The 114398-nt window shown below is 64.8% G+C and carries 100 protein-coding genes, 3 tRNA genes and 1 other RNA gene (1 of these 104 running past the window's edge); 42 read left to right on the top strand and 62 right to left on the bottom strand.

Features of this window, described 5'->3' with window-relative positions; all coding sequences use genetic code 11:
• Positions 1-881 carry the 3' portion of an iron-containing alcohol dehydrogenase gene (locus ACODSM_RS07620; protein WP_116750009.1) on the top strand. Its footprint begins 256 nt before the window's first position, so only the last 881 of its 1137 coding nucleotides appear in the window; its start codon lies beyond the left edge, outside the window; the stop codon is at positions 879-881.
• A 269-nt stretch (positions 882-1150) separates the two neighbouring features.
• A complete protein-coding gene (locus ACODSM_RS07615; RefSeq protein ID WP_488804845.1) occupies positions 1151-3973 on the top strand; it encodes an EAL domain-containing protein in 2823 nt (940 codons plus the stop codon).
• 60 nt (positions 3974-4033) lie between these two features.
• Here ACODSM_RS07615 and ACODSM_RS07610 read toward each other — a convergent pair whose 3' ends face one another.
• The 3 genes from ACODSM_RS07610 to ACODSM_RS07600 all read right to left on the bottom strand — a co-directional run bounded on the left by ACODSM_RS07610 (position 4034) and on the right by ACODSM_RS07600 (position 8594).
• Entirely contained in the window at positions 4034-5206 is a 1173-nt protein-coding gene (locus ACODSM_RS07610; RefSeq protein ID WP_488804844.1) for a patatin-like phospholipase family protein, read from the bottom strand.
• Positions 5207-5306: 100 nt separating this feature from the next.
• Positions 5307-6137 carry an HDOD domain-containing protein gene (locus ACODSM_RS07605; RefSeq protein ID WP_015013848.1) on the bottom strand — a complete coding sequence of 277 codons (831 nt, stop codon included), beginning with the start codon at positions 6135-6137 and terminating at the stop codon, positions 5307-5309.
• A gap of 87 nt (positions 6138-6224) precedes the next feature.
• Positions 6225-8594: a Tex family protein gene (locus ACODSM_RS07600; RefSeq protein WP_209819492.1), complete on the bottom strand. Its 2370-nt coding sequence runs from the start codon at positions 8592-8594 to the stop codon at positions 6225-6227.
• Positions 8595-8869: 275 nt separating this feature from the next.
• On the opposite strand from ACODSM_RS07600, the gene ACODSM_RS07595 reads away from it, so the two are divergent.
• The 3 genes from ACODSM_RS07595 (at position 8870) to ACODSM_RS07585 (ending at position 10937) form a co-directional block, all read left to right on the top strand.
• Positions 8870-9163, top strand: coding sequence for a DUF4148 domain-containing protein (locus ACODSM_RS07595; RefSeq protein WP_488804843.1), 294 nt, complete (start codon positions 8870-8872; stop codon positions 9161-9163).
• 241 nt (positions 9164-9404) lie between these two features.
• Positions 9405-9809, top strand: a complete 405-nt coding sequence (locus ACODSM_RS07590; RefSeq protein WP_291442670.1) for a hypothetical protein — start codon at positions 9405-9407, stop codon at positions 9807-9809.
• 45 nt (positions 9810-9854) lie between these two features.
• Positions 9855-10937: a DUF72 domain-containing protein gene (locus ACODSM_RS07585; RefSeq protein ID WP_488804842.1), complete on the top strand. Its 1083-nt coding sequence runs from the start codon at positions 9855-9857 to the stop codon at positions 10935-10937.
• A 33-nt stretch (positions 10938-10970) separates the two neighbouring features.
• On the opposite strand, the gene ACODSM_RS07580 is transcribed toward ACODSM_RS07585, so the two are convergent.
• The 20 genes from ACODSM_RS07580 to ACODSM_RS07485 all read right to left on the bottom strand — a co-directional run bounded on the left by ACODSM_RS07580 (position 10971) and on the right by ACODSM_RS07485 (position 33126).
• The gene (locus ACODSM_RS07580; protein WP_488804841.1) at positions 10971-11996 is read right to left on the bottom strand and encodes a GGDEF domain-containing protein; all 1026 of its coding nucleotides are present in this window, start codon (positions 11994-11996) and stop codon (positions 10971-10973) included.
• A gap of 226 nt (positions 11997-12222) precedes the next feature.
• Positions 12223-12828, bottom strand: coding sequence for a methylated-DNA--[protein]-cysteine S-methyltransferase (locus tag ACODSM_RS07575; protein WP_488804840.1), 606 nt, complete (start codon positions 12826-12828; stop codon positions 12223-12225).
• Between the two features lie 101 nt (positions 12829-12929).
• The gene (locus tag ACODSM_RS07570) at positions 12930-13835 is read right to left on the bottom strand and encodes an SDR family oxidoreductase (RefSeq protein ID WP_060985518.1); all 906 of its coding nucleotides are present in this window, start codon (positions 13833-13835) and stop codon (positions 12930-12932) included.
• A 148-nt stretch (positions 13836-13983) separates the two neighbouring features.
• Positions 13984-14919 (bottom strand): glutathione S-transferase family protein, encoded by a 936-nt coding sequence (locus ACODSM_RS07565; protein WP_488804839.1) that lies wholly within the window; start codon positions 14917-14919, stop codon positions 13984-13986.
• 30 nt (positions 14920-14949) lie between these two features.
• A complete protein-coding gene (locus tag ACODSM_RS07560) occupies positions 14950-16626 on the bottom strand; it encodes an isovaleryl-CoA dehydrogenase (protein WP_488804838.1) in 1677 nt (558 codons plus the stop codon).
• Between the two features lie 53 nt (positions 16627-16679).
• Positions 16680-17132: a GNAT family N-acetyltransferase gene (locus ACODSM_RS07555; protein WP_488804837.1), complete on the bottom strand. Its 453-nt coding sequence runs from the start codon at positions 17130-17132 to the stop codon at positions 16680-16682.
• Complete coding sequence (locus ACODSM_RS07550; RefSeq protein WP_488804836.1) at positions 17132-18148, bottom strand: NADP-dependent oxidoreductase; 1017 nt, start codon at positions 18146-18148, stop codon at positions 17132-17134. The genes ACODSM_RS07555 and ACODSM_RS07550 overlap by 1 nt, the downstream gene beginning before the upstream one ends.
• 114 nt (positions 18149-18262) lie before the next feature.
• Positions 18263-18694: a PaaI family thioesterase gene (locus ACODSM_RS07545; protein WP_488804835.1), complete on the bottom strand. Its 432-nt coding sequence runs from the start codon at positions 18692-18694 to the stop codon at positions 18263-18265.
• A gap of 153 nt (positions 18695-18847) precedes the next feature.
• Positions 18848-19639, bottom strand: coding sequence for an SDR family oxidoreductase (locus ACODSM_RS07540; RefSeq protein WP_488804834.1), 792 nt, complete (start codon positions 19637-19639; stop codon positions 18848-18850).
• Between the two features lie 183 nt (positions 19640-19822).
• Entirely contained in the window at positions 19823-20032 is a 210-nt protein-coding gene (locus tag ACODSM_RS07535; RefSeq protein WP_488804833.1) for a hypothetical protein, read from the bottom strand.
• Positions 20032-21900, bottom strand: coding sequence for an acyl-CoA dehydrogenase (locus ACODSM_RS07530; RefSeq protein ID WP_488804832.1), 1869 nt, complete (start codon positions 21898-21900; stop codon positions 20032-20034). Before ACODSM_RS07530 ends, ACODSM_RS07535 begins: the two co-directional genes overlap by 1 nt.
• Before the next feature lie 115 nt (positions 21901-22015).
• The gene (locus ACODSM_RS07525; protein WP_488804831.1) at positions 22016-22516 is read right to left on the bottom strand and encodes a PaaI family thioesterase; all 501 of its coding nucleotides are present in this window, start codon (positions 22514-22516) and stop codon (positions 22016-22018) included.
• A 3-nt stretch (positions 22517-22519) separates the two neighbouring features.
• Positions 22520-23695, bottom strand: a complete 1176-nt coding sequence (locus ACODSM_RS07520; protein WP_488804830.1) for an acetyl-CoA C-acyltransferase — start codon at positions 23693-23695, stop codon at positions 22520-22522.
• A gap of 41 nt (positions 23696-23736) precedes the next feature.
• On the bottom strand, positions 23737-25836 hold the full coding sequence (locus tag ACODSM_RS07515; protein WP_488804829.1) for a 3-hydroxyacyl-CoA dehydrogenase NAD-binding domain-containing protein: 2100 nt from the start codon (positions 25834-25836) through the stop codon (positions 23737-23739).
• Between the two features lie 365 nt (positions 25837-26201).
• Entirely contained in the window at positions 26202-26897 is a 696-nt protein-coding gene (locus ACODSM_RS07510) for an ABC transporter ATP-binding protein (RefSeq protein WP_060987409.1), read from the bottom strand.
• Between the two features lies 1 nt (position 26898).
• A complete protein-coding gene (locus ACODSM_RS07505) occupies positions 26899-27684 on the bottom strand; it encodes an ABC transporter ATP-binding protein (protein WP_056645290.1) in 786 nt (261 codons plus the stop codon).
• 2 nt (positions 27685-27686) lie between these two features.
• Entirely contained in the window at positions 27687-29009 is a 1323-nt protein-coding gene (locus ACODSM_RS07500; RefSeq protein ID WP_060987410.1) for a branched-chain amino acid ABC transporter permease, read from the bottom strand.
• A gap of 4 nt (positions 29010-29013) precedes the next feature.
• Positions 29014-29967 carry a branched-chain amino acid ABC transporter permease gene (locus ACODSM_RS07495; protein ID WP_056063520.1) on the bottom strand — a complete coding sequence of 318 codons (954 nt, stop codon included), beginning with the start codon at positions 29965-29967 and terminating at the stop codon, positions 29014-29016.
• A gap of 95 nt (positions 29968-30062) precedes the next feature.
• Positions 30063-31295: a branched-chain amino acid ABC transporter substrate-binding protein gene (locus ACODSM_RS07490; RefSeq protein WP_060987411.1), complete on the bottom strand. Its 1233-nt coding sequence runs from the start codon at positions 31293-31295 to the stop codon at positions 30063-30065.
• A gap of 187 nt (positions 31296-31482) precedes the next feature.
• On the bottom strand, positions 31483-33126 hold the full coding sequence (locus ACODSM_RS07485; protein WP_488804828.1) for a 3-(methylthio)propionyl-CoA ligase: 1644 nt from the start codon (positions 33124-33126) through the stop codon (positions 31483-31485).
• Positions 33127-33413: 287 nt separating this feature from the next.
• Here ACODSM_RS07485 and ACODSM_RS07480 point away from each other — a divergent pair, with 287 nt between their 5' ends.
• Complete coding sequence (locus tag ACODSM_RS07480; RefSeq protein ID WP_488804827.1) at positions 33414-34100, top strand: Crp/Fnr family transcriptional regulator; 687 nt, start codon at positions 33414-33416, stop codon at positions 34098-34100.
• A 46-nt stretch (positions 34101-34146) separates the two neighbouring features.
• Here ACODSM_RS07480 and ACODSM_RS07475 read toward each other — a convergent pair whose 3' ends face one another.
• Positions 34147-35880 carry a carboxylesterase/lipase family protein gene (locus tag ACODSM_RS07475; protein WP_488804826.1) on the bottom strand — a complete coding sequence of 578 codons (1734 nt, stop codon included), beginning with the start codon at positions 35878-35880 and terminating at the stop codon, positions 34147-34149.
• A 185-nt stretch (positions 35881-36065) separates the two neighbouring features.
• On the opposite strand from ACODSM_RS07475, the gene ACODSM_RS07470 reads away from it, so the two are divergent.
• The 6 genes from ACODSM_RS07470 (at position 36066) to ACODSM_RS07445 (ending at position 40798) form a co-directional block, all read left to right on the top strand.
• Positions 36066-37133, top strand: a complete 1068-nt coding sequence (locus ACODSM_RS07470) for an AraC family transcriptional regulator (RefSeq protein ID WP_488804825.1) — start codon at positions 36066-36068, stop codon at positions 37131-37133.
• Positions 37134-37212: 79 nt separating this feature from the next.
• The gene (locus ACODSM_RS07465) at positions 37213-38694 is read left to right on the top strand and encodes a protein adenylyltransferase SelO (protein WP_488804824.1); all 1482 of its coding nucleotides are present in this window, start codon (positions 37213-37215) and stop codon (positions 38692-38694) included.
• Complete coding sequence (gene msrB / locus ACODSM_RS07460; protein WP_309824521.1) at positions 38691-39104, top strand: peptide-methionine (R)-S-oxide reductase MsrB; 414 nt, start codon at positions 38691-38693, stop codon at positions 39102-39104. Before ACODSM_RS07465 ends, msrB begins: the two co-directional genes overlap by 4 nt.
• Positions 39105-39128: 24 nt before the next feature.
• Positions 39129-39668, top strand: a complete 540-nt coding sequence (locus ACODSM_RS07455; RefSeq protein ID WP_488804823.1) for a septation protein A — start codon at positions 39129-39131, stop codon at positions 39666-39668.
• 15 nt (positions 39669-39683) lie between these two features.
• Entirely contained in the window at positions 39684-39944 is a 261-nt protein-coding gene (locus ACODSM_RS07450) for a BolA family protein (protein ID WP_343734632.1), read from the top strand.
• A 68-nt stretch (positions 39945-40012) separates the two neighbouring features.
• A complete protein-coding gene (locus ACODSM_RS07445) occupies positions 40013-40798 on the top strand; it encodes a foldase protein PrsA (RefSeq protein ID WP_015014400.1) in 786 nt (261 codons plus the stop codon).
• Positions 40799-40900: 102 nt separating this feature from the next.
• Here the strand turns inward: ACODSM_RS07445 and ACODSM_RS07440 are convergent, their stop codons facing one another.
• The 4 genes from ACODSM_RS07440 to ACODSM_RS07425 all read right to left on the bottom strand — a co-directional run bounded on the left by ACODSM_RS07440 (position 40901) and on the right by ACODSM_RS07425 (position 43936).
• Entirely contained in the window at positions 40901-41644 is a 744-nt protein-coding gene (locus tag ACODSM_RS07440) for an acetyltransferase domain-containing protein (RefSeq protein ID WP_488804918.1), read from the bottom strand.
• A 305-nt stretch (positions 41645-41949) separates the two neighbouring features.
• Positions 41950-42026: transfer RNA gene (locus ACODSM_RS07435), tRNA-Pro, on the bottom strand.
• 186 nt (positions 42027-42212) lie between these two features.
• Entirely contained in the window at positions 42213-42464 is a 252-nt protein-coding gene (gene infA / locus ACODSM_RS07430) for a translation initiation factor IF-1 (RefSeq protein WP_015014402.1), read from the bottom strand.
• Positions 42465-42766: 302 nt separating this feature from the next.
• Positions 42767-43936, bottom strand: a complete 1170-nt coding sequence (locus ACODSM_RS07425) for an HPP family protein (RefSeq protein ID WP_488804822.1) — start codon at positions 43934-43936, stop codon at positions 42767-42769.
• Positions 43937-44458: 522 nt separating this feature from the next.
• Between ACODSM_RS07425 and ACODSM_RS07420 the strand changes: the two genes are divergently transcribed.
• The 6 genes from ACODSM_RS07420 to asd all read left to right on the top strand — a co-directional run bounded on the left by ACODSM_RS07420 (position 44459) and on the right by asd (position 50099).
• Complete coding sequence (locus ACODSM_RS07420; protein WP_015014404.1) at positions 44459-45646, top strand: ABC transporter substrate-binding protein; 1188 nt, start codon at positions 44459-44461, stop codon at positions 45644-45646.
• Positions 45647-45757: 111 nt separating this feature from the next.
• Entirely contained in the window at positions 45758-46621 is an 864-nt protein-coding gene (locus ACODSM_RS07415) for a branched-chain amino acid ABC transporter permease (protein WP_015014405.1), read from the top strand.
• A gap of 82 nt (positions 46622-46703) precedes the next feature.
• Complete coding sequence (locus tag ACODSM_RS07410) at positions 46704-47702, top strand: branched-chain amino acid ABC transporter permease (protein WP_291442613.1); 999 nt, start codon at positions 46704-46706, stop codon at positions 47700-47702.
• Positions 47695-48468, top strand: coding sequence for an ABC transporter ATP-binding protein (locus ACODSM_RS07405; RefSeq protein WP_488804821.1), 774 nt, complete (start codon positions 47695-47697; stop codon positions 48466-48468). Before ACODSM_RS07410 ends, ACODSM_RS07405 begins: the two co-directional genes overlap by 8 nt.
• Position 48469: 1 nt before the next feature.
• Positions 48470-49183, top strand: coding sequence for an ABC transporter ATP-binding protein (locus ACODSM_RS07400; RefSeq protein ID WP_343734636.1), 714 nt, complete (start codon positions 48470-48472; stop codon positions 49181-49183).
• A gap of 64 nt (positions 49184-49247) precedes the next feature.
• Complete coding sequence (asd, locus tag ACODSM_RS07395) at positions 49248-50099, top strand: archaetidylserine decarboxylase (RefSeq protein ID WP_488804820.1); 852 nt, start codon at positions 49248-49250, stop codon at positions 50097-50099.
• Between the two features lie 29 nt (positions 50100-50128).
• Here asd and ACODSM_RS07390 read toward each other — a convergent pair whose 3' ends face one another.
• The 20 genes from ACODSM_RS07390 to ompA form a co-directional block, all read right to left on the bottom strand.
• On the bottom strand, positions 50129-50344 hold the full coding sequence (locus tag ACODSM_RS07390) for a hypothetical protein (protein WP_309824535.1): 216 nt from the start codon (positions 50342-50344) through the stop codon (positions 50129-50131).
• Positions 50345-50467: 123 nt separating this feature from the next.
• Positions 50468-51283 (bottom strand): N-formylglutamate deformylase, encoded by an 816-nt coding sequence (gene hutG / locus ACODSM_RS07385; protein WP_015014411.1) that lies wholly within the window; start codon positions 51281-51283, stop codon positions 50468-50470.
• Positions 51284-51330: 47 nt separating this feature from the next.
• On the bottom strand, positions 51331-52713 hold the full coding sequence (locus tag ACODSM_RS07380) for a formimidoylglutamate deiminase (RefSeq protein WP_488804819.1): 1383 nt from the start codon (positions 52711-52713) through the stop codon (positions 51331-51333).
• Complete coding sequence (gene hutI, locus ACODSM_RS07375; protein ID WP_488804818.1) at positions 52710-54005, bottom strand: imidazolonepropionase; 1296 nt, start codon at positions 54003-54005, stop codon at positions 52710-52712. Before hutI ends, ACODSM_RS07380 begins: the two co-directional genes overlap by 4 nt.
• Before the next feature lie 72 nt (positions 54006-54077).
• Complete coding sequence (locus ACODSM_RS07370; protein ID WP_488804817.1) at positions 54078-54701, bottom strand: HutD/Ves family protein; 624 nt, start codon at positions 54699-54701, stop codon at positions 54078-54080.
• Positions 54701-55558, bottom strand: a complete 858-nt coding sequence (locus ACODSM_RS07365) for a phytanoyl-CoA dioxygenase family protein (RefSeq protein ID WP_488804816.1) — start codon at positions 55556-55558, stop codon at positions 54701-54703. Before ACODSM_RS07365 ends, ACODSM_RS07370 begins: the two co-directional genes overlap by 1 nt.
• On the bottom strand, positions 55559-57283 hold the full coding sequence (gene hutU, locus ACODSM_RS07360; protein WP_060986340.1) for a urocanate hydratase: 1725 nt from the start codon (positions 57281-57283) through the stop codon (positions 55559-55561).
• A gap of 39 nt (positions 57284-57322) precedes the next feature.
• Positions 57323-58861 carry a histidine ammonia-lyase gene (hutH, locus tag ACODSM_RS07355; RefSeq protein ID WP_488804815.1) on the bottom strand — a complete coding sequence of 513 codons (1539 nt, stop codon included), beginning with the start codon at positions 58859-58861 and terminating at the stop codon, positions 57323-57325.
• A gap of 64 nt (positions 58862-58925) precedes the next feature.
• A complete protein-coding gene (hutC, locus tag ACODSM_RS07350; RefSeq protein ID WP_488804814.1) occupies positions 58926-59738 on the bottom strand; it encodes a histidine utilization transcriptional repressor HutC in 813 nt (270 codons plus the stop codon).
• Positions 59739-59768: 30 nt separating this feature from the next.
• A complete protein-coding gene (locus tag ACODSM_RS07345; RefSeq protein WP_060986337.1) occupies positions 59769-60548 on the bottom strand; it encodes an ABC transporter ATP-binding protein in 780 nt (259 codons plus the stop codon).
• A complete protein-coding gene (locus tag ACODSM_RS07340) occupies positions 60545-61381 on the bottom strand; it encodes an ABC transporter permease (RefSeq protein ID WP_488804813.1) in 837 nt (278 codons plus the stop codon). Before ACODSM_RS07340 ends, ACODSM_RS07345 begins: the two co-directional genes overlap by 4 nt.
• A gap of 22 nt (positions 61382-61403) precedes the next feature.
• Entirely contained in the window at positions 61404-62369 is a 966-nt protein-coding gene (locus tag ACODSM_RS07335; protein ID WP_309824553.1) for an ABC transporter substrate-binding protein, read from the bottom strand.
• A 406-nt stretch (positions 62370-62775) separates the two neighbouring features.
• Entirely contained in the window at positions 62776-64158 is a 1383-nt protein-coding gene (locus ACODSM_RS07330) for a sensor histidine kinase (protein WP_488804812.1), read from the bottom strand.
• Positions 64155-64841 carry a response regulator transcription factor gene (locus ACODSM_RS07325; protein ID WP_488804811.1) on the bottom strand — a complete coding sequence of 229 codons (687 nt, stop codon included), beginning with the start codon at positions 64839-64841 and terminating at the stop codon, positions 64155-64157. Before ACODSM_RS07325 ends, ACODSM_RS07330 begins: the two co-directional genes overlap by 4 nt.
• A 17-nt stretch (positions 64842-64858) precedes the next feature.
• A complete protein-coding gene (locus tag ACODSM_RS07320; RefSeq protein ID WP_060986352.1) occupies positions 64859-65185 on the bottom strand; it encodes a hypothetical protein in 327 nt (108 codons plus the stop codon).
• A gap of 17 nt (positions 65186-65202) precedes the next feature.
• Positions 65203-65670 carry a Spy/CpxP family protein refolding chaperone gene (locus tag ACODSM_RS07315; RefSeq protein WP_209820163.1) on the bottom strand — a complete coding sequence of 156 codons (468 nt, stop codon included), beginning with the start codon at positions 65668-65670 and terminating at the stop codon, positions 65203-65205.
• A gap of 366 nt (positions 65671-66036) precedes the next feature.
• Positions 66037-66423, bottom strand: a transfer-messenger RNA (tmRNA) gene (gene ssrA, locus ACODSM_RS07310).
• Between the two features lie 13 nt (positions 66424-66436).
• Positions 66437-67111, bottom strand: coding sequence for an HAD family hydrolase (locus ACODSM_RS07305; RefSeq protein ID WP_015014426.1), 675 nt, complete (start codon positions 67109-67111; stop codon positions 66437-66439).
• 1 nt (position 67112) lies between these two features.
• A complete protein-coding gene (gene ubiG, locus ACODSM_RS07300) occupies positions 67113-67823 on the bottom strand; it encodes a bifunctional 2-polyprenyl-6-hydroxyphenol methylase/3-demethylubiquinol 3-O-methyltransferase UbiG (protein WP_015014427.1) in 711 nt (236 codons plus the stop codon).
• Between the two features lie 90 nt (positions 67824-67913).
• Positions 67914-68558: an outer membrane protein OmpA gene (ompA, locus tag ACODSM_RS07295; protein ID WP_015014428.1), complete on the bottom strand. Its 645-nt coding sequence runs from the start codon at positions 68556-68558 to the stop codon at positions 67914-67916.
• Between the two features lie 223 nt (positions 68559-68781).
• On the opposite strand from ompA, the gene gyrA reads away from it, so the two are divergent.
• The 16 genes from gyrA (at position 68782) to mnhG (ending at position 87801) form a co-directional block, all read left to right on the top strand.
• Complete coding sequence (gene gyrA, locus ACODSM_RS07290) at positions 68782-71448, top strand: DNA gyrase subunit A (protein ID WP_488804810.1); 2667 nt, start codon at positions 68782-68784, stop codon at positions 71446-71448.
• A gap of 95 nt (positions 71449-71543) precedes the next feature.
• The gene (serC, locus tag ACODSM_RS07285) at positions 71544-72653 is read left to right on the top strand and encodes a 3-phosphoserine/phosphohydroxythreonine transaminase (RefSeq protein ID WP_488804809.1); all 1110 of its coding nucleotides are present in this window, start codon (positions 71544-71546) and stop codon (positions 72651-72653) included.
• Between the two features lie 65 nt (positions 72654-72718).
• Positions 72719-73816, top strand: coding sequence for a prephenate dehydratase (gene pheA / locus ACODSM_RS07280; RefSeq protein WP_015014431.1), 1098 nt, complete (start codon positions 72719-72721; stop codon positions 73814-73816).
• A 12-nt stretch (positions 73817-73828) separates the two neighbouring features.
• The gene (locus tag ACODSM_RS07275) at positions 73829-74701 is read left to right on the top strand and encodes a prephenate dehydrogenase (protein ID WP_015014432.1); all 873 of its coding nucleotides are present in this window, start codon (positions 73829-73831) and stop codon (positions 74699-74701) included.
• 143 nt (positions 74702-74844) lie between these two features.
• A complete protein-coding gene (locus ACODSM_RS07270) occupies positions 74845-76875 on the top strand; it encodes a bifunctional 3-phosphoshikimate 1-carboxyvinyltransferase/cytidylate kinase (protein ID WP_488804808.1) in 2031 nt (676 codons plus the stop codon).
• 194 nt (positions 76876-77069) lie between these two features.
• Positions 77070-78755 carry a 30S ribosomal protein S1 gene (gene rpsA, locus ACODSM_RS07265; RefSeq protein ID WP_056063647.1) on the top strand — a complete coding sequence of 562 codons (1686 nt, stop codon included), beginning with the start codon at positions 77070-77072 and terminating at the stop codon, positions 78753-78755.
• Between the two features lie 89 nt (positions 78756-78844).
• Positions 78845-79177 carry an integration host factor subunit beta gene (locus tag ACODSM_RS07260; protein WP_488804917.1) on the top strand — a complete coding sequence of 111 codons (333 nt, stop codon included), beginning with the start codon at positions 78845-78847 and terminating at the stop codon, positions 79175-79177.
• Positions 79178-79309: 132 nt separating this feature from the next.
• Complete coding sequence (locus ACODSM_RS07255) at positions 79310-79639, top strand: LapA family protein (protein WP_015014436.1); 330 nt, start codon at positions 79310-79312, stop codon at positions 79637-79639.
• Positions 79629-80786: a lipopolysaccharide assembly protein LapB gene (lapB, locus tag ACODSM_RS07250; RefSeq protein WP_488804807.1), complete on the top strand. Its 1158-nt coding sequence runs from the start codon at positions 79629-79631 to the stop codon at positions 80784-80786. The genes ACODSM_RS07255 and lapB overlap by 11 nt, the downstream gene beginning before the upstream one ends.
• Before the next feature lie 37 nt (positions 80787-80823).
• Positions 80824-81285, top strand: a complete 462-nt coding sequence (locus tag ACODSM_RS07245; RefSeq protein WP_488804806.1) for a ComEA family DNA-binding protein — start codon at positions 80824-80826, stop codon at positions 81283-81285.
• A gap of 115 nt (positions 81286-81400) precedes the next feature.
• Positions 81401-84346, top strand: a complete 2946-nt coding sequence (locus ACODSM_RS07240; RefSeq protein WP_488804805.1) for a monovalent cation/H+ antiporter subunit A — start codon at positions 81401-81403, stop codon at positions 84344-84346.
• Positions 84337-84702, top strand: a complete 366-nt coding sequence (locus tag ACODSM_RS07235) for a Na+/H+ antiporter subunit C (RefSeq protein WP_015014440.1) — start codon at positions 84337-84339, stop codon at positions 84700-84702. The genes ACODSM_RS07240 and ACODSM_RS07235 overlap by 10 nt, the downstream gene beginning before the upstream one ends.
• 159 nt (positions 84703-84861) lie before the next feature.
• Positions 84862-86583, top strand: a complete 1722-nt coding sequence (locus tag ACODSM_RS07230) for a monovalent cation/H+ antiporter subunit D (RefSeq protein ID WP_488804804.1) — start codon at positions 84862-84864, stop codon at positions 86581-86583.
• 38 nt (positions 86584-86621) lie between these two features.
• Positions 86622-87131 carry a Na+/H+ antiporter subunit E gene (locus ACODSM_RS07225; protein WP_488804916.1) on the top strand — a complete coding sequence of 170 codons (510 nt, stop codon included), beginning with the start codon at positions 86622-86624 and terminating at the stop codon, positions 87129-87131.
• The gene (locus ACODSM_RS07220; RefSeq protein ID WP_056063664.1) at positions 87128-87406 is read left to right on the top strand and encodes a K+/H+ antiporter subunit F; all 279 of its coding nucleotides are present in this window, start codon (positions 87128-87130) and stop codon (positions 87404-87406) included. The genes ACODSM_RS07225 and ACODSM_RS07220 overlap by 4 nt, the downstream gene beginning before the upstream one ends.
• Positions 87403-87801 carry a monovalent cation/H(+) antiporter subunit G gene (mnhG, locus tag ACODSM_RS07215; protein WP_056645432.1) on the top strand — a complete coding sequence of 133 codons (399 nt, stop codon included), beginning with the start codon at positions 87403-87405 and terminating at the stop codon, positions 87799-87801. Before ACODSM_RS07220 ends, mnhG begins: the two co-directional genes overlap by 4 nt.
• Positions 87802-87880: 79 nt before the next feature.
• On the opposite strand, the gene ACODSM_RS07210 is transcribed toward mnhG, so the two are convergent.
• Together ACODSM_RS07210 and ACODSM_RS07205 are read right to left on the bottom strand one after the other, a co-directional pair.
• Positions 87881-91531, bottom strand: a complete 3651-nt coding sequence (locus tag ACODSM_RS07210; protein WP_488804803.1) for a hydantoinase B/oxoprolinase family protein — start codon at positions 91529-91531, stop codon at positions 87881-87883.
• Between the two features lie 92 nt (positions 91532-91623).
• On the bottom strand, positions 91624-92178 hold the full coding sequence (locus ACODSM_RS07205) for a winged helix DNA-binding protein (protein WP_060986439.1): 555 nt from the start codon (positions 92176-92178) through the stop codon (positions 91624-91626).
• A gap of 187 nt (positions 92179-92365) precedes the next feature.
• Here ACODSM_RS07205 and ACODSM_RS07200 point away from each other — a divergent pair, with 187 nt between their 5' ends.
• From ACODSM_RS07200 to ACODSM_RS07180, 5 genes are all read left to right on the top strand, one after another.
• Entirely contained in the window at positions 92366-93349 is a 984-nt protein-coding gene (locus ACODSM_RS07200) for a TRAP transporter substrate-binding protein (protein WP_291442546.1), read from the top strand.
• Between the two features lie 18 nt (positions 93350-93367).
• Complete coding sequence (locus tag ACODSM_RS07195; RefSeq protein ID WP_015014448.1) at positions 93368-93877, top strand: TRAP transporter small permease; 510 nt, start codon at positions 93368-93370, stop codon at positions 93875-93877.
• A 20-nt stretch (positions 93878-93897) separates the two neighbouring features.
• Positions 93898-95202 carry a TRAP transporter large permease gene (locus tag ACODSM_RS07190; RefSeq protein WP_291442545.1) on the top strand — a complete coding sequence of 435 codons (1305 nt, stop codon included), beginning with the start codon at positions 93898-93900 and terminating at the stop codon, positions 95200-95202.
• 121 nt (positions 95203-95323) lie between these two features.
• A complete protein-coding gene (crcB, locus tag ACODSM_RS07185; protein WP_488804802.1) occupies positions 95324-95707 on the top strand; it encodes a fluoride efflux transporter CrcB in 384 nt (127 codons plus the stop codon).
• Positions 95708-95826: 119 nt separating this feature from the next.
• Positions 95827-96690, top strand: coding sequence for an LOG family protein (locus ACODSM_RS07180; RefSeq protein WP_488804801.1), 864 nt, complete (start codon positions 95827-95829; stop codon positions 96688-96690).
• A gap of 57 nt (positions 96691-96747) precedes the next feature.
• Here the strand turns inward: ACODSM_RS07180 and ACODSM_RS07175 are convergent, their stop codons facing one another.
• From ACODSM_RS07175 to ACODSM_RS07135, 9 genes are all read right to left on the bottom strand, one after another.
• Positions 96748-97806 (bottom strand): FecR family protein, encoded by a 1059-nt coding sequence (locus ACODSM_RS07175; protein ID WP_488804800.1) that lies wholly within the window; start codon positions 97804-97806, stop codon positions 96748-96750.
• Positions 97807-97853: 47 nt separating this feature from the next.
• Positions 97854-99191 (bottom strand): surface lipoprotein assembly modifier, encoded by a 1338-nt coding sequence (locus ACODSM_RS07170; protein ID WP_488804799.1) that lies wholly within the window; start codon positions 99189-99191, stop codon positions 97854-97856.
• Positions 99192-99231: 40 nt separating this feature from the next.
• On the bottom strand, positions 99232-100431 hold the full coding sequence (locus ACODSM_RS07165; protein ID WP_488804798.1) for an MFS transporter: 1200 nt from the start codon (positions 100429-100431) through the stop codon (positions 99232-99234).
• The gene (locus ACODSM_RS07160) at positions 100428-102281 is read right to left on the bottom strand and encodes a DNA recombination protein RmuC (protein WP_488804797.1); all 1854 of its coding nucleotides are present in this window, start codon (positions 102279-102281) and stop codon (positions 100428-100430) included. Before ACODSM_RS07160 ends, ACODSM_RS07165 begins: the two co-directional genes overlap by 4 nt.
• Before the next feature lie 74 nt (positions 102282-102355).
• Positions 102356-103339 (bottom strand): 2-hydroxyacid dehydrogenase, encoded by a 984-nt coding sequence (locus ACODSM_RS07155; protein WP_488804796.1) that lies wholly within the window; start codon positions 103337-103339, stop codon positions 102356-102358.
• Positions 103340-103343: 4 nt separating this feature from the next.
• Positions 103344-104756 (bottom strand): sodium:proton antiporter, encoded by a 1413-nt coding sequence (locus ACODSM_RS07150; protein WP_110961296.1) that lies wholly within the window; start codon positions 104754-104756, stop codon positions 103344-103346.
• Positions 104757-104833: 77 nt separating this feature from the next.
• Positions 104834-106054: a nicotinate phosphoribosyltransferase gene (gene pncB, locus ACODSM_RS07145; protein WP_209820190.1), complete on the bottom strand. Its 1221-nt coding sequence runs from the start codon at positions 106052-106054 to the stop codon at positions 104834-104836.
• Between the two features lie 252 nt (positions 106055-106306).
• The gene (locus tag ACODSM_RS07140; RefSeq protein ID WP_488804795.1) at positions 106307-106789 is read right to left on the bottom strand and encodes an acyl-CoA thioesterase; all 483 of its coding nucleotides are present in this window, start codon (positions 106787-106789) and stop codon (positions 106307-106309) included.
• Complete coding sequence (locus tag ACODSM_RS07135; protein ID WP_488804794.1) at positions 106786-107718, bottom strand: histone deacetylase family protein; 933 nt, start codon at positions 107716-107718, stop codon at positions 106786-106788. Before ACODSM_RS07135 ends, ACODSM_RS07140 begins: the two co-directional genes overlap by 4 nt.
• A gap of 199 nt (positions 107719-107917) precedes the next feature.
• Between ACODSM_RS07135 and ACODSM_RS07130 the strand changes: the two genes are divergently transcribed.
• The 3 genes from ACODSM_RS07130 (at position 107918) to ACODSM_RS07120 (ending at position 110786) form a co-directional block, all read left to right on the top strand.
• A complete protein-coding gene (locus tag ACODSM_RS07130) occupies positions 107918-108466 on the top strand; it encodes a phasin family protein (protein ID WP_015014459.1) in 549 nt (182 codons plus the stop codon).
• 389 nt (positions 108467-108855) lie between these two features.
• Positions 108856-109908, top strand: coding sequence for an extracellular solute-binding protein (locus tag ACODSM_RS07125; RefSeq protein ID WP_343734718.1), 1053 nt, complete (start codon positions 108856-108858; stop codon positions 109906-109908).
• Positions 109909-110027: 119 nt separating this feature from the next.
• Positions 110028-110786, top strand: coding sequence for a 3-hydroxyacyl-CoA dehydrogenase (locus tag ACODSM_RS07120; RefSeq protein ID WP_015014461.1), 759 nt, complete (start codon positions 110028-110030; stop codon positions 110784-110786).
• Between the two features lie 225 nt (positions 110787-111011).
• Here ACODSM_RS07120 and ACODSM_RS07115 read toward each other — a convergent pair whose 3' ends face one another.
• The 3 genes from ACODSM_RS07115 to ACODSM_RS07105 form a co-directional block, all read right to left on the bottom strand.
• Positions 111012-113894: a bifunctional diguanylate cyclase/phosphodiesterase gene (locus ACODSM_RS07115; protein ID WP_488804793.1), complete on the bottom strand. Its 2883-nt coding sequence runs from the start codon at positions 113892-113894 to the stop codon at positions 111012-111014.
• A gap of 210 nt (positions 113895-114104) precedes the next feature.
• Positions 114105-114181: transfer RNA gene (locus ACODSM_RS07110), tRNA-Asp, on the bottom strand.
• A gap of 52 nt (positions 114182-114233) precedes the next feature.
• A tRNA-Glu gene (locus ACODSM_RS07105) sits at positions 114234-114309 on the bottom strand.
• Positions 114310-114398: the final 89 nt, after the last annotated feature.

Here is a 114398-nt window from a genome sequence, read left to right as displayed (position 1 = left end):
ACGGCCTGATTGCCGTGGGTGGCGGCTCGGCCATCGACTGCGCCAAGGGCATCGCGATTGCCGCCACGCACGAAGGCCCCCTCACCCACTACGCGACCATCGAGGGCGGCTCGCCGCGCATCACCGACCGTGCCGCACCACTGATTGCCGTGCCCACCACCAGCGGCACGGGCAGCGAGGTGGCGCGCGGCGCCATCATCATCGTGGACGACCACCGCAAGCTCGGCTTTCACTCGTGGAACCTGGTGCCCAAGACCGCCATCTGCGACCCCGAGCTCACGCTGGGCCTGCCCCCCATGCTCACCGCCGCCACGGGCATGGATGCGATTGCCCACTGCATGGAGACCTTCATGTCTGCCGCGTTCAACCCGCCCGCCGACGGCATTGCGCTGGACGGCCTCACACGCGGCTGGGCGAACATTGAACAGGCCACCAAAAACGGCAGCGACCGCGATGCGCGCCTGCACATGATGAGCGCCAGCATGCAGGGCGCCATGGCCTTCCAGAAGGGCCTGGGCGCCGTGCACTCGCTCAGCCACAGCCTGGGCGGCGTAAACCCGCGCCTGCACCATGGCACGCTCAATGCCATGTTTTTGCCCGCCGTGGTTCGCTTCAACGCGCAGGCGGAGTCGGTGCAGAAGGAAAAGCGCCTGGAGCGCATGGCCCACGCCATGGGCCTAGCCAGCGCAGGCGACATCCCAGAAGCCATCCGCGACATGAACGCCCGCCTGGGCCTGCCCACGGGCCTGGCCGCCATGGGCGTGACCGAAAGCATGTTCGACGACATCATCAAGGGTGCGATGGCCGACCACTGCCACAAGACCAACCCACGCATCGCCACGCCCGAGGAATACCGCGACATGCTGGCGCAGTCGCTCTGAGCCCAGCCGCGTCGCCCTTGGGGCAACTGCCGCGCACGCGAGCGCGGCAGCCCATGGCGCGGGAAACCAGCGCGTGCCAATGCCCTTGTCAGGAGCACCTTGCGCGCGCCGGCAGCTCCGCAGTTTTACAAAACGTCACACTTCAGCAACACCCCGCCGGTGGTGCTGGGCAAAACCGCGCTCACAACTTCTCACAAGATAGACTCGCCGCTGTCAACAATTAATTAACCATTCATTACCACTGGGGTTGTGGGGGAGGACCACCGTCAATGCGCACCGGAAATCTCACCACCTGGCTTCTGCGGGGCACCTACCCCCGGCTGTATGTGTCCATCGTGGCGATCATCCTGCTGGTCACGGGGGTGCGCTACCACTACCTGCTGGCTGCAGAAACGGACGAAGCCCTGCAGCAAGGCTCCACCGAACTGCGACGCGCCAGCGACCCATTGCAGCTGCGCCTGGCCGCCGAGCCCGCGCCCGATGCCGACACTGTCACCCGCATCCTGACCGAGGGGCTGGCGCAGGCCGCGCCGGCGGTGGCGTCCATCAAGTGGCAGGCCGCCGACCAGCCCGCCATCGAGGTCACCGCCTTTCCCTACCCAGCCGTCGCTCCCAAATGGTTTACCGATTGGCTGGACCTCTCTGCCCCGGTGCAGCAGTCCGGCCTGGCGCTGGCAGATGGCACATCGGGCCGACTGACAGTGACGGCCCATCCGCAGCCCCTGACAGACCAGGTGTGGGCCACGGTGCTGGTGCAGGCGCGCATCTCGGCACTCAACATTTTCACCATCTTCTTTTTGCTGACGCTATTGCTGCGCGCCAATGCCCGCATGCTGCAGCGCCTGGCCCAGGCCACCGATGCGTTTCGCCAAGGCTATCTGAGCACGCGCATGGAAGTCACCGGCACGCTGGAGTCCCGCGCCATGGCCGAGACCTTCAACGACATGGCGGGCAAGGTGCAGTCCCTGGTGCTGTCATTGCATGAAACGCAGCGCCAGCAAAGCGAGCAACTGCACTTCACCCGCCAGTTAATCGATGCCCTGCCCCTGCCCGTGTTTGTGCGCCATGCCGACGGCACTTACCTGGACGCCAACCGCGCATGGCAGCGCCTGTTCCAGTCACAGCCAGGTGCTGACGGCGCTGCCGGGGCCAGTCTGCCGGCCGAACTGGCCCCGGAACGGTCGGCCCACATCGCCAGTGCGCACGACAACGAAATCCGCATCCGCCCGCCCCACCAGCCCCCGCTGGACATGGCCTACTACGAAGCGCCCTTCACCAGCACCAACGGCGAACTGGCTGGCACCATCGGTACGCTGGTGGACGTGACGGAACGCAAACGCGCCCAGGAGGCCCTGCGCGCCGAAAAGGAGCGTGCCGAGGTCACCCTCGCCTCCATCGGCGACGGCGTCATCACCACCGACCTGGGTGGGCGCATCGAGACCATCAACGAGGCCGCGCAACTCATGACCGGCTTTAACGCCGACCAGGCGCTGGGCCGGCAGCTGGACGACGTGTTTCGCCTGTACGAAGAGCCCGCCAGCCGCACCGCCAGCGCGGCCGCCGAACGCGACACGCAGCCGGGCGGGCTGCAGCAGGCCACCTACGAGGTACTGATCCACCGCTCGGGCGAGCGCTACGCCATCGAGTACACGGCCGCCGCCATCCGCGAGGGCAGCGGCCACGCCACAGGCTGCGTGCTGGTGTTCCGCGACGTGACCGAAACACGCAACCTGCGCCACCAGATCTCCTGGCATGCGCGCCACGATGCGCTCACCGGCCTGTACAACCGCGCAGCGCTGGCCGAAAAGCTCACGCACGCCCTGTTTGTGGCTCGCAACCATCAGCTGCTGCTGGCAGTGTGCATGCTGGACCTGGACCACTTCCAGGCGGTGAACGACACCTTTGGCCAGCGCGTGGGCGACCGCCTGCTCAAGGAAGTGGCCCGGCGCCTGGGCGCCTTCATCACTCCCCATGAAGCCGTGGCCCGCATGGGCGGCGACGAGTTTGTGCTGCTGCTGGGCGAACAGCCCGATGTGCCCGCCATTGAGGCTCGCCTGGCCGTGCTGATGCAGCAACTGGCCGCGCCCTATGCGATTGACGACCGCCTGGTGAACATCACGGTCAGCATTGGCGTGGCCGTGTTTCCCCAAGACGACGCCAACCCCGACACCCTGCTGCGCCACGCCGACCAGGCCATGTGCCAGGCCAAGAGCTTCGGGCGCAACCAGCTGCATGTGTTCGATGTGCAGCACGACCACGCGGTGCAGACCCAGCACACCCGCCAGACCCGGGTGGCCCGCGCACTGCACGCGGGCGAGCTGGTGCTGCACTATCAGCCCAAGGTCAACCTTCGCACCGGCGAGATCATCGGGCTGGAAGCCCTGCTGCGCTGGCAACACCCGCAGGAGGGGCTGCTGGGCCCGCAGCACGTGCTGCCGCTGGTGGAGGACACGGACCTTCAGGTCGAGCTGGGCGAATGGGTACTTCGCCAGGCCCTGGCACAGATGCGGGTATGGAGCGATGCCGGCATGGGCTGGGAAGTCAGCGTCAACATCGCGGCGCCCCACTTCCACCGGCCCAACTTTGTGCAGCGGCTCAAGGACATCCTGCACACCTGCCCCGAGGTGTCTCCCGCACGACTGGAGCTGGAGATCCTGGAATCCGCCGCGCTGGAAGACATGCAGTACATGCGCCGCATGATGCAAAGCTGCCAGGCCCTGGGCGTGCGTTTTGCGCTGGACGACTTTGGCACCGGCTTTTCGTCGCTGTCGTACCTCAAGCGCCTGCCCGCCGAGACCATCAAGATCGACCAATCGTTCGTGCGCGGCATTCTGGAGGACGGCGACGACCTCACCCTCGTCAAAGCCATCGTGGCGCTGGCGGCTGCGTTCCACCGCCATGTGGTGGCCGAAGGGGTCGAAACCGCTGAGCACCGCGTCAAGCTGCTGGAGCTGGGCTGCGAACGCGCGCAGGGGTACGGCATTGCCAAGCCCATGCCTGCAGCCGATGTGCTGCCTTGGGCCCGGGACCACGCTGCACGCCATGCTGCGCGGGCGGTGCAAGAGGCAGCGCGCCGGTCTGCCTCGATCTGAGAATCCTTCGGCCAGCGCAGCGGTCCCAGCGGGCGACGATGGCGCTGCGGCCCCGCCGCACTACAACCGCTGCACCGCGCCCATGTCCGGCCGCTCCAGCCATTCGCGCCACTCATCCACCAGCTGCTGGCTGGCGCGCGTGGCCGCGAGCCACGCCTGGGCCCGGGCACGGCTGTCCGTGCCGTAGTGGGTGAAGTCGTTGCGGTCGGGCAGCTTGGCGTTGGGCAATCGGCGCACCCAGTCCGGGTCGGGTGACAGCACCACCATGTTGTCGAGCGCCGACGTGGCCTTGTGGCGCCACTTCAGCCTCTTGTCCAGCCAGCCCGGCACCACGCGGTGCTGGAAGTGGGGGTAGAGCACGATGCCGCCAGCACCCGCACGCAGCGGGTTAGCCGCAGTTTTTGAGTCATTTTCGCCGGAAGCGCTAGTACTCATTGCCTGAGCAGCTATCAATTCAGAAGTACCACCGTTCGGCAGCCCATAGGCAAGATGCAGGTGGTAATCGGTGATGCCACCGTCCCAGTAGGCGCCCCGGGGCGCACCCGGGATGTTGTGCACGGCCTGCAACACAAACGGGATCGAGCAGCTGGCCTGCAGCGCTTGCATGAAGTTGTCTGCGCTCAACCCCACCTGCCGGGTGCGGTAATCGGTCGTGGCAAAAGGCAAGGCGGCGCCTGACGAGGAAAACACCACCCGCTCCAGCCAGGCCCCCATCGCCTTGCGGTGCACGGTGTTGGTCACGAACGCCCCCAGATACCCCAGGGGCGTACCCAGCGCATGTTCGCGCCCCAGCACATGGCGGCCCCGGGATGTGACGATGTGCAGGCGGTAGCGCGGGTGGCTCAGCACCTCCTGCACCCGCCCGCCATAGAAGGCCTCCAGGTTCTGGCCGAACCGCTCGCTCACATGGGCAGCCGTGGGACGCTTTTTGCCGGGTGGCAACTCGTAGTCCTGGTGGATGTAGTCGTGTTCCAGCCGTTCAAACGCCGCCACCGACTGCTGCAGGCAGGCTGTTGCCATGCGCCAGGCGCCGATGGAGGCGCCCACGAGGTGCACGGGCTGGTCAGAGCGCGGTAGCCATTCCCCAAAGATGAAACGGTCCATCGGCCCCAGGATCAGCCCCTTGGGGCCACCGGCAGCTGCCGGAATCACCCCCACATCAGCGGGCTGCAGGCCCTGTTGTTCGAGGTGTTGGCGGGCGCGGGGGCCAGCGTGGATGCGCAGTGCTTTCATGGCGCCGATTGTCGCAAAGCGGCTGGGGCGGCACAGTCAATCCGTAGACCGCCCCCGCAGCGCCCTCCCCAAGGCAACCGCCTGACCCGCTACCGGGCTGCTAGACGATGAAGTCCGCCGCCGCCTCTGGCCGGGCGGTCCAGTCGATGGGGTCTTGCTGCAGCACCATGTCGATGTCGAGCCCCAGGGCCAGCCCCACTTCGCCAGGGAAGGACACTGCCAACTCCTTCTCGTTCAGCTCAGCCTCGCGGGCGCGGGCGCGCCAGGCGGCTAGATGGATCACGCCTGCCAGGGGTTCGTACACCTTGTTGTCAAACGGTGCATGCTGGTGCTGCAGGGCATCAATCACCACCTCGGGCAGTTGCCAGCGGCGCGCGCAGCCCGCCGTGACCTGGCCATAGCTGTAGCCAAAGATGCGCTGCTCGATCTTGTCGCGGCGCAGGTCAAACGGCGCCACCAGGGTGTTGACCGACTGGGCCTTCTCAGGGTCGGCCAGGTGGATCACCAGCTCGCCTAGGGCATGCAACAAACCGGCGGTATACGCCGCGATCTGGTTGTGGTGGACGATGCCTGCCAGCGAGCGCGCGAGCTTGGCGGTGTTGAGGCTGTAGCGCCAGAACTGCTGCATGTTGACCCCGGGCACCGAGCGTGACGTAGTGCCCAGCGGAGCCGAGGTGACCAGCGTGCGCAGCTGTGCAGTGCCCAGCAGCGCCAGCGCCTCTGGGATGCCCGCAATCTGCCCGGGCAGCTGGAAGGTGGGGGAATTGGCCAGCTCCAGCAGGCGCGCGGCCAGGGCCGGGTCGGTGCCAAACAGCTGATTCAGGCGCCGCAGGCTGGGCTCAGCGTGGGCCAGCTCGCTCATCAGCAGCGCCACGGCGCGCGGAAGGCTGGGCAGTGCCACAGGTTGGGCCAGCAGTGCGTTCAACTCCATGGGGTACGGCGCCGGTGGTTGGTTCAGGTGCTGGCGATTATGGGCCCCTGCACGGCCAAAAAACCACCGGCGGCACAGCGGGCTGCGTCAGCGGCCTTTGGCCTGTTGCAACTTCGCAAATGCCGACGCCATGGCCGACTGCTGCACAGGCTCGGGCCCACGGCGCTGGGGCTGTGCATAGCCACGGGCTGCGCCCTCAAAGCGGTTGTCACGGGGAGCGCCCCGGTCACCGCCCTGGCGTGGTGGTGCGGCATCCAGCTTCATCGACAGGCCGATGCGCTTGCGCTCCACGTCCACTTCCATGACCTTGACCTTGACGATGTCGCCGGTCTTGACCACCTCGCGGGCGTCGTTCACAAACTTGTGCGCCAGCTGGCTCACATGCACCAGACCGTCCTGGTGCACGCCCAGGTCCACAAAGGCGCCGAACTGGGCCACGTTGCTCACCGTGCCCTCCAGGATCATGCCTTCCTTGAGGTCCTTGATGTCTTCCACGCCGTCATTGAAGCGCGCCACCTTGAAATCCGGGCGCGGATCGCGGCCGGGCTTTTCCAGCTCGGCCAGGATGTCCTTGACGGTGATCACGCCAAACTTTTCGTTGGCGAACAACTCGGGCTTGAGCGTCTTGAGCATGTCGGCGCGGCCCATCAACTCGGCCACCGGCTTGCCGGTCTTTTCCATGATCTGCTCGACCACCGGGTAGGTCTCGGGGTGCACGCCCGTCATGTCCAGCGGGTTGTCACCGCCGCGAATGCGCAAGAAGCCCGCGCTCTGCTCAAAGGTCTTGGCGCCCAGGCCCGCCACTTCCATCAGCTGCTTGCGGCTCTTGAACGCGCCGTTGGCCTCGCGCCAGCGCACCACGGCCTTGGCCACGCTGCCCGACAGGCCCGACACACGCGACAGCAGCGGCACGCTAGCCGTGTTCAGGTCCACACCCACAGAGTTCACGCAGTCTTCCACCACCGTGCCCAGGGTGCGTGCCAGCTCGCTCTGGTTCACGTCGTGCTGGTACTGGCCCACGCCGATGCTCTTGGGGTCGATCTTGACCAGCTCGGCCAGTGGGTCCTGCAGGCGGCGAGCGATGGAGGCGGCGCCGCGCAGGCTCACGTCCACATCAGGCATCTCTTGCGATGCGTATTCGCTGGCGGAATACACCGAGGCACCCGCCTCGCTCACCACCACCTTCTCGATGGCGCGGTCGGCCTTGGCGGCCATCTTGATCAGATCGGCGGCCAGTTTGTCGGTCTCGCGGCTGGCCGTGCCGTTGCCAATCGCAATCAGGTTCACGCCATGTTTTTCCACGAGCTTGGCCAGCGTGAACAACGAGCCATCCCAGTCGCGCTTGGGCTCGTGCGGGTACACCGTGGCGGTCTCCACCAGCTTGCCGGTGGCGTCCACCACGGCCACCTTCACGCCGGTGCGGATGCCGGGGTCGAGCCCCATCACTACGCGCGGGCCGGCCGGTGCGGCCAACAGCAGGTCGCGCAGGTTGTCGGCAAACACCTTGATCGCCACCTTCTCGGCCTCGTCGCGCAGGCGGGCAAACAGGTCGCGCTCGGTAGAGAGGCTCAGCTTCACGCGCCAGGTCCAGGCCACGCACTTGCGGATCAGATCGTCCGCCTTGCGGCCCTGGTGGCTCCAGCCCAGGTGCAGGGCAATCTTGCCTTCGGCCATGCTGGGCTTGCCGGGTTCGGGCTCCACCGGCAGTACCAACTTGGCTTCCAGAATCTCCAGCCCACGCCCCCGGAACACCGCCAGCGCACGGTGCGAGGGCACGCGGCCAATCGGCTCGTCGTAGTCGAAGTAGTCACGGAACTTGGAGACCTCGGGGTCGTTCTCGTTCTTGCTGTCCACCTTCTTGCTACGCAGCAGGCCCTCGGCCCACAACCACTCGCGCAGGTTTTGCACCAGCGCCGGGTCTTCGGCCCAGCGCTCGGAGAGGATGTCGCGCACGCCGTCGAGCACGGCAGGCACGGTGGAGAAATCGGCGCCGGGCTTGCCGTCGTCCAGCACTTCGGGTGGCTTGGTGAATGCAGCGGCCTCCACGGTAGGGTCCAGCGTGGGGTCGGCAAACAGCTTGTCGGCCAGCGGCTCGATGCCGAACTCGCGGGCGATCTGGCCCTTGGTGCGGCGCTTTTGCTTGAAGGGCAGGTAGATGTCTTCCAGCTCCTGCTTGGTCGGCGCGGCCGCAATGGCGGCACGCAGCGCGTCGGTCAGCTTGCCCTGCTCGTCAATCGCCTTGAGCACAGCCACACGGCGGTCTTCCAGCTCGCGCAGGTAAGACAGGCGCGCCTCCAGCTCACGCAGCTGGATGTCGTCCAGCCCGCCCGTCACTTCCTTGCGATAGCGCGCGATGAAGGGCACCGTGGCGCCGCCATCCAGCAGCTCCACCGCTGCGCGCACCTGTTGTTCACTGACTTTGATTTCTGCGGCCAACTGCCGAACGATCTGCTGCATGGGTGGGGCGGACTCTCTGAAACTCGGTCAAACAAAAAAAGCGAAGCGCGCGAGTTTGCCACAGGCAGTTTGGCAGCCCGGAGACGGGGCGGCGGATTGTTCTCAATACTGGAACAGTTATTTTGCGACTGGATGGTTTTTCCGTGAACACCATCGGCGTACAGTTCAACCCATCGATGAGCCGAACCCGCAAGGCGACTCACCGAACCCGGTTCAGGAATGGTTTTTGACCCGGCTTTTTTGAGACGCTTTTTTAGCTTTTAAGGATTTTCATCATGAACAAGACCGCTCGTTTCCTCTCCGTCGCTGCTGTTGTTGCTTTCGCCGCCTTTGGCGCCCATGCTGACGAAGCCGATGGCTCGCAATTTGCCCTGAAGTTCGACACGAACCGCACCCGCGCTGAAGTGGCTGCCGAGGCCGTCACCGAAGCCCGCACCCACAGCATGGAACCCGCAGGTTCGCGTGTGGTGACCTACAAGTCCACCGCCGACCGTGCTGCCGTACGTGCCCAGGCTGCTGAAGCTGTGCGCACCGGCCAGATCCCTTCGGGTGAATTCAGCGCCATGTAATTTGGCAGACCAACTGCTTGAGTTGGATTGAAGCAGTTGCGGGACTTCCCATGGTGGTGGCACTTCGCGCGGTGCGGGTGCTGCTGCCATGGGAAGTGTTAACTGAACCGCAGGGGCGGGCAGGCAAAAAGGGCTCCCACTGGGAGCCCTTTTTGTTGGTGGACTGCATGGGCTTACGGGCAGCCGCACGCTCGGCACGGCCAGCCCTTCATAGAATGAAGGACTGTTCACACGCCGTTCCATGTCTCTTCCCCCCTTCCCCATCCGCACTGAATGCCCTCCCGGCACCTGTGTGTGCGACCGGGATGCGCTACTCCAGACGCCAGGCAGCGATGTGCGCATCCTGATGCTCACGCGCAGCGAAGAAAAGAAGATGCTGGAGCGGCTGGAGAACCTGGGGAGCCTGGCCGACCTGCGCAGGATGCAGGAGCGCATGGAGCAACAACTGGGCATTCGCCTGTCCATCACCCAAAGCCCGAACGAGGTGCGCACCCTGCGAGGCATTGCGATCCTGGTGCACGAACAGCCGGGTCTGTGCCGCAAGACGCGGCAGGCCATTCCGGCAGCCATCAAGAAGAGCATGGACGCCCAGCCCCAGATCGCGTTTGACCTGCTGGACGAGAGCGGGCTGTTTGGCGGCGCGTAGCGCCTTGGACCCCTCGCTCTGCCCTTAGCCGCCCCACCCCAGCGCATGCAAGACGATCTTTTTGGCGACACGCTACCCAAACCACAACCGGCAGAAGCTGCAGCCTCGGCACCCGCTTCGCCCATCGTGCCGGGCACCGATGCCCCCACACGGCGCTCCCGGTCTGGCACCGTGGCGCCCATCGCTCCGGACGGTGCGCTGACCGACCTCGCCGCCGCCCTGCCGCCCCGGTTGCGCCTGGGCACATCGTCATGGACCTACCCCGGCTGGCAAGGCCTGGTGTGGGAAGGCGAGCATTCCGACACACAGCTTTCCAAACAAGGGCTGGCCGTGTACGCCCAGCACCCGCTGCTGCGCACCGTGAGCATCGACCGCAGCTTCTACCGCCCGCTCACGGTGAGCCAGTACGAACGCTACGCATCGCAGGTGCCCGACGATTTCCGGTTTGTGGTGAAGGCGCCCAGCGTGGTGACAGACGCCCTGGTGCGCAGCGAAGACGGACGGGGCCGCCAGCCCAACCCGGCGTTCTTGAGCCCCGAGCTGGCGCGCAGTGAGTGTGTGGAGCCCGCGTTGCAGGGCCTGGGCCACAAGCTGGGCGCGCTGGTGTTCCAGCTCAGCCCGCTGCCCCTGGCGCAGCTGGACCGCATGCCCGCCTTGCTGGATCGTCTGCGTGCCATGCTGCTGGCCCTGCCCCCGTTGGCCCCCCTGGCGCCTGACGGCGTGATTGCCGTGGAGGTGCGCGACCCCGAGTGGCTGACGCCCGACTTTGCGGCGGTGCTGCGCGAAGCGGGCGCCACCTATTGCCTGGGGCTGCATGCCAAGATGCCGCCGCTGCAGGACCAGTTGCCCATGTTGCGCGCGCTGTGGCCCGGCCCGCTGGTGTGTCGCTGGAACCTGAACCCTGTGCATGGCCCCTACGGCTATGAAGAAGCTGAACGGCTTTACGAGCCGTACGACCGCCTGCACCACCCGGACCTGGAAACCCGGGCAGCGTTGGCCGCAGTGATCACGGGTATCACAGGCCGAGGGCAGAACGCCTTCGTGACCATCAGCAACCATGCAGAGGGCTGCGCGCCGCTCACGGTGCGAGGGGTAGCGGAAGAGATCGCAAAGCTGGCGGCCCGATAAAGACGCCGGCGCTCCGTCACGCCCCGTTCGGCTCTATGACTCCGGCGCCTGCTCGATGCGGTTGCGCCCACCTTGTTTGGCGCGGTACATCGCGCGGTCCGCGCGCCGCACCAGTTCCTCGGCCAGTTGCTCGCGCTCGGGCGCCATGGTGGCCACACCAAAGCTCACCGTCACGATGCCGTGGGGGGCGCCCTCGTGCGGCAGGGCCAGGGCCTGGATGGCCTGCTGGATGTGCTGGGCCACCTCCAGCGCAGCGGGGGCATCGGCACCTGGCAGCAACACCACAAACTCCTCGCCGCCAAACCGCGCCACCACGTCGCCGTCGCGGCGTCCCCCGGTCTGCGCCAGCGTCAGGGCCAGGGACTTCAGGCAGGCATCGCCCGCGAGATGGCCGTAGTGGTCGTTGAAGTGCTTGAACACGTCCACGTCCAGCATGATCAGCGACACCGGGGCATGGGCCCGCTGGGCGCGCGCCCATTCATGGGCCAGGGCCTGGTCAAAGTGGCGGCGGTTGGCAATGCCCGTCAGGCCGTCGGTGTTGCTGAGCAGTTGCAGCTGGTTGTTGGCCTGCGCCAGCGCCTGCGTGCGCTCGTCCACCAGGACCTGCAGTTCCTGGTTGCGCTGCTGCAGGCGGCTGGCGGGGTACACCTCGCCGTCGCGCGCGAGGCCGTAAGGGATGGAAATGCTGCTGTGCGCAATCTTCCAGTCGTCGCCCTCCTGCCGGAAGACAAGCACCAAACGGGCAGTCTCACTGGCAAACAGCGGATCGGGGTTGGGCAGGTGGATGTGAAAAAACGCCGTCACGGCCAGCACGTCGGCCCCGAGCTCCTGGGGGAAGATGTCGCGCATCTCGATGCCGATATGCCCGGGCACCTGCGCAAAGTCGAGCCGCGTGATGTCTACCCACTCGCTGCGGGACTTGATGAGCTTGTCGCTGCTGCCCGCAAAGCCGCTGAAGTTCTCGCTGAAGCGGTCCACCAACCGGGCATCGCGCGACGCATACATGGCGATGTACTCGTCAAACAGCATGCGGGCCAGTCGTTGGCGTTCGGGTGACATGGGCAACTTTCTCCTGAAGGCCGGGAGCGGAGGGATGGGTGGGTCAAGGCGCAGCCACGGCAGCCCTGGACGCAATGCCTTGCTGCACAGAGCGCGAGGCGCCTCGCTACTGCACAAAAAACAGGCGCTTCAACAAATGTAGCACTCCGTAACACACTTGTGCAGCCAGCCGCGCCGACCCTCGTCGCAACAGATCACTGCCGCATGGCGGGGCAAGTCCGTTGGGCTAGTCCGCGTTGCCAAACAGCGAACGCGTACCGCCCAGGCAGGCCCCTTCGATCTCTAGCATGCGCATCTTGGTCAGCGCGCCGCCCCCGGCAGAAAAGCCGCCGGGTTTATCACCCGCTGCCAGCACCCGGTGGCAGGGCACAACGGGCGCAAACGGGTTCAGGCCCAGCGCCTGCCCCACGGCGCGCGACAGCCCCTTGCCGCCCAGTTGTTCCGCCACCTCGCCGTAGGTGCGCGTCTGGCCCGGCGGAATGGCCCGTGTAATGGCGTACACCTGCTGGTGAAACGCCGACACGCCCGACATGTCCAGCGGCACCTCCCGCAGGTCCAACGCCTGCCCGGCCAGCAAACCCTGGATGCCTGCGATGGCATGGCGCACCACGGCTGGCGGAACGGCCGGCGGCAGCACCTGCGGATAGGTGCCCTGCCCCAGCCCGCGCAGCAGGCGCGCCTGGGTGGCCGGTGCATCGGCCTCGGGCAATTGCACGGCCGCAATGCCACCGGGCCCCCAGGCAATGCCGCAGGGGCAAAGCGCTGTGTCAAACAGGGCGTGGCCCCACGCGGCCGCGTGGGCATCAGCGTTCAGCGGTGCATCCGGGGACATATGCTATGCATTTAATAGCTACTGGCGCATATTGCACTAGCGCATGTAGCCATTTTTATTCAAACACCGGTCGCCAGGCGTCTGTGGGCGCGTTGCGCTGGTCAATCCGCACGCAGTGCCGCGCGCAGCTGCGCGCCCAACTCGGGCTTGGCGGCAAACGGGTCGGTGGGGTTGCGGCCCATCATCACGTCTTCCATGCGCGTCTGCACCGAGGCCAGGGCCTTGGGGTGGCTGTAGATGTAGAACTGGCCCTGCGCTGCCGCGTCGAACACCTTTTGCGCCACCTCGGCCGCCGTCACCTTGCCGCTGCCCACGGCCTTGTCGCTCATGGCCTGGCCGATGAGCTGGCTCTTGGTGGGCTTTTCGGCGGGCAGGTCGCCGGGGCGGTTGCGGTGGCTCTGGTTGATGCCGGTGGGCACAAAGAAGGGGCACAGCACGCTGGCGCCGATCTGGTCGGTGACCAGCGACAGGTCTTGGTACAGCGTCTCCGACAGGGCCACTACCGCGTGTTTGCTCACGTTGTAGATGCCCATGTTGGGCGCTGCCAGCAGACCCGCCATGCTGGCCGTGTTGATGATATGGCCGCGCCAGGCCGGGTCGGCCTTGGCGGCTGCCAGCATCATGGGTGTGAACAGGCGCACGCCGTGCACAACGCCCATCAGGTTCACGCCCAGCACCCACTCCCAGTCCTTGACCGAGTTCTCCCACACCAGGCCGCCCGCGCCCACGCCTGCGTTGTTGAACACCAGGTGCGGTGCGCCAAAGCGCTGCTGCACGTCGGCGGCGAGTTGCTCCATCTGGGCGGCATTCGACACGTCCACCTTGCGCGCCAGCACCTGGGCGCCTGCGGCCTGCATCTCGGCCGTGGCGGCGTCGAGCGCGTCCTGCTGCACATCGACCAGCACCAGGTTCATGCCCAGGCGGGCGCCAATGCGCGCGCATTCCAGGCCAAAGCCCGAGCCTGCACCGGTGAGGACGGCGGTTTTGCCGGCAAAGTTGTCGATCATGTTTTGTGTCTCCTAGGGGTTGTCGATGGATGATGGGGTGCAGTCGTTAAACACGGGAGGGCGCTGATGCCGACACACGGCTTCGGCCAACGCCGCCCGAACACGCAGAGCGCATCGGGGGCGGTGCGATCAAAAAGGCTGCCGTTGTTCAGTGCGCCACCGGCCGAAGCACGTAGCCAATGCGGGGGAAGTGAACGTGCACAGTGCCCGCACGCGGGTCGGTACGGCGCAGCGTGTAGCGGGTGCGGGTGGCGGCAATCAGCTCACCTTCCGTGGGCTCTGTGCCAAAGCTCTCGGCGGCAATCGTGACCTGGGTACCCAGCGGGATGCCGTGCTCGTCCTGGAACACGTCGTCGGTCAGCGGCAGCGGCTCCATGCCCGCGGCCACGGTGATGGCGTCGGCGGCACTGAACTTCTCCATGCGGCCGTGGCCCAGCGCAGCGATGCGGTCCATCCACTCCAGCACGGCGGGTGTGGCGGCAAAGATGTCGGCCATCACGGGCACACACTGGCGCGTGAACCACAGCGGGTGGTAGGCCGCAAAGTCGGCCAGGCAAGGCTCGGCGCCGAACAGGAAGTCGTGTTCCTCTGCCATGTGCGCAATACGCCGCAGGTACGAGCGGTAGGCGGCCGTGGCATCGGCCGGGCGCAGGCGCTGCATGCCCGCGCTCATCTCGCGGCGGTCTTCGCCAAACACTTGCGCGGCCGCCGGCGGAAGGTTGGCAAACAACACGGCGGCGCCCTTGGGCTGCAGGTTGTAGGCCATGGCAGCCCAGAACAGCGTGGTGTCGGCCCACTGCGCAAACACGCGCGACACGCCCTTCAGATGCGGCGGATACAGCACGGGTTCGGGATGCTCATGCTCCAGCACATCGCAGATCAGGGCCGAGTCGCAATAAATGTCGGCGCCGATCTGCAAGAACGGCGTCTTGCGATACCCGCCGGTCAGCGCCACCACATCGGGCTTGGGCATGACGCTGGGGATGATGACGGACTTCCAGGCCAGCTGCTTGAAGCCGAGCACCGCACGGATCTTTTCGGAAAACGGGGACGAGGGGTAGTGGTGCAGGATGAGGTGGGACATGGGTTTCTCCGCAAAATTCTGTGGGATGGCTCAGGCCGGAAGTGCGCGGTCCAAGATGGCGTCAAGGTTGACACCCGCGCCCAGCGTACCAAAGCTGTAGCCCCAGTCACCGGAGAGGCGCGAGTCGCAAAACGCTCGGAACACTGCGCCGGGCGCACTGCGCAACAACAGGGCCGCCTGCACTGCCAACGCTACATCCTGGGCGAGTCGCCGGGCCTCGGCCTCGGTGGTCATGGCGTCTACACGCAGGGGCAGTGCGCCGGCCAGACGGTCCAGCGCCGGGTGGGCGCCGCGCGCGGGTGCCAGTTCGGCGTCCAGCGCGGCAGCGGTGTCGGCGCGGCGCACGGCGCGCATCAAATCCAGCGCCATGATGTTGCCCGCGCCTTCCCAGATGGAGTTGAGCGGCATCTCGCGGTAGATGCGAGCCATCACGCCCTCGCCGCCCTCCTCCACATAGCCGTTGCCGCCCAGGCATTCCATGGCCTCCTGCGCAAACACGCTGCCGCGCTTGCACACCCAGAACTTGGCGACGGGCGTGAGCAGGCGGGCCATCACGGCTTCGTGCTCGCTGGTGGCCTTCTTGTCGAAGGCGCTGGCCAAGCGGATTGACAGCGCGGTGGCGGCTTCGCTCTCCAGCGCCAAATCGGCCAGCACGTTGCGCATCAGCGGCTGCTCGATGAGCTTTTTGCCAAAGGCCGATCGCTGGCGCGTGTGGTGCAGCGCAATGCTGAGCGCCTGCCGCATGAGCCCGCTGGTGCCCAGCGCGCAGTCCAGCCGCGTCATGGTGCCCATCTCCAGGATCTGCGCCACACCCCGGCCCTCCTCGCCCACGCGCCAGGCCATCGCGCCGATGAACTCGACCTCGGAGCTGGCATTGGCGTGGTTGCCCAGCTTGTCTTTCAGGCGCTGGATGCGAATGGTGTTGACCGCACCTTCGCCACCATCGGGCAACACACGCGGCAGGAAGAAGCAGGTGAGCCCGCCGGGCGCCTGCGCCAGGATCAGGAACGCATCGCACATGGGCGCCGAGAAAAACCATTTGTGGCCGGTGATGCGATAGCGCGCGCCCCAGGCATCGTCGCCGTCGTGGACAGCCTGTGTGGTGTTGGCACGCACGTCCGATCCGCCCTGCTTCTCGGTCATGCCCATGCCCATGGTGAGCGCGGATTTCTGCGAGAACAGCGCCAGGCGCGGGTCGTACTGTGTGGCGGCAAGGCCCTTGCTCCAGTCGGCCCAGACGGCGGCGTTGCCCCGCAAGGCAGGCGTGACGGCGTAGCTCATCGACACCGGGCAGAGGATGGACGGCTCCGCCTCGGTAAACAGCATGAAGCCCGCCGCGCGCTCCACGTGGGCGTGTCCTGTGTCCTGGCGCGACCAGGGCGTGGCGTGCAGGCCGTGGCGCAGCGCGGCGCCCATCAGCGCGTGGTAGCTGGGGTGGAACTCCACCACATCGGTGCGGTGGCCAAAGCGGTCGTGCGTGCGCAGCTGGGGCTTGTGGGTGTTGGCCAGACGCGCGTGGGTCAACATCTCGGCCGAGCCCATCTCGGCACCCAGCGCCGTGAGGTCAGCCACACCCAGGCCAGGTGCATGCAGGCGCAGCGCGTCCTGCAAAGGCTGGTTGGTAGTGAACAGGTTCACGTCCGCCCACGGCGTGCTCTGGTTGAAGACGTCATGGGTACGCGCCAGGGTGGCGGTGGGCAGGGTCATGTCGGCTCCTTCACGGGTGGGCGGGGTGAATGGTCGAGGGGGCTGCGGCGGCGTCAGCCCGCCTTTCTCAGCATTTCGACGTGCGGAATATCGTCTTCCAGGTATTCGTCGGACACGGGCTCGAAGCCCAGGCTGCCGTAAAAGCCCCGCAAGTGCGCCTGCGCGCTGATACGGATGTCACGCCCCGGCCACGCCTGGCTGCAGCGGGCAATGCCCTCCTGCATCAGCGCCCGGCCCGTGCCGTTGCCACGCGCCTCCTTGGCGGTGACCACGCGGCCGATGGAAGGCTCGGGGTAGTTCACACCCGGGTCCACCACACGCAGGCAGGCTTGCAGCACACCCGTCTCGTCGTAGCCCAGCAGGTGGTGGGATTGCTTGTCGGCACCGTCCGGGTCCTGGTACGGGCCCTGCTCCAGGATGAAGACCTTGCAGCGCAAGGCCAGGGCGTCATGCAGCGCATGCACGCCCAGGTCATCAAAGCGGGCCCAGGTCCACTTCAGCATCATCAGATCAGCTTGACCAGTTGCTTGCCAAAGTTCTTGCCCTTGAGCAGGCCGAGGAAGGCCTCGGGTGCAGCCGCAATGCCTTGGGCAATGGTTTCGCGCGGGCGCAGCTTGCCGGTGCCGACCAGCGTGCCCAGCTCCTTGAGTGCGTCGGGCCAGACTTCCATGTGTTCGCTCACGATGAAGCCTTCGACCTTCATGCGGTTGATGAGCATGAGCGCGGGGTTGGCCATGGGCAGCGGTGCGCCGTCGTAGCCAGCGATCATGCCGCACAGGGCGATGCGGCTGAAGGCGTTCATGCGCAGCATCACGGCGTCCATGATCCAGCCGCCCACGTTCTCGAAGTAGCCGTCGATGCCGTTGGGGCAGGCTTCCTTCAGCGCCTTGGATAGGGCCTTCACGTCGCTGTGTTCCTTGTAGTCGATGCAGGCGTCAAAGCCCAGTTCTTCCACTGCGTACTTGCACTTGTCCGCGCCGCCTGCAATGCCCACCGCGCGACAACCACGGGCCTTGGCCAATGCGGCAAAGGCGCTGCCCACGGCGCCGGTGGCGGCGCTCACCACCACGGTGTCGCCTTCCTTGGGCGCAATGATCTTGACCACGCCGTACCAGGCCGTCACGCCGGGCATGCCCACGGCGCCCAGGTAGTGCGACAGCGGCACATGGGTGGTGTCCACCTTGCGCAGCGCGCCGGGTTGGTCGGCGTTGACCACGCTGTATTCCTGCCAGCCGCCCATGCCCACCACCTTGTCACCCACAGCGTACTTGGGGTGCTTGCTCTCGGCCACCTCACCCACGGTGCCACCGATCATGACTTCGCCCAGGGCCTGCGACGCGGCGTAGCTCTTGCTCTCGTTCATGCGGCCACGCATGTAGGGGTCCAGGCTCAGGTAGTGGTGGCGCACCAGCACCTGGCCGTCCTGCAGCGCGGGCGTGTCGGTGGCAACCAGCTTGAAGTTGCTGGCCACCGCTTCGCCCTGGGGGCGGTTGTCTAGAACGATTTGTTGGTTGCGTGGCATGGAAAGCTCCTTCAGAAAATTCAATACTATGTTTTTGATAGCTGACAGCGCATGTATTCATTGCGCTTGCAGGCAAAAAAGCTCTAAACCCTGCCGGTGACCTCGCCCACCGACTCAGTCGGTGGAGATGACCTTGAGGTCATTCACATTGCGCCCGTCCACCGGCAGGCGCTTGACGTACTTGAACGTGCCGGTGGCATGGCAGCACACCTTGCCTTGGGCGTCATACACCGTGCCCTCAGTGAACGCCATGGTGGCCGTGCGGTGAATCAGCCGCCCCTTGGCCACCAGCGGCCCGCGTGCGGGCTGCATGAAGCTGGTCTTCATTTCGATGGTGACCACACCCATGTCCGGCGTCACGCTGCGCGCGGCCGTGGCCATGGTCACGTCCAGCAGCGTCATCGACGCGCCGCCGTGGGTCACGGCAAACGAGTTCAGGTGCTCGGGCCTGGCTTCGTAACGCAGCTCGGACTCGCCGTCCTCCATGCGGTGCAGCGTGAAGCCGAGGTGGTTGACAAAGGGGATTTCGACACCGAAACTTTTCAAGGGATTTCCTCAGTACACGAACTCGAAAACTGGCGCGGCACAGGCGAGGGACGCAGAGCAAGGGCCGCCCCGCAGCGATTGCGTCGTCCCCCTTCCCGAATCGCACAGCGATTCGAGAGAAGGGGGAAGCGGTGCAGCCGCTCAGGGGGATGCTCACCCTCCAGTAACGATACTCACCCCGCCATCCACCGCCAGCCACTGGCCGGTGATGTGCTTGCCCGCATCCGACGCATACAGCGCGCACAGGCCCTTCAAGTCTTCATCATCGCCCAGGCGGCCCAGCGGGGCGTGTGCGGCCAGCGCCTCTTCGCCCATGGCCTTGAGGGTGCCCACCGTCATCTTGCTCGGGAAGAAGCCCGGGCAGATCGCGTTGACGCGGATGTTGTACCCACCCCATTCGGCCGCCAGCGCCCGCGTGAAGTTGATCACCGCGCCCTTGGAGGTGTTGTAAGCAATGGTGTTCATGCCCTTGGGGTTGCCGCCCAGGCCCGCGATGGACGCCACGTTGATGATGCTGCCGCTGCGGCGGCCGATCATGCTGTGCTTGGCGACGTGCTGGCTCAGGATGAAGTAGCCGCGCACGTTGAGGTTCATCACCTTGTCCCACGCTTCCACGGGGTGGTCTTCGGCCGGGGCGCCCCAGGCAGCACCGGCGTTGTTGACCAGGATGTCGACGTGGCCCAGGCGCTGCAGGGTCTCGTCAGCCAGGCGGCGGATGTCTTCTTCCTTGGCGCAGTCGGCGGCGATCCAGCTGGCTTCGATGCCGGCGGCCTTCAGGTCGGCAGCGGCTTCTTCCAGGTCGGAGGCCTTGCGCGAGCTGAGCACGATCTTGGCGCCCGCCTCGCCCAGCGCATGCGCCAGTTGCAGGCCCAGGCCGCGCGAGCCGCCGGTCACCAGGGCGGTCTTGCCCGTCAGGTCAAACAGTTGTTGGATGGTGCGTGTCATGTGAATGTCTCCTTGGATTTTTGCCAGTCGATGGATGTTCTCAGACCACAGCCCGGCGCTGGGATGCGCCAGCCAGGGGGTGGAATACAGGCAGCCATTGTGCGGCGCCAGAAGGCTGCATTGTGTCGCCGCCGCGTCCGCCCCGCAGTGGGCCAACCGGGCGGCTGCAGCGGTGCCGCAGCGTCAGCCCTGGGGGTCGGCCTTGAGCCGCGCGCGCAAGGCGATCAGCACCACGCCCACGGCCGCCACCACGCCCCCGCCCACCATCAGTACCCAGCCAGTGGATGCGTCGGTGCGCGCAGTGGCAATGCCCAGCACCAGCGTGAGCAGGCCGCCGTAGATCAGCACCCAGATGAGCTTTTGCAAGCGTTGCAACGTGCTCAGAGCCGCCATCAGAACGCCTCTTCCGGAAAGCTGGCGCAGGTCGCGTCGCGCGTGCTGACCACTTGCAGCCAGGCGCCGATCTTGGGCAGCTCGTAATGGAAGAAAAAGCGCATGGCGCCCATGCGGCCCACGCTGGCGGGCAGCGCCAGGGCTGCATCGGCCGCCAGGGTGGCCAGCGCCACGTCCAGCCACACCCAGGCCAGCACCGTGTGGCCAAAGGCCTGCATATAGGGCACGGCGTTGGACAGCGCATCAGCGGGTTGGCCCGTGGCCCAGGCGGCCTTGGTGGCAGCGCCCACGTCCTGCAGCGCCTTGCCCAGCGCGTTGGCGTGGGCGGCCAGCGCGGGCACCTGGATGGCGCGCTCGATGGTGGCGTTGATGCGCCCGGCCAGCAGTTGCAGGCCCCGGCCGCCTTCCATCAGCACCTTGCGGCCCAGCAGGTCCATGGCCTGGATGCCGTGGGTGCCTTCGTGGATCATGTTCAGGCGGTTGTCGCGCCAGTACTGCTCCACCGGAAAGTCGCGCGTGTAGCCGTAGCCGCCGTGGATCTGGATGGCCAGGCTGTTGGCCTCCAGGCACCATTCGCTGGGCCAGCTCTTGGCGATGGGGGTCAGCACCTCCAGCAGCAGGCGGGCTTCGTCGGCCGCAGCGGCATCGCCCGTGTGTTGCTCGTCCACCAGCCGCGCGCAGAACAGGTTGAGCGCCAAGGCGCCCTCGCCATACGACTTTTGCGCCAGCAGCATGCGCTTGACGTCTGCGTGCTCCACGATGCGCACCTGGGGCTGGGCTGCGTCCTTGACCACGGCAGCCGCGCCGTCCTTGGGGCCCTGCACGGGCCGGCCCTGGGGTCGGTTCTTGGCGTAGTCCAGGCTGGCGTAGTAGCCGGCCAGGCCCAGCATGGTAGCGGCCATGCCGATGCCGATGCGCGCCTCGTTCATCATGTGGAACATGCAGTGCAGGCCCTTGCCGGGCTGGCCGACCAGGTAGCCCACGGCGCCTGCCTGGCCATCCACGGGGTACTTGCCCTCGCCAAAGTTCAGCAGCGTATTGGTGGTGCCGCGCCAGCCCAGCTTGTGGTTCAGGCCCGCCAGCGCCACGTCGTTGCGCACGCCAGTCAGCTGGCCGTTGGTGTCCACGAGCTTCTTGGGCACGATGAACAGCGAAATGCCCTTGGTGCCAGGCACCAGCTTGCCGTCCGGCCCCGGGATCTTGGCCAGCACCAGGTGCACGATGTTTTCGGTCAGCTCATGGTCGCCCGAGCTGATCCACATCTTGTTGCCCTTGAGGCGGTAGCGCGGGCCCAGCGGGTCGCTTTCAAAACCCTCGCCATCCGGCACCGCGCGCGTGGCGACATCCGACAAGGACGAGCCCGCCTGCGGCTCTGACAGGCACATGGTGCCCGACCAGCGGCCGTTGAATTCATTGAGCGCAAACACCTGCTTTTGCAGGTCGGTGCCATGCTCCATGAGCAGGTTGGCGTTGCCCGAGGTCAGCAGGTTGGAGCCAATGCTGATCGAAGCGGCCGCAAAAAAGCTGTTGGCCGCAGCCTCCACCGTGTAGGGCAGTTGCATGCCGCCAACGTCATAGTCCTGCGCGGCGCTCAGGAGGCCCGATTCTGCATAGGCGCGCCGTGCCTCGTAGGTGGCCTGCGGCAGCACCACGCGCAGCGTGCCGTCGGGCTCGGTCTCGGTGCGGGGTTCTTCGGTATCCACCACGCGGTTGAAGGGCGCGTACTTCTCGCGCGCGATGCGCTCGGAGGTGTCGAGCACGGCATCGAAGGTTTCGCGGGAGTGGTCCGCAAAGCGCTCGCGGGCTTGCAGCTTCTCGGCGTCCAGCCACTGGTAGAGCAGGAAATCGACGGTGGGACGTAGGCTCATGGCATTTCAGGGTTAAAACGGCCGCAGGCGCAGATAAATCATGCGCCAGCAGCTATCAAATAAGGAGTAAACGGCACAGGAGTGAGGAGAAACATGCTCCCATCCCTTGCCACCATCAGGCGCCCGCAGGGGCCGGCGCTGCGCCATCGCGCGGTGGCAGTGCGGCAATGGTGCCTTGCGCCACGGCGCACAGCTTTTCGGTGCCCGCCTGCACCACAAACACATCGCAGCGGCACACGGCCTGCGCGCGGCCATGGTGCACCGCCTGCGCACGGGCGATGAGCAGTTCGCCCACCGCAGGCCGCAGGTAGTTGATCTTCAACTCGGACGTCACCACGGGCACCCGCATGGCGGTGCCCCCGGCATAAGTCAGGGCGTTGTCGGCCACATAGCTCAGCACGCCCCCGTGCACAAAACCATGCTGTTGCAGCAGCTGGGGCGTGACGGGCAGGTGCAGCTCGCACTGCCCGGGCGACAAGGCATGCAGCCGCGCCCCCACCAGGATGCTGAACGGCTGCGATGCCAGTACCTCACGCCCCATGGCCAGGAAGACCTCGGGCGACACCACGACATCGGGGATGTCGGTGCGCGGTGGCGAGGAGGCCTGCCCGGACATGGTTTAGAGCACCTCGAAAATGCCGGCGGCGCCCATGCCGCCGCCAATGCACATCGTCACGCACACCTTCTTGGCGCCACGGCGCTTGCCTTCGATGAGGGCGTGGCCCGTGAGGCGCTGGCCCGACACACCGTAGGGGTGCCCCAGGGCAATGGCGCCGCCGTTCACGTTCAGGCGGTCGGCAGGGATGCCCAGCTTGTCGCGGCAGTACAGCACCTGCACAGCAAAGGCTTCGTTCAGCTCCCACAGGTCGATGTCCTGCACCGTAAGGCCCAGCTTCTTGAGCACCTTGGGCACGGCAAACACGGGGCCGATGCCCATTTCGTCAGGCTCGCAACCCGCCACCGCAAAGCCGAGGAAACGGCCCAGGGGCTTGAGGCCCTTCTTGCTGGCGTACTCTTCGCTGGTGACTACGCAGGCACCAGCACCGTCAGAGAACTGGCTGGCATTGCCGGCCGAGATCAGACCACCGGGCAGCGCCGAGCGCAGGCCGCTGATGGTTTCTACCGTCGTGCCTTCCCGCGTGCCTTCGTCCTTGCTCACCGTGACTTGCTTGGTGATCAGGCCCAGCGTCTTGTCGGCCACACCGGCCGTCACGGTGATGGGGGCGATTTCGGCGTCGAACAGGCCGGCGGCCTGGGCAGCGCAAGCCTTTTGCTGGCTGGCAGCGCCGTATTCGTCCATGGCTTCGCGGCCGATGTTGTAGCGCTTGGCCACTTGCTCGGCGGTCTGCAGCATGCTCCAGTAGATCTCTGGCTTTTGCTTGGCCAGGGCCAGGTCCTGGATCATGTGCAGGTTCATCTCTTGCTGCACGCAGGAGATGCTTTCGACGCCCCCGGCCACAAACACATCGGCCTCGCCCGCGATGATGCGCTGGGCAGCCATGGCGATGGTCTGCAGGCCCGACGAGCAGAAACGGTTGACGGTCACGCCCGATGCCGTGATGGGCAGGCCGGCCTTCAGCGCGATCTGGCGTGCGATGTTGCTGCCCGTGGCGCCTTCGGGCGTGGCGCAACCCATGATGACGTCGTCCACGTCAGCGCCGTCGATGCCAGCGCGCAACACGGCGTGCTGCACGGCATGGCCGCCCAGGGTGGCGCCGTGCGTCATGTTGAACGAACCCTTCCAGCTCTTGGCGAGTGGCGTGCGGGCGGTGGAAACAATCACTGCGGAGGTCATGTGAATTCCTTTGAATCTGTAGATGGGTGCACGCGGGCGGCTTACTGGAAGGCCTTGCCTTCGGCGGCCAGCTTGGCCAGCAGCGGAGCGGGCTTCCAGAACGCTGCGTCGTCCAGCGGGTTCTTGGCAAAACGGTCCATGGCCTGCACCACGTTGAACAGACCCACTTCGCTGGCGTAGTGCATGGGGCCGCCACGGTGGATAGGGAAGCCGTAGCCGGTCAGGTACACCATGTCGATGTCGCCGGACTTGCTGGCAATACCGTCTTCCAGGATGTGCGCACCTTCGTTGACCAAAGCGAACACCAGGCGTTGCACGATTTCTTCGTCAGAAATCTTGCGGGGCGTGATGCCGAGTTCCTTGCGGTGGTCTTCGATCATCTTGTTGACCAGGTCGCTAGGGATCGCATCGCGCTTGCCAGCCTGGTAGTCGTACCAGCCTGCGCCGGTCTTCTGGCCAAAGCGGCCCAGCTCACACAGCTTGTCGGCGGTGCGGCTGTACTTCATGTCGGCGCGCTCGACGGCGCGGCGCTTGCGGATGGCCCAGCCGATGTCGTTGCCGGCCAGGTCGCCCATGCGGAACGGGCCCATGGCAAAGCCGAACTTTTCGATGGCCTTGTCCACCTGCTGGGGCGTGCAGCCTTCGTCCAGCAGGAAGCCGGCCTGGCGGCTGTACTGCTCGATCATGCGGTTGCCGATGAAGCCATCGCACACGCCCGAGACCACGGAGGTCTTCTTGATCTTCTTGCCAATGGACATCACGGTGGCCAGCACGTCCTTGGCGGTCTCCTTGCCACGCACCACTTCCAGCAGCTTCATCACGTTGGCGGGGCTGAAGAAGTGCATGCCCACCACGTCCTGCGGACGCTTGGTGAAGGCGGCGATCTTGTCCACGTCGAGTGTGGAAGTGTTGGAGGCCAGGATGGCGCCAGGCTTGGCCACAGCGTCGAGCTGCTTGAACACAGCTTCCTTCACGCCCATCTCTTCGAACACGGCCTCGATGATCAGGTCGCAGTCCTTGAGGTCGTCGTAGCTCAGCGTGGTGCTCAGCAGGGCCATGCGCTGCTCGTACTTGTCTTGCTTCAGCTTGCCCTTCTTGACCTGGGCTTCGTAGTTCTTCTTGATCGTGGCCACGCCACGGTCCAGGGCTTCCTGCTTCATTTCCAGAATCTTGACGGGGATACCCGCGTTCAGGAAGTTCATGGAAATGCCGCCGCCCATGGTGCCGGCGCCAATCACGCCCACCAGCTTGATGTCACGCTTGGGGGTGTCGGATGCGACATCGGGAATCTTGCTGGCTGCACGCTCTGCCATGAACAGGTGGCGCAGTGCGCGCGACTCAGGCGTCCACATCAGGTTGATGAAGATCTCACGCTCGACCAGCATGCCTTCGGCAAACTTCTTCTTGGTGGCAGCTTCGACTGCGTCCACACACTTGGCGGGCGCGGGGAAGTTCTTGGCCATGCCCTTGACCATGTTGCGCGCGAACTGGAAGTACGCATCGCCTTCGGGGTGCTTGCAAGGCAGGTTGCGCACCAGGGGCAGAGGACGGGCATCGGCCACGCTCTGCGCAAACGCCAGGGCTTCTGCCGCCAGCGACTCGGCCGACGCGGCCATCTTGTCGAACAGCTTCTGGCCGGGCACACCCGCAATCATTTCGCTCTTGACGGGCTCACCGCTCACGATGAGGTTGAGCGCGGCTTCGACACCGATCACGCGGGGCAGGCGCTGCGTGCCACCTGCGCCGGGGATCAGGCCCAGCTTGACTTCGGGGAGCGCGATGGAGCAGCCAGGCGCGGCAATGCGGTAGTGGCAGCCCAGGGCCAGCTCCAGCCCGCCGCCCATGGCGACACTGTGCATAGCGGCCACGACGGGCTTGGCCGAATTTTCGATGGCGGCAATCACCGACAGCAGGTTGGGTTCTTGCAGCGACTTGTCGGTGCCGAACTCCTTGATGTCGGCACCGCCAGAGAACGCACCACCGGCACCAGTGATCACGATGGACGTGACCGCTGCATCGGCATTGGCACGGCCAAGGCCGTCCACGATGCCCTGGCGGGTCGCCAGACCGAGTCCGTTGACGGGAGGGTTGGCCATGGTGATCACGGCAACGGAGCCGTGGACTTTGTATTCAGCGGTCATGGTGCTGTTGTTCCTTGGAAAGTGAAAAAGAACGATCGTGCGTTTTTATTGTAGAGACTTCAAAACCATTTGGCGTGTCAATTTGTCCCGGGCGGGACAAGGGGGTATCAGACATCCCCAGAAGAGCAGACACCGGCAGGCAAAAAAAAGGCGCCACCGAAGACCGGGCGCCTCTATGGATCACAGTTGGCGGAGCGCCTTCCAGTGCGTCCGCCCTGCCCCGGACCTTAGAAACTGGCGCGCCCCGAGACCAGGGCAGCCGAGCAAGGGCCGCCCCGCAGCGAGGGCTGCGTCCCCCTTTCCCGAATCGCGCAGCGATTCGAGAGAAGGGGGAAGGCGCGCAGCGCCTCAGGGGGATCGCCCCGCTAAACTTCAAGCCACTCTTTGCGGATGTAGCTGTCGGCCCGCAGGCTGTCCGGTGTGCCCTGGAACACGATGGAGCCGTGCCCCATTACCAGTGCGCGGTCAGAAATCTTCATCGCAATGGTCAGCTTCTGCTCGATCAGCAGCACCGAAATGCCGCGCGACTTGATGGTCTGCAGGTACTGTCCCACCAGCTCGACGATCTTGGGCGCCAGGCCCTCGGTGGGCTCGTCGATGATGATCAGATCGGGGTCGCCCATCAGCGTGCGGCACAGGGTCAGCATCTGCTGCTCGCCACCGGACATCACGCCCGCCTCGGTGTGCTGGCGCTCCTTGAGGCGGGGGAACATCTCGTACATGTCGTCGAACGACCAGCGGCTGTTCTTGCCACTGCCCTTCTGGCCGAGCATCAGGTTCTGGTGCACGGTGAGGTTGGGGAACACGTCGCGGCTTTCCGGCACGTAGCCCACTCCCAGGTGCGCAATCTCGTAGGCCTTTTTGCCGTTGAGGTCCTGCCCCTTCCAGTTGAGGGTGCCTTCCCAGTCCACCAGGCCCATGATGGCCTTGGCGGTGGTGGAGCGGCCCGAGCCATTGCGCCCCAGCAGGGCCACAATTTCGCCGGGCTGCACGTCAAAGGTCACGCCATGCAGCACATGGCTTTTGCCGTAGTAGGCGTGGAGATTTTCGATTTTCAGCATGTCAGTGTCCCGCCCCCTGCTCTTCCGCGATGACCGATCCCAGGTAGGCCTCTTGCACGCGCTGGTTGGCGCGCACCTTGTCGGGCGTGTCAAAGGCAATCACCTCGCCGTACACCACCACAGCGATCTTGTCGGCCAGGCCAAACACCACGCCCATGTCGTGCTCCACCGTGAGCAGCGTGCGGCCTTCGGTCACTTCCTTGATGAGGTGGATGAAGCGCGAGGTTTCGGTCTTGCTCATGCCGGCTGTAGGCTCGTCCAGCAGGATCACGTTGGCACCACCCGCGATGGTGATGCCGATCTCCAGCGCGCGCTGTTCGGCGTAGGTGAGGTTCATGGCCAGCGTGTCGCGCTTCTTGTCGAGCTTGATCATCTCCATGAGCTGCTTGGCGCGCTCGTTGGCATCGTGCAGGTTCGACAGGAAGCGCAGGAACGTGTACTTGTAGCCCATGCTCCACAGCACGCCGCAGCGCAGGTTCTCGAACACCGACAGCTTGGGAAAGATGTTGGTGATCTGAAAGCTGCGCGAAAGCCCGCGCCGGTTGATCTCGTACGGCGCCATGCCATTGATGCGCTGGCCGTTCAGGATCACGTCGCCGCTGGTGGGCGCGAAGCGCCCGCTGATCAGATTGAACAGCGTGGACTTGCCGGCACCGTTGGGGCCGATGATGGCCACGCGCTCACCGGGCGCAACGGCCAGGTTGGCGCCGCGGATGATTTCGGTCTTGCCAAAGCTCTTGCGCAGGTCGCGCAGTTCGAGCGCATAGGTTGCGTTGTCAGCCGCCATGGTTACAAAGCCTCCCCACGCTTGATTTCATGTTCTATTTCTTCCTGGATCCGGCTCCACTGGCGCACAAACTGGCGGCGGCAGAGTTCAAACAGGGCAAAGCCCGTCACCATCACAAACACCGCGCCAAACCAGCTGGTGAAGCCCTTGGCGTTGAGCGTGGCGCCGAGGAAGGTCAGCTCTGGCCCCAGCGCTGCATTGAGCTGCAGGTGGTAGGTCATCTCGATCATGCAGGCCGCGCCCATCACACCCACCAGGGCGGTACCGCCCAGGGCCAGGTACGAGGTCCACAGCTGGCGCAGCTTGCCAAACTTGGCCAGGCGCAGGTTCATCATGATCAGGCTGGCCACGCCACCGGGCGCATACATCACCATGAACAGGAACACCAGGCCCAGATACAGCAGCCAGGCCTTGGACAGCTCGGACAGCAGCACCGACGCCAGCACGAGCAACACCGCACCAATGATGGGACCGAAGAAGAACGTGGCCCCACCCAGGAAGGTGAACAGCAGGTAGCCACCCGAGCGCACCACGTTCAGGCTGTCGGCACCAGTCACGATCTCGAAGTTGATCGTGGCCAGGCCACCACCAATGCCGGCAAAGAAGCCCGCGATGATGAACGCGAAGTAGCGCACCCGCTGCGTGTTGTAGCCAATGAACTCCACACGCTCCGGGTTGTCGCGCACGGCATTCAGGATGCGGCCCAGCGGCGTGCCGGTGAAAGCAAACATCGCCGCCGTGCAAATGAAGCAGTACACGGCAATCAGGTAGTACACCTGAATCGCAGGACCGAAGGTGATGCCAAAGAACGACTGTCCATACACACGGTCGGTGGTGATGCCGCCTTCGCCCCCGAAGAACTCGGGGAACATCAGCGCCATCGATGCCACCAACTCGCCAATGCCCAGTGTGATCATGGCGAACGTGGTGCCCGACTTCTTGGTCGTGACAAAACCCAGCAAGATCGCAAAGAACGCCCCCGCCAGTCCGCCCACGATGGGGATGAGCACCAGGGGAATGCTGAAGCTGCCCTTACCCGCCATGTTCATCGCATGGATGGCAATGAACGAGCCCAGGCCGGTGTACACCGCGTGGCCGAAGCTCAACATGCCGCCCTGCCCCAGCAACATGTTGTACGACAGGCAGATGATGATGAGGTAGCCGATCTGCGAGAGCATGGTCAGCGCCAGGCTGCTGCGAAACAGCATGGGCGCGACGATCAGTGCGACGGCAAACAGCGTCCAGATCACAAAGCGCCCTACGTTCCAGGGCTTGAACCGGTAGTGCGATGTGGCACCAGAAACAGGATGAGTGGTCGAATTCATGGCTTCAGTCCTCCCGCGTGCCCAACAGGCCCTTGGGGCGGAAGATCAGGATCAGCACGAGGAACAGGTAAGGCAGGATGGGCGCCACCTGGGAAATCGTGAGCTTGAGCAAGGGGTAGCCGAAGGTCTGGTCGGTCACGGCCACACCCACTGCCTTGAAGACGTGGATCAGCGAGTAGTCCAGCGCCACGGCAAAGGTCTGCACCACGCCGATCAGCAGCGAGGCAATGAAGGCCCCGGCCAGCGACCCCATGCCGCCGACCACCACCACCACGAAGATGATGGAGCCCACGGATGCAGCCATCGCAGGCTCGGTGACATAGGTGTTACCGCCGATCACGCCTGCCAGGCCCGCCAGCGCGGCACCGCCGCCAAACACCAGCATGAAAACGCGCGGCACGTTGTGGCCCAGCGCTTCCACCATCTCGGGGTACTTGAGGGCCGCCTGGATCACCAGCCCGATGCGGGTGCGGGTGAGCAGCAGCCACACCGACAGCAGCATCAGCAGCGCCACCAGCATCACAAACGAACGCGACTTGGGAAACTGCGTGCCGTACAGCGAGAACAGCGGCCCCTGCAGTTGCTCGGGCAGGCCGTAGGGCACCGTGGAGCGGCCCCAGACCAGCTGCACGACTTCCAGGATCAGGTACGACAGGCCGAAGGTGACCAGCAACTCGGGCACATGGCCAAACTTGTGCACCCGGCGCAAGGCATAGCGCTCAAATGCAGCGCCCAGCACAAACACCACGAGCGGAGCCAGCACCAGCGCTGGCCAGAAGCCCACCACCCCGGAGATGGTGAACGCGAAATAGGCACCCAGCATGTAGAAGCTGGTGTGTGCGAAGTTGAGCACGCCCATCATGCTGAAGATCAGCGTGAGGCCGGAACTCAGCATGAAAAGCAGGAGCCCGTAGCTCACGCCGTTCAGCAAAGAGATCACGAAAAACTCAGGATTCATTGGAATTTTTCATCACGGAGGGAAAAAAAAGGCCCGAGTACGTCGGGCCTCGAAGTTCTGACGACTGGGAACAGGGTCCCAGCGCCAGCGCCACATCAGGGGCGCTTCATCTGGCACGACGTGGGCGTGCTGGCCACGTAGGGTTCGTAGTACTTCAGGGGCACGAAGGTGTAGCCGGTGTTTTCCGAGTCGATGGGGTACTTGCCGCCGGCTTTTTCCCACTTGGAAATGAACAGGCCCTGTTGCAGCTGGTGGTCGGTCTTGCGCATCTCGACTTCACCATTGAAGCTCTTGAACTTCATGCCTTCAAACGCTGCAGCCACCTTGACGGGGTCGGTGGACTTGGCCTTCACGAAGCCTTCGGACAGCATGGTGAAGGCGTGGTACACGGCACCGGTGTACATGTCGTCGTTGAACTTCTTCTTATAGTCCACCACGATCTGGTTCAGCGGGCCAGGCAGGTTCATGTGGGCGTAAGCCACCATGTACACGCGGCCTGCGGCAGCAGCGCCCATGGCGGTGGGGCTGCCAGTGACGGAGCCGTAGTAGGTGTAGAAGTTGACGTTGTTCAGGCCCGCGTCGTTCGCGGCCTTGATCAGCAGCGCCAGGTCAGAGCCCCAGTTGCCGGTGATCACGCTGTCAGCGCCCGATGCCTTGATCTTGGCGATGTAGGGCGAGAAGTCACGCACCTGGGCCAGAGGGTGCAGGTCGTCACCCACGAACTGCACGTCGGGGCGCTTGCGCTGCATCATCTCCTTGGCGAACTTGGAGACCTGGTGGCCGTGCGAGTAGTTCTGGTTGATCAGGTAGACCTTCTTGACCTCTGGCAGGTCCTTCATGTAGGTCGTCAGCGCTTCCATCTTCATGGAGGTGTCTGCGTCCAGACGGAAGTGCCAGTAGCTGCACTTGCTGTTGGTGAGGTCTGGGTCCACGGCAGCGTAGTTCAGGAAGAGTACTTCCTTGCCGGGATTGCGCGCGTTGTGCTTTTCGAGCGCGTCCATGATGGCCAGTGCGGGACCAGAGCCATTGCCCTGCACCACGTAGCGCGCGCCCTGGTCCATGGCCGAGCGCAGTGCGCTGGTGGTTTCCTGAGGGCTCAGTTTGTTGTCGATGCCGATGATTTCAAATTTGACGCCGGCAGGGTTCTTCTTGTTGAACTCTTCTGCGATGAACTGGAAGCTCTTGAGCTGGTTCGTTCCCACGGCTGCCATCAGGCCAGACAGGGGGTCGAGCCAGGCGATTTTGACCGTCTCGCCCTTTTGAGCGAAGGCCCCGCCAGCGCTTGCCAAGATTACCGAGGCTGCTACAGCCTTAATAGCGAACTTCATGCTTTTGTCTCCTTGTAAATCGACACAACGCAGCGTACCGCGTTGCAACAAAGCGATGCTCAGGGATTGCCCCTACCAGCGTCGCACACGTGACTGGCGCTGCGCTCCCCCGAGCGCGCACCAGCCTGGGGCAGTGCAAAAAATGGCGTTCGCAAACGATGCGCACACATGCATTGCCCCACCCTGATCACAGGCCGGGAAGCTTGTAATCCTTGAGCTGCTCACGCAGTTTGGTCTTGAGCATCTTGCCGGTGGCACCCAGCGGAATGGCATCGACAAACACCACGTCATCGGGGATCTGCCACTTGGCCGTCTTGCCTTCGTAGAAGGCCAGCAGCTCTTCGCGCGTGACCTCCGCACCGGGGCGCTTGACCACGGCCACGATGGGGCGTTCGTCCCACTTGGGGTGCGGCATACCCACACACGCCGCCATGGCAATGGCGGGATGGGCCATGGCGATGTTCTCGATGTCGATGGAGCTGATCCATTCGCCGCCGGACTTGATCACGTCCTTGCTGCGGTCCGTGATCTGCATGAAGCCGTCGGCGTCGATGGTGGCAACGTCACCGGTGGGGAACCAGCCCCGGCCCTGCGCGTCGCGCACCAGCGGGTCGCCGCCCTCGCCCTTGAAGTAGCTGCCCACAATCCAGGGGCCCTTGACCAGCAGGTCGCCGTAGGTCTTTCCGTCCCAGGGCAGCTCGTTGCCGTCGCCGCCCACGATCTTCATGTCCACGCCATAGATCGCACGGCCCTGCTTTTGCAGGATCTTCATCTGCTCGTCCTTGGACATGGCGAGGTGCTTGTTCTTGAGCGTGCACAGCGTGCCCAGCGGGCTCATCTCGGTCATGCCCCAGGCGTGCAGCACCTCCACGCCGTAGTCTTCCTTGAACGCGTGGATCATGGCGGGCGGGCAGGCCGAGCCGCCGATGACCGTGCGGCGCAGGGTGGAGAACTTGAGGCCTGCAGGCTTCATGTGGCCCAGCATCATCTGCCACACAGTGGGCACGCCTGCGGCATAGCTCACCTTCTCCGCTTCGATCAGTTCGTAGATCGACTTGCCATCCATCGCCGGGCCGGGGAACACCAGCTTGCAGCCTGTGAGTGCAGCCGAGTACGGAATGCCCCAGGCATTGACGTGGAACATGGGCACCACCGGCAGCACCGAGTCGCGGGCCGAGAGGCACATGACATCGGGCAGCGCCGCAGCGTAGGCATGCAGCGTGGTGGAACGGTGGCTGTACAGCGCGGCTTTGGGGTTGCCCGTGGTGCCGCTGGTGTAGCACATGCTGGATGCGGAGTTCTCGTCAAACTCGGGCCAGGCGTAGTCGGACGAGTGCGCGCCGATCCAGGCTTCGTAGCTGGTCAGGCCGGGAATGCCGGTGTCGGCAGGCAGCTTGTCGGCGTCGCACAGCGCTACCCATTTCTTGACAGTGGGGCACTTGGCGTGCACCGCCTGCACCAAGGGCAGGAAGGTGGTGTCAAAGCACAGCACCTGGTCTTCGGCGTGGTTGATGATCCAGGCGATCTGGTCGGGGTGCAGGCGCGGATTGACGGTGTGGAGCACGCGGCCCGATCCGCTCACGCCGAAATACATCTCCATGTGGCGATAGCCGTTCCACGCCAGCGTGGCCACCCGGTCGCTGAACTGGAGCTTCAAGTCATCCAGCGCATTGGCCAGGCGGCGGGCACGTGCGGCGAGGTCGCGGTACGTGTAGCGATGGATGTCCCCCTCCACCCGTCGGGACACGATTTCGGCGTCGCCGTGGTGGCGCTCTGCGAATTCGATCAGCGACGAAATCAGCAACGGTTGACTCTGCATCAAGCCCAGCATGAATACTCCTTGGATGTTGTAGTGAATGGAACGGTCATCGTAGCGCGCGTATCGGCGTCCGGGTGTCGCCCGCGTCGTGCCCCCGCACGCCACTGGGATGAACCCACGCACGCCGCACCACCGCGCTGGCGTGGCATCGGAGGCGGCACAGCGGCACCGTCGCCGACCCCGTGAACCGCTGCGGAGTGTGCGCCCGACAGGCATGGCTGCCAACACTTGTCGTCCCACTGACAAAGGGCAAGGGAATACCCTGAACCGCAGGCACCGCTGCAGCGACAATCAGGCCCATGCTCTGCGCCGCACCTTCTGCCCAACGCTTCATCGCCGCCCAGCCATGGTTTGCGGGCCTGCCAGCCGCCATGCAGGAGCGGCTGCGCGAAGAGGTGTTTGCCGAGCAGGCTGACAAGGGCGCGGTGATGATGCCCGCCGGCAGCGCTGTGCAGGGCTGGCATGCCGTTCTGTCGGGCCTGGTGATGCTGCAGAGCCCCACCAGCCAGGGCCGGTCGTCCGCCTTCATCGGAGTGCCCGATGGCGAATGGTTTGGCGAAGGCTCGGCCATGAAGCCGGAGCCCCGCCGGTACCACGTGGTGGCGCTGCGCCCCACCACCCTGCTGTGCCTGCCACTGCCGCTGTTTGCCACGCTGCGCGAGACCAGTCTGACGTTCAACCAGTTCCTGGTGCTGCACCTGAACATGCGGCTGGGCCAGGCCATGACCATCATCGAAGCCGGGCGCACCCAGTCCACCGAGCACCGCGTGGCGCTGTACTTGAGCCGCCTGTTCTGGCGCAGTACGCGGCGGCTCAACCTCACACAGGAGGAGCTGGGGCAACTGGTGGGCCTGTCGCGGCAGACCGTGAACAAGGTGCTGCGCTCGCTGGAGGGCATGGGCATCGTGTCGCTGGACTTCGGGCGTGTGGCCATCGTGGACGACGAGGCGCTGAACGCATACCTCGCCGCCACGGCCGCACACTGACCAGCCGCATTCGGCCAAGAGCTGTTCAGCATCTGCAGCGCGAGGGTCATTGAACGCTCAGGCGCACCGCCTTCTGGTCCGCATCAAAGATGAACTTGCGGGGCCAGGGCTGCCAGGTCTGGCCCAGCGTGGCGTTGTTGGGATCACCGGTGTGCACAAACGCCCGCAAGCTGTCCATCATGGCTCGCGACAAGGCCAGGCGCCCCGGCTGGTTGGCGGTGCTGTTGGTCGCCTTCGCAAACACCGAGGGACCGAAGTTGCCAAACACAAACGGCAGGTCGAACGCATGGGCCGCGCCGTAAACATCGTTCCACGGTGCGGGCTGCTGGGCCCAGTTGAACTGGTAGTTCCACACGTTGCTCTGCTGGCTGCGCAGGGCGTTCAGCAGGTTGTCGCGGCTGGCGCCAATGAACACATTGCCCAGCAGCTGTGTGCGTGCGTTGTAGCCCGTGCCTGGGGCCGTCACCGGCAGGTAGGACGCATCCAGAATGTCCGCCGCAGTCAGGGTCGTGGGCGCATCGGGGTCAAAGCGCTGCATCATCGCGAAGCGGTCGGCATCGCTGATCTTCATGCCGGGCTTGCCGCCAAGCAGCACCAGGAAGGGGGCAAACAGCTTGCCCTCCTCGGCCGTGTAGCCGGACAGCACGGGCACCTTCTGATAGCGCCCTGCCCCGATCTCGGCGATGGGGTCGGCCGGCACCACCACACCGTCCGGGATGGGACCGGAGCCTGTCAGCCCCTTTGCCAGCACCGTCTGCAAGATGACCCGCGCATCCTTGCCGCGCAGGTAGCTGGCCACCTGCGCGGGGGGCCAACCGGCCACCAGGGCCTGGGCTTCTGGCAATGCGGGTGCCAGGCCATCGGCCACGGCCAGATGCGCCAGCAGCTGGCTGGCCTGTGTGGCATAGCGGGAGACCGGGTTGAGTGTGGGAATGGACCCGGCGGGCAAGTTGGTCGCCAGGGAGATTCCCCCGCTGATCGGCACCAGTTTGTGGAACAGCCCGCTGGCCTGCGGCGCCGTCAGCAGCGCCAGGGCATTGATGGCCCCCGCCGACTGCCCCATCAACGTGACATTGCCTGCATTGCCGCCAAACCGGGCGATGTTGCCCTGCACGAACCGCAGCGCCTGCACCACGTCCAGCAACGCATAGTTGCCGGTATAGGCGCTGCTGCCCGCGTTGCCTCCACTACCGTTGTTGCCGGCATGCAGCGCGGGCAACTGCAGATACCCCAGCACATCAAGCCGGTAGTTGGCCGTGACCACAACGGCATTGGCCGATTGGGCCAGCGCCGCGCCGTCGTACACCGGGTCGGCGGTGTAGCCAGAGATGGCACTACCGCCATGGATGAAGACCAGCACCGGCAGGTTGTCCTGCGCGGTGGCCGGACGCCAGATGTTGAGGGTCAGGCAGTCTTCGCTGCCCAGCGGCGTGTTCAGCGTCTGGCCAATCGTGTCGTCAAAGCGGTTGTTGGCCCCTGGTCCGTAAATGCGGCCCATCTGCAGGCAGGCGTTGCCAAATCGGGTGGCGCTGCGCTCGCCCGTCCAGGCGGCGGGCTCTGCAGGCGGCTGCCAGCGCAGGGGCCCCACGGGGGGTTGGGCGTAGGGAACGCCCTTCCAGGCGTAGGTGCCGCTGGTGGCGCTGTCGTCCGTACCGCGCACCATGCCGTAGCGGGTTTCGCGCAGTTCGGGCGGCGTACCGCCAGAGCCACCACACGCCGTGGTCATCACAGCGGCGAGACAGGCTGCGCCCCAGCGCAGGCTCTTTGCAAAATAGGCCATGTTGTTTGTCTCCTTCGGGGTTTTCAGGAATGGGGCGGGTCTGCAGAACGCATCACACTCGCGCCTGGGCCCGACCTCGGCGCCGATTGTGGAAACGCCTGGCCTGCAACCCACTATCGCAACCACACCAAAACAGTGACTTCAGAACACCACCCGCGCGTAAACCCTGAGACAGGGGCTTGCCCATGAACCCGCTGCCGCAGCGCACCAGCTCTGCCGCTTGGGTGCGCGGTATTGCCGAGCTGTTTGCGGCCGAGGGCCTGCCGGTGCAGGCTCTGTGTGCTCAGGTCGACATCGATCTGGAGAGCCTGCAACACCCCCACACCCGCGTGGATGTGGACCGCGTCAGTCGCTTGTGGGAGGCCGCGGCCCAGCACTACGCCCGCCCAGGGCTGGGCCTGGACCGCCAACTGGCCGCCCGCTACGGCAAGCTGGACCTGGTGGGCCACGCGCTGGCCTCGGGGCCGAATCTGCTCGAAGGCTTCCGGCACCTGGACCGCCACATGGCGCTGATCTCGGACGCCACCACGTTCTCGATGGAGCGGGACCCGCGCGGCTACTGGTTGGTGCTCAACCACATCGGCGCCTCGCGCCCCATACCGCGGCAGCGGGTGGAGTTTGCGGTGCTCACCCTGCTGACGCTGTGCGACTGGCTCACCCGGCGCGACCTCACACCCTTGGCCGTGGAGCTGGTCACCCCAGCACCGGCCGACGACACGCGGCATCGCGCGGCATTCGGCGTGCCACCCCGCTTTGGCCAGCCGGTGAACCGCTTTCTGATGGCCGAAGCCGACCTGCTGCAACCCATCCCCACCCACAACCCCAGCCTGTGGGCGCTGCACGAACAACTGGTGGAGGCCGAGCTGGGGCAGTTGGGCCCGTTGGGCCAGTCGCTGGTCAGCGCCAAGGTGCGCACCGAGATATCGCGCATGCTGCACCTGGGCGAACCGCGCCGCGAGGACGTGGCGGCACGCCTGCACCTGACCGACCGCACCCTGCAGCGCCGGCTGCAGGCAGAGTCGGTGAGTTTTCAGCAACTGCTGGACGACACCCGCAGCGAGCTGGCCCGCCAGTATCTGGCCGACCCACGCCGCAGCCTGGCCGAGGTCGCCGACCAGCTGGGGTTCAGCGACCAGAGCAACCTGTTCAGGGCCTGCAAGCGCTGGTTCGGCATGCCCCCAGGCCAGTACCGCCAGCAGCTGCTGCAACCTACATCCAGCGCGGCCTTCCTGGCAGCGGCAGCGTCGCTCTAGCGGTTGCAGTGCTGGCCCTCCCCATCCTGCCATGGCCCTGTGGGCGCCGGGGCATCCTGCCTGCGAGACAATCCAGCCCATGACCCTGACCGCCGACAGCGACGCCCGTACCGACCTCGGCCTCGCCTGGGACCACCGCTTTGCCGCGCTGGGCCCCGACTTTTTCACCGAACTGCGCCCCACCCCTCTGCCCTCGCCCCATTGGGTAGGGACCAGCCCCGCCGTGGCGCAACTGTTGGGGCTGGATGAAGCCGCCCTGCGCAGCGACGAGGCCCTGCAGGCCTTCACCGGTAACCGCCTGCTGGCAGGCTCACGGCCCCTGGCCAGCGTGTACAGCGGGCACCAGTTTGGCGTCTGGGCCGGCCAGCTGGGCGATGGGCGCGCCATATTGCTCGGTGAGACAGCCTCGGGGTGGGAGGTCCAGCTCAAGGGTGCAGGCCGAACGCCCTATTCACGCATGGGCGATGGTCGTGCGGTATTGCGCTCCAGCATCCGCGAGTTTTTGTGCAGCGAAGCCATGCACGGCCTGGGTGTGCCGACCTCGCGCGCGCTGTGCATCACTGGCTCCCCAGGGCAAGTGCGCCGCGAGGAGATCGAGACCGCTGCTGTCGTCACCCGCGTGGCACGCAGCTTTGTGCGCTTTGGCCACTTTGAACACTTTGCAGCCAACGGCCAGGAGGCCGCGCTGCAAACGCTGGCCGACTACGTCATCGACCGCTACTACCCCGAATGCCGGGACGGCACCGACCTGGCAGGCAACCCCTACGCCGCCCTGCTGCAGGCGGTGAGCGAGCGCACCGCGCGCCTCATGGCGCAGTGGCAGGCCGTGGGCTTTTGCCACGGGGTGATGAACACCGACAACATGAGCATCCTGGGCCTGACGATTGACTATGGGCCCTTCCAGTTTTTGGACGCTTTTGTGCCCGGCCACGTGTGCAACCACAGCGACTCGCAAGGCCGCTACGCCTACAACCGCCAGCCCAATGTGGCGTACTGGAACCTGTTTTGCCTGGCGCAGGCGCTGCTGCCGTTGATCGGCGACCAGGACCTGGCCAAGCAGGCGCTGGAGTCGTACAAGACGGTTTTCCCAGAAGCCTTCATGGCCCAAATGCGCGCCAAGCTGGGGTTGGTGGAGGCCAGCGATGGCGATGGCGCACTCATCGACGGGATCTTGCTGCTGCTGGCCCAGAACGGGGTGGACTACCCCATCTTCTGGCGCCGCCTGTCGCACGCCGTGGGCACCCAAGACATGGAGCCCGTACGCGACCTGTTTGCAGACCGCGCCGGCTGTGACCAATGGTTGCTACTCTATTCAGAGCATTCGAGGCATATGGATGTAGCGCATCAAGCCGATTTGATGCTTAAAACCAATCCCAAGTTCGTGCTGCGCAACCACCTGGGCGAACAGGCCATCCGTGCGGCGAAACTTGGCGACTTTGGCGAACTCCAAACCCTGCAGCGGCTGCTGGAGCGCCCGTTTGACGAGCACCCAGGGCACGACGCCTACGCCGCCTTCCCGCCCGACTGGGCGTCTTCCATCGAGATCAGCTGTTCATCATGACCCACCCTATCCAGAAGACAGATGCCGAATGGCAAGCCGTGCTGCGCGAAAAAGGCGCCGAACCCGTGGCCTTCCAGGTCACGCGCCATGCCGCCACCGAGCGCCCCTTCACCGGCAAGTACGAAGCCCACTGGGCTGACGGCAGCTACCACTGCATCTGCTGCGGCGCCAAGCTGTTCGACTCGGTCACCAAGTTTGATGCGGGCTGCGGCTGGCCCAGCTTTTCCGAAGCCATCCCCGGTGCCATCACTGAAATCGTGGACCGCAGCCATGGCATGGTCCGCACCGAAACGGTGTGTGCACAATGCGGGGCGCATCTGGGCCATGTGTTTGAAGATGGCCCAGCGCCCACCGGGCTGCGGTATTGCATGAACTCGGCATCGCTGGACTTCGAGTCCGGAGACCGCTGAAGCCCGGCATTTCTTGCTGATTCCATGAAAATTCTGATCGACTTCTTCCCCATCCTGCTGTTCTTCGGGGCCTACAAGTTCTACGGCATCTACGTAGGCACCGCCGTGCTCATGGTGGCCACGGCCTTGCAGATGGCCATCATCTACGCCATCGACCGGCGCCTACAGACCATGCACAAGGTCACCCTGGTGCTGATCCTGCTGTTTGGCACGCTCACACTGGTGCTGCAGGACGACCGGTTCATCAAATGGAAACCCACTGTGCTCTACGGTGCGATGTCGATGGCCCTGGCGGTGGCGCTGTGGGCGCTCAAGAAGAACTTTCTCAAGATGCTGTTGGGGAGCCAGCTGGACTTGCCCGACGCCGTCTGGCAGCGCCTGAACGTGGCCTGGATCGTCTATTGCGCATTCATGTCGGCTATCAACGCCTACGTGGTGATGAACTTCAGCACCGAGGCCTGGGTGGACTTCAAGCTCTGGGGCTATGTCTTTCCGCTGCTCTTCCTGGTAGCCCAGGGCATCTACATCGCCCCCCACCTCAAAGGCGATGAGCCCACCACCTGAAAGCGCACAAAGCCCATGACCTCCATCGCAGACCAGATGCACCAGACACTGGCCGACCGCCTCGCCCCCAGCCACCTGGAGGTGCTGGACGAAAGCGCGGCCCACGCGGGCCACGCAGGCGCCAACGGCACCGGATTTGGCACCCATTTTCGGGTGCGGATCGCGTCACCTTTCTTTACAGGACGCACCCGCGTGGCCCAACACCGCCTTGTGTATGATGCGCTGCAAGAATTTATTGACCAAGGCGTTCACGCCCTCGCCATTGAAGTTCTCTGAACCGGCCCCAGATCCATAGCTGCCGGATTTCAGCTGGCAAACAAACCCCTTATTTTTTTGGATTTCGCATGAAGAAACAGCTCCTGTCCGGCCTGGTGGCCGCTGCCGTGCTGGGCACGTTGGCCCTGCCCGTTTCCGCCCAGAATGTCGCCATCGTCAACGGCAAGGCGGTTCCCAAGGAGCGTGTCGAAGCGCTCAAGCAGCAGGTGGAACGCTCGGGCCGCCCTGTGACGCCCGACATCGAAGGCCAGATCAAGGAAGAAGTCATTGCCCGTGAAATCTTCATGCAGGAAGCCCAAAAACGCGGCCTGGAAACCTCGGCCGACTACAAGTCCCAGCTGGAACTGGCCCGCCAGGCCATCCTGATCCGCGAGCTGTTCGCCGACTTCCAGAAGACGAACCCCGTCACGGACGCTGAAATCCAGGCCGAATACGACAAGTTCGTGGCTGCCAACAGCGGCAAGGAATACAAGGCCCGCCATATCCTGGTGGAAAAGGAAGCCGACGCCAAGGCCATCATCGCGTCCATCAAGAAGGGCGCGAAGTTTGAAGACATCGCCAAGAAGCAGTCCAAGGACCCAGGCTCAGGCGCCAAGGGCGGCGACCTCGACTGGGCCAACCCATCGAGCTACGTGAGCGAATTCACCGAAGCGCTGGTCAAGCTCGAAAAGGGCAAGATGACCGAGACGCCCGTGAAGAGCCAGTTTGGCTGGCACATCATCCGCCTGGACGACGTGCGCCAAGCCGAGCTGCCCAAGCTCGAAGAGGTGAAGCCACAAGTCGCACAACAGCTGCAACAGCAAAAGCTGGCCAAGTTCCAGGAAGACCTGCGCGCCAAGGCCAAGGTGGAATAAGCCAACGGGCACTCAGCCGTTCTGACAACAAAAAAAACGCGACCTCGGTCGCGTTTTTTTATGGGCTCAGGCTGTGCCGCAATCCCACCTAATTCACGAGGCTCAAGTCCGCCCCATCACCCACACCACCGCCATCAGCAGGCCAATCATCACCGGCTGGTGGAGCATGTAGTAGCTCAGGCTCCACCGCCCCAGCGTTGCCAAAGGCGTGAGCCCGCCGGGTAGCCGCCACTGCAGCCAACCCTTGCGAGCGTGCACCGCCCACTGGCCTGCGGCGAGCCCCCACCAGAGCACACCGAGCCACGGCAACACGGGCACATAGTCTTCGGTGAACGGCTTGCGTGACACCAGCCCCAGCCAATTCAGCGCTCGCCCATTGAACCAGGGCGCGGCATCTGCCCATACCCCTGTCAGAAGCTGCTGCGCGGCCCACGGCAAGGCCACTGCCACAAATCCGGCCGGCCACAACCAGCGCCCCCAACCAGCGGTACAACGAGCGATGAGCAACATCACCGCCATGCCGTGCAGCACACCAAAATAGATGAAGCTGGCTGGAAACATCACAAACGACCCGGCAGATACGAGCAACGCGCACCCGGCGATCTGCATCCACCGACGCCCAAACCTGCGCCAGCCCTGCCCCTGGTGCCAGGCGATGGCCTGCCCCAGCCCTGCACAGAACAGGAAAAGGCTCACGATCAATGTGCGCTGCGTGGTCCAGAAAGGATCCACACGAAAGTTCTGTGGCCACAGACCGAAGTGGCTCAGATCAAAACAGAAGTGGAACACCGTCATCCACACCATCGCTACGCCACGCAATGCATCGACGGTGTCGTAACGACGCATGGCAAGGGAGTCTGGCCCATAGGGCTGCGTTGCAGAAGCCTCAGCTGCTTTGGAATGCACGGAAAGGGTCATGGGGGTAGCGGCCAAGCACCTGTGCGCGATACACGGCAGGGTCAGGTGCAAATGAGTGTCTACGGGCGTCTGTGGGCGATGGAGCCAATGGTACGGAGATTCGGCCTGCCTTCCGACATACCCGCTGAACATGGCATTGATCCGCCGCCAGTGAGCCTGTTTGTTCCGACGCGATGCCTCGAAGCGAGCAAGAAAAAAGGCCTTGCAGCATGTGCTGCAAGGCCTTCAAACATTGGTCGGAGCGGCGGGATTCGAACTCGCGACCCTCTGCTCCCAAAGCAGATGCGCTACCAGGCTGCGCTACGCTCCGACAGCTCGTATTCTAACCCGCCAAATTCCCCGTTTTGGATTCAACGCCTGCTTTTTTGACTTTTTTTAGAAAGTGGCAAGGCGAACAGATGACGGGGGAAAGGCCCAAAGGCCGCGACATGGCAAAAGACGAACCAGAAAAATCAAAAACCTTCCCCGATCTACCACGGACCGGGAAAAAAAACGATCAGCGGCTGGACGACGGGCCAGGGCCACGACCTGCCAGGTGGCGGAAGGTGATGCGGCCCTTGGTCAGGTCATAAGGCGACATTTCGAGCGACACCTTGTCACCCGCCAGGATGCGGATGTGGTGCTTGCGCATCTTGCCGCCGGTGTAGGCGATCAGTTGGTGACCGTTGTCCAGCGTGACGCGAAAGCGCGAGTCCGGCAAGACTTCCGTGACGGAGCCCTGCATTTCAATGAGTTCTTCTTTGGCCATGTGTTTCTCTATCTCTTCAAAGCAAATGTTCTGTGGTCGGCGCCTGAGCGGTTTTTTGCATTCACCACGGCAGCTGCAGCGTTGTCGAAACTCGACACACGGTGCATGGCGGGCGGTGGGAGTCGCTGCACCCAGGGCGCAGATCAGGCAGAGGGCCGGGAGACGGCGTCAATGAACAGGCGTCAGCGCTGCGCAAAGCCTGTCAATTGTACCGCGACAACCTGTAAGTTGCCTATGGCACGGCCGGTGCCCTCTGTGGCGCGGGCGCCGCGCCCATTCATCAGGACCGCAGCTGCCGCCCGCTATCGCGCCTGCACTGCGGAGGCCAACGTACGCACCAGGTCGGTCTGGGTGATAATGCCCACGAGGTGGTCCACGTCATCCACGATGGGGATGTGGTGGTGGCCACCCTGCGAAAACAGGGGGACCAGATCCATCGCGTGCTGCCCCGCACGCGCCACCTGCACCGGGTGCGACATGATCTCGCCCACAGTCTGAGGCTGCCCGCCGCGCCCCATGACCAGCGTGCGCAAGCGCTGCCCCAACCCCTCGTGGGTGTCCAGATTCGCCAGCCGCATGAAGTCCGCCACCGTCACGATGCCAATGACGTCGCGCTGGGCATCCACCACGGGCAGTGCCTTGATCTGCTGCAGCCGCATCAGCGCCCACGCTTCTTTGAGCGAAACTCCGGCCTCCACGGCGTACGGCGGGCTCGACATGATGTCCGCGCAGCGCAATTCCCCCAGCGTCCGCTGGAAAGCAGCACGACCCGCCAGGTGCAACAGCCCTTCCAGGTCCGCACGGCTCACGTCGAGCACCTGGTTGTAATGGGCCAGCGCCGCATCCACGTCCGATGCAGTGAAGGCCCCCTGGCTTGCTGCCGCCTTCGGCGCGACGCGCTGGGGGTGTGGATAGCGGCGGCCCGTCAACCCGTTGTAGACCACGGCGGCAATCAACAGCAGCACCACGTTGAAGAGCACCGGAAACGCGGCCAGGTGCCAGCCATCGCCCGAGGTGAGCACCACGTACAAGGCCATGGCCCCGCCCGGCGGATGCAGACAACGCAAAGGCACCATGAGCGCAATCGCCAGCCCCACAGCCACCGCCCCCGCCAAGGCCTTGTCTGAAATCAACGCAGAACAGACCGCCCCTACCAGCGCCGACAACGTGCTGCCCCCCAAAACCGGCCAGGGCTGGGCCAGCGGGCTGGAAGGCATGCCGAACACCAGCACGGCACTGGCGCCCAGCGAAGCCACCATCCACGGGCCCGAGCCATTGCCCTGGGCCCACCAGCGACTGAGCCATGCCGTGAGCAGCACACCGATCACCGCGCCCACCACAAAGCGCAGACGCTCCTTGCCATCAATGCCCAACGGGGCGGGCCAGAAATGACGCAGCCATTCGGTCAAGCGAGCCGCCCAAGACGGCCGGGATGGGGCGGAAGGTGACAGGTCGGAGGGAGAAGAAGACATACAGAATAAAAATGCGGATACAGCGGCAAGCTGCATCAACTCGGCGCAGACTGCGGGATGGTGGGCTACGGTGCAGTCCACAACGCTATCGCCCGGCCAGGCCGTCTGACCATATGCGACGGACCGGATGATCAGACCACGATTGTGCAGGCAGCGCCATGCTGCTGGGGTGCGGGAGGTTTTCGGTGCGACGGGGAGTTGCTGCGCCCCGTGCTGGAAACTACCTAGAACGCAAGCCCAAATCGGCCACCCCAATCCGAAAACACGCTCTATACTGCACAAAAATTCAATACATGCATTTTAATTCATGTTTCAAATTTTCCGTTGGGCTGTAGTGACCATCCACATTGGCACCCATGCCGCACCGATCCGTCAGGCCTCTCAGCAGCGAAGACAAAAAAGCCGTGAAGCCACCCCCGCTCGTGAAGCCCGAAACGAGCGCTGGTACGGGTAACCCATAGGTATTCACCACCGAACGCTTGCAGTAAATTACTTTAAGCCTAAACAAAGGAGACAAGCCCCATGACCACCCGCCGCCTCGTCATCAGCCGCAGTGCCGCCCTCGTTGGCGCAGCATCCACGGGCCTGCTGCTGCCCTCCATCGTGCGTGCGCAAAGCGGCAAAGTGCGCGTGGGGTTCATGCTGCCCTACACCGGCACATTTGCCCAGCTGGGCGTGGCCATTGAAAACGGCGTGCGCCTGGCCATCGACCAGCAAGGCGGCAAGCTCGGCGGGCGCGAGATCGAATGGTTCAAGGTGGATGACGAGTCCGAGCCCAGCAAGGGCGTGGAAAACGCCAGCAAGCTGGTGCAGCGCGACAAGGTGGATGTGCTGATCGGTACCGTGCACTCGGGCGTGCAGATGGGTATCCAGAAGGTGGCGCGCGACACCGGCGTGCTCAACCTGATCCCCAACGCAGGCGTACACGCAGCCACCCGCGCGCTGTGTGCCCCCAACGTGTTCCGTACTTCGTTCAGCAATTCCCAGCCCACATTGGCGCTGGGCAAGGCCATGGTCGAAAAGGGCCACAAGAAGGCCGTGTGGATCACCTGGAAGTACGCGGCTGGCGATGAGGCCTTCGAGGGCTTCAAGGAAAGCTACACCAAGGCGGGTGGCACCATCGTCAAGGAACTGGGCCTGCCCTTCCCCAACGTCGAATTCCAGGCGCTGCTGACCGAGATTGCCGCGCTCAAGCCCGATGCCGTGGCCTGCTTCTTTGCCGGTGGCGGCGCGGCCAAGTTCATCAAGGACTACGCGGCCGCCGGCCTCAAGGACAAGATTCCGCTGTATGGCTCGGGCTTCCTGACCGAAGGCGTGCTGGACGCTGCGGGCCCAGCGGCCGACGGCATCATCACCACCATGCACTACAGCGACTCGCTCGACACACCGCGCAACAAGCAGTTCCGCCTGGAATACGCCAAGGCCTTCCGCAGCCAGCCCGATGTGTACGCCGTGCAAGGCTACGACACCGGCCTGCTGCTGGTGCAGGGCGCCAACGCGGTCAAGGGCGACCTGTCTGCCAAACCAGCCGTCATCAAGGCGATGGAAAGCGCCGTCATCGACAGCCCACGCGGCAAGTGGACGATGAGCAAGTCCCACAACCCCGTGCAGGACATCTACCTGCGCCGGGTGGAGAACAAGGAAAACAAGGTGATCGGCGTGGCCGCCAAGGCACTGGCCGACAGCGGCGCCGGTTGCCGCATGGGCTAAGCCGTTCGGTCGGCCCATTTTCCGCCCCAACCGCCCGGCTTGCGTGCCGGGCTTCCTCCGCCGGCCTCGTTCTGCGCGGGTTGATTTTTTGCACTCCAAACCCAGCCCTCCATGGATTTCGCGACGTTCCTGATCCAGCTGCTCAACAGCGTGCAATACGGCCTGCTGCTGTTCATGCTGGCGGCCGGGCTCACGCTGATCTTCGGGATCATGGGCGTGGTGAACCTGGCGCACGGCAGCTTTTACATGCTGGGGGCTTACCTCGCATATTCGCTGTCGGGGCATTTCGGCAGCCTGGCACTCGCCATCGTAGGCGGCGCGCTGCTGTCGGTGGTCTTCGGGCTGGCGCTCGAATGGCTGCTGTTCCGCCACTTCTACCACCGCGACCATCTGGACCAGGTGCTGCTGACCTTCGGGCTGATTTACATCTTTGAAGAACTGCGCTCCATCCTGTGGGGCGACGATGTGCATGGCGTGCCCATCCCCAAGGTACTGGACTGGTCGATTCCGCTCACAGACACCCTCTCCTACCCGGTCTACCGGCTGTTCATCTCGGGCGTGTGCATTGCGCTGGCTGTGGCGCTGTACCTGCTGATCTCCAAGACCCGCCTGGGCATGAAGATCCGCGCTGGCGCATTCAACCGCGACATGGCCGAGTCCCTGGGCGTAAACATCAAGCTGATCCATGCCATCGTGTTTGCGCTCGGTGTGGGCCTGGCGGCGGTTGCGGGCATGGTGGCTGCACCCGTATCCAGCGTGTATCCCAACATGGGCTCATCGGTGCTCATCATGTGTTTTGTGGTGGTGGTGATCGGTGGCATCGGCTCGGTACGCGGTGCGCTCATTGCGGCGCTGCTGGTGGGCTTTGTCGATACGTTTGGCAAGGTGCTGCTGCCACAGGCAGCGGGCATGCTGGTCTACATGCTGATGGCGGCGGTGCTGCTGTGGAAACCCGAGGGCCTGTTTAAACAATGACTCCCCCCACGCTCGTCACTTCGTGTATCTCGCTGCCCCCCGAGGGGGCCTTCGCTGCCTTGGGGCGGCCCGGCGGCAACTCATGAGCACCCCCCGCGCCAATATCGAAGTACTGCCGCGCAGCGTGCAGTTTTCCCTGGCACTGGGGCTGGCTGCGCTGCTGCTTTTCCCCGTGGTGGGCAGCGACTTCTACGTGCAAATGGTCACCCGCATGATGATCATGGCCATCTTTGCCATGAGCCTGGATCTGCTGCAAGGCGTGACCGGGCTGGTATCGCTGGGCCACGCGGCGTACTTTGGTGTGGCGGGCTACGCCCTCGCCTTTCTCACCCCAGCGGACATGCCGGTCAGCCTGTGGTGGTCGCTACCGCTGGCAGTGGCTGTGTCGGGCCTGGTGGCGCTGGTGATCGGGTTCTTTGTGGTGCGCACCCACGGCATCTACTTCATCATGGTCACCATGGCCTTTGCGCAGATGGTGTTCTACCTGTTCTTCGACAACAAGGTGCTGGGGGGATCGGACGGCCTGTACATCAACTTCCGGCCTGATGCGGCGCTGTTCGGCTGGCTGCCGTTCGATCTGGAGGGCCGCAAGACCTTCTACTACTTCACACTGGCGCTGGTGGTGCTGGTGTATGTGCTGCTGCGCCGCCTGCTGTGGAGCCCACTCGGCCGCGCGCTGGCAGGCATCCGCATCAACGAGCACCGCATGCGCGCCATGGGCTTTGGCACGCGGGGCTACAAGCTCACCGCCTTCACCATTGCCGGGGCGCTGGCGGGCCTGGCGGGGTACCTGTGGGGCGCGCAGACCGGCTATGTGAATCCTGAACTCATGGGCTTTCACATGAGCGCCCACGCCATCATGATGGTCATCCTGGGCGGCATGGGCAACTTTGCAGGCGCCATCGTGGGTGCGTTTGCGTTCGAGTACCTGCTGCACGTGTTCAAGGACATCAGCAAACACTGGCAACTGCTGATGGGCGGCTTCATCGTGCTGGTGGTGGTCGCAGCACCGCGCGGGCTGCTGGGCATGTTTGCGCAGCGGGGCGCAGCCAAGGCCTCGGAGGGATCGCACCATGGCTGAAGTCCTGTTGTCTGCACAGAAGGTCACCAAGCGCTTTGGCGGCCTGGCCGCCGTCAATGGTGTCTCGGTAGACCTGTGGCGGGGCAAGATCCACGCGGTGATCGGTCCCAACGGCGCGGGCAAGTCCACGCTGACCAACCTGCTCTCGGGCGACCTGCCCCCCACCTCGGGCACCGTGCTGCTGGGTGGCACCAATGTGACCGGCTGGGCGCCTGAACGCATCTCACGCCAGGGCCTGGGTCGCAGCTACCAGAAGACCAACATCTTCCTGCCGCTCACCGTGCACGAAAACGTGCGCCTGGCCGCCCAGTCGCGCGATGCGCAGCAACCCTGGAACCCCTTGCGCTGGTGGCAGGACACCCGCTCGGACACTATCAAAAACAGAGCAACCAGGGCACGTCTTGAAAGTGCTATCGAGCTGTCAGGCCTCAAAGACCGGCGCATGGCCATCGCGGGAGCCATGAGCCACGGCGAGCAGCGCCAGCTCGAAATTGCCATGACCCTGGCCACCGAGCCGCAGGTGCTGCTGCTCGACGAGCCCCTGGCTGGCATGGGCGTGGCCGAGGCAGAACGCATGGTGGAGCTGCTGCAGCGCCTCAAGCCCGCCCACGCCATGATGCTGGTCGAGCACGACATGGATGCGGTGTTTGCGCTGGCCGACCGCCTGACGGTGATGGTCAACGGCGAGGTGATTGCGCACGGCACACCGCCCGAGGTGCGCGCCGATGCCACCGTGCAGGCCGCCTACCTGGGGGAGGACCACTGACATGACCACTCCATGGATCGATGCCAAGGGCATCAACACCTTCTACGGCAGCAGCCACATCCTGCACGGCATTGATTTCACCGTGGGCCAGGGCGAGACCATCGGCCTCATGGGCCGCAACGGTATGGGCAAGAGCACCCTGCTCAAGTCGCTGATGGGCCTGGTCAAGCCCCGCTCCGGCAGCGTGGCCGTGGCCGGCCGCGACATGACCGGCAAACCCCCCTACGAGGTGGCGCGTCTGGGCATTGCCTACGTGCCCGAGGGCCGGGGCATCTTCGGCAACCTGAGCGTGGTCGAGAACCTGCAGATGGCCGCCCGCGCAGGCACGCGCGGCCAGCGCGACTGGACCTACGAGCGCGTGCTGGAGACCTTCCCGCGCCTGAAGGAACGCCTGGGCCACGGCGGCCAGCAGCTCAGCGGCGGCGAGCAGCAGATGCTCACCATCGGCCGCGCGCTGATGACCAACCCCGATGTGCTCATCCTTGACGAAGCCACCGAAGGCCTGGCACCGCTAATCGCACGCGAGATCTGGCGCATCTGCAGCCTCATCAAAGACAGCGGTATCAGCAGCGTGATCGTGGACAAGAACTGGAAGCACGTCACGCAGATCACTGACCGCAACGTCATCCTGGTCAAGGGCCAGGTGGTGTTTGACGGCAGCTCGGACGCCCTGCATGCGCAGCCCCTGCTGCTGGAGCAGTACCTCGGGGTATGACCCCGTGCGGGCGATGGCGCCCCGCCGATAGAATCGTCCGCTTTCGTCTTTGAGGGGTTCGCCCGTGTCTGATCGCCTGGCAGTTCTGCCGCAATACCTCCTGCCCAAGCAGGCACTGACCACCCTGGCTGGCAAGTTTGCATCGGCCCGGCTGGGCGGCCTCACCACCTCGGTGATCCGCTGGTTTGTGGGCCGCTACAACGTCAACATGGCCGAGGCGGCCAACCCCGACATCGCCAGCTACACCTCGTTCAACGACTTCTTCACGCGGGCGCTCAAGCCCGGCGCCCGCCCACTGGCCCAAGCCGATTTGATTTGCCCCGTGGATGGCGCCATCAGCCAGTTCGGCCCCATCGCCAAGGACCAGGTCTTTCAGGCCAAGGGGCACACCTACTCCACCACCGCCCTGGTGGGTGGCGACGCCGCTGCTGCGGCACGTTTTGACAACGGCCACTTCGCCACGCTGTACCTGAGCCCACGCGACTACCACCGCATCCACATGCCTTGCGCGGGCGAGCTGACGCGCATGGTGCATGTGCCGGGCGACCTGTTTTCGGTGAACCCCACCACGGCACGCGGCGTGCCCGGCCTGTTCGCGCGCAACGAGCGCGTGGTGTGCTTTTTTGAATCGGCCCAGGGCCCGTTTGTGCTGGTACTGGTGGGTGCGACCATTGTGGGCAGCATGGCCACCGTGTGGCACGGGCAGGTGAACCCGCCGCGCACCGGTGTGCTGCGGCAGTGGGACTACGCGAAGGGCCAAGTGAGTCTGCAGCGGGGTGAAGAAATGGGCCGCTTCCTGCTCGGCTCCACCGTAGTGATGCTGTTCCCACAAGGGCCGCTGCAATTCAACCCGCAGTGGTCACCCACGCGCCCTATCCAGCTGGGTGAAGCCATGGCGCAGCGCTCTGGGGGCTGACCCTCAGCCCCTTGGCCGGTGCGAAGCGCTTACAAACCGTCGGTGTCGGGTGTGCGCGTGAGCCGGAAGGCGGTGGGCGCGAGGTGCAGCGCTTCAGGGTACACAGGGGATTCATGCCCCACCAGATACACCATGAGAGCGTGGCGGCGCACCACCACATGGCTCACGGTTTCGCGCTGGTGGTTCCATTGCACAAAGGTGCCGGGCTTGAACAAAGGCATGTAGTAGTACGCGGTGGGGTCCATGGGGTGCGGCTCCTCCCGCGATGACGGGCCCCTGCGTGGATGTGGGGTGGGCCCGGGCGGCGGTCCATGGCGGACCGACCAGCCCATACTAGCACCGATACTTCCCGCCCTGGGGCGTAAGCCTCACGCCGATTGCGCTGCCGCAAAGGCCAGCGCGGCCTCCAACATACTACGCAGGTGGGGTTGCACGCCCGCAGCCACCTCGGGCAGGTAGTCAAACGGCAGGGCCTCCTGCATGTAGCTGCACTGCGTCATTTCCAGCTGCACCGCGTGAATGTTCTGCGCGGGCTGCCCGTAGTGGCGCGTGATGTGCCCACCCTTGAAGCGGCCATTGAGCACGGCGGTGTAGCCCTGGGCCTCTTTGGCGATGGACAGCAGTTCCTGCGCCAGCGCCGGGTCGCAGCTTTCACCGTTGGCCGTGCCCAGGTTCAGGTCGGGCAGCTTGCCTTCAAAAAAGCGCGGCAGCACCGAGCGGATGGAGTGGGCGTCCCACAGCACCGCCACACCGTGTTGCGCACGGATGCGGTCCAGCTCGGCACGCAGTTGCGCGTGGTACGGCGCCCAGACGGCCTCACGGCGCGCAGCGATCTCTGCGTCATCGGGCACATCGCCTGCTGCGTAGATGGGCGTGTCGTCGAACGTATCGACCGGGCAGAGGCCGGTGACGCTCTGCCCAGGGTACAGGCTGGCGCCATCGGGCGGGCGGTTCAGGTCGACCACATAGCGCGAGTGCGTGGCCACGAGGATGGACGCCCCCAGGTCTTTGGCAAACGCGTAGAGGCGCTCCATGTGCCAGTCGGTGTCAGGCACCTGGCGGGCCTCATCCGTGAAGCGCGCAGCCAGCGCGGGCGGCACGTAGGTGCCTGCATGGGGCATGGACACCAGCAGCGGCGCAGTGCCGGGGTAAAAGACAAAAGGAGGTGGAGAGGTATCGGTCATCACAAGCTCACGGGTATGAATTCAATCGGACGCTTCAATCGGACGCTTCAATCGGGTGCAATGGTGGCCGAGCGTGCCGCCACAAACGCATGGGCCGCCGCATCGTGCAGCGTGTGCCGGCCACCCGTAATGCGCTGCTGGCCCGCCACCCACACGCTGTCGATGGCCGAGGTGCGGTGGCTGCCGAATACATGGGCCGACAACATGCTGGGTGCGGGCAGATCGCGCAGCGCTACATGCTGCGCACCCAGCGCCACCAGGTCGGCCTGCTCACCCACTGCCAGACCGCCAATGGCGCGGCCAGCGGCCTGCGCCCCGCCCTGCACGGCCTGCAAGGTCATGGCCGTGGCCACCTCGGGTTGCGCGGCGGTGGCCAGCACATTGCGCTGGCGCAGCGACAGGCGCTGGCCGTATTCCAGCATCAACAATTCTTCCGCCGCATTCACGCAGGCATGGCTGTCCGAGCCCACGCCCCAGCGTCCACCATGCTGCAGCCACAGTGGCATGTCGAAGATACCGTCGCCCAGATTGGCCTCGGTGGTGGGGCAGATACCTGCCACGGCGCCTGTGCGGGCTGCGTCCTGGTACTCCTGCGGGGTCATGTGCGTGGCGTGCACCAGGCACCAGCGCTCGTCCACGGGTGCGTGCTCCAGCAGCCACTGCACCGGGCGCTGGCCGCTCCAGGCCACGCAGTCATCCACCTCCTGCGTCTGCTCGGCAATATGGATGTGAATGGGCGCTTGCGCATTGAGTGCCGTGAGGCCCTGCACGGCAGCCGCCAGACTGTCGGGCGGCACTGCACGCAATGAATGCGGTGCCAGGCCCAAAACGGCCCCTTGCGCTTGTGCAGCGGGCGCAAGGCGCTCCAATAAGGAGAGCATGTTGTCCGTGCTGCGGGTGAAGCGTGCCTGGTCCGCACGCGGTGGCTTGGCGCCAAAGCCGCTCGTCTGGTACAGCACCGGCAGCAGCGTGATGCCGATGCCCGCACGCTGCGCCGCACGCAGCAGTGCCAGCGAGAGCGTGGCGTCATCGGCATAGGGCGTGCCGCCCTGGTCGTGGTGCACGTAGTGGAACTCGCACACGCTGGTGTAGCCCGCCTCCAGCATCTCCACATACAGCCAGGTCGCAATGGCCTCCAGCGATTCGGGCGTGATGCGCGCTGCAAAGCGGTACATCAGGTTGCGCCAGCTCCAGAAGCTGTCCTGGCTTTCCCCCCGGTACTCGGTCAGGCCCGCAAACGCGCGCTGGAAGGCGTGCGAGTGCAGATTGGGCATGCCGGGCAGCACGGGGCCCGGGGCCACGGCGGCACTGGCGGGCTGCGCGTTGGGCGTAACGGCGGTGATGCGCCCTGCCCCATCCCAGGTGATCAGCACATTGCGCGCCCAGCCCGTGGGCAGCAAGGCATCGGTGGCGAACAGCTGTTGCGTCATGGCATGACTCCGTGAATGCGCCCTTGCCGCACGATGGTGCAGGTGGGCTTCTGGCCCAGCCAGTAGGCCAGCTCGGCCGCCTCGCCCACGGGCCACAGCACAAAGTTGGCCGGTCTGCCAGATGCGATGAGGCCGTGCGTGTCTTGCAGTCCTAGCGCGCGCGCGGCGTGGGTGGTGATGCCGGCCAGCGCCTCGGGCACCGTCAGGCGGAACAGCGTGCAGGCCATGTTGGCCATGAGCAGCAGGCTGAGCGCGGGCGACGTGCCAGGGTTGTGGTCGGTAGATACGGCCATGGGCACGCCGGCTGCGCGCAACTGCGCGATGGGTGGCAGGTGCGTGTCACGCAGCGTGTAGAAGGCACCGGGCAGCAGCACGGCCACGGTGCCTGCGGCCTTCATGGCAGCGATGCCGTCGGCCGACAGGTGTTCGATGTGGTCGCACGACAGTGCACCGTAGCGCGCGGCCAGCGCCGAGCCCCCCATGTCGGACAGTTGCTCGGCATGCAGCTTGACGGGAATGCCCAGCTTTTGCGCAGCCTGGAACACCTGTTCGGTCTCCGCCAGCGTGAAGGCAATGCGTTCGCAGAACACATCCACGGCATCGACAAGACCTTCGGCCGCCAGCGCAGGCAGCATCTCGTTGCAAACAAGGTCGGTGTAGTCCTGGCTACCTCCAGGTTTTCCAGCGTATTCGGGCGGCAGCGCATGCGCGCCGAGGAAGGTGGTGCGCACCGTCACGCCAAAGGCCTCGCCCAGACGGCGGGCCACGCACAGCTGCTTGCGTTCGTGCTCCAGCGCCAGGCCGTAGCCGGACTTGATCTCAACCGCACAAACGCCTTCATCCAGCAGCGCCTGGAGGCGCGGCGCAGCCAGCGCAAAGAGCTCGTCTTCGCTGGCCTCGCGCGTGGCGCGCACCGACGACACAATGCCCCCGCCCGCCTTGGCCACCTCTTCATATGTGGCGCCTGCGAGCCGCATCGCAAACTCGTTGGCGCGCTGCCCACCGTACACCAGGTGGGTATGGCAATCGACCAGGCCGGGTGTGGTGATGGCGCCTTTACCGTCAAAGCGGGGCAAGGCGGCAAACGCCGCAGGCACCTGGGCCTGCGGGCCCACCCACTGCACAGCGCCGCCCTGCACCACCACACACGCCAGCGCGCCCTCGGGCACCGGCACATCCGCCGACCACAACGCGGCCACGGGCCGCAGGTGAGTCCACACGCCATCGGCACTGGGCGCGGAAGATGTTGGCGGGACCACGCTCTGCGAGTTGCTACTTGCTGCTGTGTTCATGGATCAATTTGCTATCTTTTATATAGCTACTTGCGCATATTCCACTAGCGCTTGCAGCCCATTTGATTCAAATTATGGTGTTGAGCCCCTGTGCAAGGCCACCCAGGCCAGCACCGGTGCGTCATCGGCAGACATGGCGCCTTCGGCGCGGCGCACGGGAGTGATCAACGGCGCAGCTTCGCCCCCTTCGCTCACCCACCACAGGCCCTGCCCCGCTGCCAACATCCGCGCTGGGCGGCCATCGCTGTCCTCATATCGCCACGTGCCCTGCAGCACCATGCACAGGCCAGCGGCAGCCCCCTCTGCGGGCGGCACATCGCGCAGCACCTGCAGGCTCCCGCCCCACTCTCCCCGGCGCAGCATCAGGTTGAAGTCGGTAGAAACACCGCCGAGCATGCGACAGTCCACCGGCTCTTCGCCGGAGAACGCAAACGGCTCCCAGCGCTGCGTCAGCGCGTGCTGCCATTGTCCTGCTCCGGCTTGCAGCTGTACGCCATCGCCCTCCAGCAGCATGATCTGCCGGTCCACGCCCGGAAAGGCTGAGAACGGCCCGGGGCGGGCGATGGTGGCCACACTCACGCGCCATGCAAAGCTGTCCATGCCCGCGCCGGGCGGCCAGCACGCCAGCTCGCGCGTGCTGCCGCCGCCGTTTTTCCAGGGCACCGAGGGTGTGGCGGCCAGGTCCAGAAACTGCATCACACCCGTTCTCCCTGTGGCACGTCGTTGCCATCCACCAGGAGGGGGAACAGCGGGTGGTCCATCTCAGCCCCGGCGGGCAGCTCATCGGCCAGGCCGGGGAACTCGGGTGAGGTCTTCCACGGCCGGGGCGCATGGCGCGTGTCGTCGCCCAGAAAGCGCACCGAGAACACCCGACGGCGACGGGGCCCTTCCACCCCACCCGCTGCGTGCAGCGTGAGCATGTGGAAACACACCACGTCACCGGGCTCGATCTCCCAGCCCACGATGGGGAAGGCATCGCGGTCAGCCTCCACGTTGGGCAGGTCCTGCAGGCTGCCCTCGGGGAACCACTTGGCCTGGTTGTCCATGAAGGTGCGCGGCATGAGCCACGGGCCCTTGTGCGATCCCGCCACAAACTCCAGCGTGGCCGCGCGGGACACCGGGTCTACCGGAATCCACATGCTGATGTTCTGCATGCCGTCGATGTTGTAGTAGGGCTGATCCTGGTGCCAGGGCGTCTTTTGCCGCGTGCCGGGTTCCTTGACCAGCACATGGTCGTGGTACAGCCGCACGGTGCGCGACTGCATCAGGCGCTGCGCAGCCAGGGCCAGCGGCGTGTCGCGCACAAAGCGGCCAAACTGCGGAATGTCCTGCCAGTTGCAGAAGTCCTCGAAGAACCGGCCCGGGTCATCCGGCCGGCTGGCCAGCTTGGCGCGCGGGCTGGGCGCGGCCAGGTTGGCGTCGATGCCGTCGCGCAGCAGAGCGACTTCATCGGGCGTGAGCAGCTGCTTGATGCAGATGGCGCCGTCGCGGGCGAAGTCGGCGACTTGCGCGTCGCTCAGTCGCTCCTGCAGACGTTTGGCAAAGCTGGCCATTCACTTCACCATAGGCAGTTTCAGCCCCTGTTTCTTGGCAGTCTCCACGGCCAATTCGTAGCCTGCATCGGCATGGCGCATCACGCCGCTGCCGCAGTCGTTGACCAGCACATTGGCCAGCCGTGCAGCTGCCGCATCGGTGCCGTCGGCCACGATGACCATGCCCGAGTGCTGCGAGTAGCCCATGCCCACGCCACCGCCGTGGTGCAGGCTCACCCAGGTGGCACCGCCTGCGGTGTTGAGCAGCGCGTTGAGCAGCGGCCAGTCGCTCACGGCGTCGGTGCCGTCCTTCATGCCTTCGGTCTCGCGGTTGGGGCTGGCCACGCTGCCGGTGTCCAGGTGGTCGCGGCCGATCACGATGGGGGCTTTCAGCTCGCCGTTCTTCACCATCTCGTTGAAGGCCAAGCCCGCGATGTGGCGCTCGCCCAGGCCCAGCCAGCAGATGCGTGCGGGCAGGCCCTGGAAGGCGATGCGTTCGCCCGCCATGTCGAGCCAGCGGTGCACGTGTTTGTTCTCGGGGAACAGCTCCTTGATCTTGGCGTCGGTCTTGCGGATGTCTTCTGGGTCGCCCGACAGAGCCACCCAGCGGAATGGACCCTTGCCTTCGCAGAACAGCGGGCGGATGTAGGCGGGCACAAAGCCGGGGAAGTCGAACGCGTCTTTCACGCCTTCGTCAAACGCCACCTGGCGGATGTTGTTGCCGTAGTCCACCACCGGGATGCCCATGTGCTGGAAGTCGAGCATGGCTTGCACATGCGCCGCACACGACCGGGCCGCCGCCTTCTTCAGCACCTCATGCTGCGTCACATCCTGCTGCGCGGCGCGCCACTGCGCCACCGTCCAGCCTGCGGGCAGGTAGCCGTTGACCAGGTCGTGGGCCGAGGTCTGGTCGGTGACGAGGTCGGGCTTCAAGCCACCGGCCTTGGCGCGGCGCACCAGCTCGGGCAGGATTTCTGCGGCGTTACCCAGCAGCGCAATCGACACGGCTTCTTTGGCTGCGGTATGCTGCTGGATCAGCTCCAACGCGTGGTCGATATCACGCGCCTGCTTGTCTACGTAGCGCGTGCGCAGGCGGAAGTCGATGCTGCTTTGCTGGCACTCAATGTTGAGCGACACCGCGCCCGCAAAGGTAGCGGCCAGCGGCTGCGCGCCGCCCATGCCGCCCAGGCCTGCCGTCAGGATCCAGCGTCCTTCCAGCGAGCCGCCGAAGTGCTTGCGGCCTGCCTCGGCAAAGGTTTCGTACGTGCCTTGCACGATGCCTTGCGTGCCGATGTAGATCCAGCTGCCCGCAGTCATCTGGCCGTACATGAACAGGCCCTTCTGGTCCAGCTCGCTGAAGTGCTCCCAGTTGGCCCATTTGGGCACCAGGTTGCTGTTGGCCAGCAGCACGCGGGGTGCGTTGGCATGCGTCTTGAACACGCCCACGGGCTTGCCGGACTGGATGAGCAGGGTCTCATCGTCATTCAAGTCCTTGAGCGAGGCGAGGATCTGGTCAAAACATTCCCAGTTGCGCGCAGCACGGCCGATGCCGCCGTACACCACCAGGTCTTGCGGGCGCTCGGCCACCTCGGGGTCGAGGTTGTTCTGGATCATGCGGTAGGCCGCCTCGGTGAGCCAGCTCTTGCAGGTCAGCTGGCTGCCGCGCGGCGCACGGATCACGCGGCTGGCGTCGTGGCGTGGGTCGGTGTTGGAGGCGGCGGCGATGATGGCGTCGTTGGCGTTCATGGTGGGCTCCTGTGAATCAGTGGGTGTGCGTGGAAAAAATCAGGCGAAGCTGGGCAGGCATTGCGTGAGCGCTGCGGGCCATGTGGACTGCTGGGCCCAGGCGCGCATGGCTTCGATGTCAGGGGCGAGGTAGCGGTCCTGCTCCAGGTAGGCCACGCGCTCGCGGATGGCGGCGAATTGCGCTTCGATGAGGGGTGAACTCTTGAGCGAGCGGTCGAACTCCATGCCTTGTGCGGCCGCCATGGCCTCGATGCCGACCATCACGGCCGCATTGCGCACCATGTCACCCAGGCGGCGCGCGCCGTAGGTGGCCATGGAGACATGGTCTTCCTGGTTGGCCGATGTGGGCAGGCTGGTCACGCTGCTGGGGTTGGCGAGGCACTGGTTCTCCGCAGCCAGCGCGGCGGCGGTGACCTGGGCGATCATGAAACCCGAGTTCACACCGCTGTCTCGGATCAGGAATGCGGGCAGGCCCGAGAGGCCCGGGTCCAGCAGCAGCGACAAGCGACGTTCGGAAATCGCACCGATCTCAGCGACGGCCAACGCAATGATGTCGGCCACAAAGGCCACGGGCTCGGCGTGGAAGTTGCCGCCGGAGATCACGTCGCCGTTGTCAAACACCAGGGGGTTGTCCGACGCGGCGTTCGCCTCGATGGTCAACACGCGCGCTGCGTGGTGCAGGTTGTCCAGGCACGCACCCATCACCTGGGGCACACAGCGGATGGAGTACGGGTCTTGCACGCGGCCGCAATTGGGGTGCGAGGGGTCGATGGCGCTGCCGTCGAGCAGCGCACGCACGGCAGCCGCCACAGCGATCTGCCCGGCCTGGCCCCGTGCTTCGTGAATGCGTGCGTCAAACGGCTTGACCGAGCCCTTGATGGCTTCAAGCGACAGGCAGCCGGCAACCAGCGCGGCAGCAAACACGCTCTCGGCGCCAAACAACCCGGCCAGTGCCAGCGCTGTGGACACCTGTGTGCCGTTGAGCAGCGCCAGCCCTTCCTTGGGGCCCAGCACAAAGGGCTGCAGGCCGATGGAACGCATGGCCTCGGCACCCGACACCACCTTGCCGTCCACCTTGGCCTGCCCCTCGCCGATCAGCACGCAGGCCATGTGCGCCAGCGGTGCCAGGTCGCCCGACGCACCCACCGAGCCCTTGGCCGGGATCACCGGCAGCACATTGGCGTTGGCCAGCGCCAGCAAGGCATCCACCAGCTCAGGCCGCACGCCCGAGTGGCCGCGCGCCAGGCTCACGGCCTTGGTCGCGAGGATGAGGCGCACCACGTCATCAGGCAGCGGGTCGCCCGTGCCCACGCTGTGCGACAGCACCAGGTTGCGCTGCAGTTCAGCCAGGCGGTCGTGCGCAATCTTGGTGCTGGCCAGCTTGCCAAAGCCGGTGTTGATGCCATACACCACCTGGTCTTCATCGACGATGCGCTGCACCGTGGCCAGGGACTGCTGCAAACCCGCGCGTGCCGACGCATCGAGCACCAGTTGCACGGGGCCAGCGTGGATGCGGCGCAGCTCGGCCAGCGTGACGCGGCCGGGGTGCAGGGTGATGGGTGATGCGTTCTGTGTCATGGCGTTGATCCTGTATATACAAGTAGGTACAAGCGAAAAAATTCTGTGCTTTTGGCGAAAAATTTCAACCGGCGACGGGGTTGCCGTCGGCTCGGAAGCGGCTGCCCAGGCGGTAACGGGTGGCGGGGTGCAGGCAGCGCACCACGGTGATCGGCACGCCGCGCGACCAGGTGCGGCGGGTGAGCAGCAGGCAAGGCTCCTGCGGAGACATCTCCAGCAGCGCGGCCTGCTCGGCGGTGGGCATGACGGCATCGACCACATGCTCGATCTGGTCGAAGGGCACGTTGCGCACCAGGTATTCGGAGGGCTGCAGTTGCGTGAAGTCCTGCGCGGCGAACTGGGGCACCTGGCGTGGGTTGACGTGGCGGTCTTCCAGCTGCACGGGCAGGCCGTCTTCGCGGTGGATGCACAGCGAGTGGAACACCGACTCGCCGGTGCGCAGGTCCAGCGCGGCGGCAACCTCCAGCGTGGCAGAGGTGCGCTCCACCGCCAGCACGTCGCAGCGGTAGTCGTGCCCGCGCTGGCGGATTTCGCTCGCCAGGTTGGCAATCTGCAGCAATGTGGATTGGGGCTTGTCTTCGGCCACAAAGCTGCCCACACCGGCCACGCGCACGATGCGGCCCTGCTCCACCAGTTCGCGCAGCGCGCGGTTCACCGTCATGCGCGAGATGCCGAACTGGGTGACCAGTTCGTTCTCAGACGGCAGGCGGTCGCCCGCGCGCCAGATGCCTTCCTGGATCTTGCGCGCAATGTGGTCCTTGACCTGCTCGTACAGCGCCATGGCCTGCGCGGGCGCAGCCGCAGAGGCCACTGCCTTGGCAGGCGTGGTGCTGCGCGGTGCAGCGGCGGTGGTGCGGCGGGATGGACGGGCGCTCATGGGTGGATGCGGAGCTGTTGCGGTTTCAGATCAGTGCAGGTCCGCCGCCATGGATTCGGCGCGGATCTCTTCGGTGAGGCGCGCCTTGAGGTCCATGAACTCGGGGCTGGTCTTGATCGTGTAATGGCGTGGGTGCGGCAGGTCCACCGCCAGCTCGGTCTTGATGCGGCCGGGCCGGGCGCTGAATACCGCCACGCGGTTGGCCATGAAGATGGCTTCGTCGATGTCGTGGGTGACAAACAGCACTGTCTTGCGTTCGGCCTCCCAGATGCCCAGCAGCAGCTCTTGCATGAGCACGCGGGTCTGGTTGTCGAGCGCGCCAAAGGGCTCGTCCATCAGCAAAATCTTGGGGTCGTTGGCCAGCGCGCGCGCAATGGCGGTGCGCTGCTGCATGCCGCCCGACAGCTGCTTGGGAAAGTGCTGCTCAAAGCCACGCAGGCCCACCTTGGCGATGAAGTACGCGGCGCGCTCTTTTTGCTGTGCTTCGGGCATACCCCGCTCGCGCAGGCCAAAGCGAATGTTCTGCTCGATGGTGAGCCAGGGGAACAGCGTGTAGCTCTGGAACACCATGCCGCGGTCGGCGCCCGGGCCTTCCACTGGCACACCGTCCAGCAGCACCCGGCCGCTGGTCGCGTGGTCCAGCCCTGCGACGATGCGCAGCAGCGTGGACTTGCCGCAGCCCGACGGGCCAAGGATGGTGACAAAGTCGTTGTCACGCACTTCAAAATCGACGGGTAGCAGGGCCTGCGTGCGCTGGCCCTTGTGCCCTTCAAAGGTGCGCGAGACGGCTTGGATGGATACGCTGCTCATCGCACAAAACTCCAGGCAAACAGACGGTGGTTGAGCGCCTTGAAGGCGAAGTCGGACACCAGCCCGATGAGGCCGATGATGATGATGCCGAAGATGATCTGGCCGGTGTTGAGCAGCGACTGGCTGTCGGTGATCATGTGGCCGATGCCGCTGGACGAGCCGATCAGCTCGGCCACGATTACATAGGTCCAGGCCCAGCCCAGCACCAGGCGCAGGGTCTCGGCGATCTCGGGCGCAGCGCCAGGGATGAGCACCCGCGTGACAATGCCCTTGTGGCCTGCGCCCAGCGTGTAAGCGGCCTCCACCAGGTCGCGCCGCGCACCGCCCACGGTGACGGCCACCATCAGCGTGATCTGGAAGACCGATCCGATGAAGATGACGAGGATTTTCTGCGCCTCGCCAATGCCCGCCCACAGGATCAGCAGCGGAATGAAGGCCGAAGCAGGCAGGTAGCGACAGAACGAGATGAAGGGCTCGAAGAACGCCTCGACCCCCTTGTACGCGCCCATCGCAATGCCCAGCGGCACGGCAATGACCGCTGCCAGGAAGAAGCCACCGACCACGCGCCAGATGGTCATGCCGATGTCTTTGATGAAGCCGTATTCGGTGAACAGCAGCCAGCCTTCTTTCACCATGGTGACGGGGCTGGCCAGGAAGGTGGGCGACACGAAGCCGCCCAGGGTGAAGAACGCCCACACCGCCACGAACAGGGCGAAAAAGGCCAGCCCCAGCATCCAGCGGGATCGGCTGCTCACAGGCTCCAGCGGGGCCAGCGAGCGCCGGCGCACGATGGCCTTTGGCTCAGAAACGGACAGGGGTTGCACGGCGGACATGGAGCGCTCTTCTTCCGTCTATTTACTTGATGAAGCTGGCGTCAAAGGTGACGTTCAGGTCTTCAGGCGCCTTGCGGATGATGCCGGCCTCCAGCAGGATGGCCGTGGCGTCTTTCATGAAACTGGTCAGCTCGCCCGCAAAGAACTTCTGGTTGGCAGCCTTGTCCTGCCAGCGCAGGAAGGACGACGACTTGGCGAACTGCTCGCCCGTCTGCTTGACGGCGGCACCCATGATCTCGTTGGACTTGGTCGGGTCGGCCTTGATCATGTCCAGTGCTTGGAAGTACGAATTGGCCAGTGCCTGAGCCGCCTTGCCGTTGGCCTTAAGCCAGGTGGGGTCGCAGCCCACAGTGTCCATCACCATGGGGTAGTCGAGCGTGGTGGCCAGGATCTTGCCGGCGCTGGGGTTCTCACGCACGGTGGACAGGTAGGGCTCGTACGTCATGGCAGCGTCGTTCTGGCCCGCCACAAAGGCTTGTGCTGCGGCCTGGGGCGACAGCGTGGTGGTCTTCACATCCTTGAGGCTCATGCCGTTCTTGCTCAGCATCCAGGCCAGGCCGAAGTACGGAGCGGTGCCGGGCGCATCCACGCCGATGGTCTTGCCCTTGAGGTCCGCAAAGCTCTTGATGTCGCCGCGCACTGCGATACCGTCGGCGCCGTAGGACTTGTCCATCTGGAAGATCTGCACGATGGGCACGCCGTTGGCGTTCCAGGCGACGTGCGTCTCGACCGTGGTGGCTGCGCACTGGATCGACTTGGAGGCCAGGGCCAGGTGGCGGTCCTTCTGCGGGATCATCTTGATCTCCACGTCCAGGCCGTTCTTCTTGAAGATGCCGGCCTTATCGGCCAGCGTGAGCGGTGCAAAGCCTGTCCAGCCGGACATGCCCAGCACGATTTTGGTGTCCTGCGCCTTGGCCGGTGCGGCCAGGGCCATCATGCATGCTGCTGCCGCTGCCAGCGACGTCCATTTCACAACCGATCGAGTCATCATCTGCTCCTGTTTGAAGAAAGTACCTTGGCCCTGCCCACCGGAACGCACCTGCGTACCGGAGGCCATGATGACAGTTTCAGCATACCTGTATATACAGGGTAAACACTGAAAAATTCGACTCATGCGAGGGGGTGACGATGCTGAGCAAGAACGAGGCCAGGGAGGATGGCGACTTCTCGGGTGGCCCCAGGCATCAGAAACCACTCCTGATTTGATAGCTATCAGCGTAACAAATACCAGCGCTACAGAGCAAAAAGACTATGAATTTGCCTTGTGAGGCCTGCTAGGGCCCCTGGTGCGGCCAGTTCTCCAGCGCACCAGGCCTGTGCGCTGCTCTGGCCGCGCCGGTGCGACGCCACCTGCCGGCGCGCAGGCCAGCCTGTCTATGCCACCGGCGGGCGGCCTATTCCACTACCGGCAAACGCACGGTGACCGACAGGCCGGGCTCTGCATTGCGCATGTTCAGCTGCCCATCGTGCGCTTGCGCCACTAGGCGGCACAGGTACAAGCCCAGCCCCACGCCACCGGTGGCGCGCTGGCGTGCGGTATCAGGGCGGTAGAACGCCTGGGCCAGGTGGGGCAGGTGCTCGGGGGGCACGCCGCGCCCATGGTCACGCACCTCCAGCTCCAGCACCCTGCCCTCATCCACCAGCCGCAGGTGCAGTTCGGGCGGGAAGGCGCCCGACTCGCTGTGGCGCAGGCTGTTGTCCAGCAGGTTGCGCAGCAGCAGCCGCAGGCGGGATCGGTCGAGCCGTACTGCGGGCAAGTCCGGCGCTGTGTGCAAGGCAATGTCGGCGGCGCCCGCATGGCGGGAGCACAGGTCGGCCACCACTTCGCGCGCCAGCTCGGCCACGTCGGTGGGCTCGCGGTGCAGCGCCGCATGGCGGCCCGCGAGGCGCTCGCTTTCCAGCAGGTCGGTGATGAGGCCTGCCATCTCGCCCAGGTCACGCATCAGCGCCAGGCGTTGGGGTTGCACGTCGGCCGTTTCGGGCAGCAACTCAGTGTTCAGGCGGGCCCGTGTGAGGGGGCTGCGCAGCTCATGGCTCATCGCCAGCAGCAGCGCGCGCTTGGCCTCCAGCATCTGGTGGATGTCATCCCCCATGGTGTTGATGGTCTCGGCCAGCTGGCCCAGCTCGTCCGGCCGGTGGGCATGCCGCACCGGGATGGGCTGGGCAAAGTTGCCGTTGCCAAAGCGCTGCGCGCCCTGGCGAATGTCGTCCAGCGGCCGCAGCAGATGCCGCACATACACATAGGCCAGCGCCGTGAGCAGCAGCAGCACGGTGAGCGTGCCCCACGCAATGCGCGGGCGCTTGTCCCAGGACAGCGCGTTCAGCCCGAACTCGATATGGTGCCCATCGGCCGTCGTGCGACGCAGCAGGCTGTGTCCGTTCTCGTCACCGGTCCAGCGGCCTTCCTGGCGGACCTTGTCGCTCATCCAGTCAGGGTTCTGCTGGTCGGGGTGCGAGGCCCAATGGATCTGCGGGCCGTCGATGCGCAAGGTCAGCGGCAGGCGGTTGGCGATTGCCTGAGCGCGCTCAATGCTTGGCGGGCTGCCAATCTCGGCCGCCAAGCGGTCCACATAGTCCATCAACAGCGGCCGTGCGGCCTCGCGCCAACCCACCGACACGGCCTTTTGCACACCACCCATGAACGTGACGGCGACAGCCACGGCCAAAGCCATGAACACCAGCACCAGCCGAATGCGCAGCGAATGACCCACCGCGTGGCGCGCCCGGCGGTGCCAGGGGCAGTTCGGGTCGTGGACGGGAGAACAAATCTTCTTCATGGGGCAGCGCGGCGCAGGGCCAGGGAATAGCCCACGTTGCGCAGCGTCTTGATGCAGTCCAGCGGCTCCAGCTTTTTGCGCAACCGGCTCACCACGATGTCCACCGCGCGCGTGTACAGCTCGGCTTCATGACCGCGCAGCTGGTTCAGGATGTCGTCCCGGCTGAAGACTTTGCCCGGCTCGCGCGCCAGCAGGTGCAACAGGTCGAACTCCGTGCCGGTCAGCTCCACCACCACGCCATGGCGCTGTACGCTGCGGCGCGCGGCGTCGATGGACAGGCCCTCAAACTCCAGCGAGCCCGTTGCAACACCGGGCCCTGGCGCCCGGCGCCGACGCAACACCGTCTGCAGGCGTGCCACCAACTCGCGCGGCTCGAAGGGCTTGGGCAGATAGTCGTCCGCCCCCAGCTCCAGCCCCACCACACGGTCCATCACCTCGCCGCGTGCGGTCAGCATCACGATGGGCAGGTCGCCTTGCTTGCGGATGGTGCGGCACAGCTCGAAGCCGTCCATTTCCGGCAGCATGACGTCGAGGATGGCCGCGTCGAAGCCGCCGGCCGTCAGTTGCGCCAGGCCATCGCTGGGCCGAAGGGCGTGAACTAGCTCCAGCTCAAAACGCTGGAAGTAAGTGGCCAGGGGCGCGCCCAGCTGCGCGTCGTCGTCAATCAGCAATATGCGGTGCATGAGCAATTCTCACACCGTCAGGCGCGCTCCCCACGGGGTTCATCGACAGAAGCGCCCGCCGCACACAATGCGCGGTGACGCACGATGAGCCGGCGCAAGCGGCCCTGCGCACCGGCATGGAGCGCGTCAAAATGGTCGGCAGCCGCCAGCAAGGCGGGCAGAGTGTGGGCCGCCACCGAGGGCTGGCGGGCTACCAGGCCCATCGCATGCTCGCGGTCAAAGCGCGGCCCCCAGACCAGAGACATCAGCTCATCGTGAGGCTCCGGCATCCCCGACAGCAGCGCAGGCCCATGCACACGAACGCCTTGGGCGAGGCGGTGGATAGGTTCCAGCGTGGGTGACATGTAATGCTCCCTGCCCTTTAGCCGCGGGCCATCCAGCCCTTGCGCCGCTGCATCAGCTCGCGCACTTTTTGCTGTTGGTCTGGGTTCAGACTGTCATAGAAGTCAGCCATCGCGTTGACCACTGCCGGGCTGTGGGCCTGCACCGCGCGCGTCTTGTCTTCCAGCAGCGACTGCGCCCGCGCCCGGTCAAACTTGTCGCCCGCGACAATGGCCTGCACCTCGGCACGGGGGTCTGCCGTCTTGCCGATGAACGCCGCACGCTGGGCCTCCAGCTGATCGGCCAGCGCATTGAGTTTGGTCTTTTGCGCCTCGTTCAGGTCGAGCTTGCTACTCACCCGGTCCACCATCTTGCCGCGCACTTCGGCCATCTTTTCCGCAGTCATCGGGCCGCGCTGATGGTGCCCGCTGGAGCAGGCCGTCAGCCCACCCACCGCGATGGACGCACCAAAAATGCCCATCAGCGTTTTCTTGATCCAGGGTTTCATGATGCAGTCCTTTCAAAGACGGTATGGAACATGACCCTGATGGTGCCCGCGGTGGCATGGAACGTGGTCTCGACCCAGTTTCGGTTTATTTCATTTTGTTTCTTGTGCGGCGCTGGCGAAAGATGCTGGCGGGTCGTCGATTTTGCGGAGACCAATATGTGGGCCCGCTTTGTCTGGTGTTTCCCGTGCGAAGCCGAGACATGCACCACTGCAAATTGACGCGGAGAGACTGAATCACGGCTTTCCATGGCGGAAGCAGCAGCGGGCATGAGCGGATAAAGCGGATACCGCGAAAAGCCTCGCTCGGACGCTCAAAACCGTGAAAAAGGAAAAACCCCCAACCGTGAGCGGTTGGGGGTTTGTATTTGGTGGAGCTGGCGGGAATTGAACCCGCGTCCGCAAGCCTTCGTCAGGCAGATCTACATGTTTAGCGGTCTGATTTGGATCTCGCTACCCATGTCGCGCAGTCGCACGCTACATGGGCCGCCAGCACCCTATTTTCTCGCCTCCACCCAAGGTACCCGGATGGAAGCCAGCCCATGTAATTATCCTTGCAGCCGGGAGGCACTGATTGCTCAGAACCCCCTTGCCCAGCCCATCGGCCAACTGTTGCAAGGCTCACTGGCAATTAAGCAGCGAGTGCGAAACGTTCGTCGTTTGCAGTTAGTTTGTTAAATCGAGATTTACGAGCGTGACTCAAGCTCGACATGCACCACACTGATCCCGAACCCACGTCGAAACCAGGACAGCCCCTAGGCTTTCTATTTTAGGCGCTCACGAGCAATTGCAAGAGCTCACCAGGAGATTTAATTGCGGCGTGTGCACCCCACTCCGAGGGATCGGTCTTGGCGCCCAAGTAGCCGTAGGTGGCGGCCACTGTGCCCATGCCCGCTGCCAGGCCCGCCACGATGTCCCGCTCGTCGTCGCCCACGTAGATGCAATGCTCAGGAGCCACACGCAAACGGGCAGCCGCCTCCAGCAAAGGGGCAGGATGCGGCTTGGCGTGCGGCGTGGTGTCACCACTGACCACGGCCGAGGCGGTGGCAAACAGCGGGATGGCCTGCGTAAGCGGGTCAGTAAAGCGTGCGGCCTTGTTGGTGACCACGCCCCATGCCATGTTGCGACCAAGAATCTGGCGAACCAATTCAGGCACACCGTCAAAAATGGTGGTCTGCTCGGTCATGCGGGACTCGTAGTTCACAAAAAACTCTTCACGCATAACGGCAAAGTCAGGGTGATCTGGGCCCATGCCAAAGGCCTCTGCCAGCATGCCGCGAGCCCCGGCACCCGCCATGGGGCGGTATCGGGCGGGGGGTAGCGAAGGCAGGCCTCGGTCGGTGCGCATCTTGTCGGCGGCCGCGCCGAGGTCTGGCGCGCTGTCGATCAAAGTTCCATCCAGATCAAACAGGACTGCGCGAATGCCATGAAAAACGGTAGCCATATCAGCCCGGGCGACGCGTCGCGAACAGGTAATTGACGCTGGTGTTGGCACTGAGCCAATAGCGACGCGTGAGGGGGTTGTATTCCAGTCCCTTGGTGTGCAGCACATCCAGGCCTGCACTGCGGCAATGTCCCGCCAGCTCACTGGGACGGATCATCTTGGCGTATTCGTGGGTGCCGCGCGGCAGCATATTGAGCACGTATTCCGCCCCCACGATGGCCAGCATGAAGGCTTTGGCGTTGCGATTGATGGTGGAGAAGAACACCCAGCCACCGGGTTTGACCAAGGTGGCGCAAGCACGAACCACCGAGGCAGGATCGGGCACATGCTCGAGCATCTCCATGCAGGTCACCACATCAAAACCAGCAGGCTGTTCGGCGGCCATCGCCTCGGCGCTGATTTCACGGTATTGCACATTTTGCGTGCCCGCCTCCAAGGCGTGCAGTTGCGCCACGCGCAGCGCTTTGGTTGCCAAATCAATGCCAAGCACATCCGCACCCTTGCGCGCCATGGAGTCGGCCAGAATGCCCCCGCCACAGCCCACATCCAGCACACGTTTGCCGGTCAAGGCGCTCAGCCCATGAATCCAGTCAAGCCGCAGCGGGTTGATCTGATGCAATGGACGAAATTCACTGTCAGGGTCCCACCACCGATGGGCCAATTCTGAAAACTTGGCCAGTTCGGCCGGATCTGCATTGACGGTTTCGATCATGTCGCTGATTGTCCATGAAGGGAGCACGCGAAAAGCCCCAGACGCAAAAAAGCCCCGCAAGCGGGGCTTTTTTGTGCAGCAATCCGAAGATTACTGAGCGGCGCGGGTACCGACCACTTCGATTTCCACGCGACGGTTCTTCGCACGGCCTTCGGCAGTCTTGTTGTCGGCCACGGGCTGCTTTTCGCCCTTGCCTTCGGTGTACACGCGGTTCTTTTCGATGCCCTTGGACACCAAGTAAGCCTTCACGGCTTCAGAACGACGCACCGACAGCTTCTGGTTGTAAGCATCGGAGCCGACGGAGTCAGTGTGACCCACGGCAATGATCACTTCCAGGTTGATACCCTTGACCTTGGAGACCAGGTCGTCCAGCTTGGCCTTGCCTTCTGGCTTGAGCACCGACTTGTCGAAGTCGAAGAAGGCGTCAGCAGCGTAGGTCACCTTGGTGGCAACGGCGGGAGCTGGTGCGGGTGCGGGTGCAGGGGCGGCAGCGGGTGCTGGAGCAGCAGCAGGAGCTGGTGCAGCGGCAGGTGCGGGAGCAGCGATTGCGCCGTCGCAGCCAGGAGCTGCCGTAGCAGGCGTCCAGTTGGCATCGCGCCAGCAGTATTCGTTGGTACCGTTCTTCCAGACCAGTTGGCCAGAAGCATCGCGCCAGTTGTCAACGGTTTGTGCGCCAGCGGCGGTTGCGAGCGCTGCAGAGGCAAACAACATCGCCACTTTGTTCAGTTTCTTCATGGTTCTCCTCTTGGGGAAAAAGCCGCAGCCGCGCTGCGAATCAGGACGCCTGGGGTGACCACCACCCTAAGCGTTCAAACGATTGTGCCATACGTAACAGGGCAAAAGCTGTGCACGCCGTTCGGGGCCCGTAGGACAAAACCTGAATTGCTTCGATATGTTGCGTCGTCGCTACACGGTCTTACGCCTAAAATGGCTCTCCTTTGCCGCCTCCGCCGTCCCAATGACCCAGTTTGCCAAAGAAACCCTGCCGATCAGCCTTGAAGAAGAGATGCGGCGCAGTTACCTCGATTACGCGATGAGCGTGATCGTGGGCCGTGCACTGCCCGACGCGCGCGATGGCCTGAAGCCCGTGCACCGTCGCGTTCTGTATGCGATGCATGAGCTCAACAACGACTGGAACCGACCCTACAAAAAATCGGCCCGTATCGTTGGCGACGTGATTGGTAAATACCACCCGCATGGCGACTCGGCGGTGTACGACACCATTGTGCGGATGGCGCAGGATTTTTCGCTGCGGCACATGCTGGTGGATGGACAGGGTAATTTCGGATCGGTGGACGGCGACAACGCTGCGGCCATGCGATACACCGAAATCCGCCTGGCCAAAATCGCGCACGAAATGCTGGGCGATATTGACAAGGAAACTGTCGATTTCGGCCCCAACTACGACGGCAGCGAAAAAGAACCATTGGTATTGCCCAGCAAGCTGCCCAACCTGCTGGTGAATGGGTCGGCTGGTATTGCGGTGGGTATGGCCACCAATATCCCGCCCCACAACCTCAACGAAGTGGTCGATGCCTGTTTGCACATGCTGCGCAATCCGGAGGCGACCATTGACGAGTTGATGGAGATCATTCCGGCGCCCGACTTTCCTACGGCCGGCATCATCTATGGCATCAATGGCGTGAAGGACGGCTACCGCACTGGGCGCGGCAAGGTGGTCATGCGCGCCAAGTGCCACTTCGAGGACATCGACCGTGGCCAGCGCCAGGCAATCATCGTGGACGAGCTGCCCTACCAGGTCAACAAGAAGACGCTGCAGGAGCGCATGGCCGAGCTGGTGCACGAAAAGAAGATCGAAGGCATCAGCCACATCCAGGACGAGTCCGACAAGTCGGGCATGCGCCTGGTGATCGAACTCAAGCGCGGCGAAGTACCCGAGGTGGTGCTGAACAACCTGTACAAGCAGACACAGCTGCAGGACACGTTCGGCATGAACATGGTGGCGCTGATCGACGGTCAGCCCCGCCTGTGCAACCTGAAGGACCTGATCAGCGTCTTCCTGCAGCACCGCCGCGAAGTGGTGACGCGCCGCACGGTGTTCGAACTGCGCAAGGCGCGCGACCGTGGTCATGTGCTCGAAGGCCTCGCCGTAGCGCTGGCCAACATTGATGACTTCATCGCGATCATCCGCAACGCTCCAACGCCCCCAGTGGCCAAGGCCGAGCTGATGACCCGCTCGTGGGACAGCAAGCTCGTGCGCGAGATGCTGACGCGCACGCGCGCCGAAGGCGGCGTGATCAACGCTGACGACTACCGCCCTGAAGGCCTGGAAAAAGAATTCGGCATGGGCCAGGATGGCCTGTACCGACTGTCCGAAACGCAGGCCCAGGAAATCCTGCAGATGCGCCTGCAGCGCCTCACGGGCCTGGAGCAGGACAAGATCGTGGCCGAGTACAAGGAAGTCATGGCGGTCATCGAAGACCTGCTGGACATCCTGGCTAAGCCCGAGCGCGTTTCAGTCATCATCGGCGACGAACTCACCTCCATCAAGCAGGAATTCGGTCAGCACAAGCTGGGCGCACGCCGCTCTATCGTTGAATACAGTGCGCAGGACCTTTCCACCGAAGACCTGATCACCCCCACCGACATGGTGGTGACGCTCAGCCACACGGGCTACATCAAGAGCCAACCCCTGTCCGAGTACCGCGCCCAGAAGCGTGGCGGCCGCGGCAAGCAGGCCACGGCGACCAAGGAAGACGACTGGATCGACCAGCTCTTCATCGCCAACACGCACGACTACATCCTGTGCTTCTCCAATCGGGGCCGCCTGTACTGGCTCAAGGTGTGGGAAGTGCCCGCCGGCTCGCGCGGCTCGCGTGGTCGCCCCATCGTCAACATGTTCCCTCTGCAGGACGGCGAGAAGATCAACGTGGTGCTGCCGCTCACCGGCGACATGCGCAGCTTCCCGGCCGACCGTTTCGTGTTCATGGCGACTAGCATGGGCACCGTGAAAAAGACTGCGCTGGACGAGTTCAGCAACCCCCGCAAGGGCGGCATCATCGCCGTGAACCTGGATGACGGTGACTACCTGATCGGCGCAGCCCTCACCGATGGCAAACACGATGTGATGCTGTTCAGCGACGGTGGCAAGGCCGTACGCTTTGACGAGAACGACGTGCGTCCGCTGGGCCGAGCAGCGCGTGGTGTGCGCGGCATGATGCTGGAGGACGGCCAGAGCGTGATCGCCATGCTGGTCGCCGAAGACGAGACGCAGAGCGTGCTGACCGCTACCGAGAACGGCTACGGCAAGCGCACCAGCATCGTCGAGTACACCCGTCATGGTCGTGGCACCAAGGGCATGATCGCCATCCAGCAGAGCGAGCGCAACGGCAAGGTCGTTGCGGCCACGCTGGTGCATGCTGACGACGAGATCATGCTGATCACCGACAAGGGCGTGCTGGTGCGAACCCGCGTGAGCGAGATTCGCGAGCTGGGCCGTGCCACGCAGGGCGTGACGCTGATCGCACTGGACGAGGGCTCCAAACTCAGCGGCTTGCAGCGCATTGTGGAGAACGATGCCAATGTGACAGATGCAGAAGCCGATGGGGACGCAGGCCCAGACAGCGGCGGCGCATCCCCCGCCCCCGAAGCCCCCGACGCCTGACCACCGCAGGGCGTTAAAACGCCCTGCAAACGCTATCAAAAGCAAAGCATCAGGCGCTTATTGAATAAGCGCCTGATGCATTTTTAGCCCTGAACATGACACGTCCTTACAACTTCTCCGCTGGCCCCGCCGCCATCCCCTCCGAAGTCCTGGAACAAGCCGCCGCCGAGATGCTGGACTGGCACGGTAGTGGCATGGGCGTGATGGAGATGAGCCACCGCGGCAAGGAGTTTCTATCTATCTACGAAAAGGCGGAAGCCGACCTGCGCGAGCTGCTGGCCGTTCCGTCGCATTTCAAGATCCTCTTCATGCAAGGCGGTGGCTTGGCCGAAAACGCCATCGTTCCGCTCAACTTGTCGCGCGCAGGTGTGGTTGATTTTGTGGTGACCGGCAGCTGGAGCCAGAAGTCGCAAAAGGAAGCGCGCAAGTACGCGTCCGAAGTCAACATCGTCGCCACGGGCGAAGACACGGGCTTTACCACCGTGCCGGACCCAGCCTCCTGGACGGTAAGCCGGGGCGCTAGCTACCTGCACCTGTGCAGCAACGAAACCATCCACGGCACGGAGTTCCACCAGTTGCCCGACCTCAAGGCGCTGGGCAGCGATGCGCCTCTGGTGATCGATTTCTCGTCGCATGTGGCCTCGCGGCCTGTGGACTGGAGCCGCGTGGGCTTGGCCTTTGGCGGCGCGCAAAAGAACCTGGGGCCCGCTGGCCTCACGCTGGTGATCGTGCGCGAAGATCTGCTGGGCCATGCCCTCCCCGCCTGCCCCAGCGCCTTCGACTACAAAATCGTGGCCGACAACCAGTCCATGTACAACACGCCGCCCACCTGGGGCATCTATATCGCCGGGCTGACCTTCCAGTGGCTCAAGCGCCAGACCGAAGGTGGCCTGACCGGCGTGGCCGCCATGGAGCAGCGCAACATTGCCAAGGCCACGCTGCTGTACAACGCCATCGACCAATCGCAGCTGTACGTCAACAAAGTGGCGGCCAACTGCCGCTCGCGCATGAATATTCCGTTCTTCCTGCGTGACGAAAGCCGTAACGAAGCCTTCCTGGCCGGAGCCAAGGAGCGCGGACTGCTGCAGCTCAAGGGCCACAAGTCCGTGGGTGGCATGCGCGCCAGCATCTACAACGCCATGCCGTTGTCAGGTGTGCAGGCGCTGGTGGACTACATGCGAGAATTTGAGCAAAAGCACGCCTGAGCGCGCGCCCGACACGACAGCAACAGAAAACGGCTCCCCGAGCACGCACCGCAACCCCACCGTCCATGAACAATCCGCAAGCCTCACCCGACCTCGCCAGCCTGCGCGTGCAAATCGACAGCATCGACCAGCAACTGCTCACGCTGCTGAACCAGAGGGCGCTGGTGGCCGAACAGGTGGGCGAGGTCAAAAAGCGCGAAGGCACGCCTTTCTTCCGCCCCGACCGCGTGGCACAGGTCATTGAGAAGATCACCAACGCCAATCCCGGCCCGCTCAAGGGCCCGCATGTGGCTGCCATCTGGCGCGAAATCATGTCCGCCTGCCTGGCGCTCGAATCGCCCCAGCGCGTGGCGGTGCTCGGCCCGGAGGGGACATTCTGCGAACAGGCCGCGATTGAATTCTTCGGCGGTGCTGCCGACCTGATGTACTGCGCCAACTTTGACGAGGTGTTCCACGCCACGGCAGCGGGTAGCGCGCAGTACGGCGTGGTGGGCGTGGAGAACTCCACCGAGGGTGTGGTCACCCGCTCGCTCGACCTGTTCCTGCACACACCTACGCATGTGGTCGGCGAGGTCAGCCTGCTGGTGCGCCACAACCTGCTGCGCACCAGCAATTCGCTGGACGGCATCGAGGTGGTGCTGGCCCATCCGCAGGCGCTGGCCCAATGCCAGGCCTGGTTGTCCAAGCACCTGCCGCACGCCGAGCGCCGCCCGGTGTCCAGCAACGCCGAAGGCGCGCGGCTGGCTACCACCAACCCTGCCTGGGCGGCCCTCTCCAGCGAGCGCGCAGCCACCCAGTTCGGCCTGCACATCGTATCCCACGCCATTCAGGACGACGCCTACAACCGCACGCGTTTCGCCATCATCTGCCTGCCACACACGCTGCAGACACCGCCTCCGTCCGGCAAGGACTGCACCAGCCTCGTGGTCTCGGTGCCCAACCGGCCAGGCGCCGTACACGACCTGCTGGTGCCGCTCAAGACGCACGGTGTGTCCATGACGCGCTTTGAGTCGCGCCCTGCCCGCACGGGCCAGTGGGAGTACTACTTCTACATCGACCTCGATGGCCATCCTGCCCAGCCGCATGTCGCGCGGGCCCTGGAAGAACTGCGCAGCCTGTGCGCGTTCTACAAGGTCCTGGGGACCTACCCTGTCTCGTCATAAGGAGCCGTCGCCATGTTCGAACAATTGGGGCTGATCGGCTGCGGACTCATGGGAGGCTCGTTCGCCTTGGCCATGAAGAAGGCCGGGTTGGTCAAGCGCGTGGTGGGGTACAGCAAGTCGCCCTCCACCACCGACCGCGCCCGCCAGCTGGGCGTGATCGACGTCGAGGCACCCTCTGCCCTGCTGGCCGTGGCAGGCGCAGACATTGTGCTGGTGGCAGTCCCCGTGGCGGCTACCGAAGCCACCCTCAAGGCCATCAAGCACCTTGTCACCCCCCAGATGCTCATCATGGACGTGGGGTCGACCAAGTCCGATGTGGTGCAGGCCGCACAGCGTTCGCTGCGGGACCAGGTGGGCTCCTTTGTGCCCGCACACCCCATCACGGGGCGCGAGGTGTCGGGCGTGGAACACGCCGAGGCAGACCTCTACAGCGGGCGCCAGGTGATCCTGACTCCAACCGAACGCACCCTCACCGCCCAGCTGCAGGACGCCGAAAAGATCTGGACAGCGCTGGGCTGCCGCGTGACCAGCATGTCGCCGGAGTCGCACGACGCGGCCTTTGCCGCCGTCAGCCACCTGCCCCATTTGCTCGCGTTTGCCATGATGAACAGCATCACGGGTCAGACGCACGGTGACGACTTTCTGTCCCTCGCAGGCCCCGGATTCCGCGACTTCACCCGCATTGCCGCCAGCGACCCCAAGGTGTGGCGCGACATCCTGCTGTCTAACCGGGACGAGTTGATTGCCCAGTCCAAGCTGTTCCAGCAGGCGCTGCGTAACATCGAGCAGGCCATGGAAAAAGGCAATGCCCAGGCACTTGAAGACATGCTGACCCTGGCCAGCGAAACCCGTGCGCATTGGCGCATGGGTGCGAAGCGGAAGTAACCCCCGGAAGTAATCCCCCCTGAGTCGCCTATGGCGCCTTCCCCCAAGGGGGACGCACCCGGTGGCCTGGTCAAGCCAGTTCCACGGGTGCCCTCGCCTGGGGCGCGCCAGTTTTTGAGGCCCCGGCTGAAAGATATCGATCGATGTACAGCACCGCATTCCTTGATCTGCCCCCTCTGCAAGCCGCTGCAGGCGAAGTCCACCTGCCGGGCTCCAAGAGCATCTCCAACCGCGTGCTGCTGCTGGCAGCCCTGAGCAACGGCACCACCACCGTGCACGACCTGCTGGCGTCCGACGACACGCGCGTGATGCTGGACGCCCTGCGCCAGATCGGGTGCACGGTGGATGAGGCTGGAAGCACGGTGCGCATCACGGGCCTGGGTGGCCGCCTGCCCCAATCCCCCGCCGAGCTGTTCCTAGGCAATGCGGGCACGGCCATGCGCCCACTCACGGCAGCGCTGGCGCTGCTGGGCGGCGAGTTCGAGCTGTCTGGCGTGCCGCGCATGCACGAGCGCCCGATTGGCGACCTGATTGATGCCCTGCGCCAGCTAGGCTGCCAGATCGACTACCTGGGCAACGACGGCTACCCACCACTCAGGATCGCCCACGGCCAGGGTGTGCCTGCGCTGGCGCTGGCAGAGCCCATCCGCGTGCGCGGCGATGTGTCCAGCCAGTTCCTCACTGCCCTGCTCATGGCACTGCCGCTGGCAGCGGGCACGCAGGCCATCGTCATCGAGGTGGTGGGCGAGCTGATCTCCAAACCCTACATCGCCATCACGCTGCAACTGCTGGCACGCTTTGGCATTGTGGTCGAGCACCAGAACTGGCAGCGCTTCACCATCGCGGCAGGCAGCCGCTATCAGTCGCCCGGCAGCATCCATGTGGAGGCAGACGCCTCATCCGCTAGCTATTTCATAGCACTTGGCGCAATTACATCTAGCGCTAGCGGCCAAAAAGGGATCAAAATTCAAGGTGTGGGCCTGGATTCGATCCAGGGCGACATCCGCTTTGTCGAAGCGGCCCGGGCCATGGGCGCCGTGGTCACCGGCGGCCCCAACTGGCTGCAGATCGAACGCGGCGCCTGGCCCTTGAAGGCCATCGACCTGGACTGCAACCACATCCCCGACGCCGCCATGACGCTGGCCGTGATGGCGCTGTATGCCCAGGGCACCACCAGGCTGACCAACATCGCCAGCTGGCGCGTGAAGGAAACCGACCGCATCGCGGCCATGGCCACCGAGTTGCGCAAGCTCGGCGCCACGGTGGAGGAAGGCGCGGACTACATCCGCGTCACGCCCCCGGCCCAGGTCACCGACTGGAAGGCTGCCAGCATCCACACCTACGACGACCACCGCGTGGCCATGTGCTTCTCGCTGGCCGCCTTCAACCCGGCCCGGCTGCCGGTGCGCATCGAAGACCCCAAGTGCGTGGCAAAGACCTTCCCGGACTACTTCGAGGCCCTGTTCTCGGTCGCTCAGGTCGAGACCGCCCACATCCCGGTGATCTGCATCGACGGCCCCACGGCCTCGGGCAAGGGTACGGTGGCTGCGGCGGTGGCGCAGCGGCTGGGCTACCGCTTTTTGGACTCCGGCGCGATGTACCGCATCACCGCCCTGGCCGCGCTGCGGGCAGGTTTGGCCATAGACGCTGACCACGAAACCCGTATCGCCACCCTGGCCCAGACACTGCCGGTGCGGTTTGAGGGCGGCAAGGTGTGGCTGGGCAGCGACGACGTGACCGAAGCCATCCGCACCGAAGAAGCCGGCATGAACGCCTCGCGCGTGTCCGCCTTGCCCGCCGTGCGCACTGCGCTGGTCGATCTGCAGCACAGCTTTCAGCGCCTGCCGGGGCTGGTGGCCGACGGGCGCGACATGGGCACCGTGATCTTCCCCGAGGCTCCCTTGAAGGTGTATCTCACGGCCAGCGCCGCCTGCCGCGCAGAGCGCCGTTATAAGCAGTTGATTTCTAAGGGTTTTTCGGCTAGTATCGAAGACCTTCGCGTGGATCTGGAAGCGCGCGACGCACGGGACAGCTCCCGCAGCGTTGCGCCTCTCAAGCCCGCGCAAGACGCTCTGGTCCTGGACAACTCCGATTTGACGATTGAACAAGCCGTCGAACAGGTATTGGCCTGGTGGCAGGAGCGTCAGCCCTTCGCAGCTTCTGCGCAGCGCTGACAACGTGGAGCCCTCGGGCTCCAGGCAGTGCCAAAAGGCCTTGCCACAGGCCCACGCAGCCCCTCTCGCGCGTCAGCGCACAGGTTGTGTGGATCGATAACCTAACCCGCGGCTCTGCCGCAAAAACCACCGCAAGCAGCTATAAAAACGGTAGCAATGGTGCTACCGGAATCCTGTTTGTGGCAAGGAAACACATGTCCGAATCTTTTGCCGCCCTTTTTGAAGAATCCTTGCAGCGCACGGAAATGCGCCCAGGCGAAGTCATCACCGCTGAAGTCGTGCGCGTCGAGCACAACTTCGTGGTCGTGAACGCTGGCCTCAAGTCCGAAGCCTACGTGCCGCTGGAAGAGTTCAAGAACGACAAGGGCGAAGTCGAAGTCCAAGTGGGTGACTTCGTGTCGGTGGCCATTGGCTCCATCGAAAACGGCTACGGCGACACCATCCTGTCGCGCGACACCGCCAAGCGTCTGGCTTCCTGGATGAGTCTGGAAAAGGCCCTGGAATCCGGCGAATTCGTCACTGGCACGACCAGCGGCAAGGTCAAGGGCGGCCTGACCGTTCTGGTCAACGGCATCCGCGCATTCCTGCCCGGTTCGCTGATCGATACCCGTCCGATCAAGGATCTGACGCCGTACGAAAACAAGACCATGGAATTCAAGGTCATCAAGCTGGACCGCAAGCGCAACAACGTGGTGCTGAGCCGCCGCGCTGTGGTGGAAGCCTCCATGGGCGAAGAGCGCGCCAAGCTGATGGAAACCCTGAAGGAAGGTTCCATCGTTCAGGGCGTGGTCAAGAACATCACCGAATACGGTGCGTTCGTGGACCTGGGCGGCATCGACGGCCTGCTTCACATCACCGACATGGCATGGCGCCGCGTTCGTCACCCTTCCGAAGTGGTGACCGCTGGTCAGGAAATCACCGCCAAGATCCTGAAGTTCGACACCGAAAAGAACCGCGTGTCCCTGGGTCTGAAGCAAATGGGCGACGACCCATGGATGGGCGTGAACCGCCGCTACCCCCAAGGCACCCGCCTGTTCGGCAAGATCACGAACATTGCCGACTACGGCGCGTTCGTCGAACTCGAACCTGGCATCGAAGGCCTGGTGCACGTGTCTGAAATGGACTGGACCAACAAGAACATCGCTCCCGCCAAGCTGGTTTCGCTGGGCGACGAAGTCGAAGTCATGGTTCTGGAAATCGACGAAGACAAGCGCCGCATCAGCCTGGGCATGAAGCAGTGCAAGGCCAACCCATGGCAAGAATTCGCACAGGACACGAAGCGCGGCGACCGCGTGAAGGGTCCGATCAAGTCGATCACCGACTTCGGCGTGTTCGTGGGCTTGGCTGCCGGCATCGACGGCCTGGTGCACCTGTCTGACCTCTCGTGGAACGAACCCGGCGAAGCCGCTGTTCGCAACTACAAGAAGGGCCAGGAAGTGGAAGCCATCGTGCTGGCCGTGGACGTGGACCGCGAACGCATCTCGCTGGGCATCAAGCAGCTCGACGGCGACCCATTCACGACCTTCGTGACCGTGAACGACAAGGGCCAGACGGTGACCGGCAAGGTCAAGACCGTGGACGCCCGTGGCGCTGAAATCGACCTCGGCGAAGACATCGTGGGCTACCTGCGCGCTTCGGAAATCTCCCGCGACCGCGTGGAAGATGCCCGCAATGTGCTGAAGGAAGGCGACGAAGTTACGGCCGTGGTGGTGAACGTGGATCGCAAGACCCGCAACATCCAGCTGTCGATCAAGCAGAAGGACATGGCTGACGAACAAGGCGCCATGGCCAACCTGAGCCAGCAATCGAGCCGCGAAAGCGCCGGCACGACCAGCCTGGGCGCCCTGCTGCGCGCCAAGCTGGACAACTCGGAAAAGTAAAGCGCTGACCCGTTAAACGGTCAGACAGCGGGCGCCTCGGCGCCCGCTCTTTTTTCAGCCAAGACTGCCTGCCCATGTCCCAAGATTCCATGACCCGCTCAGACCTCGTCGAAGAACTGGCCGCCCGTTTCGGCCAGCTCACCCACCGGGATGCAGAATACGCCGTCAAGACCATTCTGGACGCCGTGGGCGAGGCCCTGGTGCGCGGGCACCGCATCGAGATCCGGGGCTTTGGCAGCTTCTCGGTCAACCACCGCCCTCCCCGCATGGGCCGCAATCCACGCAGTGGCGAGGCTGTGGCCATTCCCGAAAAGCGTGTGCCCCATTTCAAGCCAGGCAAGGCCCTGCGCGAAGCCGTGGACAAACGCACGGCCGAAATGGAAGAAAAGGCCCCGCCTGCCACAGGCCCCCTGGGCAACTGATACTAAATTGATAGCAGCAAGCGCATGATTCACTAGCGCCTGCTGCCGTTTTGGCTTGTATTGGCCTTCGTGCAGCAATGCGCAGGCCTAATGCGCCAAGCTCTTAGAATCGCCCCACCACTGGGGAGACCGATGAAATACCTCCTGTGGCTGCTCAAGGCAGCCATTTTTTTTACGCTCTTCGCCTTCGCGCTGAACAACCAGCAGGACGCGACCGTGCATTTCTTCTTTGGCACGCAATGGCGCGCGCCGCTGGTGCTGGTGGTGCTGACCGCGTTCGCCGCAGGTCTGGTCGTCGGGGCCTTGGGCATGGTGCCGCGCTGGTGGCGCCACCGCAATGCCGCACGCCGCGCCCAGGCCGCAGTCGTTGTGGCACCTGCGCCCGCAGCGCCTCCCGCCGCCAGCGCCACCCCGGCAGTGCCCCCACCACCTCCTGACCTGCCTTCGATCCATGGAATTTGACCTGAGCTGGATACTGCTGGGCCTGCCCCTGGCGTTTGTGCTGGGCTGGCTGGCGTCGCGTTTTGACCTGCGCCAGCTGCGCGCCGAAAACCGCCGCGCCCCAAAGGCGTACTTCAAGGGTCTGAACTTCCTGCTCAACGAGCAGCAAGACCAAGCCATCGACGCCTTCATCGAGGCCGTGCAGAACGACCCCGACACCTCCGAGCTGCACTTCGCCCTGGGCAACCTGTTTCGCCGCCGGGGCGAATACGACCGTGCCGTGCGTGTGCACGAGCACCTGCTCTCGCGCGGCGACCTGAGCCGTACTGACCGCGAACGCGCCCAGCATGCACTGGCGCTCGACTTCCTCAAGGCCGGGCTGCTCGACCGCGCCGAAGATGCGCTGCAGCGCCTGGAGGGCACCCCGTTCGAGGCCCAGGCCCGCCTGGCGCTGCTGGCCATCTACGAACGTTCGCGCGACTGGCCCCATGCCGCCACCATTGCCCGCAAGATGCACGACGCCGATCAGGGCGACTTCAGCACCCGGCAAGCCCACTACCTGTGCGAGCAGGCGCTGGCGCTGAGCGCGCAAGGCGACCTGCCGGGCGCTCAGGCCCTGCTGGACCAGGCCGTGGCCGCGGCTCCCGAGGCCGCGCGCGCGCGCATTGAACTGGCGCGCCTGCAACGCCTGATGGGTCAGCCGGCTGCCGTGCTATCCACACTCAAGGCGCTGGGCGAGCGCACCCCCGCAGCGCTGCCCCTGGCCGCCCCGCTGATGGTCGAGGCTGCCACCGCTACTGGCCGCACCCAGGAAGTGCATGCCCTTTTGCAGGCGCACTATGCGCAAGCGCCTTCGCTGGACGTGCTGGAAAGCATCGTGGCGATGGAGGCTGCCGACGAGGCCACCCGCCCGTCTGCCCGCCAGCGTTATGTGGAGCACCTGGACAAGGAACGCTCTCTGGTCGCCGCCGCCAAATGGCTGGCCACCGAAAAGCTGGAACACGAAGAATTCCACCCCCAGGTTCAACGTGCCCTGGACCATGCCGTCAAGCCCCTGACCCGCTACCGCTGCGCGGCCTGTGGCTTCGAGGCGCGCCAGCATTTCTGGCAATGCCCCGGCTGCCAGACCTGGGACAGCTACCCCGCACGCCGGGTCGAAGAACTCTGACCCAAGCCTTCATCCCCAACGCTGTAAGACCCTTGCCATGCTGAAGAAACTGCTGACCCTGCTGGTTGCCACGCTGCTCGCCACCGCCACCTGGGCCGCCGTGGACGTGAACACCGCCACCGAGGCCGAACTGGATGGCATCAAGGGCATCGGGCCCGGCCTGTCGGGTCGCATCCTCCAGGAGCGCCAGAGTGCCCCCTTCAAGGACTGGGCAGACTTCATCGGCCGTGTGGGCGGCGTGGGCAACAAGAGTGCCGTCAACTTCTCCAAAGAGGGCCTGACCGTCAACGGCAAGAAGTACAGCGCAGCAGCCGCCGCCAAGGCAGAAGCCAAATCCGGCAAAAGGCACAGCAGCTACCAGGCAGCAGACCGCAAGGCCCGTGGCAGCGCTGACAAGGAGGCCGCAACGGCAACCACGCCAGCCACACCACCCGCCACGGCGACGGCGGCACCGACAGCGCTAACGCCGGCCCCCGCAACGGGCGCTAGCAAAAACTAAGCACGCTTCACAAGCAGCAAGACCGCTCCAGCGGGCTTGTTTTTTTGCGGCATCGCGTGCGCATCGGCAAGGGCTGGACAGGGTTTTTAGGAGCTACCCCTAAAATCATCTGCGCATGCCCCTGATCACGCTCATCCTTCTCCCCTTCATCGGCAGCCTGCTGGCAGCGGTTCTGCCATCTAACGCCCGCAATACCGAGTCCACCCTGGCGGGCCTTATCGCCGTGTTCTGCACAGCGCAGGCGGCGCTCTACTTCCCGGAGATTGCGGACGGCGGCGTGATCCGGCAAGAGCTGGCCTGGCTGCCCGCGCTGGGTCTGAACCTTGTGATCCGCATGGACGGTTTCGCGTGGATGTTCTGCATGCTGGTGCTGGGCGTGGGCAGCCTGGTGGTGCTGTATGCGCGCTACTACATGTCTGCGGCCGACCCGGTGCCACGCTTCTTCTCGTTTTTTCTGGCCTTCATGGGCGCGATGGCGGGTGTGGTGCTGTCGGGCAACATCATCCAGATTGCGTTTTTCTGGGAGCTGACCAGCCTGTTTTCCTTCCTGCTGATCGGCTACTGGCACCACCGCAAGGATGCCCGGCGTGGCGCACGCATGGCGCTGACGGTGACCGGCACAGGCGGCCTGGCCATGCTGGCGGGCATGCTGGTGCTGGGCCACATCGTGGGCAGCTACGACCTTGACCATGTGCTGGTTGCAGGGCAGCTCATCCAGAACCATCCGCTCTACACCACTGCACTCGTCCTCATTCTGCTGGGCGCGCTCACCAAGAGCGCGCAGTTCCCGTTCCACTTCTGGCTGCCCAACGCCATGGCTGCGCCCACGCCCGTGTCGGCGTACCTGCACTCGGCCACCATGGTCAAGGCGGGTGTGTTTTTGCTGGCGCGCCTGTGGCCTGCGCTCGCAGGCACCGAGCAGTGGTTCTGGCTGGTGGGCGGCGCGGGCCTGGCCACCTTGCTGGTGGGCGGCTACGCGGCCATGTTCCAGAACGACCTCAAGGGGCTGCTGGCGTATTCCACCATTTCGCACCTGGGCCTCATCACCCTGCTGCTGGGCCTGAACAGCCCGCTGGCCGCCGTGGCGGCCGTGTTCCACATCATGAACCACGCCACCTTCAAGGCCTCGCTGTTCATGGCCGTGGGCATCGTGGACCATGAAAGCGGCACGCGCGACATACGCCGCCTGTCGGGCCTGCGCACCATGATGCCGATCACCGCCACCCTGGCCATGGTGGCCAGCGCGGCCATGGCGGGCGTGCCACTGCTCAACGGTTTCCTGTCCAAGGAAATGTTCTTTGCCGAGACGGTGTACGTGAACACCACACCGTTGCTCGAATGGCTGCTGCCGGTGGCCGCCACGGTGGCCGGCATGTTCAGCGTGGCGTACTCGCTGCGCTTTACGGTGGATGTGTTCTTCGGCACTCCCGCCACCGATCTGCCGCGCCCGCCCCACGAGCCGCCGCACTGGATGCGCGTTCCGGTCGAACTGCTGGTGCTGGCCTGCCTCGTGGTGGGCACGTTGCCCGCATGGTCGGTGGGGGCCTACCTGGCCGCTGCCGCACGGCCCGTGGTGGGAGGCGAGCTGCCCACGTACAGCCTGGCGGTCTGGCATGGGTTCAACACCCCGTTTGTGATGAGCTTGGTCGCATTGGGCGGGGGCATCGCGCTCTACGCCCTGCTGCGCTGGCAGCGCGAAAAGGGCGCTATCGATGCGCCACCCGTCATGCGCCGCATCAGCGGCCAGCGGGCCTTTGAGGCCACGCTGGCCTCGCTCAGCTTGGTGGGCCGCAATGGCCGCCGCCTGCTGGGCACTGGTCGCCTGCAGTGGCAAATGCTGTGGCTGGTGTGCGCCGCGCTGGTGGCGGGCACCCTGCCCCTGTGGGCGCGGGGCCTGCCCATTGGCGACCGGGTGCAGCTGCCGCTGTCCCCCGCCTTTGCGCTGCTGTGGTTGCTGGGTGCCGTGTGCGCCGTGGCGGCAGCCTGGCAGGCCAAATACCACCGGCTGGCGGCACTGACGCTGCTGGGTGGCTCCGGGCTGTGCGTGTGCCTCACGTTCCTTTGGTTCTCGGCGCCCGACCTGGCGCTCACACAGATCGTGGTGGAGGTGGTGACCACCATCCTCATCCTGCTGGGCCTGCGCTGGCTGCCGCGGCGCGACGAGAGCCTGCGCGTGCCCACGCTGGCCGAAGAGCGCCGCACCCAGCTGCGCCGCTACCGCGACATGGCGCTGACGTTGGCCGCAGGGGGTGGCATGGCCCTGCTGTCGTTCGCGATGATGAGCCGCCCCTTCCCCGACAGCACCTCCACCTTCTTCCTGGAGCGTGCGCTTACCGAAGGGGGCGGCACCAACGTGGTCAACGTCATGCTGGTGGACTTCCGGGGCTTTGACACCTTTGGCGAGATCGTGGTGCTCGGCATCGTGGCGCTCACGGTCTATGCGCTGCTGCGGCGCTTCCGCCCTGCGCGCGAGGTGATGGACCTGCCGCCCCAGCAGCGCGCACTGCCCGCCGATGTGGACACCGACCTCGCCAACCCACGCCAGACTGCCGACACCGCCGTGGGCTACCTCATGGTGCCCGCCGTGCTGGTGCGGCTGATGCTGCCGTTTGCCACGCTGGTCGCTGTCTACCTCTTCATGCGCGGCCACAACGAGCCCGGCGGCGGCTTTGTGGCGGGGCTGGTGTTCTCGGTGGCGCTGCTGCTGCAGTACATCGTCTCGGGCACCTCGTGGGTCGAGGCGCATCTGCCGCTGTACCCGCGCCGCTGGATCGGTGTGGGCCTGCTCGCCGCACTGGCCACGGGCCTGGGCGCACTGGCCTGGGGCTATCCGTTTTTGACCAGCCACACGGCGCATTTTTCGCTGCCCATGGTGGGTGAGATCCACGTGGCCAGCGCGCTGTTCTTCGACATCGGCGTGTTCACCCTGGTGGTGGGCTCCACCATGCTCATCCTCACCGGCATTGCCCACCAGTCGGTGCGCAGCCACCGCTACAACAACGCACGCGCGGCCGAAGAAGCCCAGGCCGCCGCCACACCGGGAGAAGGTCCATGGAACTGATACTGGCCCTGGCCATCGGCGTGCTCACCGGCTCCGGCGTGTGGCTGCTGCTGCGGCCCCGCACCTTCCAGGTCATCATGGGCCTGTCGCTGCTGTCGTATGCCGTCAACCTCTTCATTTTCAGCATGGGCCGCCTGGGCCTCGCGATTGACAAGGAGCCCGTGCTGCAGCCCGGGGTGCCTCAAGACCTGGCCCACTATGCCGACCCCATGCCCCAGGCGCTCACACTCACGGCCATCGTCATCGGCTTTGCCATGACCGCCCTCTTCCTCGTGGTGTTGCTGGCATCGCGTGGCATGGCGGGCACCGACCATGTGGACGGCACCAAGGGTAAAGACGTGCAGGAAATGCCATGATGAAGAACACCCCCCTGAGCGGCTTCGCCGCTTCCCCCCGCTCTCGCAGTGCTGCGCACTGCGGGCAGGGGGACGCAGCCCTCGCTGCGGGGCGGCCCTTTCTCGGCTGCCCTGGCCTGGGGCGTGCCAGTTTCATGCGCAGCGTCTTGGACCAATCACATGACACTCATGCACATGCTGCTTGAGCGGCTGATGCCACACCTGATCCTCGCGCCCATTGCGCTGCCCCTGCTCACGGCCGGGCTCATGCTGCTGCTGCGCGAAGAACGCCAGCGCACCAAGGTCACGCTCAACATCACATCGACCCTGGTCGGACTGGTGGTGGCTGTGTTGCTGCTGGTGCAGGCCAAGGAGCCCAGCGTGCAGACCAGCCTGGGCGTGTACCTGCCGGGCAACTGGCCGGCGCCGTTCGGCATCGTGCTGGTCATCGACCGCCTGTCGGCCATGATGCTGGTGCTGACCAGCACCGTGGCGCTCGCCACGGTGCTGTTCTCGGCCGCGCGCTGGCACCGGGCGGGTGTGCACTTTCACCCGCTGTTCCAGTTCCAGCTCATGGGGCTGGCCGGCGCGTTCCTCACGGCCGACCTGTTCAACCTGTTTGTGTTCTTCGAGATCATGCTGGCGGCGTCCTACGGGCTGCTGCTGCATGGCTCGGGCCGCCCGCGCGTGTCGGCGGGGCTGCACTACATCGCCATCAACCTCGCGGCCTCTTCGCTGTTCCTCATCGGGGTGTCGATGCTCTACGGCATCACCGGCACGCTCAACATGGCCGACCTGGCCCAGAGCATTGCGGGTGTGGCCGTGGCAGACCGGGGGCTGCTGCATGCGGCCGCGGCCATTCTGGCGGTCGCGTTCCTCATCAAGGCCGCCGTGTGGCCGCTCAACTTCTGGCTGGTGCCTGCCTACAGCGCGGCCACGGCGCCCGTGGGTGCGCTTTTCGCGCTCATGACCAAGGTGGGCGTGTACAGCGTGCTGCGGCTGTGGACGCTGCTGTTTGGCGCCGAGGCCGGTGAATCCGCGCTGTTTGGCAGCCAGTGGCTCATTGGCGGTGGCATGCTGACCATGGCCTTTGGTGCGATTGGTATGCTGGGTTCGCAGCGGCTGGGGCACCTGGCAGGGTTCAGCGCCGTGCTGTCGTCGGGCACACTGCTGGCCGCCGTGGGCTTTGGGCAAAACCTGCTCACGGGTGGACTGCTGTACTACCTGCTCAGCTCTACCCTGGCTGTGAGTGCGCTGTTCCTGCTCACCGACCTGATCGACCGCTGGCGCAACAACGGTGCCAACCTCGCTCCGTATGAGCAGACCGACGACGCACCCTTTCTGTCGGCCGACCTGGTGCCCACCGAGGGCATGAACCTGGACGACAAGGAACAGGCGCTGATCGGCCAGGTCATCCCCGCCGCAGCGGCCTTTCTGGGCCTGGCGTTCATGGCCTGCACGCTGGTCATTGCGGGCCTGCCGCCCTTGCCCGGTTTTGTGGGCAAGTTCGCCATGATCCACGCACTGCTCAACCCGCTGGGGCTGGGCGCGGCCCAGGGCATCCGCCTGGGCGCTGCGGGCTGGATGCTGGTGGCGTTGCTGGTGAGCTCGGGGCTGCTGGCGCTGCTGGCACTCACACGCGCGGGCATTCGCCATTTCTGGTCGGCCCAGGGCCGTGCTTCACCGCAGCTTTTGGTGCTGGAGGGGCTGCCCATTGCGCTGCTGCTGCTAGCTTGCGTGGCGCTGGTGTGGCAGGCTGGGGCGGTGATGCGCTACACCCAGGCCACGGCCGATGCCCTGCATGCGCCCAGCACTTACGTGCGTGCGGTGATGACCGCTGCTCCCGTCGCGGCTTCGCCTGCGGCGATGCCTGAAACCACGCCACCGGGGGACAAGCCATGACCCAACCTGCTCAACCTGCGGCGTCCAACGCCCCCGCCATGCCGCCACGCCCTGGTCCATTGCGGCGCCTGGTGCCGGCCCCGCTGCTCTCGCTGGCGCTCCTGGGCCTGTGGCTGCTGCTCAACCGCAGCCTGAGCGCGGGCCACTTCGTGCTGGGCACGGTGCTGGCACTGGCCATCCCGCTGCTCACCGCCGGGCTGCGCCCGCTGCCGGTGCGCATCCGCAAGCCGGGCACCGTCTTGCGCCTGGCACTCACGGTGGTGGCAGACACCACCCGGTCCAACCTCGCGGTGGCCCGCCTGCTGCTGGCGCCCGGCCGCAGGCGCCACCCTGCGGGCTTTGTGCACATCCCGCTGGACGTGCGAGACCCCAACGCATTGGCCGTGATGGCGATGATCGTGTGCATCACGCCCGGTACCGCGTGGGCCGAGATTTCTCTGGACCGCAGCATGCTGCTGCTGCACGTGCTGGAGTTGGACGACCCCGCCACGGTAATCGCTGAGGTGAAGCAGCGCTACGAGGCCCCCTTGATGGAGATTTTTGAATGACCCCCGTGCTGGACTGGGCCCTGCCGGCCGCCCTGCTGATGCTCGCGCTGGCCATGGGCTGTGCGTTGATCCGACTGCTCAAGGGCCCGTCCGCGCAAGACCGTGTGCTGGCGCTGGACTGCATGTACCTGAGCGGCATGCTGGTGATGCTGGTGCTGGGCCTGCTCTACGGCAGCAAGAACTACTTCGAGGCCGCGCTGCTGCTGGCGCTGTTCAGCTTTGTCGGCTCCATGGCCATGGCCAAGTTTTTGCTGCGCGGCGAGGTGATCGAATGACCGACGCTGCCACCACCGTCACGGCGGTTCTTCCGCTGTGGCTGGAGATCATCGTGGCCGTGCTGGTGCTGGCCGGTGCCGCGCTGGCCCTGCTGGGCTCCATCGGACTGCTGCGGCTGCCCACGTTTTTTGAACGGGTACACGCCCCCTCCATCATCGCCACGCTGGGCTGCTGGCTGATCATGCACGGCACGGTGCTGTACTTCTCGGTGGCCGACAGCAGCTTGGCGCTGCACGCGCTGCTGATTGCCGTATTCGTGGCGATCACAGTGCCCATCATGTCGATCTTTCTGATGCGCGCTGCGCTGTTCCGCGCCCGGCAGGCCGGGCGCGATGTGCCACCCAGCCTGAGCCAGCCCAAGGTGGATGGCAGCCCAGAAGCCAAAGATTCCTGATCACTTACCCCTGATCTATTACTCCTGATTTGATAGCTGCAGGCGCATATGAAACAAGCGCCTGCAGCATTTTTGGCGCTTATTTTGCCCCTGGCGCGCCAAACCCGCCGCCGCCGGGGGTGTGAATCTCAAACACATCGCCCGGCGCCATCTCGGCCTGGCCAATGTGGTCCAGCAGCTCCACCCGGCCATCGCTGCGCACCACCTTGTTGATGCCCACCGCGCCCGGCTGGCCACCCGCCATGCCAAACGCGCCATGGTGGCGGCCGTTGGACAAGATGCTGGCCGTCATCGGTTCGAGGAAGCGCACACGGCGGATGCCGCCGTCCCCGCCCTTGTACTGCCCCGCACCGCCCGATCCCTTGCGAATCTCGTAGCCCTCCAGCCGCACCGGAAAGCGGAACTCCAGCACCTCGGGGTCCGTCAGGCGCGAGTTGGTCATGTGGCACTGCACGACGCTGGTGCCGTCAAAACCGCCCGCCAGTTGCCCGTTGGCATCCCACACACCGCCCGCGCCGCTGCCGCCCGAGATGGTCTCGTAGTACTGGTAGCGTGTGCTGCCAAAGGTGAAGTTGTTCATCGTGCACTGTCCCGCCGCCATCAGGCCCAAGGCGCCATACAGCGCGTTGGTGATGCAGGTGGACGTTTCCACATTGCCCGCCACCACCGATGCGGGTGGGTTGGGGTTGAGCATGCTGCCGGGCGGGATGATGACGTTGAGCGGCTTGAGGCACCCCGCGTTCAGCGGAATGTCGTCATCCACCAGCGTGCGGAACACATACAGCACCGCCGCCATGCACACCGCCGTGGGCGCGTTGAAGTTGTTCGTCTGCTGCGGGCTGGTGCCGGTGAAGTCGATAGTGGCGCTGCGACTCGCTGCATCCACCTTCACGGCCACGCTGATCTGCGCGCCGTTGTCCAGAGGCAGTGTGAACGCACCATCCTTGAGCCGTGTGATGACACGGCGCACGGACTCTTCGGCGTTGTCCTGCACATGGCGCATATAGGCCTGCACCACGTCCAGCCCAAACTCGGCCACCATGCGGCGCAGCTCCTGCTGGCCTTTCTCGTTGGCGGCGATCTGCGCGCGCAGGTCGGCCATGTTCTGCTGCGGGTTGCGGGATGGATATTCGCCGCTTTCCAGCAGCGCAATCATCTCCGCCTCGCGCAGCACGCCGCGCTCCACCAGCTTCACATTGTTGATCTGTACGCCCTCTTCTTCAATGCGCGTGGAGAACGGCGGCATGGAGCCCGGCGTGGTGCCGCCCACATCGGCGTGGTGGCCCCGGCTGCCCACATAGAACGTGGGCTCGGCCTCGTTGGCGATGTAGACCGGCGTGATGACCGTGATGTCCGGCAGGTGCGTGCCGCCGTGGTACGGGTCGTTGAGCACAAACACATCGCCCGGCTGCATGCGGCCCGCGTTCTCGCGGATCACGGTCTTGATGCTCTCGCCCATGCTGCCCAGGTGCACGGGCATGTGGGGCGCGTTGGCGATCAGGTTGCCTGCGGTGTCGAACAGCGCGCAGCTGAAATCGAGCCGCTCCTTGATGTTGACCGAGTACGCCGTGTTCTGCAGCTGCAGCCCCATCTGCTCGGCAATGTTCATGAACAGGTTGTTGAACACCTCCAGCAGCACCGGGTCCACCGTGGTGCCCACGGCATGCTGCACGGCGCGCGCCACGCGGCGGTTGAGCAGCAGGTGGTCCAGGTCGGTCAGCGCGGCCTCCCAGCCGGGCTCGACTATTGTTGTGGCGTTCTTCTCGGCAATGATGGCCGGGCCGGGGATCACATCGCCGGGGCGCAGGTCCTCGCGCACCACCAATGCCGCTTCGTGCCAGGCGGGCACGCCGTCCACGCCGCCGGTGTACATGCGCACGGTGCTGCGGCGCGGCACCTCGCGCGCGGGCTGCAGCGCGTGGCGCGGCTCCACGGGGGCATCGCCGGGCACCACGGCCTCGACGGAAACCGCTTCGACCACGAGGCCCTTGCCCTGCATGAGGAAGGCAAAGCGCTGGCGGTAGGCGGCCTCAAAGCCTGCGGTGATCTCGGTCAGCGAGCCGAACGGCACGATTAGTGCCGAGTCGCTGCCCTCGTAGCGCACATGCACGCGGCGGTGCACCACGGCTGTGCCTGCGCCCACCTGCTGGCGCTCCAGCTCGGTGCGGGCGGTGGTGGCCAATTGGTCCAGCGTGGCTTCGATGCCTGCGAGTGCCTCGGGCACCAGCTTCGTTTCCACGGCCTGTTCGCGGATCACGTTCTGGTCCGCCAAGCCCATGCCATAGGCGCTGAGCACACCGGCCAGCGGGTGCACAAACACGCGCGTCATGCCCAAAGCATCGGCCACCAAACACGCGTGCTGGCCGCCTGCGCCGCCAAAACACTGCAGCGTGTAGCGCGTCACGTCATAGCCGCGCGCGACGCTGATCTTCTTGATGGCATTGGCCATCTGCTGCACGGCGATCTGGATAAAACCGTGCGCCACGTCCTCGGCGCTGCGCCCGGTTTGGGTAGCGAGGTCGCCAAACTTCTGCGCCACCGCATCGCCATCGAGTGCCTCGTTGGCGGCATGGCCAAACACCTTGGGGAAGTGCGCGGGCTGGATCTTGCCCACCATCACGTTCGCATCGGTCACGGCCAGCGGGCCGCCCCGGCGGTAGCTGGCGGGGCCGGGGTTGGCGCCTGCGCTCTCGGGACCCACGCGGAAGCGTGCACCGTCAAAGCCGAGGATGGAGCCGCCACCGGCTGCCACGGTGTGGATGCTCATCATGGGCGCGCGCATGCGCACGCCGGCCACCTGCGTCTCAAACTCGCGCTCGAACTCGCCCGCGTAATGGCTCACGTCGGTGCTGGTGCCGCCCATGTCAAAGCCGATGACCTTGTCATGGCCCGCCAGGCCTGCGGTACGCGCCATGCCCACGATGCCGCCTGCGGGGCCGCTCAAAATCGCGTCCTTGCCCTGGAACACCTGCGCGTCCGTCAGGCCGCCGGAGGACTGCATGAAGAACAGCTTCACGCCCGGCATTTCGCTCGCCACCTGGTCCACATAGCGGCGCAGGATGGGCGACAGGTACGCATCTACCACCGTGGTGTCGCCACGGCTCACCAGCTTCATCATGGGGCTGGTGGCGTGCGATGCGCTCACTTGCGTAAAGCCAATCTCGCGCGCAATGCGGGCCGCAGCCTCTTCATGCGCGGTGTAGCGGTAGCCGTGCATGAACACGATGGCCGCGCTGCGCAAGCCCGCGTCGTAGGCGGCCCACAGGCGCTCCTTCAGATGCGCTTCGTCCAGCGGCTCGATCACTTCGCCGTGCGCGCCCATGCGCTCCTGCGCCTCGACCACGCGCTCGTACAGCAGCTCGGGCAGCACGATATGGCGGTCAAACAAACGCGGGCGGTTCTGGTAGGCGATGCGCAGCGCGTCCTTGAAACCCTTGGTGGTGATGAGCAGCGTGGGCTCGCCCTTGCGTTCCAGCAGCGCGTTGGTGGCCACGGTGGTGCCCATCTTCACGCACTCCACCAGGGCGGGCGTCACCGGCTCTCCGGGCTGCAGGCCCAGCAGGTGGCGGATGCCGGCCACGGCCGCGTCCTTGTACTGCTCGGGGTTCTCGGACAGCAGCTTGTGCGTGACCAGAGTGCCGTCCGGGCGCTTGCCCACCACATCGGTGAAGGTGCCGCCCCGGTCGATCCAGAACTGCCAGCGGGCCAAAGAAGAAGCTTTTTGGGACATGGTGGTGCTATCTAATTAATAGCTGTCAGCGCATTCAATACCTGCGCTACAGCCGCTTTTCATTCAAAAATTCAAAAATCGGAGGCCTAAGGTCACATCGACGCGGCCGAGCGCGCCGCCTGGTCGTACATGCCCGAGAGCACACGCAGCAAACGGGCCAGCTCGCCAATGTCACGGTTGAGCGCATCATCGGCCTTGAGCGCATCGATCAGGCAGCTCTCGCGGATCTCGCGGTAGCGCTGCACGTAGGCGCGGCCGGTGTCAGTGGCGGCGTAGGTCACTTCCTTGCCATTCTTCTGCGAGGCCACCACGCCCAGGGTCTGCAGCTTTTTGAGCGAGTAATTCACCAGGTGCGTGTCTTCCACGTTCATGATGAAACAGATGTCAGCCAGGCGCTTGTCGCGTGCGCGGTGCGTGACATGGTGCAGCACCACCACGTCGAGCGGCGTCAGGTCCTTGAGGCCCGCCGCCGCCATGCAGTGCACCACCCAGCGGTGGAACGCATTGCCCGCCACGATGAGACCAAACTCGAACTCGCTCATCTCTGCGCTCTGCGCCGACACCAAGTGCGCCGATGACACGATGGGACCGGAGTCGGCTTTGGGTGGAAGCGCGGACTTGGCCTTGGGCTTGGCGTCAGATTTCATGGCGGGTTCGGGCCTGCGGGTTCTGTCATTGGCACGGGATATGCATGGGGCATTGTAGGCAAGTCGATGGTAATTTGTTGGCAATTTGTCAGCGTTTAGGCAAAACACCTATCGCAATCGGATCGGCTTCCGATACAGTGATTTGTTACATCCAACCTTGTACATACAACCCTGCGGAGCAATATCCATGAAGCGTCGAATCTTCCCCGTGACCGCACTCGCCCTGACCCTGGCTGCGGGCCTGTCTGCCACCTCGGCATTCGCCCAGACCAAGTGGGACCTGGCCGCCGCCTACCCTGCCACCAACTTCCACACCGAGAACATGGTGCAGCTGGCCAGCGATGTGGACAAGGCCACGGGCGGCAAGCTCAAGATCACGGTGCATGCCAACGCTGCGCTGTTCAAGGCCCCTGAAATCAAGCGCGCCGTGCAAGGCGGCCAGGCGCAGATGGGTGAGATCCTGCTGGCCAACTTCCAGAACGAATGGCAGCTGTTTGGCGTGGATGGCCTGCCCTTCCTGGCCGACAGCTACGACGCCTCCAAGAAGCTCTACGCCGCCCAAAAGCCCTTCCTGGAAAAGAAGCTGGCTGAGCAGGGAATGATGCTGCTGTACGCCGTGGCCTGGCCTCCACAAGGCATCTACACCAAGAAGCCGCTGGCCTCTGCCGCTGACCTCAAGGGGATCAAGTGGCGCGCCTACAGCCCTGCCACCGCGCGCATTGCCGAGCTGGTCGGCGCCCAGCCCGTTACGGTGCAGGCTGCGGAGTTCTCGCAGGCCCTGGCCACGGGCGTGGTCGAATCGACGATGACGTCGGGCGCCACCGGTGTGGACAGCAAGCTGTACGAACACCTCAAGTTTTACTACGACACCCAGGCCTGGCTGCCCAAGAACGCCGTGCTGGTGAACAAGAAGGCGTTTGACGCGCTGGACAAGCCCAGCCAGGAAGCGCTGCTGAAGGCCGGTGCCGACGCCGAGGCACGCGGCTGGGCCAACAGTGCCAAGGTCAACACCGACACCGTCGCCAAGCTCAAGGCCAACGGCATGGACGTGGTGACCCCACCGGCCGCGCTGAAGGCCGACATGGCCAAGGTGGGTGACACCATGCTCAAGGAATGGCTGGACAAGGCCGGCCCCGAAGGCAAGGCGCTCATCGACGCCTATCGCAAATAAGCGCAGGCGCCCACGCACATGCGCCGTCTGCTGGACTTTCTGTACGACAGCGCCGCCGCCCTGGCGGCGCTTTTCATGGTCGGCCTGCTGGGGATGGTGTTGCTGTCCATCGCCAGCCGGCAGTTCCACTTTCACGTGCCGGGCACGGACGCCTATGCGGGCTATCTGATGGCCGCATCGGGCTTCCTGGCACTCGCCCACACCTTGAAGCGCGGCGAGCACATCCGCGTCACGCTGCTGCTCAACTTCTTGAAGGGCGGCGCCAAGAAGGCGTTCGAGATCTGGGCTTTGGCCATTGCCACCCTGCTGGCCGTGCTGTTTGCGGTGTACAGCTGCAAGCTGGCCTGGCAGTCGCACGAGTTTCACGACATCTCTACCAGCAGCGACGCCACGCCTCTGTGGATTCCGCAGATCGCCATGGCCGTGGGCACGGTGATTCTGGCCATCGCGTTCCTGGACGAGCTGGTGCTGGAGATGATGGGCAAGCGTGTGGATGCCTCGTCTGGCGAAGCTTTGCGCAATGAATAACCCCTGCTGCACGACCTACCATGAGTGATCTCGCCATAACCGGCCTGCTCGTACTGTCGCTGTTCCTGATTCTGGGCAGCGGCGTATGGATCGGGCTCACCCTCTCCGGCGTCGCCTGGATCGCCATGCAGCTGTTCTCCGCCCGCCCGGCGGGCGATGCGATGGCGGTGACCATCTGGGGCAGCGCCTCCAGCTGGACGCTCACGGCCCTGCCCCTGTTCATCTGGATGGGCGAGATCCTGTTCCGCACGCGGCTGTCGCAAGACATGTTCAAAGGCCTGGCCCCCTGGGTACAGGCGCTGCCGGGCCGGCTGCTGCACACCAACGTGGTGGGCTGCACCATCTTTGCCGCCGTGTCGGGGTCGAGCGCCGCCACCTGCGCCACCATCGGCAAGATGACGCTGCCCGAGCTGACGCGCCGGGGCTACCCCGAACACATGGTGGTGGGCACGCTGGCGGGTGCCAGCACGCTGGGCCTGTTGATCCCGCCGTCCATCATCATGATCGTGTACGGCGTGTCGGCCGAGGTATCGATCTCGCAGCTGTTCATTGCGGGTGTGCTGCCGGGCATCCTGCTGGCGGCACTTTTCTCGGGCTACATCATGCTGTGGGCACTGCGCCACCCCGAGCAGGTGCCTGCCGCCGACGTGCGCATGAGCTTCATGCAAAAGCTGTCGGAATCGCGCAGCCTGATCCCCGTGGTGCTGCTGATTGCGGCCGTGCTGGGCTCCATCTACACCGGCTTCGCCACCGCCACCGAGGCAGCGGCCGTGGGCGTGGTGGGCTCGCTGGTGCTGTCGGCCGTGCAGGGCTCGATGACCTGGGGCACGTTCAAGGACTCGCTGATGGGCGCCACGCGCCTGTACTGCATGATCGCGCTGATCCTCGCGGGTGCTGCGTTCCTCACGCTGGCCATGGGCTACATCGGCCTGCCGCGCCACCTGGCGGAGTGGATCGCGTCGCTGGGCTTGAACCAGGCGCAGCTCATCGTGGCGCTGGCGATTTTCTACATCATCCTGGGCTGCTTTCTCGACGGTATCTCGATGGTGGTACTGACCATGGGCGTGCTCATGCCCACGGTGCAGGCTGCGGGCATCGACCCCATCTGGTTCGGTATCTTCATCGTGCTGGTGGTCGAGATGGCGCAGATCACACCGCCCGTGGGCTTCAACCTGTTTGTGCTGCAGGGCATGACGGGGCGCCAGCTGCCCTGGATTGCCAAGGTGGCCATGCCCATGTTCTTCCTGATGTGTGGCGCTGTGGCGTTGATCTATGTCTTCCCTGGCATCGTGACCTGGTTGCCACAGCAGATGTCGGCGCGCTAAACACACCTGCCACCAGCAGGTACCACCAAGCGGGGCGCCCCCACCGGGGACGCCCCGCTTGGCGTTTTGGGGGATGGAGAGCAGCCCGTCCGACGCCTCAAAATCCAGCGACAATGCCCCGATGTTGAACGTCCTTGCCATCTGCATCGGCGCTTGTGTGGGCGCATTGGCGCGCTGGCGCCTGGGCCTGTGGCTCAGCCCCGGCGGGCTGATTCCCTGGGGCACACTTGCCGCCAATCTGGTGGGCGGCTACCTCATTGGCGTGTGTGTGGCGGTGTTCCACGCCATGCCCCAGCTTGACCCCGTGTGGCGGCTGGCGCTGGTCACCGGGTTTCTGGGCGCGCTCACCACCTTCTCCAGTTTCTCGGCAGACGTCGTTGAGATGCTGATGGTGCAGCGCTACGCCCTGGCACTGGGCACCACCGCACTGCATCTGTTGGGCTCCCTGGGCCTCACAGTGCTTGGCATGCAAAGTGCTTCGTATTTCATAGCATCTCGCGCCTGATATTCCTGCGCTAGCACGTCATTTCGTCATCAATCCACGCCACACTGCATGGGCCCTCACCTGCTGCTGCCGGTGCTGCCCCGATCTTCTCTGTTCACCTACCGATACGCGAGCCCCTCATGGAAGCCAACACCCAACTCAACGAACGCCGCCTGGCCGATGCCTGGGCCGAGCTGCACAACCACGCCCACAACGGCAACCCCCTGCAGGCCGACGCCAACCGCATGGCCTTTGCCGACCCCGAATTCATGTTCCGCCGCGAAACGCGCGGCATCCGCTTTCAGCTCGAAATGCTCAAGCCCGACCTGGGCCAGGCCGAACAAGGCATTGAAAGCACCGTGGTGGTGTACGGCAGCGCGCGCTTTGTGGCGCCCGACGAAGCCGCAGCCCAGCTGGCCGACGCCGAAGCCAGTGGCGATGCCGACCGCGTGCGCCGCGCGCGCCTGGCCGTGCGCAACGCTGGCTATTACGACCTGGCCCGCCAGTTCGCCAAACTGGTGGCCGACTACAGCGAACGCCAGCGCCCCGCCGACCGCATCTACATCTGCACCGGCGGCGGCCCCGGCATCATGGAGGCCGCCAACCGGGGTGCCCACGATGCCGGTGCACTGAACGTGGGCCTGAACATTGCCCTGCCCCACGAGCAAAGCGGCAACCGTTTCATCTCGCCGTCGCTGTCCTTCAAGTTCCATTACTTCGCACTGCGCAAGATGCATTTCATGATGCGCGCCAAGGCGCTGGTGGCCTTCCCTGGCGGCTTTGGCACGCTGGACGAGCTGTTTGAAGTGCTGACCCTGGTCCAGACCAAAAAGGCCAAGCCCGTGCCCATCGTGCTGTTCGGCACGGACTACTGGAAGCGCCTCATCAACTTTGATGTGCTGGTGGAAGAAGGCACCATCTCTGCGCAGGACCTCAACCTGTTTCACTACACCGATGAACCCCAGGAAGCCTGGGACCTGATCCGCGCGTTCTACAAGCTGTAAAAGCCAACACCCCGCCGGTGCGCGCACGCGTCGGCGGGGTGTTGATGCCTGTTTCTGCTACCTGATGACAGGCGGCGGCGGAGGTGGCGGCCGCAGGATGATGGGTACCACCGGGACAAACACAATCGGTGGCCTGACCGTCGGAGGCGGCGGAACCGTGGTCGTAGGAGGCGGCGGAACCGTGGTCGTCGGAGGTGGCGGAACCGTGGTCGTAGGAGGTGGCGGAACCGTAGTCGTCGGAGGTGGCGGAACCGTAGTCGTCGGAGGTGGCGGAACCGTAGTCGTCGGAGGCGGTGGAGCTGGTGGTCGCGTTGGAGGAGCCGGAGTGCTAGGCTGCGGCGCAGGTACAGGGGAAGGTACAACCTCTGGTGGCGACACCGGCACGGGCGCTGGCGGCGGCGCGGCCTCTGGCGGCGGTGGAACGGGCACAGGGACCGGCGCCGGAACGATGTAGACAAAAGCGCGGCGCCCCTGCACGTCCACTTGGTCACCTGCCACCAAGGGTGTCTGAACCTGGGGCACCGGCAGCAACGCACGGGTGTGGGTGTAGACCGGCAGGTCCTGGTCGGAGACCACCAGCACCGCCTCGCCCGCCGTCACGCCCACACAGCCCGCCTGGGTGCAGACCTCGATCTCGTCCTGCTCACCAGACACGAACACCTGACCGTTGGCATCGATGGCCAGCAAGAAGGCGGACCCCCGGATGCCCACCACCGCCGTCGGCGTGACCACCTTGTAGTTGGCGGGATTGCGCTTGCCGATGAGCCCCGTGAGGGCACGCATCCCGCCCCGCAGCAGGTTCACCACAAAGTGGTCTTCGCCCGCTCCGGCCCCATCGGCATATCGGGTGACGGTGAACTGCGAGTCGGGGTACAAGGCCACCAGCCCCCCGTCCGAGAAGCGTATCTGCGCCCTGCCTTCGGTGCCGGTCAGCACCACATCGCCCCCATCCAGTTCGGAGCCCTTGGACAGGCGCGACAAGGTCTCGCCCCGCCGCAGCTGCACATCTCCCGCCGTGAACTGCACCAGCCCCGCAGCGGCCAGTCCGGTCAGCGGCCACGCCGCCACCATGCCCATCAGCAGCGCCAGCCGCGCATATTTTTGGTCTGACGTCATAGACAACTCCCAGGTGCATCGGCACAGGACCAGCGACGTAACAGCATTCAGAACTCCCGGCGCACGGTAATGGAGAACACCCGGCGCTCATAGTCGGTGATGGGCAGTGTGGACGCGTTGCGCGTGAACGACCATTGCGGCGTGATCCGCCACCCCGGCGATGGGGCCCAGTTCAACCCCAGGGCCACCTGGGCCTGCCGGTCGGTACGGGTGACTGCAAAAAACGGGTCTTGCCCGCCGTAGCGCCGGTGCTCCCAGTCTGCACTGGCAAACACAGACCATTGGGGCGCCAGAGGCCACTGCCCGCCCGCCCGCAGGCCCCACAGCCGGTGGCCCAGCGCGTCGGCGCCGCTGGCCTGCGCGCGCTCCTGCCCCCCGTACACGCCACCATAGGCCGACGAACCGTGTCGGAACAAATGGGAATACGACGTGCCCACCACGCTGCGGCGCACGTTGCGCAGCGCCTGATCGGGGTAACGCACGTCGAGCACCTGCACAAAGCTGCCCCACTGGCGAAAACCGTCTATGCGGTAAATCCATTCGCCCAGCACGCCGCCCATGGTCCGCAGCCGCGTGCCGTCCAGCGCGTAGTAAGACCCTTGGCCAGACGCAATCAGTTCATGGCGCTCTGCCCGCCAGGCCAGCCCCAGGGTGCCATCCAGTGCCGTGTGGTCAAACCGGTCTGCACCGCCCCCATAGTGCCGGGCAGCCCCAACGGCTGTGCCCACCACAGACCAGCGCGCGTTGAGCACTGCCCGCCCCCGCAGCCCCGCTTGCGCCACCACATAGTTGCCGGAGGTTGCCAGCGCCTCAGGCAGCAGCGCCCACGCCGGGGTGCCGGGCACAGGCGACTGCAGGTCGCCCACCACGGGCGCTGCGTTGGCATTGGAGTCGTGGCCGACGCCCAGCTCCACATAGCCCTTGAGCGAAGAGCGTCCTCCGGCATCGAGCCGATCGTAGGAATACAAAAACTGATCGAGCGTGTGCCCGGCATCCACCGGAATCAGTGCGGCCTGCACGGGTGCAGGCAAAGCCATCACGCCCCGGCGGTCGCCCACGGCCTGCAGGGATTGCCCCAGCGCCACCTGGGCCTCCATGTTGCCGGGTTGTGCAGCCAGCCAACGCTCGCGCGCCATGATGGCCCGCGTGTACTGCCCGGCTGCGTGGGCAGCATCGCCCATGGCGGCGTCGAATACCGGGTCGCCTGCCCGCTGGGCCTCCTGGGCATCCAGCAAGCGAAACGCCTGAAGTGCCTGACCTTGTTGCACCAGCGCCAGCGCTTGCTGTACCAGCTCATCAGCCCGCGCTGCGCATGACAAACCACCGCCCCAGGCCAGAACCGCGCACCATGGCAGCACGCGCCGTGACCAAATTCGCAGGTACATGAACGCCCCCTCTCGAAACCCGCTGCCGGGTGGAGGCAATTTACACCTGTTTACCCCTTTTGGGGGACTCTGGAGGGTGGTTTTCACCCATGCGCCACGCCGTGCGTGCACCCGTGCCCACGGCGCAGCCGACCACCCAGAACAGGCCTCCCACGCCAATCACTGCCCCGGCCGATCCAAACAGCATGGGCATGAGCACGCTGGATGCATTGATGGCCATGAGCCGCAGGCCCAGTGCCTCGCCGTGGCGCGCTGGCGGCGTGATCTGGTGCAGCAGGCTCATCACCATGGGCTGCACTGAGCCCAGCGCAAACCCGAGCAGCACCGAACAAACGCCCATGGCCAGCGCGCTGTGCAGCAGCGGGTACACACCAAACAGCACGGCGGTTGCCACCATGGCCCCCGCCACCACCACCCGCTCGCGCAGCCGCTCGGCCACGATGGGCATCAGCACCCGGATGACGGCAGCAGCAATCGCAAACGCGCCCAGGATGGAGCCGATGACCGACGCCGACAAGCCCCGCTCGTGCCCGAGCAGCGGCACCACAAAGGTGTGCACATCCCAGCACGAGGACAAGATCCAGTTGACCAGCAGCAGGCGACGGAACGGTGGCTCGTTCATCAGGTCCCATGCGCGTTGGGGAGGGCCACCTGCGGCCGCGATCACCGGCGGCAGCTCGACCGTGTCGCGCACCCAGAACCAGGTGAGCAGGGGTAACACGGCCATCAGAGCAAAGGCGGCGCGGTAGCCCTCCATGCTGCCCGCCGCGCTGCCCGCGTTGTCGATCATGAGCCCCGCACAAAAAGGCCCGATGAAGTTGGACACCGCAGGCCCGATGGCCAGCCAGCTGAACACTTGCTTGAGCTGCGTGGCGTCGTGCGCGGCGCGCCCCACGTGGCGCTGCAGCGCAATGATTGCAGCGCCGCTGGCGCCACCGGTCATCAACGCCGCCAAGCACAACACCGGAAAAACAGGGAACACCAGCGCCAGCGCCGCTCCGGCCGATGCCACCGCCACCGCGAAGCCCACGGGGCGCTTGAGGCCGTGCCGGTCTGCATAGCGCCCTGCCGGAAGGGCCAGAAAGACCTGCGTGAGGGCAAACAGTGCCAGCAACACCCCCACGGCCGCAGCACTGTGGCCCTCGCGCAGGGCGAGCAGCGGAGCGGCCAGACGCATGCCTGCCATGCAGGCGTGCACGCAGATCTGACCCGCAATCAGGCGCGCCAGAGCCCAGTTCACTGCAGGTCTTCCTCGGGGTCCAGACCGGGCAATGCCGGGGTGCTGCCACCCACCAGCGGACCGGCCGCGCCGGGCGCAGGCAATTCCTGCACATCGCGCAGCTTGCGCTGGATGGCGCGGGTGCGCACGCCCACCTCGTCAAACTTCTTGGCGGCGGCGTCGATGGACTTTTTGGTGGCCTCGACCACATCGCCAAACTTGGCGAATTCGGTCTTGACCATGCCCAAGAGGCTCCAGACCTCCGACGAGCGCTTTTCAATCGCCAGAGTCTTGAAACCCATCTGCAGGCTGTTGAGCATGGCGGCCAGATTGGCCGGCCCGGTGATCATCACGCGGCAGTCGTTCTGCACGGCTTCGACCAGACCGGGGCGGCGCATGACTTCGGCAAACAGGCCTTCGGTAGGCAGGTAGAGCACGGCAAAGTCAGTGGTGTGCGGGGGCGACACGTACTTGGCGAAGATCTTCTTGGCTTCGAGCTTGATCGAGGTTTCGAACGCGTTGCCCGCTGACTGGATGGCTGCCTTGTCGGCCGCGTCCTGCGCGTCCAGCAGGCGCTGATACTGCTCCACGGGGTACTTCGAGTCGATGGGCAGCCACACCGGATGCTCGTCGCTCTTGCCGGGCAGGCGGATCGCAAACTCCACCAGCTCGTCACTGCCCGGAACAGTCTTGACGTTGCGCGCGAACTGGTCGGGCGTCAGCACGTTGTCGATGATGGCGCCCAGCTGCATTTCGCCCCACGTGCCACGCGTCTTCACGTTGGTCATCACGCGCTTCAAGTCGCCCACGCTGCCCGCCAGGGTCTGCATCTCACCCAGGCCCTTGTGCACCTGTTCGAGCCGGTCGCTGACCAGTTTGAAGGACTCGCCCAGGCGCTGCTCCAGCGTGGCGTGGAGTTTTTCGTCCACCGTGCGGCGCATTTCTTCGAGCTTGGTGGCGTTGTCGGCCTGTATGGCAGCCAGACGTTCGTTGAGCGCGTTGCGCAGCTGCTCGGCGTTCTGCTGGCTACCTTGCACCATGCCGGTGAGCTGCTGCGACACGGCGTCTTGCAGCACCGAGAACTGGTTCTTGATCTGAAAGCCGTTGGCTTCGAGCTGGTCCTTGAGCGCGGTAGACATGGCGCCCAGCTGGGTCTGGATGTCGCCCTTGAGCGAGTCGAGCGTGAGGCGCGTGGCAGCCTGCAGGGCCTCAAAGCGCTCCTGGATGCGCTTTTCAAAAAGCGCCGTGCTTTCGGCCATGGCTTCGCGGGACTTGACGCTTTCGGCTGCCAGCGCGGCGGTGGTGGTGGTCAGCTCGGTGCGAAAGCCCACCAGGGTGGCCGACAGCTCGGTGCGCGCGGCTGCCGCGTCGGCTTGGCCCTGGGCCAGATGGGCCAGCAAAGCCTTGCTGCTCTCTTCCAGCCGGCCCGCCACGGCGTTCTGCAAGGCGTCAAACCGCTGGGCCAGGGCGGCGTCTTGTGCGGCCTGGCGCTGCGTCAGCGCCGCATCGAAAGCCGCCAGGCGCTGGTCCAGCCGCCCTTCAAACACGCCGAAAGCTGCCAGCAGCTCCGCTCGCCCGTTGCGGGACTCGGCCACCGCCTGGGCCAGGCGTTCATCCACCGCGTGGCGCAGGGTCTCCAGCGTGGACTGTGTGGTCTGGGTAAAGCCGCGCAGCTGCTGCCCCATGCCGTCCAGCGCGCCGTCATTCTTGGCCACGGCAATCTGGGTGGACTGCGTGGTTTGCTCCAGCGACTGCAGGCGTGTCAGCCACTCGGGCGGCAGATCCACGCGGGGACGGCGCAGCAACAGCACCACGAGAAGAACCAGCGCCAGTGCCAGCGCTGCCAGGAGAACAAGGGTGTCAGTGGTCAAGGTTTACTATGGTTTTGATAGCTATCAGCGCATGATCGACTAGCGCATCCGGTCGATTGGACTCGAAATTGAAATCAGCGCAGGCTGGCGGGCTGATTGACCGGTGTGAGCGGCCCGCGCCCGTCGAAGAAGGCGATCAGATTGTCCGCCGCCAGGTTGGCCATGGCACGCCGGGTGGGCACGGTGGCGCTGGCAATGTGCGGGGTGAGCACCACGTTGGGCACGGTCAGCAGATCGGGGTGCACGCTGGGTTCGCCTTCAAACACATCCAGCCCTGCAGCCGCGATGCGGCGCTCGCGCAGGGCCACCGCCAGCGCCGCGTCGTCCACGATGCCGCCACGCGCGATGTTGACCAGCGTGGCCGTGGGCTTCATTAGCATCAGCTCAGGCGCGCCAATGGTGTGGTGCGACGCTGCCGTGTAGGGCACCACCAGCACCACATGGTCTGCGGTGCGCAGCAGTTCCTCCTTGCCCACGTAGGTGGCCTTGCATTCGGCCTCCAGCGCGGGCGACAGGCGCGAGCGGTTGTGGTAGATCACCTTCATGCCAAAGCCGTGTGCGCCGCGCTTGGCAATGCCCTGTCCGATGCGGCCCATGCCGATGATGCCCAGCGTGCTGCCGTGGATGTCGCTGCCCGCGAACATGTCATAGCTCCACTTGGTCCACTTTCCGGCCCGCAGGTAATGCTCGCTCTCGGTCATGCGGCGGGCCGTGGCCATCAACAATGCAAAGCCGAAGTCGGCCGTGGTCTCGGTGAGCACGTCGGGCGTGTTGGTGCCCTGCACGCCAGCGGCGGTCATCGCGTCCACGTCAAAGTTGTTGTAGCCCACGGCCATGTTGGCGCAGATCTTGAGGCGCGGCGCGGCGGCGAGCAGTGCGGCATCGATGCGCTGGCTGCCGGTGGTCAGCACACCGTCCTTGTCGGCCAGGCGCGCGGCCAGCTCTTGCGGGGTCCAGATCACGTCGTCGGGGTTGGCTTCGACGTCGAAATACTCACGCAGACAGTCCACGATGTCGGGAAAGATCGCGCGGGCGACCAGGATGCGGGGTTTGCTCATGGGGTTACCTGAACCAGATGAAAGTCATGACGATAAAGAGCGGAACCAGAATGCCCCCCGACCACAGCATGTAGCCGAAGAAGCTGGGCATCTTCACCCCCCGGTCTTCGGCAATGGCCTTGACCATCATGTTGGGCGCATTGCCGATGTAACTGTTGGCGCCCATGAACACCGAGCCGGCCGAGATGGCAGCCAGCGTGGGGGCCAGGGTGGTCATCAGCACGGCCGGGTCGCCCCCGGCGGTGTTGAAGAAGACCAGGTAGGTCGGCGCGTTGTCGAGGAAGGAGCTGAGCAGCCCGGACGCCCAGAAGTACATGGCCGGGTCGGGGGTGCCGTCCGGCCGCGTGACAGCGGACACCACGGCGCCAAACGGGCCATTGACGCCCGCCTTGAGCATGGCAATGACCGGAATGATGGTGAGAAAGATGCCCGCAAACAGCTTGGCGACCTCCTGCATGGGGCCCCAGCTGAACTGGTTGTCTTCATGCACCTGTTTGGGCGTGATGCGCAGGGACACCAGCGCCACGATGATCAGGCCCACGTCCCGCACGATGCCGGGCAGGCCCACTTCGGCCCCGGCGATGGTGAACGCGACCTGCGACTTCCACAGGCCGCTGAGCAGCACCAGCGCCACCACCACGCCCAGCAGCGCAAAGTTGGCCTTGCCGTCAAAGCCGATGGCTTTGGTGTCGGGGGTGGGGTCGGCCTTGAGCACCTCTTCGCGCCGGTGGTAGTACCAGGAGTCCATCACGAAAAAGATGGCGAGCAGGGAGCCGACCAGGAACAGGGTCTCGGGGAAGATGTGGCTCACCGTCCAGAAGAAGTCCACTCCCTTCAGGAAGCCCAGGAACAGCGGCGGGTCGCCCAGCGGCGTGAGCGAGCCCCCGGCGTTGGAGACGATGAAGATAAAAAACACCACCACATGCGCCGTGTGCTTGCGGTTGTCATTGGCGCGGATCAACGGGCGGATGAGCAGCATCGACGCCCCCGTGGTGCCCATGACGCTGGCCAGCACCGCGCCAATAGCGAGGATGGCGGTATTGAGCGCCGGGCTGCCATGCAGGTTGCCCCGGATGTAGATGCCCCCCGCCACGGTGAACAGCGCGGTGAGCAGGATAACGAACGGAATGTATTCGGCCACCAGCGCGTGGACAAAACTTGCGCCCGCGGCGCCCGGGCCAAACACCAGCGCAAACGGCACCAGAAAAGCCAGCGCCCAGCCGGCAGCAACCTTGCCGAAGTGGTGGTGCCAGAAGATAGGAGCCAACAGCGGCATCAAGGCAATCGACAGCAGAATGCCGGCAAAGGGCACGCCCCACAGCATCGACAGCGCGCTGCCATCAATATCGGCCGCCAATGCCAAACCCGGCAACGCCGCCAGTAGGCCGGCCACTGCCAGCCCGCGCGAGAATTTCATGGTTCTTGTCTCCGTCTCATTGCTAAAAATCAGGGGGTGCTAGGTGTCGGCGCCCGCGCGACACCTGCGCTGCAAGGTCACACCGGCGAGGGAATCTCAAACACCTGGCGCAGGTAGGCCAGGTACTTCTCGTCATCACACATGCCCTTGCCCGGCGTATCCGACAGCTTGGCCACGGGCTGGTCGTTGCAGCGCGTCATTTTGATGACCACCTGCAAGGGCTCGTGGGCTGGCGGACTGCCGAGGTCGTTGGTCAGGTTGGTGCCAATGCCAAACGCCAGCTGGCAGCGGCCCCGGAACTGCTGGTACAGCTCGATGGTGCGCGGGATGGTGAGCGCATCGCTGAAAATCAGCGTCTTGGTCAGCGGGTCCACGCGGTTCTTGCGGTAATGGTCCAACAGGCGCTCGCCCCAGGCAAACGGGTCGCCGCTGTCATGGCGGGCTCCGTCGAACAGCTTGCAGAAGTACAGGTCAAAGTCGCGCAGGAAGGCGCTCATGCCGTACACGTCCGACAGCGCAATGCCCAGGTCGCCCCGGTATTCCTTGGCCCACATCTCGAAGCCGAACACCTGGCTGTCGCGCAGCCTCGGGCCCAGCGCCTGGCAGGCCTGCAGATACTCGTGCGCCATGGTGCCCAAAGGGGTCACACCCAGCTTCATCGCGTATAGCACGTTGCTGGTGCCCGCAAACTGCCCGGGGCCTGCGGGCGCACCCGGGCGGCGGTCGCCGGTGCCCAGGCGGGCCACCAGCACGCGCAGCACTTCTTCGTGCCAGGCGCGGCTGAAGCGGCGGCGTGTGCCGTAGTCGGCAATCTTGAGGTCCGACAGGCCCTCGCCCTGCAGCAGCGCGATCTTGGCATCGAGCCGGCGACGGCCTTCCGGAAAGTCGGGCACCTTCTGCGTGTTGCGAAAGTACACCTCGTTGATGATGGCCAGCACCGGGATCTCGAACAGGATGGTGTGCAGCCAGGGCCCGCGGATGGTGATGTCGATCTCGCCGTTGTGCTGGGGCACGACGGTGATGTATTTCTCGTTGAGCCTGAACAGCCCCAGAAAGTCCACAAAGTCGCTCTTGATGAACCGCAGCGACCGCAGGTAGGCCAGTTCGGCATCCTGAAAATGCAGGCTGCACAGCGAACGGATCTCGTCGCGGATCTCGTTGGCAAACGGCGCCAGCTGCACGCCGGGGTTGCGGCACTTGAACTTGTATTCGACCTGCGCGCCCGGAAACTGGTGCAGCACCACCTGCATCATGGTGAACTTGTACAGGTCGGTGTCGAGCAGGCTGGTGATGATCATGGACAGGGCAAGCCTCAGAAACCGCGCACGCTGGGCACGCGATGCTCCGGCCGCAGACCGGACAACAAAGCCGCAAAGTGTAGGCCATCACGGCGCCCGGTGCGCGGCACGGCGGGCGGCGTCAGCCAGTGTTCAGCCGCCGCTGTGCATTCAGGCTGTTTTGGGCCCAGGCGCACATTGCAGCTGCGCCTGACGCTATCAAATCAGTAGCTACGGTTTACAGCTACTGATCAACCGCCGATCCACTGCCCATTAGCCGGGCATGACCAGCGCCTGCAGCACGTTGCGCAATGCGTGTGGCACGGCCACCGGGCGGCGGGTTTCGCGGTCCACGTACACATGGATGAAGTGCCCTGCCGCCGCCGTCAGCGGCTCGCCCTGCGCAAACAGGCCCACCTCGTAACGCACGCTGGAGCCGCCCAGCCGCGCCACGCGAATGCCCGCCTCCACCGTCTGCGGGAACGCCAGCGGCGCGAAGTAATTGCATTGGGTCTCGATGACCAGGCCGATGGTCTGGCCCGCATGGATGTCCAGCACGCCCTGGTCGATCAGATGGGCGTTCACCGCCGTGTCGAACCAGCTGTAGTACACGACGTTGTTCACATGCCCATAAACGTCGTTGTCGGCCCAGCGTGTGGTGATGGGGCGAAACACGCGGTAGGCGCTGCGCGGCTGCGGAGCCGGGCGGACCGGCGCGGAAGAAGCGACAGGAGAGGGGCTGGCGGCAGAGGTCATGGCCGCACATTCTGCCAGCGCTGGTGGTACTGCCAGGCCACGCGCCAGGTGGTAAGTTGCGCCTGCAGCGTGTCCTCCAGGTCGTTGCCATAACCGCCCGCCATCACGAACACCGTGGGAATACGCCGCTGCCAGGCCCAGTCAAACACCCGCCGGTCGCGTGCCTCCAGCCCATCGTGCGTGACAGCGAGACGCCCCAGCCGGTCGCCCACGTGGGGGTCCGCCCCCGCCAGATAAAACACCAGATCCGGCTTGCAGCGGTGGTCCAGCGTCTCCAACGCCTGGTCCAGCGCGTGCAGGTACTCATCATCCGCACACCCGTCGGGCAGCTCCACATCCAGGTCGCTCGGCTCCTTGCGAAACGGAAAGTTGCGTGCGCCATGCAGCGACAGGGTGAACACGCTGTCGTCGCCCTGAAAGATATGGGCCGTGCCATTGCCCTGGTGCACATCCAGGTCGATCACCGCCACCTGCAGCGGCCAGCCCGATCCATCGTTCAGGTGATCGGCCTGTGCCTGACGGGCAGCCACCGCCACATCGTTGAACACACAAAAGCCACTGCCTTTGTCGGCATACGAGTGGTGCGTGCCGCCAGCCACGTTGCCCGCCACGCCCTCGCGCCACGCGGCGCGGGTGGCGGCCAGGGTGGCGCCCACCGAGCGGCGCGCGCGTTCGGCCATGGCCGGGCTCCAGGGAAAGCCGATCTCCCGCTGGGCGGCGGGCGCGAGCGTGCCGTGGGCCACAGCGTCGATGTACTGCGGGCTGTGCACGCGCGCCAGCGCCTCATCGGAGGCGGGCAGTGCCTCTTTCAGCACAACGCCCGGCAAATGCTCCGCAATCCGGTCGCGCAGCATGCGGTACTTGGCCATGGGGAAGCGGTGGCCTTCGGGCAAAGGCAACACGAAGTGGTCGGCGTAGTAAGCGTGCATGACACGATTGTGGCAAGCCGAGGATTTCTGGGTGATCGTGTCTAATTTGCTGCACTGCAACAAAAACCCCTTGCAATAGCACCACAAGTCCCTAAAATTCAACCCATGCTGCACTGCAACATGATTACCAGATCAAGGTCAGCGCAGATGTCTGTGAACCACCCCGGCCCCATGGGCCCTCATTTTTAGGAGATATGACATGTCGCTGACCGCAGAACAAATCCTGGCATCCCACAAGGCCAACATCGAAACCCTGTTTGGCCTGACCTCCAAGGCTTTCGAAGGCGTGGAAAAGCTGGTCGAACTGAACGTGACCGCTTCGCGCGCTGCGCTGTCCGAAGCCGCCAACCACACGCAAGCCGTGCTGGCCGTGAAGGACGCACAAGAACTGCTGGCCCTGCAAGCCGGCCTGTTCCAGCCCCTGGCTGAAAAGACCGCTGCTTACAGCCGCCACCTGTATGACATCGCTTCGGGCACCGGCGCCGAGTTCGGCAAGGCTTTCGAAGCCCAGGCCACCGACGCACAGAAGGCTTTTACCAATCTGGTGGACAGCGCCGCCAAGAACGCCCCCGCCGGTTCTGAAACCGCTGTGGCCGTGATGAAGAGCGCCGTGTCTGCCGCCAACAACGCGTTCGAGTCGGTGCAAAAGGCTGTCAAGCAAGCGTCTGACGTGGCTGAAGCCAACTTCAACGCCGTGGCCAACACCGCTGCCAACGCTGCCAAGACGGCTGCTCCCCGCAAGCGTTAATCGCCTTACCTGCGGTCTGGAGTGCAACCTCTAGGCCGCGTTCAGGGAATACCCTGATAATTCAACCCATGCGCTGCTGACCTTGTCAACAGCGCCCCAGTTGTCTCCTTGGATCCTCTCGAAACACCCGTTTCAAGGATCCTTTTAAAGCCCGGTTTTACGACCGGGCTTTTTTTTGGTCTGCCCGCTGCAGTGGTCAAAACAGCGGGCACTGGAACCGGCCCGCGTGGAGAACCCATCACCTGGAGGCGACCCAGTTCCCAGCGCATTGGGCCCTTGCGCCACCTCAAACCCAGACGCTAAATCCGGCCTTTGCCCCGGACATTGATCAAGAATAATTCGCGTTTGCTTTATCATTGCCGCAGTTTCAACCCCGAAAGATGCAACCCATGTCGAAGACTGTGAAAGCCTTGTTGGGCGCTTGTGCGCTGGCCGCCGCTGCAGGTGCCGTGCATGCCCAGGAACAAGTGGTCAACCTCTACTCGGCCCGCCACTACTCCACCGACGAGGCCCTGTACACCGGTTTCACCAAGGCCACGGGCATCAAGATCAACCGTGTGGATGCCGACGATGCCGGCATCCTCGCCCGACTGAAGGCTGAGGGCGCTGCTTCGCCCGCTGACGTGATCCTGCTGGTGGACGCTGCCCGCCTGTACAAGGGCGAGGTGGACGGCCTGTTCCAGCCCATCCAGTCCAAGGTGCTGAACGATGCCATCCCCGCCAACCTGCGCAGCCAGCCGGCTGCGGACGGCGGTATCTCGTGGTTTGGCCTGTCCACCCGTGCGCGCGTGATCGTCTACAACAAGGTCAAGATGCAAAAGGCCGATGTGGACACCTACGAAGAACTGGGTGACCCCAAGAACAAGGGCAAGCTGTGCATCCGCTCCGGCTCGCACCCCTACAACCTGAGCCTGTTCGGCGCGGTGACGGAACACATGGGCGAACAAAAGGCCGAAGCCTGGCTCAAGGGCATGGTGGCCAACCTGGCCCGCCCGCCCAAGGGCGGCGACACTGACCAGATCAAGGCCGTGGCCGCCGGCGAGTGCGATATCGCCGTGACCAACACCTACTATCTGGCGCGCATGATGCGGTCCAACAAGCCCGAAGACGTAGCCGTGGTCAACAAGGTGGGCGTGGTGTTCCCCAACCAGGAATCCTGGGGCACGCACCTGAACATCGCTGGCGGCGCAGTGGCCAAGCACTCCAAGAATCAGGCCAACGCCATCAAGTTCCTCGAATACCTGGCCAGCCCCGAGGCACAGAACTACTTTGCGAATGGCAACAACGAGTGGCCCGCAGCCAAAGGCGTGACGCTGGACAACCCGGCACTCAAGGCCATGACCGGTGGCAAGCCTTTCAAGAGCGAGACCATCCCGATCAGCGCGGTGGGTGCAAACACCACCAAGGTGCAGCAGATGCTGGACCGCGTGGGCTTCCAGTAACCTGCCCTGCCCTCACCCACCACAAGCCCGGCCTGGTCCGGGCTTTTTTTCGCGTTCAGCACGGCAGGGAGATGCGCCATAATTGACGTTTACGTTAACGTCACTTACTGGAGACAACCATGGACATCCAAGGCAAGGTATTCATCGTCACCGGCGGCGCATCGGGCCTGGGCGAAGGCACAGCACGCATGCTGGCCGCCCAGGGCGGCACCGTGGTCATTGCCGACATGCAGGCCGAAAAAGGCGAGGCTGTGGCCAAGGAAATCGGCGGCGCCTTCGTGAAGTGCGATGTGAGCAACGAGGCCGATGGCCAGGCCGTGGTGGCCAAGGCCGTGTCGCTGGGCAAGCTGGTGGGCCTGGTGAACTGCGCCGGCATCGCCCCCGCCGAGAAGACCGTGGGCAAGAACGGCGCGCATGCGCTGGCCCTGTTCAGCAAGACCATCACGGTCAACCTGATCGGCAGCTTCAACATGATCCGCCTGGCCGCCGAGGCCATGAGCAAGAACGAGCCCGAGTCCACCGGCGAGCGTGGCGTGCTGATCTCCACGGCCAGCGTGGCTGCCTATGACGGCCAGATCGGCCAGGCCGCCTATGCAGCCTCCAAGGGCGGCGTGGTGGGCATGACCCTGCCAATTGCCCGTGACCTGGCACGCAACGGCATCCGCAACATGACCATTGCGCCCGGCATCTTCGGCACCCCCATGCTGTTTGGCATGCCGCAAGAAGTGCAGGACGCGCTGGCCGCTGGCGTGCCCTTCCCCAGCCGGCTGGGCACCCCGCAGGACTACGCCAAGCTGGTGCGCCACATCCTCGAAAACGACATGCTCAATGGCGAGGTGATCCGTCTGGACGGTGCCATTCGCCTGGCTCCACGCTGAGCTGGGGCAGAAGTCAAAGAGGCCTACCTGAACGCTACTCTTTCGATAGCATCTCAGGCATATTCCTCTAGCGCATGGTGCCGGTTCGGCACCAAAACAGTCCACCAGGAGCCTGCACAGGCCACGGGACTGCCGCGAGTCAAACCCTTAGCTAACGCCCCCACCGCCGCGCCCAAAACGCGGCGGTTTTGTTTGGGCGGCGGCTTGCCTCTGCCTCCCGCCGTCTCAACCCAATACCGCGTGGCCCTGGGTGAGAAGCCCCTGCAAGTCGGCGGCAGGCACGGGGCGGCTGAAGTGGTAGCCCTGCCCCGTGTCGCAGCCCAGTCCCAAAAGCACATCGCGCTGCGCCACCGTTTCCACACCTTCGGCAATGGTCTCCAGGTCCAGGCTTTGCGCAAGGCCAATGATGGCGCGCACGATGTGGGGCGCACTGGGGTCTTCGCCCAGATGGCGCACAAACGACTGGTCGATCTTGAGCTTGTGCACCTTGAGGCGCTGGATGTAGCTGAACGACGAGTACCCGGTGCCAAAGTCGTCGATGGACAGCTGCACGCCCAGGTCGTACAACTGCCGCACGATGGCAATCACCTGCTCCGGTGCATCCATGGCGATGCTTTCGGTCAGCTCCAGCTCCAGCATCTGCGGTGGCACGTTGCTGTCGGCCAGCGCCCGCCCCACCATGTCCACCAGACCCGGGTGGCGGAACTGCACCATCGACAGGTTCACCGCCACCACCAGCTCGGTATGGCCTGCATCACGCCACTGCCGGGCCTGGGCCAGCGCGGTGCGCAGCACCCATTCGCCGATGCCCAGAATCTGGCCGCTGCTCTCTGCCACCGGGATGAATTCGGCCGGGCTGACGGCACCCAGCTCGGGGTGCGTCCAGCGCAGCAAGGCCTCCACCCCCACCAGTCGCCGATCCTTCAGCCGGATTTGTGGCTGGTAGTGCAGTGTCAGCTGGCCCAGCACCAAAGCACTGCGCAGGGCATTCTCGATCTGCAGCACCCTGAGCGACCGGGCCTGCATGTCCGCCGAAAAGAACCGGTAGGTGTCACGCCCGGACTCCTTGGCACGGAACATGGCCGCGTCGGCGCGCTGCGCCAGGGTCTCGAAGTCCCCCCCATCCTCGGGGTACATCGCAATACCGATGGAAGAAGTCACCACCAGCTCGTGGTGCTCCAGCTTGCAGATGCGGCGCACCTGCGCCTGCAGCTCATCGGCCACATGGGCTGCCTGCTGTGCGTCGGTGAGCGGCAGCACGATGACGAATTCGTCCCCACCCTGCCGGGACACCGTGTCCTCATTGCGCACCACCGACTGCAGTCTTTGCGCGATCTCGATCAGCAAGCCGTCCCCTACCTGGTGACCGAGCGAGTCGTTCACATTCTTGAAGTGATCCAGGTCCAGGTACAACAGCGCAAGCTGATGGCCGCTGCGTTGCGTCAGTGCAAGGGCCTGGCTGAACCGGGACGCGAACATCGTGCGGTTGGGCAGGCCCGTCAGCGCATCGAAGTTGATCAGTTTGCGGATGCGCTCCTCGTCGCGCCGACGCTCCGTCACGTCTTCCTGCACGGCCAGATAGTGGGTGATGCGGCCCTGTTCGTCATGCAGTGGCGAGATGATGGCGGACTCGTTGTACTCGCCGCCGCCCTTGCGGCGGTTGACGAATTCGCCACGCCACGGACGGCCAGATGTCAGATGCGCCCACAGGTCGGCATACACGCTGGCAGGCGTGGCCCCGGCGCTCAGCAGACGCGGGTTACGGCCAATCACCTCCTCGGGGCTGTAGCCTGTTGTGGCGGTGAACGCTGGGTTCACGTATTCGATGTTGCCGTCAGCGCCTGCAATGAAGATGGAGCTGGGCGCCTGCTCGACAGCGTGGCGCAGCTTGCGCAAGGTGTCCAGCATCTGAACCCGCTGCGTGATGTCGCGGGACAGCACCACGAACTGATCATCCGTTCCATCATCCATTCCCTTGCGCGCCACGGACAGCTCAAACCAGTGCTGCCCGTCGGGCAGGTCCAGTGCGTACTGGAAGTCGCGGGCCAGGCCCTGCTCTGCTGCAGCATTGATCGCAGCCTGCGCTACGGCGGCCGCCGCAGGAGGCAGGATGTCGTGGATCGACCGCCCCATGACCTCGTTGGCAGGCGTCAGCAGCAATTCGGGCTGGCGCGTATGGATCTGCACATAGCGACCGTCGCGGGTCACCTCGAACATCAGGTCAGGCACGGCGTCCAGCACGGCCCGCATGGCCTTGTCGGACTGCTTGAGCACCCGGTACGGCGCCTCGATGGTGCCCACAAAAATGGCGCGGTACAGGTAGTAGTACCCCACCACCTTGTACATATGGCCCAACAGATTGAAGGGATCGGTCGCGACGACGTAGAACGTGAAAAAAAACTCGCTCAGGGCCATCACCCACACGGCGGCGAACAGCCGGGCCACATCAAAGGCAGCACGCTCCCGCGCCCAGTGCAGCAGCACGCCCAGCGACGCCGCGTACAAGGCCACCACGCCGTACTCGGATGCAATCTTGAACCGTGTGAGCCCCTGGTCGTCGTAGGTCTGCGGGTACCAATGTGGAAACCAGAACACAACGGCGTGGATGACTGCGACAACGGCCAGTACCAGCGCCAGCACCAAAAATCTGCCAGGGCCAGGTGCTGCTGCATCGCCGGGCACGCGCCAATGCAGCGCCACCGCACCCAGAAGCGTCAGAGCCCCCAGGTATCGCGCGGGCAACCAGAAATTGATGCCCTTGGCTACCGAGTTGGGCGTGATGTAGTCGGGCATGCCGGCGAATGACAGCATGTGCGAAAAATCGAGGATCGCCACGCCCAGAAAGCCACAAGCCAGGATGAGCACATTGCGCTGCGGATTGAGGCTGTGCGCCTTCCACCCCACTGCAAATACCAGGGCAGACACAGCAATGGACAGCGTCTCCAGCACTTGGTGCAGCGTGAGGTAGTGCCCCACCCGCTGCGGACTGGCCACCGAGAAATAGGCCCAGGCTGCAATCACCCCACCGGTCAACAAGTAAAGCACCGGCGCCACAGCCTTGAAGCTGGCCAGGTGCTGTGGGTGAATCTGCAGCCGAAAAAGGTTCATAGGCGCGGGATGGATCTCTGAGAGCCGCCTGGGCGGTATGGCTGTGCAGCCGACTATCGCTGATTCTTGCACAGGCCCTACCACTTGTAACAGGTTGAACCCCAGTAGCGGAACCTGTCTCAGGATACCTGCACTGCCATGCGAGCACATGACGTAGCCAAAGAGGCATAAAAAAACCGCTGCAGCCTTGCGACTGCAGCGGTTGATATCTGGCGGAGTGGACGGGACTCGAACCCGCGACCCCCGGCGTGACAGGCCGGTATTCTAACCAACTGAACTACCACTCCTGGCAGGCAGCTTTTCGCTTGCATTTCTCAACACAAGCCAAGCGCTACAACTTGGCGACCCCACGGGGATTCGAACCCCGGTACTCACCGTGAAAGGGTGATGTCCTAGGCCTCTAGACGATGGGGTCAAAACCTTGGAACTAACCGAACTACTGACAAATTTGGTGGAGGTAAACGGGATCGAACCGATGACCTCTTGCATGCCATGCAAGCGCTC

The sequence above is a fragment of the Acidovorax sp. FG42 genome (genome assembly GCF_057809195.1).
This window is presented reverse-complemented; position numbering and strand designations above follow the sequence as displayed.

Bases quoted from the DNA above. Each gene is read 5' to 3' on its own strand.
- ACODSM_RS07615 (WP_488804845.1), top strand. From the start codon at position 1,151: ATGCGCACCGGAAATCTCACCACCTGGCTTCTGCGGGGCACCTACCCC.
- ACODSM_RS07610 (WP_488804844.1), bottom strand. From the start codon at position 5,206: ATGAAAGCACTGCGCATCCACGCTGGCCCCCGCGCCCGCCAACACCTC.
- ACODSM_RS07605 (WP_015013848.1), bottom strand. From the start codon at position 6,137: ATGGAGTTGAACGCACTGCTGGCCCAACCTGTGGCACTGCCCAGCCTT.
- ACODSM_RS07600 (WP_209819492.1), bottom strand. From the start codon at position 8,594: ATGCAGCAGATCGTTCGGCAGTTGGCCGCAGAAATCAAAGTCAGTGAA.
- ACODSM_RS07595 (WP_488804843.1), top strand. From the start codon at position 8,870: ATGAACAAGACCGCTCGTTTCCTCTCCGTCGCTGCTGTTGTTGCTTTC.
- ACODSM_RS07590 (WP_291442670.1), top strand. From the start codon at position 9,405: ATGTCTCTTCCCCCCTTCCCCATCCGCACTGAATGCCCTCCCGGCACC.
- ACODSM_RS07585 (WP_488804842.1), top strand. From the start codon at position 9,855: ATGCAAGACGATCTTTTTGGCGACACGCTACCCAAACCACAACCGGCA.
- ACODSM_RS07580 (WP_488804841.1), bottom strand. From the start codon at position 11,996: ATGTCACCCGAACGCCAACGACTGGCCCGCATGCTGTTTGACGAGTAC.
- ACODSM_RS07575 (WP_488804840.1), bottom strand. From the start codon at position 12,828: ATGTCCCCGGATGCACCGCTGAACGCTGATGCCCACGCGGCCGCGTGG.
- ACODSM_RS07570 (WP_060985518.1), bottom strand. From the start codon at position 13,835: ATGATCGACAACTTTGCCGGCAAAACCGCCGTCCTCACCGGTGCAGGC.
- ACODSM_RS07565 (WP_488804839.1), bottom strand. From the start codon at position 14,919: ATGTCCCACCTCATCCTGCACCACTACCCCTCGTCCCCGTTTTCCGAA.
- ACODSM_RS07560 (WP_488804838.1), bottom strand. From the start codon at position 16,626: ATGACCCTGCCCACCGCCACCCTGGCGCGTACCCATGACGTCTTCAAC.
- ACODSM_RS07555 (WP_488804837.1), bottom strand. From the start codon at position 17,132: ATGATGCTGAAGTGGACCTGGGCCCGCTTTGATGACCTGGGCGTGCAT.
- ACODSM_RS07550 (WP_488804836.1), bottom strand. From the start codon at position 18,148: ATGCCACGCAACCAACAAATCGTTCTAGACAACCGCCCCCAGGGCGAA.
- ACODSM_RS07540 (WP_488804834.1), bottom strand. From the start codon at position 19,639: ATGACACGCACCATCCAACAACTGTTTGACCTGACGGGCAAGACCGCC.
- ACODSM_RS07535 (WP_488804833.1), bottom strand. From the start codon at position 20,032: ATGGCGGCTCTGAGCACGTTGCAACGCTTGCAAAAGCTCATCTGGGTG.
- ACODSM_RS07530 (WP_488804832.1), bottom strand. From the start codon at position 21,900: ATGAGCCTACGTCCCACCGTCGATTTCCTGCTCTACCAGTGGCTGGAC.
- ACODSM_RS07525 (WP_488804831.1), bottom strand. From the start codon at position 22,516: ATGTCCGGGCAGGCCTCCTCGCCACCGCGCACCGACATCCCCGATGTC.
- ACODSM_RS07520 (WP_488804830.1), bottom strand. From the start codon at position 23,695: ATGACCTCCGCAGTGATTGTTTCCACCGCCCGCACGCCACTCGCCAAG.
- ACODSM_RS07515 (WP_488804829.1), bottom strand. From the start codon at position 25,836: ATGACCGCTGAATACAAAGTCCACGGCTCCGTTGCCGTGATCACCATG.
- ACODSM_RS07510 (WP_060987409.1), bottom strand. From the start codon at position 26,897: ATGCTGAAAATCGAAAATCTCCACGCCTACTACGGCAAAAGCCATGTG.
- ACODSM_RS07505 (WP_056645290.1), bottom strand. From the start codon at position 27,684: ATGGCGGCTGACAACGCAACCTATGCGCTCGAACTGCGCGACCTGCGC.
- ACODSM_RS07500 (WP_060987410.1), bottom strand. From the start codon at position 29,009: ATGAATTCGACCACTCATCCTGTTTCTGGTGCCACATCGCACTACCGG.
- ACODSM_RS07495 (WP_056063520.1), bottom strand. From the start codon at position 29,967: ATGAATCCTGAGTTTTTCGTGATCTCTTTGCTGAACGGCGTGAGCTAC.
- ACODSM_RS07490 (WP_060987411.1), bottom strand. From the start codon at position 31,295: ATGAAGTTCGCTATTAAGGCTGTAGCAGCCTCGGTAATCTTGGCAAGC.
- ACODSM_RS07485 (WP_488804828.1), bottom strand. From the start codon at position 33,126: ATGCTGGGCTTGATGCAGAGTCAACCGTTGCTGATTTCGTCGCTGATC.
- ACODSM_RS07480 (WP_488804827.1), top strand. From the start codon at position 33,414: ATGCTCTGCGCCGCACCTTCTGCCCAACGCTTCATCGCCGCCCAGCCA.
- ACODSM_RS07475 (WP_488804826.1), bottom strand. From the start codon at position 35,880: ATGGCCTATTTTGCAAAGAGCCTGCGCTGGGGCGCAGCCTGTCTCGCC.
- ACODSM_RS07470 (WP_488804825.1), top strand. From the start codon at position 36,066: ATGAACCCGCTGCCGCAGCGCACCAGCTCTGCCGCTTGGGTGCGCGGT.
- ACODSM_RS07465 (WP_488804824.1), top strand. From the start codon at position 37,213: ATGACCCTGACCGCCGACAGCGACGCCCGTACCGACCTCGGCCTCGCC.
- msrB (WP_309824521.1), top strand. From the start codon at position 38,691: ATGACCCACCCTATCCAGAAGACAGATGCCGAATGGCAAGCCGTGCTG.
- ACODSM_RS07455 (WP_488804823.1), top strand. From the start codon at position 39,129: ATGAAAATTCTGATCGACTTCTTCCCCATCCTGCTGTTCTTCGGGGCC.
- ACODSM_RS07450 (WP_343734632.1), top strand. From the start codon at position 39,684: ATGACCTCCATCGCAGACCAGATGCACCAGACACTGGCCGACCGCCTC.
- ACODSM_RS07445 (WP_015014400.1), top strand. From the start codon at position 40,013: ATGAAGAAACAGCTCCTGTCCGGCCTGGTGGCCGCTGCCGTGCTGGGC.
- ACODSM_RS07440 (WP_488804918.1), bottom strand. From the start codon at position 41,644: ATGCGTCGTTACGACACCGTCGATGCATTGCGTGGCGTAGCGATGGTG.
- infA (WP_015014402.1), bottom strand. From the start codon at position 42,464: ATGGCCAAAGAAGAACTCATTGAAATGCAGGGCTCCGTCACGGAAGTC.
- ACODSM_RS07425 (WP_488804822.1), bottom strand. From the start codon at position 43,936: ATGTCTTCTTCTCCCTCCGACCTGTCACCTTCCGCCCCATCCCGGCCG.
- ACODSM_RS07420 (WP_015014404.1), top strand. From the start codon at position 44,459: ATGACCACCCGCCGCCTCGTCATCAGCCGCAGTGCCGCCCTCGTTGGC.
- ACODSM_RS07415 (WP_015014405.1), top strand. From the start codon at position 45,758: ATGGATTTCGCGACGTTCCTGATCCAGCTGCTCAACAGCGTGCAATAC.
- ACODSM_RS07410 (WP_291442613.1), top strand. From the start codon at position 46,704: ATGAGCACCCCCCGCGCCAATATCGAAGTACTGCCGCGCAGCGTGCAG.
- ACODSM_RS07405 (WP_488804821.1), top strand. From the start codon at position 47,695: ATGGCTGAAGTCCTGTTGTCTGCACAGAAGGTCACCAAGCGCTTTGGC.
- ACODSM_RS07400 (WP_343734636.1), top strand. From the start codon at position 48,470: ATGACCACTCCATGGATCGATGCCAAGGGCATCAACACCTTCTACGGC.
- ACODSM_RS07390 (WP_309824535.1), bottom strand. From the start codon at position 50,344: ATGGACCCCACCGCGTACTACTACATGCCTTTGTTCAAGCCCGGCACC.
- hutG (WP_015014411.1), bottom strand. From the start codon at position 51,283: ATGACCGATACCTCTCCACCTCCTTTTGTCTTTTACCCCGGCACTGCG.
- ACODSM_RS07380 (WP_488804819.1), bottom strand. From the start codon at position 52,713: ATGACGCAACAGCTGTTCGCCACCGATGCCTTGCTGCCCACGGGCTGG.
- hutI (WP_488804818.1), bottom strand. From the start codon at position 54,005: ATGAACACAGCAGCAAGTAGCAACTCGCAGAGCGTGGTCCCGCCAACA.
- ACODSM_RS07370 (WP_488804817.1), bottom strand. From the start codon at position 54,701: ATGCAGTTTCTGGACCTGGCCGCCACACCCTCGGTGCCCTGGAAAAAC.
- ACODSM_RS07365 (WP_488804816.1), bottom strand. From the start codon at position 55,558: ATGGCCAGCTTTGCCAAACGTCTGCAGGAGCGACTGAGCGACGCGCAA.
- hutU (WP_060986340.1), bottom strand. From the start codon at position 57,283: ATGAACGCCAACGACGCCATCATCGCCGCCGCCTCCAACACCGACCCA.
- hutH (WP_488804815.1), bottom strand. From the start codon at position 58,861: ATGACACAGAACGCATCACCCATCACCCTGCACCCCGGCCGCGTCACG.
- hutC (WP_488804814.1), bottom strand. From the start codon at position 59,738: ATGAGCGCCCGTCCATCCCGCCGCACCACCGCCGCTGCACCGCGCAGC.
- ACODSM_RS07345 (WP_060986337.1), bottom strand. From the start codon at position 60,548: ATGAGCAGCGTATCCATCCAAGCCGTCTCGCGCACCTTTGAAGGGCAC.
- ACODSM_RS07340 (WP_488804813.1), bottom strand. From the start codon at position 61,381: ATGTCCGCCGTGCAACCCCTGTCCGTTTCTGAGCCAAAGGCCATCGTG.
- ACODSM_RS07335 (WP_309824553.1), bottom strand. From the start codon at position 62,369: ATGACTCGATCGGTTGTGAAATGGACGTCGCTGGCAGCGGCAGCAGCA.
- ACODSM_RS07330 (WP_488804812.1), bottom strand. From the start codon at position 64,158: ATGAAGAAGATTTGTTCTCCCGTCCACGACCCGAACTGCCCCTGGCAC.
- ACODSM_RS07325 (WP_488804811.1), bottom strand. From the start codon at position 64,841: ATGCACCGCATATTGCTGATTGACGACGACGCGCAGCTGGGCGCGCCC.
- ACODSM_RS07320 (WP_060986352.1), bottom strand. From the start codon at position 65,185: ATGTCACCCACGCTGGAACCTATCCACCGCCTCGCCCAAGGCGTTCGT.
- ACODSM_RS07315 (WP_209820163.1), bottom strand. From the start codon at position 65,670: ATGAAACCCTGGATCAAGAAAACGCTGATGGGCATTTTTGGTGCGTCC.
- ACODSM_RS07305 (WP_015014426.1), bottom strand. From the start codon at position 67,111: ATGGCTACCGTTTTTCATGGCATTCGCGCAGTCCTGTTTGATCTGGAT.
- ubiG (WP_015014427.1), bottom strand. From the start codon at position 67,823: ATGATCGAAACCGTCAATGCAGATCCGGCCGAACTGGCCAAGTTTTCA.
- ompA (WP_015014428.1), bottom strand. From the start codon at position 68,558: ATGAAGAAACTGAACAAAGTGGCGATGTTGTTTGCCTCTGCAGCGCTC.
- gyrA (WP_488804810.1), top strand. From the start codon at position 68,782: ATGACCCAGTTTGCCAAAGAAACCCTGCCGATCAGCCTTGAAGAAGAG.
- serC (WP_488804809.1), top strand. From the start codon at position 71,544: ATGACACGTCCTTACAACTTCTCCGCTGGCCCCGCCGCCATCCCCTCC.
- pheA (WP_015014431.1), top strand. From the start codon at position 72,719: ATGAACAATCCGCAAGCCTCACCCGACCTCGCCAGCCTGCGCGTGCAA.
- ACODSM_RS07275 (WP_015014432.1), top strand. From the start codon at position 73,829: ATGTTCGAACAATTGGGGCTGATCGGCTGCGGACTCATGGGAGGCTCG.
- ACODSM_RS07270 (WP_488804808.1), top strand. From the start codon at position 74,845: ATGTACAGCACCGCATTCCTTGATCTGCCCCCTCTGCAAGCCGCTGCA.
- rpsA (WP_056063647.1), top strand. From the start codon at position 77,070: ATGTCCGAATCTTTTGCCGCCCTTTTTGAAGAATCCTTGCAGCGCACG.
- ACODSM_RS07260 (WP_488804917.1), top strand. From the start codon at position 78,845: ATGACCCGCTCAGACCTCGTCGAAGAACTGGCCGCCCGTTTCGGCCAG.
- ACODSM_RS07255 (WP_015014436.1), top strand. From the start codon at position 79,310: ATGAAATACCTCCTGTGGCTGCTCAAGGCAGCCATTTTTTTTACGCTC.
- lapB (WP_488804807.1), top strand. From the start codon at position 79,629: ATGGAATTTGACCTGAGCTGGATACTGCTGGGCCTGCCCCTGGCGTTT.
- ACODSM_RS07245 (WP_488804806.1), top strand. From the start codon at position 80,824: ATGCTGAAGAAACTGCTGACCCTGCTGGTTGCCACGCTGCTCGCCACC.
- ACODSM_RS07240 (WP_488804805.1), top strand. From the start codon at position 81,401: ATGCCCCTGATCACGCTCATCCTTCTCCCCTTCATCGGCAGCCTGCTG.
- ACODSM_RS07235 (WP_015014440.1), top strand. From the start codon at position 84,337: ATGGAACTGATACTGGCCCTGGCCATCGGCGTGCTCACCGGCTCCGGC.
- ACODSM_RS07230 (WP_488804804.1), top strand. From the start codon at position 84,862: ATGACACTCATGCACATGCTGCTTGAGCGGCTGATGCCACACCTGATC.
- ACODSM_RS07225 (WP_488804916.1), top strand. From the start codon at position 86,622: ATGCCGCCACGCCCTGGTCCATTGCGGCGCCTGGTGCCGGCCCCGCTG.
- ACODSM_RS07220 (WP_056063664.1), top strand. From the start codon at position 87,128: ATGACCCCCGTGCTGGACTGGGCCCTGCCGGCCGCCCTGCTGATGCTC.
- mnhG (WP_056645432.1), top strand. From the start codon at position 87,403: ATGACCGACGCTGCCACCACCGTCACGGCGGTTCTTCCGCTGTGGCTG.
- ACODSM_RS07210 (WP_488804803.1), bottom strand. From the start codon at position 91,531: ATGTCCCAAAAAGCTTCTTCTTTGGCCCGCTGGCAGTTCTGGATCGAC.
- ACODSM_RS07205 (WP_060986439.1), bottom strand. From the start codon at position 92,178: ATGAAATCTGACGCCAAGCCCAAGGCCAAGTCCGCGCTTCCACCCAAA.
- ACODSM_RS07200 (WP_291442546.1), top strand. From the start codon at position 92,366: ATGAAGCGTCGAATCTTCCCCGTGACCGCACTCGCCCTGACCCTGGCT.
- ACODSM_RS07195 (WP_015014448.1), top strand. From the start codon at position 93,368: ATGCGCCGTCTGCTGGACTTTCTGTACGACAGCGCCGCCGCCCTGGCG.
- ACODSM_RS07190 (WP_291442545.1), top strand. From the start codon at position 93,898: ATGAGTGATCTCGCCATAACCGGCCTGCTCGTACTGTCGCTGTTCCTG.
- crcB (WP_488804802.1), top strand. From the start codon at position 95,324: ATGTTGAACGTCCTTGCCATCTGCATCGGCGCTTGTGTGGGCGCATTG.
- ACODSM_RS07180 (WP_488804801.1), top strand. From the start codon at position 95,827: ATGGAAGCCAACACCCAACTCAACGAACGCCGCCTGGCCGATGCCTGG.
- ACODSM_RS07175 (WP_488804800.1), bottom strand. From the start codon at position 97,806: ATGACGTCAGACCAAAAATATGCGCGGCTGGCGCTGCTGATGGGCATG.
- ACODSM_RS07170 (WP_488804799.1), bottom strand. From the start codon at position 99,191: ATGTACCTGCGAATTTGGTCACGGCGCGTGCTGCCATGGTGCGCGGTT.
- ACODSM_RS07155 (WP_488804796.1), bottom strand. From the start codon at position 103,339: ATGAGCAAACCCCGCATCCTGGTCGCCCGCGCGATCTTTCCCGACATC.
- ACODSM_RS07150 (WP_110961296.1), bottom strand. From the start codon at position 104,756: ATGAAATTCTCGCGCGGGCTGGCAGTGGCCGGCCTACTGGCGGCGTTG.
- pncB (WP_209820190.1), bottom strand. From the start codon at position 106,054: ATGATCATCACCAGCCTGCTCGACACCGACCTGTACAAGTTCACCATG.
- ACODSM_RS07140 (WP_488804795.1), bottom strand. From the start codon at position 106,789: ATGACCTCTGCCGCCAGCCCCTCTCCTGTCGCTTCTTCCGCGCCGGTC.
- ACODSM_RS07135 (WP_488804794.1), bottom strand. From the start codon at position 107,718: ATGCACGCTTACTACGCCGACCACTTCGTGTTGCCTTTGCCCGAAGGC.
- ACODSM_RS07130 (WP_015014459.1), top strand. From the start codon at position 107,918: ATGTCGCTGACCGCAGAACAAATCCTGGCATCCCACAAGGCCAACATC.
- ACODSM_RS07125 (WP_343734718.1), top strand. From the start codon at position 108,856: ATGTCGAAGACTGTGAAAGCCTTGTTGGGCGCTTGTGCGCTGGCCGCC.
- ACODSM_RS07120 (WP_015014461.1), top strand. From the start codon at position 110,028: ATGGACATCCAAGGCAAGGTATTCATCGTCACCGGCGGCGCATCGGGC.
- ACODSM_RS07115 (WP_488804793.1), bottom strand. From the start codon at position 113,894: ATGAACCTTTTTCGGCTGCAGATTCACCCACAGCACCTGGCCAGCTTC.